The sequence below is a fragment of the Caloramator sp. mosi_1 genome (assembly GCF_028622835.1).
GTDB lineage: Bacteria > Bacillota > Clostridia > Clostridiales > Caloramatoraceae > Thermobrachium.
The window spans coordinates 2,500,532-2,615,874 of record NZ_CP117677.1; the positions used below are offsets into that span (position 1 = coordinate 2,500,532).

The 115,343-nt window shown below is 31.4% G+C and carries 125 protein-coding genes, 1 tRNA gene, 35 pseudogenes and 1 other annotated feature (2 of these 162 running past the window's edge); of the genes and pseudogenes, 46 read left to right on the top strand and 115 right to left on the bottom strand.

Annotated features, from left to right (window positions below):
* From PL321_RS17635 to rnhA, 22 genes and pseudogenes are all read right to left on the bottom strand, one after another.
* A pseudogene (locus PL321_RS17635) lies at nt 1–239 on the bottom strand (Mur ligase family protein) (its annotated part extends 354 nt beyond the left edge of the window); the annotation flags it as partial.
* 310 nt (nt 240–549) lie between these two features.
* Nucleotides 550–1,257: a PASTA domain-containing protein gene (locus PL321_RS17640; protein WP_337960876.1), complete on the bottom strand. Its 708-nt coding sequence runs from the start codon at nt 1,255–1,257 to the stop codon at nt 550–552.
* A gap of 26 nt (nt 1,258–1,283) precedes the next feature.
* Nucleotides 1,284–1,925 carry a peptidoglycan D,D-transpeptidase FtsI family protein gene (locus tag PL321_RS17645; RefSeq protein ID WP_273962823.1) on the bottom strand — a complete coding sequence of 214 codons (642 nt, stop codon included), beginning with the start codon at nt 1,923–1,925 and terminating at the stop codon, nt 1,284–1,286.
* A 59-nt stretch (nt 1,926–1,984) separates the two neighbouring features.
* Complete coding sequence (locus PL321_RS17650) at nt 1,985–2,689, bottom strand: hypothetical protein (protein ID WP_273962824.1); 705 nt, start codon at nt 2,687–2,689, stop codon at nt 1,985–1,987.
* A gap of 140 nt (nt 2,690–2,829) precedes the next feature.
* Entirely contained in the window at nt 2,830–3,012 is a 183-nt protein-coding gene (locus tag PL321_RS17655; protein WP_273962825.1) for a hypothetical protein, read from the bottom strand.
* A gap of 186 nt (nt 3,013–3,198) precedes the next feature.
* A pseudogene (gene rsmH / locus PL321_RS17660) lies at nt 3,199–4,133 on the bottom strand (16S rRNA (cytosine(1402)-N(4))-methyltransferase RsmH).
* A gap of 19 nt (nt 4,134–4,152) precedes the next feature.
* Nucleotides 4,153–4,536 carry a division/cell wall cluster transcriptional repressor MraZ gene (gene mraZ / locus PL321_RS17665; protein WP_443110674.1) on the bottom strand — a complete coding sequence of 128 codons (384 nt, stop codon included), beginning with the start codon at nt 4,534–4,536 and terminating at the stop codon, nt 4,153–4,155.
* A gap of 187 nt (nt 4,537–4,723) precedes the next feature.
* Nucleotides 4,724–4,876: an aspartyl-phosphate phosphatase Spo0E family protein gene (locus tag PL321_RS17670; RefSeq protein WP_273962826.1), complete on the bottom strand. Its 153-nt coding sequence runs from the start codon at nt 4,874–4,876 to the stop codon at nt 4,724–4,726.
* Nucleotides 4,877–5,000: 124 nt separating this feature from the next.
* Complete coding sequence (locus PL321_RS17675; RefSeq protein WP_273962827.1) at nt 5,001–5,219, bottom strand: hypothetical protein; 219 nt, start codon at nt 5,217–5,219, stop codon at nt 5,001–5,003.
* Between the two features lie 108 nt (nt 5,220–5,327).
* Nucleotides 5,328–5,492, bottom strand: coding sequence for a hypothetical protein (locus tag PL321_RS17680; protein ID WP_273962828.1), 165 nt, complete (start codon nt 5,490–5,492; stop codon nt 5,328–5,330).
* Entirely contained in the window at nt 5,461–5,775 is a 315-nt protein-coding gene (locus tag PL321_RS17685) for a hypothetical protein (protein ID WP_273962829.1), read from the bottom strand. Before PL321_RS17685 ends, PL321_RS17680 begins: the two co-directional genes overlap by 32 nt.
* A gap of 275 nt (nt 5,776–6,050) precedes the next feature.
* Nucleotides 6,051–7,116, bottom strand: a pseudogene (tnpB, locus tag PL321_RS17690) (IS200/IS605 family element RNA-guided endonuclease TnpB).
* A 368-nt stretch (nt 7,117–7,484) separates the two neighbouring features.
* A pseudogene (locus PL321_RS17695) lies at nt 7,485–8,812 on the bottom strand (aminopeptidase).
* A 156-nt stretch (nt 8,813–8,968) separates the two neighbouring features.
* A complete protein-coding gene (locus PL321_RS17700; protein ID WP_273964673.1) occupies nt 8,969–9,334 on the bottom strand; it encodes a 5-formyltetrahydrofolate cyclo-ligase in 366 nt (121 codons plus the stop codon).
* 567 nt (nt 9,335–9,901) lie between these two features.
* A complete protein-coding gene (locus PL321_RS17710; RefSeq protein ID WP_273962830.1) occupies nt 9,902–10,279 on the bottom strand; it encodes a TVP38/TMEM64 family protein in 378 nt (125 codons plus the stop codon).
* A gap of 165 nt (nt 10,280–10,444) precedes the next feature.
* Complete coding sequence (gene thpR / locus PL321_RS17715) at nt 10,445–10,888, bottom strand: RNA 2',3'-cyclic phosphodiesterase (protein WP_273964674.1); 444 nt, start codon at nt 10,886–10,888, stop codon at nt 10,445–10,447.
* A gap of 215 nt (nt 10,889–11,103) precedes the next feature.
* A pseudogene (gene glpX, locus PL321_RS17720) lies at nt 11,104–12,077 on the bottom strand (class II fructose-bisphosphatase).
* A gap of 158 nt (nt 12,078–12,235) precedes the next feature.
* The gene (locus PL321_RS17725) at nt 12,236–12,598 is read right to left on the bottom strand and encodes a phage holin family protein (protein ID WP_273962831.1); all 363 of its coding nucleotides are present in this window, start codon (nt 12,596–12,598) and stop codon (nt 12,236–12,238) included.
* 78 nt (nt 12,599–12,676) lie between these two features.
* Nucleotides 12,677–12,751, bottom strand: a tRNA-Glu gene (locus tag PL321_RS17730).
* Between the two features lie 57 nt (nt 12,752–12,808).
* A pseudogene (locus tag PL321_RS21970) lies at nt 12,809–13,233 on the bottom strand (YaaR family protein).
* Between the two features lie 233 nt (nt 13,234–13,466).
* Nucleotides 13,467–15,029 (bottom strand): annotated as a pseudogene (gene pckA, locus PL321_RS17740) (phosphoenolpyruvate carboxykinase (ATP)).
* A 160-nt stretch (nt 15,030–15,189) separates the two neighbouring features.
* A pseudogene (gene rnhA, locus PL321_RS17745) lies at nt 15,190–15,653 on the bottom strand (ribonuclease HI).
* Nucleotides 15,654–15,943: 290 nt separating this feature from the next.
* Between rnhA and PL321_RS17750 the strand changes: the two are divergent.
* The 5 genes and pseudogenes from PL321_RS17750 to PL321_RS17770 all read left to right on the top strand — a co-directional run bounded on the left by PL321_RS17750 (nt 15,944) and on the right by PL321_RS17770 (nt 17,495).
* Nucleotides 15,944–16,159: a hypothetical protein gene (locus tag PL321_RS17750; protein ID WP_273962833.1), complete on the top strand. Its 216-nt coding sequence runs from the start codon at nt 15,944–15,946 to the stop codon at nt 16,157–16,159.
* 106 nt (nt 16,160–16,265) lie between these two features.
* Nucleotides 16,266–16,540, top strand: a pseudogene (locus PL321_RS17755) (AAA family ATPase).
* Complete coding sequence (locus PL321_RS17760; protein ID WP_273962834.1) at nt 16,537–16,746, top strand: AAA family ATPase; 210 nt, start codon at nt 16,537–16,539, stop codon at nt 16,744–16,746. Before PL321_RS17755 ends, PL321_RS17760 begins: the two are co-directional and overlap by 4 nt.
* Before the next feature lie 50 nt (nt 16,747–16,796).
* Nucleotides 16,797–17,015: a hypothetical protein gene (locus PL321_RS17765; protein WP_273964675.1), complete on the top strand. Its 219-nt coding sequence runs from the start codon at nt 16,797–16,799 to the stop codon at nt 17,013–17,015.
* Between the two features lie 8 nt (nt 17,016–17,023).
* A pseudogene (locus PL321_RS17770) lies at nt 17,024–17,495 on the top strand (hypothetical protein).
* Between the two features lie 368 nt (nt 17,496–17,863).
* On the opposite strand, the gene PL321_RS17775 reads toward PL321_RS17770, so the two are convergent.
* A complete protein-coding gene (locus PL321_RS17775) occupies nt 17,864–18,433 on the bottom strand; it encodes a hypothetical protein (RefSeq protein ID WP_273962835.1) in 570 nt (189 codons plus the stop codon).
* 427 nt (nt 18,434–18,860) lie between these two features.
* Here PL321_RS17775 and PL321_RS17780 point away from each other — a divergent pair.
* From PL321_RS17780 to PL321_RS17790, 3 genes and pseudogenes are all read left to right on the top strand, one after another.
* A pseudogene (locus tag PL321_RS17780) lies at nt 18,861–20,237 on the top strand (IS1380 family transposase).
* Nucleotides 20,238–20,493: 256 nt separating this feature from the next.
* Nucleotides 20,494–21,204, top strand: coding sequence for a cache domain-containing protein (locus tag PL321_RS17785; RefSeq protein ID WP_273962836.1), 711 nt, complete (start codon nt 20,494–20,496; stop codon nt 21,202–21,204).
* Between the two features lie 118 nt (nt 21,205–21,322).
* Entirely contained in the window at nt 21,323–22,465 is a 1,143-nt protein-coding gene (locus PL321_RS17790; protein ID WP_273962837.1) for a methyl-accepting chemotaxis protein, read from the top strand.
* 27 nt (nt 22,466–22,492) lie between these two features.
* On the opposite strand, the gene PL321_RS17795 is transcribed toward PL321_RS17790, so the two are convergent.
* The 4 genes from PL321_RS17795 to PL321_RS17810 all read right to left on the bottom strand — a co-directional run bounded on the left by PL321_RS17795 (nt 22,493) and on the right by PL321_RS17810 (nt 24,426).
* Nucleotides 22,493–22,930: a tetratricopeptide repeat protein gene (locus PL321_RS17795; RefSeq protein ID WP_273962838.1), complete on the bottom strand. Its 438-nt coding sequence runs from the start codon at nt 22,928–22,930 to the stop codon at nt 22,493–22,495.
* 92 nt (nt 22,931–23,022) lie between these two features.
* Entirely contained in the window at nt 23,023–23,565 is a 543-nt protein-coding gene (locus PL321_RS17800) for a hypothetical protein (protein ID WP_273962839.1), read from the bottom strand.
* 28 nt (nt 23,566–23,593) lie between these two features.
* Nucleotides 23,594–24,262 carry a methyltransferase domain-containing protein gene (locus tag PL321_RS17805; RefSeq protein WP_273962840.1) on the bottom strand — a complete coding sequence of 223 codons (669 nt, stop codon included), beginning with the start codon at nt 24,260–24,262 and terminating at the stop codon, nt 23,594–23,596.
* Nucleotides 24,202–24,426 carry a hypothetical protein gene (locus PL321_RS17810; RefSeq protein WP_273962841.1) on the bottom strand — a complete coding sequence of 75 codons (225 nt, stop codon included), beginning with the start codon at nt 24,424–24,426 and terminating at the stop codon, nt 24,202–24,204. Before PL321_RS17810 ends, PL321_RS17805 begins: the two co-directional genes overlap by 61 nt.
* 202 nt (nt 24,427–24,628) lie before the next feature.
* Between PL321_RS17810 and PL321_RS17815 the strand changes: the two are divergent.
* Nucleotides 24,629–26,124: pseudogene (locus PL321_RS17815) on the top strand (nicotinate phosphoribosyltransferase).
* A 106-nt stretch (nt 26,125–26,230) separates the two neighbouring features.
* On the opposite strand, the gene PL321_RS17820 reads toward PL321_RS17815, so the two are convergent.
* The 6 genes and pseudogenes from PL321_RS17820 to PL321_RS17845 all read right to left on the bottom strand — a co-directional run bounded on the left by PL321_RS17820 (nt 26,231) and on the right by PL321_RS17845 (nt 29,903).
* Nucleotides 26,231–26,866 (bottom strand): DUF362 domain-containing protein, encoded by a 636-nt coding sequence (locus PL321_RS17820; RefSeq protein WP_337961224.1) that lies wholly within the window; start codon nt 26,864–26,866, stop codon nt 26,231–26,233.
* Entirely contained in the window at nt 26,815–27,060 is a 246-nt protein-coding gene (locus PL321_RS17825; RefSeq protein ID WP_273962842.1) for a hypothetical protein, read from the bottom strand. The genes PL321_RS17820 and PL321_RS17825 overlap by 52 nt, the downstream gene beginning before the upstream one ends.
* A gap of 77 nt (nt 27,061–27,137) precedes the next feature.
* Nucleotides 27,138–27,800, bottom strand: a complete 663-nt coding sequence (locus tag PL321_RS17830) for a 3-oxoacid CoA-transferase subunit B (RefSeq protein WP_273962843.1) — start codon at nt 27,798–27,800, stop codon at nt 27,138–27,140.
* Nucleotides 27,790–28,450, bottom strand: a pseudogene (gene atoD, locus PL321_RS17835) (acetate CoA-transferase subunit alpha). Before atoD ends, PL321_RS17830 begins: the two are co-directional and overlap by 11 nt.
* 228 nt (nt 28,451–28,678) lie before the next feature.
* On the bottom strand, nt 28,679–29,239 hold the full coding sequence (locus PL321_RS17840; protein ID WP_273962844.1) for a tetratricopeptide repeat protein: 561 nt from the start codon (nt 29,237–29,239) through the stop codon (nt 28,679–28,681).
* Nucleotides 29,240–29,357: 118 nt separating this feature from the next.
* On the bottom strand, nt 29,358–29,903 hold the full coding sequence (locus PL321_RS17845) for a hypothetical protein (protein ID WP_273962846.1): 546 nt from the start codon (nt 29,901–29,903) through the stop codon (nt 29,358–29,360).
* Nucleotides 29,904–30,074: 171 nt separating this feature from the next.
* Here PL321_RS17845 and PL321_RS17850 point away from each other — a divergent pair, with 171 nt between their 5' ends.
* The gene (locus PL321_RS17850; RefSeq protein ID WP_273962847.1) at nt 30,075–30,917 is read left to right on the top strand and encodes a DegV family protein; all 843 of its coding nucleotides are present in this window, start codon (nt 30,075–30,077) and stop codon (nt 30,915–30,917) included.
* Nucleotides 30,918–31,201: 284 nt separating this feature from the next.
* Here PL321_RS17850 and PL321_RS17855 read toward each other — a convergent pair whose 3' ends face one another.
* Nucleotides 31,202–31,489, bottom strand: a complete 288-nt coding sequence (locus tag PL321_RS17855) for a hypothetical protein (RefSeq protein WP_273962848.1) — start codon at nt 31,487–31,489, stop codon at nt 31,202–31,204.
* 230 nt (nt 31,490–31,719) lie between these two features.
* Between PL321_RS17855 and PL321_RS17860 the strand changes: the two genes are divergently transcribed.
* The gene (locus PL321_RS17860) at nt 31,720–32,211 is read left to right on the top strand and encodes a cytochrome b5 domain-containing protein (protein WP_273962849.1); all 492 of its coding nucleotides are present in this window, start codon (nt 31,720–31,722) and stop codon (nt 32,209–32,211) included.
* 21 nt (nt 32,212–32,232) lie between these two features.
* On the opposite strand, the gene glgP is transcribed toward PL321_RS17860, so the two are convergent.
* The 8 genes and pseudogenes from glgP to fdhF form a co-directional block, all read right to left on the bottom strand.
* Complete coding sequence (gene glgP, locus PL321_RS17865) at nt 32,233–33,585, bottom strand: alpha-glucan family phosphorylase (protein ID WP_337961225.1); 1,353 nt, start codon at nt 33,583–33,585, stop codon at nt 32,233–32,235.
* A gap of 29 nt (nt 33,586–33,614) precedes the next feature.
* Nucleotides 33,615–33,854: a hypothetical protein gene (locus PL321_RS20460; protein WP_337960877.1), complete on the bottom strand. Its 240-nt coding sequence runs from the start codon at nt 33,852–33,854 to the stop codon at nt 33,615–33,617.
* A gap of 127 nt (nt 33,855–33,981) precedes the next feature.
* Nucleotides 33,982–34,452 (bottom strand): annotated as a pseudogene (gene fdhD, locus PL321_RS17870) (formate dehydrogenase accessory sulfurtransferase FdhD); the annotation flags it as partial.
* Nucleotides 34,453–34,729: 277 nt separating this feature from the next.
* Nucleotides 34,730–35,338, bottom strand: a complete 609-nt coding sequence (locus tag PL321_RS17875) for a molybdenum cofactor guanylyltransferase (RefSeq protein ID WP_273962850.1) — start codon at nt 35,336–35,338, stop codon at nt 34,730–34,732.
* A gap of 63 nt (nt 35,339–35,401) precedes the next feature.
* Nucleotides 35,402–35,740 (bottom strand): formate/nitrite transporter family protein, encoded by a 339-nt coding sequence (locus PL321_RS17880; protein ID WP_273962852.1) that lies wholly within the window; start codon nt 35,738–35,740, stop codon nt 35,402–35,404.
* Between the two features lie 11 nt (nt 35,741–35,751).
* Nucleotides 35,752–35,883 carry a hypothetical protein gene (locus tag PL321_RS17885; protein ID WP_273962853.1) on the bottom strand — a complete coding sequence of 44 codons (132 nt, stop codon included), beginning with the start codon at nt 35,881–35,883 and terminating at the stop codon, nt 35,752–35,754.
* A 20-nt stretch (nt 35,884–35,903) separates the two neighbouring features.
* A complete protein-coding gene (locus tag PL321_RS17890) occupies nt 35,904–36,167 on the bottom strand; it encodes a formate/nitrite transporter family protein (protein ID WP_273962854.1) in 264 nt (87 codons plus the stop codon).
* Nucleotides 36,168–36,306: 139 nt separating this feature from the next.
* Nucleotides 36,307–38,973, bottom strand: coding sequence for a formate dehydrogenase subunit alpha (gene fdhF, locus PL321_RS17895; RefSeq protein ID WP_273962855.1), 2,667 nt, complete (start codon nt 38,971–38,973; stop codon nt 36,307–36,309).
* Between the two features lie 230 nt (nt 38,974–39,203).
* On the opposite strand from fdhF, the gene PL321_RS17900 reads away from it, so the two are divergent.
* From PL321_RS17900 to PL321_RS17925, 6 genes are all read left to right on the top strand, one after another.
* Entirely contained in the window at nt 39,204–39,656 is a 453-nt protein-coding gene (locus PL321_RS17900; protein ID WP_273962856.1) for a hypothetical protein, read from the top strand.
* Nucleotides 39,657–39,696: 40 nt separating this feature from the next.
* Complete coding sequence (locus PL321_RS17905; RefSeq protein ID WP_273962857.1) at nt 39,697–40,167, top strand: hypothetical protein; 471 nt, start codon at nt 39,697–39,699, stop codon at nt 40,165–40,167.
* A gap of 178 nt (nt 40,168–40,345) precedes the next feature.
* Complete coding sequence (locus PL321_RS17910; RefSeq protein ID WP_273962858.1) at nt 40,346–40,573, top strand: hypothetical protein; 228 nt, start codon at nt 40,346–40,348, stop codon at nt 40,571–40,573.
* A 251-nt stretch (nt 40,574–40,824) separates the two neighbouring features.
* Entirely contained in the window at nt 40,825–40,947 is a 123-nt protein-coding gene (locus PL321_RS17915) for a hypothetical protein (RefSeq protein WP_273962859.1), read from the top strand.
* A gap of 94 nt (nt 40,948–41,041) precedes the next feature.
* The gene (locus PL321_RS17920) at nt 41,042–41,320 is read left to right on the top strand and encodes a hypothetical protein (protein ID WP_273962860.1); all 279 of its coding nucleotides are present in this window, start codon (nt 41,042–41,044) and stop codon (nt 41,318–41,320) included.
* A 118-nt stretch (nt 41,321–41,438) separates the two neighbouring features.
* Nucleotides 41,439–41,948 (top strand): ferritin, encoded by a 510-nt coding sequence (locus tag PL321_RS17925; RefSeq protein WP_273962861.1) that lies wholly within the window; start codon nt 41,439–41,441, stop codon nt 41,946–41,948.
* 41 nt (nt 41,949–41,989) lie between these two features.
* On the opposite strand, the pseudogene PL321_RS17935 reads toward PL321_RS17925, so the two are convergent.
* Together PL321_RS17935 and PL321_RS17940 are read right to left on the bottom strand one after the other, a co-directional pair.
* Nucleotides 41,990–42,588, bottom strand: a pseudogene (locus PL321_RS17935) (gamma-glutamyl-gamma-aminobutyrate hydrolase family protein).
* Nucleotides 42,576–42,710, bottom strand: a complete 135-nt coding sequence (locus PL321_RS17940) for a hypothetical protein (protein WP_273962863.1) — start codon at nt 42,708–42,710, stop codon at nt 42,576–42,578. Before PL321_RS17940 ends, PL321_RS17935 begins: the two are co-directional and overlap by 13 nt.
* A gap of 108 nt (nt 42,711–42,818) precedes the next feature.
* Between PL321_RS17940 and PL321_RS17945 the strand changes: the two are divergent.
* A pseudogene (locus PL321_RS17945) lies at nt 42,819–43,642 on the top strand (aminotransferase class V-fold PLP-dependent enzyme).
* Between the two features lie 26 nt (nt 43,643–43,668).
* Nucleotides 43,669–43,971, top strand: a complete 303-nt coding sequence (locus PL321_RS20465) for an aminotransferase class V-fold PLP-dependent enzyme (RefSeq protein WP_337960878.1) — start codon at nt 43,669–43,671, stop codon at nt 43,969–43,971.
* A gap of 227 nt (nt 43,972–44,198) precedes the next feature.
* Here PL321_RS20465 and PL321_RS17950 read toward each other — a convergent pair whose 3' ends face one another.
* The 4 genes and pseudogenes from PL321_RS17950 to iadA all read right to left on the bottom strand — a co-directional run bounded on the left by PL321_RS17950 (nt 44,199) and on the right by iadA (nt 47,148).
* Nucleotides 44,199–44,615 carry a hypothetical protein gene (locus tag PL321_RS17950; RefSeq protein ID WP_273962864.1) on the bottom strand — a complete coding sequence of 139 codons (417 nt, stop codon included), beginning with the start codon at nt 44,613–44,615 and terminating at the stop codon, nt 44,199–44,201.
* A 54-nt stretch (nt 44,616–44,669) separates the two neighbouring features.
* Nucleotides 44,670–44,918, bottom strand: coding sequence for a hypothetical protein (locus tag PL321_RS17955; RefSeq protein WP_273962865.1), 249 nt, complete (start codon nt 44,916–44,918; stop codon nt 44,670–44,672).
* Between the two features lie 146 nt (nt 44,919–45,064).
* Nucleotides 45,065–45,358, bottom strand: coding sequence for a hypothetical protein (locus PL321_RS17960; RefSeq protein WP_273962866.1), 294 nt, complete (start codon nt 45,356–45,358; stop codon nt 45,065–45,067).
* Between the two features lie 620 nt (nt 45,359–45,978).
* Nucleotides 45,979–47,148: pseudogene (gene iadA / locus PL321_RS17965) on the bottom strand (beta-aspartyl-peptidase).
* Nucleotides 47,149–47,464: 316 nt separating this feature from the next.
* Here iadA and plsY point away from each other — a divergent pair.
* The 6 genes and pseudogenes from plsY to PL321_RS17995 all read left to right on the top strand — a co-directional run bounded on the left by plsY (nt 47,465) and on the right by PL321_RS17995 (nt 52,403).
* Nucleotides 47,465–48,052 (top strand): glycerol-3-phosphate 1-O-acyltransferase PlsY, encoded by a 588-nt coding sequence (gene plsY, locus PL321_RS17970; RefSeq protein ID WP_273962867.1) that lies wholly within the window; start codon nt 47,465–47,467, stop codon nt 48,050–48,052.
* Nucleotides 48,053–48,104: 52 nt separating this feature from the next.
* Nucleotides 48,105–48,308, top strand: a binding site (T-box leader).
* Nucleotides 48,309–48,373: 65 nt separating this feature from the next.
* Nucleotides 48,374–50,070: pseudogene (gene argS, locus PL321_RS17975) on the top strand (arginine--tRNA ligase).
* A gap of 391 nt (nt 50,071–50,461) precedes the next feature.
* Complete coding sequence (locus PL321_RS17980; protein ID WP_273962868.1) at nt 50,462–51,079, top strand: hypothetical protein; 618 nt, start codon at nt 50,462–50,464, stop codon at nt 51,077–51,079.
* Between the two features lie 426 nt (nt 51,080–51,505).
* A pseudogene (locus tag PL321_RS17985) lies at nt 51,506–51,696 on the top strand (sigma 54-interacting transcriptional regulator).
* Nucleotides 51,653–51,949 carry a sigma 54-interacting transcriptional regulator gene (locus PL321_RS17990; RefSeq protein WP_273962869.1) on the top strand — a complete coding sequence of 99 codons (297 nt, stop codon included), beginning with the start codon at nt 51,653–51,655 and terminating at the stop codon, nt 51,947–51,949. The pseudogene PL321_RS17985 and the gene PL321_RS17990 overlap by 44 nt, the downstream one beginning before the upstream one ends.
* Before the next feature lie 16 nt (nt 51,950–51,965).
* A complete protein-coding gene (locus PL321_RS17995) occupies nt 51,966–52,403 on the top strand; it encodes a hypothetical protein (protein WP_443110838.1) in 438 nt (145 codons plus the stop codon).
* Nucleotides 52,404–52,475: 72 nt separating this feature from the next.
* Here PL321_RS17995 and PL321_RS18000 read toward each other — a convergent pair.
* Both PL321_RS18000 and PL321_RS18005 read right to left on the bottom strand, forming a co-directional pair.
* A pseudogene (locus PL321_RS18000) lies at nt 52,476–53,268 on the bottom strand (GTP pyrophosphokinase).
* A gap of 140 nt (nt 53,269–53,408) precedes the next feature.
* Entirely contained in the window at nt 53,409–53,549 is a 141-nt protein-coding gene (locus PL321_RS18005; protein WP_273962872.1) for a hypothetical protein, read from the bottom strand.
* Between the two features lie 87 nt (nt 53,550–53,636).
* On the opposite strand from PL321_RS18005, the gene PL321_RS18010 reads away from it, so the two are divergent.
* The 3 genes from PL321_RS18010 to PL321_RS18020 all read left to right on the top strand — a co-directional run bounded on the left by PL321_RS18010 (nt 53,637) and on the right by PL321_RS18020 (nt 55,515).
* Nucleotides 53,637–53,987, top strand: coding sequence for a hypothetical protein (locus PL321_RS18010; RefSeq protein ID WP_273962873.1), 351 nt, complete (start codon nt 53,637–53,639; stop codon nt 53,985–53,987).
* Nucleotides 53,988–54,271: 284 nt separating this feature from the next.
* On the top strand, nt 54,272–54,721 hold the full coding sequence (locus tag PL321_RS18015) for a hypothetical protein (protein WP_273962874.1): 450 nt from the start codon (nt 54,272–54,274) through the stop codon (nt 54,719–54,721).
* A gap of 380 nt (nt 54,722–55,101) precedes the next feature.
* Nucleotides 55,102–55,515, top strand: coding sequence for a Fur family transcriptional regulator (locus PL321_RS18020; protein ID WP_273962875.1), 414 nt, complete (start codon nt 55,102–55,104; stop codon nt 55,513–55,515).
* Between the two features lie 12 nt (nt 55,516–55,527).
* Here PL321_RS18020 and PL321_RS18025 read toward each other — a convergent pair whose 3' ends face one another.
* The gene (locus PL321_RS18025) at nt 55,528–55,650 is read right to left on the bottom strand and encodes a hypothetical protein (RefSeq protein WP_273962876.1); all 123 of its coding nucleotides are present in this window, start codon (nt 55,648–55,650) and stop codon (nt 55,528–55,530) included.
* 165 nt (nt 55,651–55,815) lie between these two features.
* Nucleotides 55,816–56,643 carry an ABC transporter substrate-binding protein gene (locus PL321_RS18030; protein ID WP_337961226.1) on the bottom strand — a complete coding sequence of 276 codons (828 nt, stop codon included), beginning with the start codon at nt 56,641–56,643 and terminating at the stop codon, nt 55,816–55,818.
* Nucleotides 56,644–57,173: 530 nt separating this feature from the next.
* Between PL321_RS18030 and PL321_RS18035 the strand changes: the two genes are divergently transcribed.
* Nucleotides 57,174–57,842 carry a hypothetical protein gene (locus tag PL321_RS18035; RefSeq protein ID WP_337960879.1) on the top strand — a complete coding sequence of 223 codons (669 nt, stop codon included), beginning with the start codon at nt 57,174–57,176 and terminating at the stop codon, nt 57,840–57,842.
* A gap of 42 nt (nt 57,843–57,884) precedes the next feature.
* Nucleotides 57,885–58,529 carry a hypothetical protein gene (locus tag PL321_RS18040; protein ID WP_273962878.1) on the top strand — a complete coding sequence of 215 codons (645 nt, stop codon included), beginning with the start codon at nt 57,885–57,887 and terminating at the stop codon, nt 58,527–58,529.
* 278 nt (nt 58,530–58,807) lie between these two features.
* On the opposite strand, the gene PL321_RS18045 is transcribed toward PL321_RS18040, so the two are convergent.
* From PL321_RS18045 to PL321_RS18095, 10 genes and pseudogenes are all read right to left on the bottom strand, one after another.
* Nucleotides 58,808–59,116: an ROK family protein gene (locus tag PL321_RS18045; RefSeq protein ID WP_273962880.1), complete on the bottom strand. Its 309-nt coding sequence runs from the start codon at nt 59,114–59,116 to the stop codon at nt 58,808–58,810.
* Nucleotides 59,113–59,903 (bottom strand): annotated as a pseudogene (locus tag PL321_RS18055) (ROK family transcriptional regulator). Before PL321_RS18055 ends, PL321_RS18045 begins: the two are co-directional and overlap by 4 nt.
* A gap of 209 nt (nt 59,904–60,112) precedes the next feature.
* Nucleotides 60,113–60,733 carry a peptidoglycan-binding domain-containing protein gene (locus PL321_RS18060; protein WP_273962883.1) on the bottom strand — a complete coding sequence of 207 codons (621 nt, stop codon included), beginning with the start codon at nt 60,731–60,733 and terminating at the stop codon, nt 60,113–60,115.
* Between the two features lie 26 nt (nt 60,734–60,759).
* Nucleotides 60,760–61,392, bottom strand: coding sequence for a hypothetical protein (locus PL321_RS18065; protein ID WP_273962884.1), 633 nt, complete (start codon nt 61,390–61,392; stop codon nt 60,760–60,762).
* Nucleotides 61,365–61,978, bottom strand: a pseudogene (locus PL321_RS18070) (N-acetylmuramoyl-L-alanine amidase family protein). The gene PL321_RS18065 and the pseudogene PL321_RS18070 overlap by 28 nt, the downstream one beginning before the upstream one ends.
* The gene (locus PL321_RS18075) at nt 61,963–62,139 is read right to left on the bottom strand and encodes a hypothetical protein (RefSeq protein WP_273962885.1); all 177 of its coding nucleotides are present in this window, start codon (nt 62,137–62,139) and stop codon (nt 61,963–61,965) included. The pseudogene PL321_RS18070 and the gene PL321_RS18075 overlap by 16 nt, the downstream one beginning before the upstream one ends.
* A gap of 305 nt (nt 62,140–62,444) precedes the next feature.
* Nucleotides 62,445–62,732, bottom strand: coding sequence for a M3 family metallopeptidase (locus PL321_RS18080; protein ID WP_273962886.1), 288 nt, complete (start codon nt 62,730–62,732; stop codon nt 62,445–62,447).
* The gene (locus PL321_RS18085; RefSeq protein ID WP_337961228.1) at nt 62,686–63,372 is read right to left on the bottom strand and encodes a M3 family metallopeptidase; all 687 of its coding nucleotides are present in this window, start codon (nt 63,370–63,372) and stop codon (nt 62,686–62,688) included. Before PL321_RS18085 ends, PL321_RS18080 begins: the two co-directional genes overlap by 47 nt.
* A gap of 70 nt (nt 63,373–63,442) precedes the next feature.
* The gene (locus PL321_RS18090) at nt 63,443–64,057 is read right to left on the bottom strand and encodes a hypothetical protein (protein ID WP_273962887.1); all 615 of its coding nucleotides are present in this window, start codon (nt 64,055–64,057) and stop codon (nt 63,443–63,445) included.
* Entirely contained in the window at nt 64,054–64,236 is a 183-nt protein-coding gene (locus PL321_RS18095; protein ID WP_273962888.1) for a hypothetical protein, read from the bottom strand. Before PL321_RS18095 ends, PL321_RS18090 begins: the two co-directional genes overlap by 4 nt.
* Before the next feature lie 138 nt (nt 64,237–64,374).
* Between PL321_RS18095 and PL321_RS18100 the strand changes: the two genes are divergently transcribed.
* The 13 genes and pseudogenes from PL321_RS18100 to PL321_RS20475 all read left to right on the top strand — a co-directional run bounded on the left by PL321_RS18100 (nt 64,375) and on the right by PL321_RS20475 (nt 72,528).
* A complete protein-coding gene (locus PL321_RS18100) occupies nt 64,375–64,959 on the top strand; it encodes a hypothetical protein (protein WP_273962889.1) in 585 nt (194 codons plus the stop codon).
* Complete coding sequence (locus PL321_RS18105; RefSeq protein ID WP_273962890.1) at nt 64,896–65,300, top strand: hypothetical protein; 405 nt, start codon at nt 64,896–64,898, stop codon at nt 65,298–65,300. Before PL321_RS18100 ends, PL321_RS18105 begins: the two co-directional genes overlap by 64 nt.
* Before the next feature lie 118 nt (nt 65,301–65,418).
* The gene (locus PL321_RS18110) at nt 65,419–65,814 is read left to right on the top strand and encodes a hypothetical protein (protein ID WP_273962892.1); all 396 of its coding nucleotides are present in this window, start codon (nt 65,419–65,421) and stop codon (nt 65,812–65,814) included.
* A complete protein-coding gene (locus PL321_RS18115; protein ID WP_273962894.1) occupies nt 65,808–66,671 on the top strand; it encodes a hypothetical protein in 864 nt (287 codons plus the stop codon). The genes PL321_RS18110 and PL321_RS18115 overlap by 7 nt, the downstream gene beginning before the upstream one ends.
* 503 nt (nt 66,672–67,174) lie before the next feature.
* Entirely contained in the window at nt 67,175–67,933 is a 759-nt protein-coding gene (locus PL321_RS18120; RefSeq protein ID WP_273962895.1) for a nicotinate-nicotinamide nucleotide adenylyltransferase, read from the top strand.
* The gene (locus PL321_RS18125) at nt 67,917–69,185 is read left to right on the top strand and encodes a hypothetical protein (protein ID WP_273962896.1); all 1,269 of its coding nucleotides are present in this window, start codon (nt 67,917–67,919) and stop codon (nt 69,183–69,185) included. Before PL321_RS18120 ends, PL321_RS18125 begins: the two co-directional genes overlap by 17 nt.
* Nucleotides 69,186–69,195: 10 nt before the next feature.
* A complete protein-coding gene (locus PL321_RS18130) occupies nt 69,196–69,342 on the top strand; it encodes a hypothetical protein (protein ID WP_273962897.1) in 147 nt (48 codons plus the stop codon).
* Nucleotides 69,343–69,975: 633 nt separating this feature from the next.
* The gene (locus PL321_RS18135) at nt 69,976–70,392 is read left to right on the top strand and encodes a hypothetical protein (protein ID WP_273962898.1); all 417 of its coding nucleotides are present in this window, start codon (nt 69,976–69,978) and stop codon (nt 70,390–70,392) included.
* The gene (locus PL321_RS18140) at nt 70,382–70,918 is read left to right on the top strand and encodes a hypothetical protein (protein WP_273962899.1); all 537 of its coding nucleotides are present in this window, start codon (nt 70,382–70,384) and stop codon (nt 70,916–70,918) included. Before PL321_RS18135 ends, PL321_RS18140 begins: the two co-directional genes overlap by 11 nt.
* An 11-nt stretch (nt 70,919–70,929) precedes the next feature.
* Nucleotides 70,930–71,070, top strand: a complete 141-nt coding sequence (locus PL321_RS18145; RefSeq protein WP_273962900.1) for a hypothetical protein — start codon at nt 70,930–70,932, stop codon at nt 71,068–71,070.
* Nucleotides 71,033–71,407 carry an NAD(P)H-dependent oxidoreductase gene (locus tag PL321_RS18150; protein WP_273962901.1) on the top strand — a complete coding sequence of 125 codons (375 nt, stop codon included), beginning with the start codon at nt 71,033–71,035 and terminating at the stop codon, nt 71,405–71,407. Before PL321_RS18145 ends, PL321_RS18150 begins: the two co-directional genes overlap by 38 nt.
* A gap of 484 nt (nt 71,408–71,891) precedes the next feature.
* A pseudogene (locus PL321_RS20470) lies at nt 71,892–72,226 on the top strand (polysaccharide deacetylase family protein).
* Nucleotides 72,217–72,528 (top strand): hypothetical protein, encoded by a 312-nt coding sequence (locus tag PL321_RS20475; RefSeq protein WP_337960880.1) that lies wholly within the window; start codon nt 72,217–72,219, stop codon nt 72,526–72,528. The pseudogene PL321_RS20470 and the gene PL321_RS20475 overlap by 10 nt, the downstream one beginning before the upstream one ends.
* A 904-nt stretch (nt 72,529–73,432) precedes the next feature.
* Here PL321_RS20475 and PL321_RS21975 read toward each other — a convergent pair.
* From PL321_RS21975 to PL321_RS21985, 7 genes and pseudogenes are all read right to left on the bottom strand, one after another.
* A pseudogene (locus tag PL321_RS21975) lies at nt 73,433–74,085 on the bottom strand (cyclodeaminase/cyclohydrolase family protein).
* An 11-nt stretch (nt 74,086–74,096) separates the two neighbouring features.
* Nucleotides 74,097–74,441 carry an amidohydrolase family protein gene (locus PL321_RS20480; protein WP_337960881.1) on the bottom strand — a complete coding sequence of 115 codons (345 nt, stop codon included), beginning with the start codon at nt 74,439–74,441 and terminating at the stop codon, nt 74,097–74,099.
* 226 nt (nt 74,442–74,667) lie between these two features.
* Nucleotides 74,668–75,342 (bottom strand): amidohydrolase family protein, encoded by a 675-nt coding sequence (locus tag PL321_RS20485; RefSeq protein ID WP_337960882.1) that lies wholly within the window; start codon nt 75,340–75,342, stop codon nt 74,668–74,670.
* A 10-nt stretch (nt 75,343–75,352) separates the two neighbouring features.
* A pseudogene (gene ftcD, locus PL321_RS18175) lies at nt 75,353–76,246 on the bottom strand (glutamate formimidoyltransferase).
* An 11-nt stretch (nt 76,247–76,257) separates the two neighbouring features.
* A pseudogene (hutU, locus tag PL321_RS21980) lies at nt 76,258–77,839 on the bottom strand (urocanate hydratase); the annotation flags it as partial.
* Between the two features lie 88 nt (nt 77,840–77,927).
* A pseudogene (locus PL321_RS18185) lies at nt 77,928–79,056 on the bottom strand (HAL/PAL/TAL family ammonia-lyase).
* On the bottom strand, nt 79,046–79,354 hold the full coding sequence (locus PL321_RS21985) for an aromatic amino acid lyase (protein WP_443110675.1): 309 nt from the start codon (nt 79,352–79,354) through the stop codon (nt 79,046–79,048). The pseudogene PL321_RS18185 and the gene PL321_RS21985 overlap by 11 nt, the downstream one beginning before the upstream one ends.
* A gap of 727 nt (nt 79,355–80,081) precedes the next feature.
* Here PL321_RS21985 and PL321_RS18190 point away from each other — a divergent pair.
* Complete coding sequence (locus tag PL321_RS18190; RefSeq protein ID WP_273962903.1) at nt 80,082–80,252, top strand: hypothetical protein; 171 nt, start codon at nt 80,082–80,084, stop codon at nt 80,250–80,252.
* Between the two features lie 686 nt (nt 80,253–80,938).
* Here the strand turns inward: PL321_RS18190 and PL321_RS18195 are convergent.
* The 13 genes and pseudogenes from PL321_RS18195 to PL321_RS18265 form a co-directional block, all read right to left on the bottom strand.
* Nucleotides 80,939–81,172, bottom strand: coding sequence for a hypothetical protein (locus tag PL321_RS18195; protein ID WP_273962904.1), 234 nt, complete (start codon nt 81,170–81,172; stop codon nt 80,939–80,941).
* A gap of 2 nt (nt 81,173–81,174) precedes the next feature.
* Nucleotides 81,175–81,624, bottom strand: a complete 450-nt coding sequence (locus PL321_RS18200; protein ID WP_337961230.1) for a transposase — start codon at nt 81,622–81,624, stop codon at nt 81,175–81,177.
* Nucleotides 81,594–81,746, bottom strand: a complete 153-nt coding sequence (locus tag PL321_RS18205; protein ID WP_273962905.1) for a hypothetical protein — start codon at nt 81,744–81,746, stop codon at nt 81,594–81,596. Before PL321_RS18205 ends, PL321_RS18200 begins: the two co-directional genes overlap by 31 nt.
* A gap of 1,277 nt (nt 81,747–83,023) precedes the next feature.
* A pseudogene (gene pepV, locus PL321_RS18210) lies at nt 83,024–84,429 on the bottom strand (dipeptidase PepV).
* 87 nt (nt 84,430–84,516) lie between these two features.
* A pseudogene (murJ, locus tag PL321_RS21990) lies at nt 84,517–86,081 on the bottom strand (murein biosynthesis integral membrane protein MurJ).
* A 36-nt stretch (nt 86,082–86,117) separates the two neighbouring features.
* Nucleotides 86,118–87,677, bottom strand: a complete 1,560-nt coding sequence (locus tag PL321_RS18225; protein WP_273962908.1) for a WecB/TagA/CpsF family glycosyltransferase — start codon at nt 87,675–87,677, stop codon at nt 86,118–86,120.
* Nucleotides 87,674–87,964 carry a glycosyltransferase gene (locus tag PL321_RS18230; protein ID WP_273962909.1) on the bottom strand — a complete coding sequence of 97 codons (291 nt, stop codon included), beginning with the start codon at nt 87,962–87,964 and terminating at the stop codon, nt 87,674–87,676. Before PL321_RS18230 ends, PL321_RS18225 begins: the two co-directional genes overlap by 4 nt.
* Before the next feature lie 11 nt (nt 87,965–87,975).
* Nucleotides 87,976–88,764: a nucleotide sugar dehydrogenase gene (locus tag PL321_RS18235; RefSeq protein WP_273962910.1), complete on the bottom strand. Its 789-nt coding sequence runs from the start codon at nt 88,762–88,764 to the stop codon at nt 87,976–87,978.
* Nucleotides 88,752–89,290, bottom strand: a pseudogene (locus PL321_RS18245) (3-hydroxyacyl-CoA dehydrogenase NAD-binding domain-containing protein). The gene PL321_RS18235 and the pseudogene PL321_RS18245 overlap by 13 nt, the downstream one beginning before the upstream one ends.
* A 15-nt stretch (nt 89,291–89,305) precedes the next feature.
* Nucleotides 89,306–89,650 (bottom strand): hypothetical protein, encoded by a 345-nt coding sequence (locus PL321_RS18250; RefSeq protein WP_273962912.1) that lies wholly within the window; start codon nt 89,648–89,650, stop codon nt 89,306–89,308.
* 54 nt (nt 89,651–89,704) lie between these two features.
* A complete protein-coding gene (locus PL321_RS18255; protein WP_273962913.1) occupies nt 89,705–90,166 on the bottom strand; it encodes an MraY family glycosyltransferase in 462 nt (153 codons plus the stop codon).
* 157 nt (nt 90,167–90,323) lie between these two features.
* Nucleotides 90,324–90,737 (bottom strand): O-antigen ligase family protein, encoded by a 414-nt coding sequence (locus tag PL321_RS18260; protein ID WP_273962914.1) that lies wholly within the window; start codon nt 90,735–90,737, stop codon nt 90,324–90,326.
* Nucleotides 90,738–90,828: 91 nt separating this feature from the next.
* Entirely contained in the window at nt 90,829–91,059 is a 231-nt protein-coding gene (locus PL321_RS18265) for a hypothetical protein (RefSeq protein WP_443110676.1), read from the bottom strand.
* Nucleotides 91,060–91,930: 871 nt separating this feature from the next.
* On the opposite strand from PL321_RS18265, the gene PL321_RS21995 reads away from it, so the two are divergent.
* Together PL321_RS21995 and PL321_RS18275 are read left to right on the top strand one after the other, a co-directional pair.
* Nucleotides 91,931–92,092: a transposase family protein gene (locus PL321_RS21995; RefSeq protein WP_443110716.1), complete on the top strand. Its 162-nt coding sequence runs from the start codon at nt 91,931–91,933 to the stop codon at nt 92,090–92,092.
* Nucleotides 92,065–93,003 carry an ISL3 family transposase gene (locus PL321_RS18275; RefSeq protein WP_337961232.1) on the top strand — a complete coding sequence of 313 codons (939 nt, stop codon included), beginning with the start codon at nt 92,065–92,067 and terminating at the stop codon, nt 93,001–93,003. The genes PL321_RS21995 and PL321_RS18275 overlap by 28 nt, the downstream gene beginning before the upstream one ends.
* 211 nt (nt 93,004–93,214) lie before the next feature.
* On the opposite strand, the gene PL321_RS18280 is transcribed toward PL321_RS18275, so the two are convergent.
* The 33 genes and pseudogenes from PL321_RS18280 to PL321_RS18455 form a co-directional block, all read right to left on the bottom strand.
* Nucleotides 93,215–93,619, bottom strand: coding sequence for a cell wall-binding repeat-containing protein (locus PL321_RS18280; protein WP_273962916.1), 405 nt, complete (start codon nt 93,617–93,619; stop codon nt 93,215–93,217).
* Between the two features lie 26 nt (nt 93,620–93,645).
* Nucleotides 93,646–93,876 carry a cell wall-binding repeat-containing protein gene (locus tag PL321_RS18285; RefSeq protein ID WP_273962917.1) on the bottom strand — a complete coding sequence of 77 codons (231 nt, stop codon included), beginning with the start codon at nt 93,874–93,876 and terminating at the stop codon, nt 93,646–93,648.
* Nucleotides 93,864–94,346: a cell wall-binding repeat-containing protein gene (locus PL321_RS18290; protein ID WP_273962918.1), complete on the bottom strand. Its 483-nt coding sequence runs from the start codon at nt 94,344–94,346 to the stop codon at nt 93,864–93,866. Before PL321_RS18290 ends, PL321_RS18285 begins: the two co-directional genes overlap by 13 nt.
* Before the next feature lie 154 nt (nt 94,347–94,500).
* Nucleotides 94,501–94,656: a hypothetical protein gene (locus PL321_RS18295; protein WP_273962919.1), complete on the bottom strand. Its 156-nt coding sequence runs from the start codon at nt 94,654–94,656 to the stop codon at nt 94,501–94,503.
* Between the two features lie 11 nt (nt 94,657–94,667).
* Nucleotides 94,668–95,621, bottom strand: coding sequence for a SpoIID/LytB domain-containing protein (locus tag PL321_RS18300; RefSeq protein ID WP_273962921.1), 954 nt, complete (start codon nt 95,619–95,621; stop codon nt 94,668–94,670).
* A 13-nt stretch (nt 95,622–95,634) separates the two neighbouring features.
* Complete coding sequence (locus PL321_RS18305) at nt 95,635–96,558, bottom strand: cell wall-binding repeat-containing protein (RefSeq protein ID WP_443110840.1); 924 nt, start codon at nt 96,556–96,558, stop codon at nt 95,635–95,637.
* A 16-nt stretch (nt 96,559–96,574) separates the two neighbouring features.
* On the bottom strand, nt 96,575–97,351 hold the full coding sequence (locus PL321_RS18315) for an N-acetylmuramoyl-L-alanine amidase family protein (protein WP_273962924.1): 777 nt from the start codon (nt 97,349–97,351) through the stop codon (nt 96,575–96,577).
* A 335-nt stretch (nt 97,352–97,686) separates the two neighbouring features.
* Entirely contained in the window at nt 97,687–98,196 is a 510-nt protein-coding gene (locus PL321_RS18320) for a sigma-70 family RNA polymerase sigma factor (protein ID WP_273962926.1), read from the bottom strand.
* 466 nt (nt 98,197–98,662) lie between these two features.
* Nucleotides 98,663–99,571: a UTP--glucose-1-phosphate uridylyltransferase GalU gene (gene galU, locus PL321_RS18325; RefSeq protein ID WP_273962927.1), complete on the bottom strand. Its 909-nt coding sequence runs from the start codon at nt 99,569–99,571 to the stop codon at nt 98,663–98,665.
* 221 nt (nt 99,572–99,792) lie between these two features.
* Nucleotides 99,793–100,008 carry a transposase domain-containing protein gene (locus PL321_RS18330; RefSeq protein WP_273962928.1) on the bottom strand — a complete coding sequence of 72 codons (216 nt, stop codon included), beginning with the start codon at nt 100,006–100,008 and terminating at the stop codon, nt 99,793–99,795.
* Nucleotides 99,927–100,562, bottom strand: a complete 636-nt coding sequence (locus PL321_RS18335; RefSeq protein WP_273962929.1) for an IS66 family transposase — start codon at nt 100,560–100,562, stop codon at nt 99,927–99,929. The genes PL321_RS18330 and PL321_RS18335 overlap by 82 nt, the downstream gene beginning before the upstream one ends.
* 91 nt (nt 100,563–100,653) lie before the next feature.
* Entirely contained in the window at nt 100,654–101,073 is a 420-nt protein-coding gene (locus PL321_RS18340) for an IS66 family transposase (protein WP_273962930.1), read from the bottom strand.
* A gap of 73 nt (nt 101,074–101,146) precedes the next feature.
* Nucleotides 101,147–101,422 (bottom strand): transposase, encoded by a 276-nt coding sequence (locus tag PL321_RS18345; protein ID WP_273962931.1) that lies wholly within the window; start codon nt 101,420–101,422, stop codon nt 101,147–101,149.
* Nucleotides 101,423–101,514: 92 nt separating this feature from the next.
* A complete protein-coding gene (gene tnpB / locus PL321_RS18350; RefSeq protein ID WP_273964446.1) occupies nt 101,515–101,736 on the bottom strand; it encodes an IS66 family insertion sequence element accessory protein TnpB in 222 nt (73 codons plus the stop codon).
* A 121-nt stretch (nt 101,737–101,857) separates the two neighbouring features.
* On the bottom strand, nt 101,858–102,193 hold the full coding sequence (tnpA, locus tag PL321_RS18355) for an IS66 family insertion sequence element accessory protein TnpA (RefSeq protein WP_273962932.1): 336 nt from the start codon (nt 102,191–102,193) through the stop codon (nt 101,858–101,860).
* A gap of 507 nt (nt 102,194–102,700) precedes the next feature.
* A pseudogene (locus tag PL321_RS18360) lies at nt 102,701–104,403 on the bottom strand (phospho-sugar mutase).
* Between the two features lie 155 nt (nt 104,404–104,558).
* Complete coding sequence (locus PL321_RS22000) at nt 104,559–104,744, bottom strand: hypothetical protein (RefSeq protein WP_443110677.1); 186 nt, start codon at nt 104,742–104,744, stop codon at nt 104,559–104,561.
* Between the two features lie 62 nt (nt 104,745–104,806).
* A pseudogene (locus tag PL321_RS22005) lies at nt 104,807–105,156 on the bottom strand (lipid II flippase MurJ).
* Nucleotides 105,157–105,182: 26 nt separating this feature from the next.
* Nucleotides 105,183–105,829 (bottom strand): annotated as a pseudogene (locus tag PL321_RS22010) (lipid II flippase MurJ).
* Nucleotides 105,830–105,843: 14 nt separating this feature from the next.
* Nucleotides 105,844–106,053 carry a hypothetical protein gene (locus tag PL321_RS18390; protein WP_273962936.1) on the bottom strand — a complete coding sequence of 70 codons (210 nt, stop codon included), beginning with the start codon at nt 106,051–106,053 and terminating at the stop codon, nt 105,844–105,846.
* 1,077 nt (nt 106,054–107,130) lie between these two features.
* A complete protein-coding gene (locus PL321_RS18395) occupies nt 107,131–107,592 on the bottom strand; it encodes a hypothetical protein (protein WP_273962937.1) in 462 nt (153 codons plus the stop codon).
* Nucleotides 107,555–107,881: a glycosyltransferase family 2 protein gene (locus PL321_RS18400; RefSeq protein WP_273962938.1), complete on the bottom strand. Its 327-nt coding sequence runs from the start codon at nt 107,879–107,881 to the stop codon at nt 107,555–107,557. Before PL321_RS18400 ends, PL321_RS18395 begins: the two co-directional genes overlap by 38 nt.
* 646 nt (nt 107,882–108,527) lie before the next feature.
* Nucleotides 108,528–108,797 (bottom strand): hypothetical protein, encoded by a 270-nt coding sequence (locus tag PL321_RS18405; RefSeq protein ID WP_273962939.1) that lies wholly within the window; start codon nt 108,795–108,797, stop codon nt 108,528–108,530.
* A gap of 205 nt (nt 108,798–109,002) precedes the next feature.
* Complete coding sequence (locus tag PL321_RS22015) at nt 109,003–109,278, bottom strand: hypothetical protein (protein ID WP_443110678.1); 276 nt, start codon at nt 109,276–109,278, stop codon at nt 109,003–109,005.
* Between the two features lie 474 nt (nt 109,279–109,752).
* Nucleotides 109,753–110,234 (bottom strand): annotated as a pseudogene (locus PL321_RS18410) (glycosyltransferase).
* Between the two features lie 61 nt (nt 110,235–110,295).
* Nucleotides 110,296–110,658 (bottom strand): glycosyltransferase, encoded by a 363-nt coding sequence (locus PL321_RS18420; RefSeq protein WP_337961236.1) that lies wholly within the window; start codon nt 110,656–110,658, stop codon nt 110,296–110,298.
* Nucleotides 110,659–110,666: 8 nt separating this feature from the next.
* Nucleotides 110,667–110,861 (bottom strand): hypothetical protein, encoded by a 195-nt coding sequence (locus tag PL321_RS18425; protein ID WP_273962940.1) that lies wholly within the window; start codon nt 110,859–110,861, stop codon nt 110,667–110,669.
* 491 nt (nt 110,862–111,352) lie between these two features.
* Complete coding sequence (locus tag PL321_RS18430) at nt 111,353–111,766, bottom strand: glycosyltransferase (RefSeq protein WP_337961237.1); 414 nt, start codon at nt 111,764–111,766, stop codon at nt 111,353–111,355.
* Nucleotides 111,766–111,921: a glycosyltransferase family 2 protein gene (locus PL321_RS18435; protein WP_273962943.1), complete on the bottom strand. Its 156-nt coding sequence runs from the start codon at nt 111,919–111,921 to the stop codon at nt 111,766–111,768. Before PL321_RS18435 ends, PL321_RS18430 begins: the two co-directional genes overlap by 1 nt.
* A 410-nt stretch (nt 111,922–112,331) precedes the next feature.
* On the bottom strand, nt 112,332–113,006 hold the full coding sequence (locus tag PL321_RS18440; RefSeq protein ID WP_273962944.1) for an O-antigen ligase family protein: 675 nt from the start codon (nt 113,004–113,006) through the stop codon (nt 112,332–112,334).
* Between the two features lie 325 nt (nt 113,007–113,331).
* Nucleotides 113,332–114,340: pseudogene (galE, locus tag PL321_RS18445) on the bottom strand (UDP-glucose 4-epimerase GalE).
* A gap of 225 nt (nt 114,341–114,565) precedes the next feature.
* A complete protein-coding gene (locus PL321_RS18450; protein WP_273964695.1) occupies nt 114,566–115,171 on the bottom strand; it encodes a glycosyltransferase in 606 nt (201 codons plus the stop codon).
* A gap of 25 nt (nt 115,172–115,196) precedes the next feature.
* Nucleotides 115,197–115,343, bottom strand: the final stretch of a protein-coding gene (locus PL321_RS18455; RefSeq protein WP_273962945.1) for a glycosyltransferase. The gene runs 189 nt beyond the window's last position; the window shows 147 of its 336 coding nt (coding positions 190–336); the start codon falls outside the window, past its right edge — the gene reads right to left on this strand; the stop codon is at nt 115,197–115,199.

A 115,343-nucleotide genomic window follows, 5' to 3' on the forward strand; every position in this document is an offset into this window, starting at 1 on the left:
TTTTTCATCTCAAAAAAGCCTTTGTAAATCTAATGATTCAGGGGTGGTTCTTTTTGCTTCTTCTACTTTATCACCTATTATTTCATATATTGTACCTAAAAGGGCTGTTTTTTATTAAATTCATCTAATATTGATTTAATCATAAAGGTTGTAGTAGTTTTACCATTTGTACCTGTAACTCCAATTACCTCTATTGAATTTAAAGGAACACCATAAAACCTTGATGCAACTATTGCCATACATTCTCGAATATCCTTCACCTTTACAACCGTTATATTATCCTCTAATACAACATCCTTTGAAACTATTACAGCCAGTGCTCCCTTTTTACTGCTTCCTTTACAAATAGATGTCCATCAGTTTTAAAACCCTCAACACAGAAAAAAGACTCCCGCTAACAACATCACTGCTTGAATATGAAAGGTGTTTTATTTCTACATCTTCGCCCTGTAGTAAATCATAATCCAACCCATTTAACAAAGAAAAAGCTTCATAAATACACCCCTTAATTTTTAGCACAATATGGGTTACCATATTGTGCTAACTATATTAATCCTCTGGATGTTCGAGAAGTACATTTATAGTGGTATTCTTATCAACTTCTTGTCCAGGTAAAATATCCTGAGTTGCTCCAATACCTTCACCAGAAATATTTACTTTTATTCCTAACGTTTTTGCAAGTTCTATAATTTCCTTCCTTGTTAAATTTTTAAAATCTGGAACCACAATTTTTAAATCTTTATTTTGATCATAACCCATATATAAAGTAATCTTTGTATTTTGTTTTACTGAAACTCCAGGTTTAGGACTCATATCATATACAATATCTCCATTACCTTGCTTTTCAAAATCAATTTTATTTTGTTTTAAAATATTAATTGCTTCATTTAGTTTCAAACCTCTAATCTCAGGTAAAACCACCTCAGGTATTATTACCTCTGTGCTATCCGGTTCAATATTTAAATATTTAACAATATCTTCAATTATAATCTTTGCAAGAGGTGCAGCTGTACTTCCTGCATAATAATTTGATGGGTCTGGTTCATCTATAGATACTAAGATTGTAAACCTTGGATTATTTGCTGGAACTATTGCCCCAAAGGAGGAAATATATTTACCTGGTTCATAACCTGATTTAGAATTTTGTGCAGCCTTTTGGGCAGTACCAGTTTTACCACCAACGTGATATCCATCTAAATATGCCTTCTTTGCTCCACCCTTTGATACAACATCCTCAAGCAATTTTCTTAATTCCATAGCTGTATCCTTTGATATTACTTGCTTTACAACCTGCGGCTCATATTCTTTAACAACAGATGTATTTCCATTCTCATCAGTATATAATAACTTTTTACAAAGTGTGGTTGCATCATAACTCCATCATTTGCAATTGCAGATAAGGCAGTAATATACTGAATTCCTGTTACAGCAATACCTTGACCAAAGGCCTGATTTGCTAATGCCACAGATTCTTTATCTGACAGTTTTCTCAAAAGTCCCTTCTCTTCACTTGGGAAATCGATTCCTGTCTTTTGACCAAATCCAAATTGGACAAAGTACTTATAAAGCCTTTCAGCACCAAGTTTAAGCCCTACTTCCATAAAACCAACATTACAAGAATTTTGAAGAATTTCAGCAAAGGTTTGTGTTCCGTGTCCTGATGTCTTCCAACACCTTATTGTTCTTCCTCCAACCTTCTTGCCTCCTGTACATACATATCGACTGTTTTCGTTTACAATATTTTCTTCTAATGCAGCAGCTGCTGTAAAAACCTTTAATATAGAACCAGGTTCAAATATTTCTTGAACCATTCTATTTCGCCAGCTTAACTGTGCTTCCTCAACATTTTTTCCATTCATAGGATTATTAGGATCATAATCAGGTTTATTTGCCATTGCAAGAATTTCTCCAGTCTTAGGGTCCATAACAATTGCACTTATGCGTTTTGCCTTATATTCCTCAAGGCCTTGTTCTAATGCTCTCTCTACAAAAACTGAATAGATTGATCTATAGTTAAAACTATATCATTCCCATTTTTAGGAGCTTCATAAACTGGAGCTTCATAGGGTAATTCTCTATAGAATGCATCTGCTTGAATGATTAATCTCCCAGGTATACCCTTTAGCTCTTTGTTGTAATACATCTCAATACCCGATCTTCCATTTCCATCGGCATCCGTTGTACCTAAAACGTGTGCCAAAAAGTTACCATTAGGATAGTATCGTTTTGTATCTTCACTTATAATTACCCCTGGCAACTTTAGCTCTCTTATTTTATTTCCTACTTCCTTGTCTATCCTTCTTTTCAAACTGACTACAGCATAATTCATATTGAGCTTTTTTAAAACACTCTCTTTACTTAAACCAAGTAGAGGTGCTAATTTTTCTGCCATCTCTTCCTTTGTTATTTTGTTTTTCTCTACCGCTAAATTAACATTCTTAATAAAAACATCTACTCTTTCAACATTTCCACTTAAAGCCAAAGGATTGCCATTTCTATCTAAAATTTTTCCTCTTTTCGCCTCAATTATTACATCGTGCGTCCATTGTTCCTTTGCCATTCTTTGTAATTGGGGAGACCAAACAAGCTGAACCCAGGCATATCTTCCTACTATCACTGTTTGTACCACAATCATTAAAATATATACAAACACTATCCTTTTCTTCATTAACAGTGTTGTCTTTGACAATTACATCCCCCTTATATAATTTATAAACTAATGAATAAAGCCAACAAACTTTTGAAACATCTTATAGGCTGTTACCTTTTTTTCTTCAGATGAAGATAGCATCTTAACATCAACAAACTTTACTTCTTCTGCCTTAGGATTTACCATATGATATTTATTGACAGCATCATCTTCAATCTTTTTATATTGTTTTTAACCGCCAATGATACCTGAAGGTTTTCATTTTCCTTTTGCATTTGCACAACCTGGTGCTTTAAATCCCTAAGTTCAGCATTCATCTGATATATAAGTACAAACCTTGATAAAGTATATAGCGTTGCCACAAACATTAATACTATAAAACGCAACACCTTAAGCTTAGTCTTTATGTTTTTGTTAGTATTTTTTTAGGTTTTTCAACTTTTTAACCCTTTTTTCTCTTCTACTTGAACCTGATAGGCAACATTACCTGAGGTTGCATATCTATTCTTTTACTTGCCATTACCATAATTATTCACCCCCACACACCTTTAGAACCTATATTTTTGAGCTATTCTAAGTTTTGCACTTCTTGATCTTGGATTGTATTCTATTTCATCATCTGATGGTACTATTGGCTTTTTGTAATAATTTCAACATCTCCCTTCTTACCACAGACACAAACTGGGAAGCTTGGAGGACAAGTACAAGGATTTTGTCTATTTTTGAAAACATTTTTAACGATTCTATCCTCTAACGAATGAAAAGTTATTATACAAAGCCTACCTTTGCTATTTAAAACATCCAGGCAGTCGTTAATTGCCTTCTCTAAAATTTCTATCTCCTTATTAACTTCTATTCTAATTGCTTGAAATGTCCTTTTTGCTGGGTGTGGACCTTCTCTTCTTGCAGATGCTGGTATAGCAGCCTTTATAACATCAACAAGTTCATAGGTTGTTTCAATTGGTTTTACTTGTCTTTGTTTTACAATAAATTCTGCAATTCTTGAAGCCCATTTTTCTTCTCCATATTCCTTAAGTATATACACTAATTGTTCCTTAGTATATCCATTAACAACATCATAGGCTGTTATATCAACATCTCTATTCATTCTCATATCAAGCTTGGCATTATGCATATAACTAAACCCTCTCTCTGGGGTATCAAGTTGATATGAAGAAACTCCTAAATCCAAAAGAATACCATCAACGCCATCTATATTCAATTCCTTTAAAACTTCTTTAATATTTGAGAAATTACTATGTACAAACTTAACATTATTATAATTCTTAAGTCTCTCCATTGATGCCTTTAATGCATCCTTATCTTGATCTATTCCAATAAGCAATCCTTTATCAAGCCTTTTTACTATTTCACTTGAATGTCCAGCACCACCTAAAGTACCATCAACATACACACCATCAGGTTTAATATTTAAACCTTCAATACATTCCTCAAGCATAATTGATATATGTTTAAATTCCATATCTGTTACCACCTCATTACTATATTCCAAGCTGTGACATCTTTTCTGCTATTTCATCGTAATCTATATTTTGTTCATTATATTCAATCCACTTTTCTTTACTCCAAATTTCAATTCTATTTGAAACCCCTATACTTACTATTTCCTTTTCTATATTTGCATATTCGATAAGATTTTGGGGAATTAACGCTCTACCCTGCTTATCAATTTCAACCTCTGATGCTCCAGAAAAGAAAAATCTAACAAAGGCACGGGCGTCCTTATTTGTTAAAGGAAGTTCCTTTAACTTATCCTCAAGTTTTTTCCACTCATCTATTGGATAAACATATAGACAGCCATCGAGCCCCTTTGTAATTATAAACTTACCACCTAAACCCTCTCTAAACTTTGCTGGAACAATCATTCTATTTTTGGCATCAAGTGCGTGATTATACTCCCTATAAACATCTTATCCTCCACTTTTATACCACTTTGCTCCACTTTCCACCACTACAAATATAATTCTATAACAAAAATTAAAATCCTGCTATAGAATTTTGATTTTTTCAAAAAATTTTTAGCCAAGGACAATTCCTTGGCTAAAAGGGTGTTTAAGATGGAAGATAAGCATTATTAGTTTTCATATAATACTCAACTATAAGCTTATCTAATTCTTGGCTCAAATATAATATTTTATCTAATTTATTAGTTGAAATCGCATTATACAACTCAATTCTTAAGTTTTCGATTTTTTCCTTAAGCATTTTTAACCCCTCCCCTTTTATTGTGGTGAAAAGTGGAGGTTCGCTTATATTTTACATCTTTTTCGAATATTTTGTCAATGTATAACTTTTTTATTCGAAAAAATTAATTCACTGTAATAAAATTCTACAATCTCTTTAAAATGTGTTCACTTTCGACTCTTTTCCCTAAACCATTAAGTGCAATGCCTATAGCACCTAAACTTGCAAACCTATCTAATTCATTTGGAAGCCTTTGTAGAGGAAGCTCATCATAATTATAGTTAATAAATTCCTCCTCCTCTAAAATTGAAATAGGCTGTGCAAAGTCTGGATTGTTGAAATTAAAAATATCCTTGTGCTGCACAATATCACCCCTTTAAATTATTGTTCTGCACAAGGACTTATATTATTCTATTTATTTTTTAATGTTTTTATAATTTTTGCTGCATCCTCCTTTGTCCAATCCTTTGATTTATCCTTTCCAGTTAGTTTTTGTAAAATCTGCAAACTGTGTCTCTGTCAGTCCCTTATCCTTTGCAAGTTTTGCTATAAAGGCCTTCTGGCTTGCTGTTGCTAAATTCAACTTAATGTTTGTATTTATAGGTTCATCCATCTCCTCTATATCCTGAGTAAACATACCAGATGTCCTGGTTGCTGTTAATATAGCATCCACAAGTGCTCTTTTTTGAAAGCTTTAACACAGTATTAGCTACTGCAAAGGGGTTTTGGTTTGAAAATTTACTTTCTTTGCTGTTGCAAGAACCTAATCCCTCAGAAACTACATTGCCAAAGCTATTTTTAAGGGTACACTTACAAACATAGTGAAATATTCCTTCTTTAAAATCCTCTACCTTATCTAAAATGTCAATTTGTACAGATAAATTAAGCAGTGAACAGAGTTTTTCTGCACCAGACTTCAATAAGCTTGGTTTTGGATATTCTGCAATCTTACCGTAATCTTCTCCATCTTTAAAATTTTCCTTTATGTAGTTTACTATTAATTGATAGGAGTTTATTTCCTTTTTATATCCTCTTCTGTTATAAAATTTAAAATCTCCTTTTCCATAAAATCACCTCATTCACTTGTGAACTACCCCCACCTATAGAGGATAGAGGTGGTGGCTTCGTGGTCAATACTCCTATCAGAGCAAGTTTACCCACGCTCAAAGGGCTGTTCCATCCCCAGTTTTACCATTTATATGGCTAATTTTAGTAGGTTCTTTGCTGCATTTACATCTCTATCGTGTTTAGCACCACAATTAGGACACTCCCACTCCCTTAATGCTAAATTCTTTACTTCTATGTTTTTATATCCACATTCACTACATATTTGACTTGATGCATAGTTTTGAGTTGCTATTATTATTTCTCTACCATACCATTTAGCCTTATATTCTAATATTCTTCTAAATTCTGCCCAACTTGCTTCACTTATTGATTTTGATAAACATCTATTTTGTTGCATATTCTTTACCTTTAAGTCCTCTAAAACTATAACTTGGTTTTCGTTTATAATTTTAGAGGATAATTTTTGAAGAAAATCTCTTCTTTGATTAGTTATTTTTTCGTGTAATTTAGCAAGTTTTTGCCTGTTTTTCTCATAATTTTTACTACCCTTTTGTTTCCTTGATAAATCTCTTTGTAGTTTCTTTATTCTTTTTCGGTTCTTCTTAGCCATTTGGGATTTTCTATTTTTGTTCCATCTGATAATATTGCAAATTCCTTTAACCCTAAATCTATTCCAATTTTTTATCTACTTTTGGTAACTCCTTTATCTCTGTTTCTACTAATATCGAAGCATAATACTTTTCTGTTGGTGTTTTAGATATTGTTACTGATTTAATAATTCCTTCAAATTGCCTATGCTGTTTTATTTTTATCTTTGTTTTTAGTTTTGGTATTTTTAAGTAACTATCTATAATATCAACTGTACCATTTTGATTATTTGTTGTATAGGATTGATATCCTTTTTCTTCTTGAATTTAGGAAAGCCTATGCTATTATCTCTAAAAAGCTCTTGTATGCCTTCTCTAAATTAAGCTGTGCATTAGCAAGAGCAAGGCTATCTACTTCTTTTAGAAAAGGATATTCTTTTTATATTGTGCAGGCGTTGTTTTTAGCATTTTTCCTGTTCTTTTATAATACTCTATCTTATCATTAAGCATTTTGTTGTATATGAACCTTACACAACCAAATACTTTTGATAAATATTCCTTTTGTTCTTTTGTTGGGTATATTCTATATTTATAGGCTTTTAGCAAAGTCACACCTCCTTCCCTTGCGTTTTTATATATTTTTTATTACTTCATTAGTTATCTACTATATTATCATCAATAACTTTTTTATATCTCATTACTAAAAAAAGATGATAATATAGCAATAACACTGAATGATCTTATTTTCTAAATCTATGTATTTATATAACCTCATTTTTTCTAATGCTTATTTTGTATCTGAACGATGAATTTGTCAACTGACATTCATCACCCACTTATAGAAGTGGGCGACTTCTGTCTCTGATTAGGTTAAAATTCATCTCATTTAATTAATGATATGAAAAATAATGTCAATATTTACTACTAAATTATATAAAAATAAAAATTAAGGGTGGTATAAAACCCCCTTCAGATTACGCATTTAATAAGAATGCCTTATATGCTCTGTATGTTTCAAATATATCAGCCTTACTTGCTATTTCCCAAGGCGCATGCATACTAAGTAGTGCAACACCGCAGTCAACAACTTCCATTCCGTACTCTGCTAAAATGTAAGCTATTGTTCCTCCACCACCTTGGTCAACCTTTCCTAACTCTGCTGTTTGCCATACTATACCATTATCATTAAATATATCTCTAACTTTACCCATAAATTCAGCATTAGCATCATTGCAGGAATATTTTCCTCTTGATCCTGTATATTTTGTTAAAACAATACCTTTTCCTAAATACGCTGCATTCTTCTTTTCAACAACGCCAGGATAATTTGGATCAACACCACAAGTTACATCTGATGATAACATAGAAGAATTAGCAAGAGCCCTTCTTAGTTTTAGCTCTGAATATTCTCCCTTAAGTTCCATTACCTCTGCTACTACATTTTCAAAGAATCTTGAATGCATTCCTGTCGCACCGTTGCTTCCTATTTCTTCCTTGTCAACAAATAATGCACATACAGTTTTTGTGGATTTTCAATTTCAAGCATAGCTGCAAGAGAAGTATATGCACAAATTCTATCATCGTGTCCGTAGGCCATAACCATACTTCTATCAAGACCTACATCCCTTGATTTACCTGCTGGAACTATTTCAAGTTCTTGCTGTAACAAAATCGTCCTCAGTCATTCCATATTTTTCATTTAATAATCTTAATATGTTTAGTTTTACTCTATCCTTTGCTTCCTTATCTTGTATTGGCATACTTCCTATAAGTACATTTAGATCTTCGCCTTCAATTCCATTTGCAAGCTTCTTTTCCATTTGATTTGCTGATAGGTGTATTAAAAGGTCACTTATGTACACAACAGGATCATTTTCATCTTCACCGATTACAACATTTACAACTTCTCCACCCTTTTAACTACAACACCGTGTATTGCAAGTGGGATTGTTACCCATTGATATTTCTTTATACCACCATAGTAGTGTGTTTCAAGCATCGCAAAGGCTTCATCTTCGTATAGTGCATTTGGTTTAAGATCTATTCTTGGTGAATCAATATGAGAACCTACTATATTTAATCCATTTTCAATTGGTTCATTTCCAACTATAAATAAAGCAACTGCCTTGTCTTTATTTACAGCATATACCTTATCACCAGCATTTAATTTCTTTCCCTGTGAAATTAATTCATTAATATCTACAAACCCTTTTTCCTTTGCTCTTCTAACAATCTCATTGCAAGCCTCACGTTCAGTCTTAGAAGCATCCATAAACTTCTTGTAGTCTTCACTAAAATCCATTACTTGTTTTAATTCTGCTTCTGTTAGCTTATCCCAAACGTATTCGTATTTTTTGTTAAGTTTTGTAGTTCCTTTGTATCCATTTTATGTACCCCTTTTGGTAAACATTCCAATATTATTCTATATTATTCTTAAAATTTTTTCAAATTTTTTTACTTATAATTTTAATATTCCCTCTTCACAAATTAAATAATCCATTTTTACATCGTGTTCATTTTTATATACGCTATCAACTAATTGAAAGTCGTAGCAAAGTCCAACCTTTACACCCTTAAAATCCGCTAAAAACCTATCATAATAACCAGCACCATAGCCTAATCTATATCCATTTTTATCAAAGGCTACACCTGGAACAAAAATCAAATCAATATCATTCTTATCTATTTTGTTAAAATCCTTTGGTTCTAAAATACCATATTCACCTACACATAATTCATCTGTTTTATACACAATGCAGGGTATCAGTTTAAGTTCACTTTTTATGGTCTTAGGATAAACTAATCTTTTACCCTGCATAAGAATGTTTTCTGCTAAAAAGAAGTATCTACTTCATTTCTAAAGGAAGAATATATCATTATTGTTTTTGAAGACAAAAAATATTCCAATGTATAATATGGTTTGTGATAATAATGCTTCTTCTATTAACTTCATCTTTAGATAGCTCATTTCTAATATCTGTATATTTTTTCCTTATTACACCCTTCATCTAATCACAACCTAATTAGTGCTTATGGCCACAGCCACAACTTCCGTGATCGTGTCCACAGGAGCATCCCTTATTCTTCATTATCGCATCATATTCATCCTTATCCACCACTTTTATGTTTTCAAGTTGTGCTCTTAAGCTTTCTTTAACAGAATCTATATAGAGTCTTCTTAAATATGCCTGTTCCTTCTTTTCCTCTTCTGTTAAACCTTCCTGTTGTGATTTTTGTAAAGTTCATTTATTCTTTGTATTTGCTCCTTTGTTATCATATAATCATCCTTTCTTTAAAACATATTTATATAACAGTGGTATTATAGACGATATTATAACAAGAAACAATGCTAATTTAAACTTTGGAGATCTAATATCCATAATAGAATTACCTAAAAGGTATATATAAAGGCCCCTGGAAGACTACCTAAAAAGGTACCTACAACAAAATCCTTAAAATTAACATCCATAAGGCCTGAAGCATAGCTTACTGCATCAAAGGGAAATATTGGAATTAACCTTAATGAAACTATGTAAAACAACCCTTCCCTTTTAATCAAACTATCAATCTCTATTTTCCTATTTTTAAATATGCTCTCTACAAAATCTCTACCAAAATATTTAGCGATTAAATATGCCAATATACCACTTAAAGTCACACCAACACACGTAAGTAGTGTGCCAATTAAATTACCAAATGTCAAGCCCGAAATTACTGCAAAAGTCCCCGCTGGAAGTAGAAAAACAGACCTTATCGTTGATAATAACAAAAAATTACAACTGAATATCCCTTGTAGGATAACAAAAATTTTTTAATGTCCTCTGGATTTTTATCATATGCAAAAGCTCTTTTCTATATAGTAAAATCAAAATTGCTATTGCAAAAATTGAAATAAAAGAAAAGACCCTTTTAAACCTCATACATTTCATCTCCATTACTCTAAATGGATTTCATACAAAGGAGTATAAATTCTCTTTCCATTGCTTTGTTCACTTTTCATTATAGTAACTCTATCAAATACAATATTGTCTATTATATAGTCCTCAAACTTTTGCTGTAAATAATCAAAATTATTTTTAAGTACAACCTCCTGTGCAATTGTAACGTGAGGAGTAAATCTATTGTCCATCTTAAATCCATAGCTTGAGGTTACTTTATCCACTTCACTGAAGATTTCCTTAATCTTATCTAAATCACCACAGCATTTTAAATATATTGTCTTTATAACATCTCCTTTTCCAAAGCAACCTAAGCCCTTTAAATATATATTTATTTTTTCTTTTCCCCTTATTTTTCTTAAAAGATCCTGATAAATAAAACCAATCTTATTTTCATCAACCTCACCTAAAAACTTTATTGTTAAATGAAAATTATCTATGTATTTAAATCTCCCTTAACACTTTCATTTCGTATTATATTTTGTAATTCTGCTATCTTTTCCTTAGTTTCTCTGTTAAATTCAAAGGTTATAAAAGTACGCATTTTACGCCCCTCCTCTAATATTATACTATTTAGTATAATACATATTCCAAAAATAGTTAAGTACATTAAAAAGTGTTGTAGTAGTTATTTTACAACTACTACAACACTTTCTTAATCTTGAACCTTTATAAGACTTGTATCAAGCTTATGAATTGCATCCACAAACCTTAAAACTCCATTTGAAGACCTCATAACTACAGAATGAGTTGTTGCATAATTTTCTTTATAAATAATTCCCTTTAATAAATCTGAATCAGTAATTGCTGTTGCTGCAAAATATACATCATCTGAAGTAATTAAATCATCCTGTGACATAATTTTTTCTACATCAACAAGTCCTGCTCTTTTACACATTTCAACTTGTCTTTCATTTTCAGGTAAAAGCTTTACTAATATTTCTCCACCTAAACATTTTAATGCAGCTGCAGCTAATACTCCCTCAGGTGCACCACCTATACCAACAAGCATATCAACACCTGTTTCTTCAAAGGCTGTAGCAAGTGCCGCTGCAATATCTCCCTCTCCAAATATTTTAACTCTTGCACCTATACTTCTTGCCTCATCAATCAAATCCTTGTGTCTTGGTCTATCCTGTATCATAACAGTTACTTCCTCAACATCCTTATTTAAAGCTTCTGCAACACATTTTATGTTATCTATTAAACCTTTGTTTAAATCAATACATCCCTTTGCTTTAGGTCCAACAGCAATCTTTTTCATATATATTTGAGGAGCTCTAAAAATCTTACCCTTTTCACTAACAGCCACCGCTGATATAGCATTAGGTCTTCCCTTTGCAACAAGTACAGAACCATCTAAAGGATCTATTGCAACATCATATTCCTTAAGCCCATCCTCCCAAGTTCCAACCTTTTCTCCTATGTACATTATTGGTTTTTATTCAAGTCGCATTCTCCTATTACAACTCTTCCCTTTATAGGCAACAGATCAAAGGCGTGTCTTACACCATCTACTGCCGCCTTCTCTATCAAATCAACATCCCCTCTACCTAAAAGGTTTGAACAGGCAAGTGCTGCTGCCTCAGTAACTCTAACAATACCCATCGCAATATCGTGATTTACCATAGCGTTACCTCCATATATAAAGTTCATCATTATTATACCATTAATATAGTATATTTTCTATATAGTATAACTTATTTTTATAATTTAATTAATATTGTATGCACATATAGTATTATATGCATACAAATAAAAAACGTTTAGGGAAAACCCTAAACGTTTTAAAATACATCTGTTGGTATCAAGGCATCAAATATACCTATCACAAGTGCACCAATTAACGCACCAGCTATACTTACATATACACCTGCCACAAAGAATTGTGTAAGGTATATGATTACTGCTGCAATTATAAAACCACTCAATCCCCTACCAAAGGGCGACGCATCAATTTTAAATACTGTACCTGCTAAATAATCAAGCAATGTAATTACAATTGATGCCAAAAATGCAGTCCAAAAACCTACTACAACAAATCCAGGTACAAGAAAACTAACCGCCAGCAGTACTACTGCATTTACAACAAATTTTAATAATGTACTTAAAATTCCAGCATTCTCATCTCGTCTAATTTCTCTTGCCATATTTAAACCTCCCTTCAAGAGTATTTTTTCACAAAAAGGGAGTTTTATGCACAAAAAGAACCCAAAAATGGGTTCATCTGGTGACCCTATGGGGATTTGAACCCCAGCTACCGCCGTGAGAGGGCGGCGTCCTAACCACTAGACCATAGGGCCATCTTCTTTACAATTTATATTTTAACATATTTTTGTAATTTGTCAATATATTCAATTTTATTTATAAACATCCACTAAAAGCCCCTTAATTTCCTCTATTTTGTCTGCAAGTTCAATAGTCTCCCTCTGTTGTTCTATAAGCTCTTTAGTTATTGCATCAATCTTTTCATTTATTATTTCAATTTTAATATGAAGCCCATAGCTGTAGGGACCAACTTCTCGTTTTAATATATAGGCATTTTTTACAACATAATTTAAATACTCCTGAACTTTTTTCTATATTCTCTTACATCCTCTACACTTCGTGTTGCTATAAGTCTTTTACCTAACCTATCTATTTCATTTAACATATTTTGAAGGTTTTTCTCTGTTTGTTCTTTGTTTGCCAAATCCAATGCTGATGAAAAGCTTGATGAAACAGTTGTTTTAGATACTTGTTTAGTTTCTCCAGAATTTGTTTTGTTTATACGATTAACTCTCATATTATCACCCCAAATAATGTTTCTACAACATTATACACCAAAGGGCTTAATAATTGAAGATATCAAAGGAAATAAGGCCTTTTTTACTTAAAATATATAAAAAGCAAATAGATATATTAAAACCACAAAAACCCCTTGAAAGAATTTAAAAGGAATTCCTAAAAATCCTTCAAGGGGCTAATCTTATCTTGACTTTTCCAAAAGCCTCTAAGACTTATTGTAAACCATTTCACTTATGCCCAAAGTTCCTTCTCTATTATTTCTTCTTCATTTTTGAATCTTTTAAAGTTATCTCTAAATCTTTCTTCTAATTCCTTGGCATATTTAAAGTATTCTTCTTTATCCCTCCAAGTATTTATAGGATTTAAAATTTCTTCAGGTATACCATCTATATAAGTTGGCATATTAAGTTTAAATATTGGATGAGTAACATACTCTATATTATCAAGCTCTCCATTTATAGCTGCCTCAACCATCCTTCTTGTATATTTTAAATTGATTCTATTACCCACTCCATAGGGGCCGCCAATCCATCCAGTATTCACTAAAAATACCCTAACATCATACTTTTCAATTTTTTCTCCCAACATCTTTGCATATTTTAATGGAGATAGTGGCATAAAAGGCTCTCCAAAACACGCCGAGAAGGTAGCCTTAGGTTCTTTTATGCCTCTTTCTGTTCCTGCTAACTTGCTTGTATATCCTGACATAAAGTGGTACATTGCCTGCTCCTTTGTAAGTTTAGAAATCGGAGGAAGAACACCAAAGGCATCGGCTGTTAAAAATACTATTGTCCTTGGATGTCCACCCTTACCTATCTTTAACGCATTATCTATGTATTCTATTGGATAACCTGCTCTTGTGTTTTCTGTTAAGGTTGAATCATTGTAATCTGGAATTCTATTATCCTTTAAAACAACATTCTCAAGTACAGTTCCAAACCTTATTGCATTATAAATTTGTGGTTCCTTCTCTTTGTCAAGTCCTATACATTTTGCATAGCAGCCACCCTCAAAATTAAATACACCCTCTGTAGACCAACCGTGTTCATCGTCACCGATTAAAAACCTATTTCCATCTGCAGATAGTGTTGTTTTACCTGTACCGGAAAGTCCAAAAATAGTGCAACATCTCCGTCCTTACCAACATTCGCAGAACAATGCATAGGTAAAACATCCCTTAAAGGTAAAAGATAGTTCATAACAGAAAAGACTGACTTTTTAATCTCCCCACAATACATTGTCCCACCAATAATTACAACCTTTTTTCAAAGTTTATAATAACAAAAGCTTCAGAATTAGTTCCATCCACTTCAGGTATTGCTTTAAAGTAAGGAGCTGCAATTACAGTAAAATCTGGTTGGAAATTCTTTAAATCATCCCTTCTAATAAATAGCTGGTGAACAAACAGATTTTGAACAGCCATTTCATTAATAAACCTGACCCTTATTCCAAATCTTTCATCAGCCCCTGCATAACCATCAAAAACATATATATCTCTATTTTCTAAGTACGCCATTAATCTTCCATATATTCTGTTAAATACATCAACTGAAATAGGTTTATTAACATTGCCCCAATAAATTAAATCGTGAACATCTTCTGTATTAACGATAAAACGGTCTTCAGGAGACCTTCCTGTGTATACTCCTGTAGTTATCGCTATTGCTCCTGTATCAGAAAGAACTCCTTCATTTTTGATACAGAATGTTCAACCAAGTCACTAACTGAAAGATTGTAATAAACATTTTTAGGATTAATAATACCTATTTTCTTTAAATAACTTTGTAACTCCATATTCCTGCCCCTAAAAAATTATTCATTTTTATTGTACGCCTTTGCAGTAAAAATTGCAATATGGAGTTTGTAAATATTTTTTCTTTCAATATATAACATATTAGCCATTTATAATATATCACATTTCTATTATTTTCGACATTTTGCATATCATTTATAGTTATTTATTTAACATATTTCTTTCAACTTCATCCATTGCTAAGTTTGCAAGTTCATCACACCTGTTATTATAAAAATCATCACTATGTCCCTTAACCTTAATAAATTCCACTTGATGAATCTTAGTAAGTTCAATAAGCTTCTCCCACAATTCTCTATTTTTAACAGGCTCCTTATTGCTGTTTTTCCAACCATTCTTTTGCCATTTTTCTATCCATCCTTGATTGAAGGCGTTTACAACATATGCAGAATCACTATGAAGTTTAACCCTACAGGGCTCCTTTAACATACTTAGTGCATCTATAACAGCTGTAAGCTCCATAATATTATTTGTTGTACTTTCAAATCCCTTTTTACTTCCTTTATCTTATCTTTATATATCAAAACACATCCATAACCGCCAACAGCCTGTTCATTTCCATTTCCTCTGCATCCACCATCTGTATATATTGTTACTTCCTTCATTTTAAAACCTCCATTCCTCAAATTAACAAGGTAATTCTCTACCATTTTATTTTACAAGATTAAAAATTGTGTGTATATTTATGTTATGTAAACTTATTTGAGAGGGGGATATAATGAATAAGCTCAAAAAAAGAATATCATAATTCCTATAATTTTAGTATTGTTTTTAATAATAATAGCTTTTTATCATCTAAAAATACCAAGCCACAAACACAAATGATGTATAAGGACTTTATAAAAGAAGTACAAAGGGAAATGTTGCTGAAGTTTATATTACAAACAAAGAAACTATGCAATTTAAATTAAAGGATGGTACAGTTTTAACAACTGAAAACCCAAGAACATTGACTTTAAAAGAAAATTTATTAATAAACGGAGTTAAGGTTTATGAAAAAAGCATAAACTCAAGCTTAGAAACAATAATACTTGCAACAATTGTAGTCTCTTTAATTTCTGCTTTTCTTTATTTAACAACAAAAATTCAAAAAGTAAAGGGGAGCCTTTAGGCTATCCAAAATTGAAACAGAAGCTGTAACCGACACAGGAATTACCTTTGATAATATTGCAGGTAATGAAGAAGCAAAGGAAAGTATAAAAGAATTAGTTGATTTTATTAAAACTCCAGAAAAATATGCAAAGTTTAATGCAAGAATGCCTCGCGGTGTTATATTATATGGCCCTCCTGGAACAGGTAAAACTTTAATTGCTAAAGCCCTTGCCCAAGAAGCAAATGTTCCCTTCTTTGCTGTAAACGGTTCAGACTTTGTTCAGATATATGTAGGTGTTGGAGCAGGTAGAATAAGAGACCTTTTCAAAAAGCAAAGGAAAAGGGCAAGGCAGTAATCTTTATAGATGAAATTGATGCAATAGGTAAAAACGTTCAATGAGGGCAGATAGCGGTTCCGACGAAAGGGATCAAACATTAAATGCACTGCTTTCTGAAATGTCTGGTTTTAACAGCAGTGATGGTATTGTTGTTATTGCTGCAACAAATAGGCTTGATACATTAGACGAAGCTCTTTTAAGGCCTGGAAGATTTGATAGACATATTGAAATAAACCTTCCAGATGTAAAAGATAGAGAAAAATATTAAGCCTTTATCTTAAGGACAAGCCGCTTGCTGAAGACGTAGACATCAGTAAAATTGCAAAGACTACAGTTTATTTTTCAGGTGCAAAGCTTGAAAATTTAGTTAATGAGGCAGCCATAATTGCAGCAAAGGAAAACTCACCAAATATAACTATGGAACACCTTGACAGAGCATTATCTATTGTAATCGCTGGTGCTGAAAAGAAAAACAAAGATGCTATTCCAGAAATTGATAAAAAATTACAGCGTACCACGAAGCTGGACACGCTCTAATTTCAAAGATTACAGGAAATTCAAGTGTAAGAAAAATAACCATCATTCCAAGCACAAAGGGTGCAGGTGGCTATACACTAACTGTACCAAAGGATACAAACTATCAAACTAAAAAATGCTCCTTGACACTGTAAAAATATATCTTGCTGGAAGAGCTGCAGAGGAAATAATTTTTGGTAAAGATAATATTACAACAGGTGCATCAAACGACATAAAAAGGTTACAGAAATTATAATCAGTATGATTAAAGACTTTGGAATGTTTGAAACATCAGGCCTTTTAAGCTACTCTGTAATTCAAGAAAATTCATATATTGATATGAAACAAATAGTAGATACAGCAAATGATATTGTTAAAAAGCTATACAATGAAGTTTTAGATATGATAAACGAAAATATAGAAAAACTTCATAGATTGGCAGCAGAATTATTAGAAAAAGAAACTATTTATGAAGAAGAGATTGATTCTATATTACAATAAACTTCTTGATAATTGTTATAAATATGCCTCTTAAAAGCTTTTTTAAGAGGCATCAGATTATTGACAAACATAAGAAATGCTCTGTTTATTAAACTGCCCCTTGAAAGGAGTTCAAATTGGCATATTTCATAAGCTTTAACAAGTGTTGCTTTTCGATTTTGAAAAAGTCCGTAATTCGGCACACGATGTGCCGAGCTGAGCGGCCCTCAAGGACGAGGGCATCGCGAGGGTAGGACTTTTCAAACAAAGAAAAGCTTACACTTGGTTATCGAAATGAAGGAATGCCAAAGAAATCCTTCAAGGGGCCAGCATATTATAACTTATTCAACTATCTGCCCTTAAAAACTTTTTAATAGTCATTCTTCTAATCAAATATAGAAATAAATCATACCTCTATCATATTTTAAAAACCCTTTTCCATCTGAAATAGAATTAGATTCAACAAGTCTATATTTTTTATTTAGTTCAGCCTTTATATAGTTTTTATTTAAAAGCTGCCCAATAAAATAGATTTTAAAATTATCATCCCTTTTGACAGCTATAGAAAATACATCTTTACTATTCCACTTTCTTAATTGATCAACTATATGTATTAAATCATCTAAAACTTCAAAACCTGCATCTAATTCAAACAAAACAGATTCTTTATTAGTTATATCCTCCTCTATTTTAGGATATGAATATTCATCTAAACACTTTAAAACATACTCAATTCTTTCAATTACCTTTTGGTCAATAGGCATAGCCGAAGAATAAAATTTTTGTAAAGTTCCAGCCAATTCTACAACAAAATGAACATTTACAATTTTATTAGTAAATAAATATTTTAGAGCAAGTACGTTCATTGCATCATTTAAACTAAAATTAAATTCAAAACTATCTAATCCATCTACTATAAGTTCAATTACTGGGCCTTCTAAATCTAATTTTACATCCAATGACTTTTTATAATAAAGTATTTCCTTTATATCAACTATTTTATTAAGCTTTATTATAAAATTAACATCATTGTTTTCATCAACGTATATAGTACTTCTCTTGTTTTTAACAGCTTATATATTAATTCATAGTTTCTAAAGCTAAGCTGCTGCATATACCCTTTTTATCTATAGGTTTATTGTTTGCTGTGTATTGTACTCTATTTATTCTTTGAAGTATATCCATCTAATTCCCTCCCAATTATTTGCTATTTATATTTTACTAAATTCTACACAATTTTTCACCAAAAATAATTTAATCTTGTATTCGGCAAGTAATGCCGAAAGACATTGGAATTAAAGGATTTTTGTTCAAAAATTAAAAGAAATCATCCCTTTTAAGTGTTAAAATATAATTGCAAAACTAAAACACAAAAGGGTGATTTCTATGGATAGTTTACAACAAAATCAAAAAAATTTAAAGAAGAAAATTAGATTTTTGAACATGAAAGCAAAATTTAATGATACCAAAGTTACTTCTGTAGCAACTTTTTCTTATGTGGAATCCTTTAAACAAATAATAGGATTACCAACTATTTTAGAAAAAGGCGTAACCTATAAGAAGGCCGCTAATTCTACTTTTAATACTGCAGAAATTATAGAATACATGATTGATGCAAATATTCTTGGTTTCTCAAGATTTATGCACATTGAAACATTAAGAAATGATGAAGGATATAAAAAGTTTAAAGGTGTAGATAAATTACCCAGTGAAAAAGTATGTAGAGATCTCTTAAAAGCTTTACCAACAGAAACTTTAGAAGAATTAAGAACTATAAATAAAAAATACTTGACTTAAAGTCTTCAACTGAAGATGTACGCGAGGTTTGTATTAATATTGATGATACTGTTATAACTATCTTTGGTAATCAAGAAAAATCAGGAATAGGATATAATCCAAGGTACAATGGAAGACCATCATTTAAAGAAAAAGTTGGGTTTATTTCAGGAACTGATGAATTACTTAACATTACTCTTGAAAATGGTAGACACCATAGTAATTATAAATTTTTAGATTTCTTTAAGAGTTGTGTAAACCAGCTTCCTTCAAGATATATTCTTAAAAGAGTTAGACTTGATAGAGGTTTTTTGATGAAGAAAACTTTTTATATTTTGAAGATAATGGAATAGAATATGTTGTTAAATGTAAAATGTATTCTACTGTTAAAATGATAATAGATTTTATAAATAATAATCCAAAGGATTATATATGGCACGATATAAGTTCTACTTTATCTGTTACAGAAATTACAGTTCCATTGCCTAAATGGCAAAGAGCAAGAAGATTTGTGATTATAAGAGAAAAAATTATTCCAAAAATATGAATCAGTTAATGTTCGAAGAATGTAAATATAAATATCAAGCAATAGTAACAAATATAAATTATTTAACACCTGAAGAAATATTTCAAGATTATAATCAACGATGTGATGTTGAAAATAATATAGATGAAATAAAAGAAGGCTATGCCTTTAGCGAAAATAGTTTAGTAAATCATAAATGCAATGAATTGTACCTTTTAATAAAAATGATAGCATATAACATTCATAACTGGTTTAAACAAGCAATCATGCCTAAGGAAGTACAACATCATGAAATTAGTACATTAAGAAGAATATTTTATAGAGTTTGTGGTAATGTTTGCGGCAGCAAATATTATAGATATTTAAGTTTTTCAAATAATTGCTTATTAGAAAAAATCATTACTCATATTCAAAAACAAATACATATTTTTAGTAGAAAAATGATAACAGTTTATACTTAATAGTAAAATAAAAACAATAAATTCCCTTAAAAATCCAAATGTTATTTGGGTTTATTAAGTATACTCAAAAAAGACCTAACGGTATAAAATATCATAATAAATGTAAATTTATTCATAAAGAAAACAAAAATGGCAAGTAGAAACTTTTTTAAAATTTACTTGCCGAATTCAAGTTAATTATTAAATTTTCGTATTATTACTAAAGTTTATGCCTTTGCTGTCGAAATATTAAAAAATGAGTCGAGAGGTGTATGATATGAAAAAAGCTAAAAAACTAAGTTTCAAACTTATCCCTATCATTTTACTTATGGCTATACTGCCAATAATAATAACCTCCTCCTTTACAATATTAAAGTTTGGTAATGTAATTGAAGGAAAAGTAAATGAATTAACTGCACAAATTGCAAATGAAAAGGCCGCCTATGTTGACCAGTTTATTGAAAAATACGAAAAACAAATAGAAACTATAATTAAAAATCCAGCTACTTTAAATCTAAATACTGAAAGCTTAAATGCTGTACTACAATCACTACAACAATCAGACACAACAGTTCTCTATTCCTATATGGGAACAGAGGACAAACAAATGTTTATCTACCCAAAGGTAGAATTCCCAGCAGGGTACGACCCAACTACAAGACCTTGGTACAAAGAGGCTGAAGCAAATTTTGGAAAAATAATAATTACAGAACCCTACAAAGATGCAGCCAGTGGACAGCTTGTTGTTACTGTCGCAAAGGCAATTAAACTAAACAACGGAAAAACAGCAGTAGTTGCAGAGGATATTAATATGACATCCCTTGCAGAGGTTGTGTCAAAAACAAAGGTTGGAGAAAAGGGATATGCAGCAATTATTCTTCAAAATGGTTCAGTATTAGTTCACCCAGACAGTTCCCTTATTGGATTAAACCTTGCTGAAAAATACGATTGGGGTAAAAGGTTAATTGAACAAAAAAGGGAAATATAAAGTATAATTTTAATGGACTTGATAAAATAATGGGTATTGCAAACTCACAAAAACTGGATGGATTCTTGTTGCAACTCTATCACAGGATGAATATGAAAAGGCCTACAAAAGCACATTAATGACAACAATAATTCTAATAGCATTAATTATTGTAGCAGCAACAGTTATAGGTGTACTAATTGTAAAATATATTACAAATCCAATAAACAGTCTGGTACAAAATATAAAATCAATATCTGATGGCAACTTAACTATTGATATTAAAAAAGATAGAGACGATGAAATAGGAATTATTCAAGATAGTCTTATACAGCTTGTAAAAAATCAAAGACAAATAGTTTCTGAAATAACGGCAACAAGTTCACAGCTTCTTGGTGCTTCAAAGGATATTAATGTTTCTACAGATAGCAGTGTGAAGGCAATTAATGCCATAACTAAATCTATGGAGAACATAGCTTCAACAACTCAAACAAACGCTGCAAGCATTGAAGAGGCAAATGCAGGCATAGAAGAGATAGCATCAAATGCACAGCTTGTTGCAGAATCAGTATCAAAGGTTAAAGACAATAGTGAAGAGGCAGTTTCTGCTACAAACAACAGCTATCAAACAGTAGAAAATACAGCTTATGCAATGGAAAAAATAAAGCATTCAGCAACTGAAGTTATGGATGTTGTAACAGAGCTTTACGAAGCATCTAAACAAATAGATATAATAGTAAAAACAATAACAGATATAGCATCTCAGACAAACCTTCTTGCACTTAATGCTGCAATAGAAGCTGCTCGTGCAGGTGAAGCTGGACGCGGCTTTGCTGTTGTTGCTGATGAAGTTAGAAAGCTTGCAGAAGGAAGTAGTAATGCAGCTAAAAATATTGGTAAACTGATAGAAAATATACAGATTAAGGTTGAAGCTGCTGTTTCAACAACAAAAACTGAAATAGAACTTGTTGAAGAGGGAAGCAAAGCTGCAGAGGAGCTTAAGACTGCACTATCTATTATACAAAAACAAATAAATACTCTAAACAACCACATAGAAGAAGTTGCAGCAGCTGCTGAAGAACAATCTGCATCCGCACAGCAAATGTCGGCAGTTATAAATACAATAAGCCAATCTATAGAAGAAACAGTAAAGACAACAGATGATGTTGCTGCAACATCACTATCACAATCCGAAGCTATTAATATTGTACACGGATATGCACAAGAGTTAGAAAAAATAGCAAATAAACTCAAGGAACAGGTAAATATATTTAGAATATAATATAAAGGCCAATAAACTAAAGATTCTTTAGTTTATTGGCCTAACTACTGTCATAAGTTTTATTCCCTCAATTAGTTCATCTAAATTATCTATTTCTAAGGGAATAGTCTTTTTTAAACTTTTAAAAATACTAAGTGCTCTAAAATACTCATTCATATAGTAGTAAGAGAGACCTAAATTATAGTATAGTGATATATAGGAATCTACTTCAAAATCCCCCAAGGACGTCTTTTCATAAACATCTATTGCAAAATTTAGCATATCACGTGCCTTTTCAATATCTCCCATTTTGATATATACACACCCTAAAACATTATAGGCCTCAGGTACAAAGGATAAAACTCGAATTATACTCTTTGCAATATCAAAGGCCTGTTCAAAGTTTCCCTTATCGTAGTAATCCCAGCACTCATCTAAGAGCTTTTCATACTGTTCAAGTAAGTCCCTTGATAGATATTTAAACATTTTTCTTCCAAAATCATTTGGTATAAAGAAGTCCTTTTCATAGCTACCTAAATTTAAAGCTTCAAATATCTCCTCAGCTACCCTTTTGAAGGCTAAACTTGAATTAAGTTTAGATATAGAACCAAAAAGGAAATCCTATAAATACCACTATCCCTTAAAATAAAGGTTTCATCTATTAGTCTTTTTGAAGTTTGTGATAGTAGTGCAAATACAAACATTCTTGAATCTAAAGATAAATATATGTCCCTTGATTTTAAATATATATTCCAGTCAGCATTTATAAGTAGAAATCTTATTATTTCTGCAGATAAATAATACCTATCTATATGTCTTATAAGCAATTCCCTTGAAGTTAAATTAAAATCTTCAAAACCACTGAATATACCCTCAGCCTTTAAAAAATCAATCAAAAGTCTTATATACGCAGAACTTCTTTTAAAATGTTTTGCAATTAAGTCTATAATTAACTTTTCATTATTTATTATATTTTTATTTTTAGATATCTCATCCAAAACATCTAAGAGTAAAATCAAATCATCTATTACTTTATTTGCAATATAATTATTGCTCTTTAAAAAATTGTATAAATCATCCCTCTTAGCTGCTACATCTATTACCTGTACTTTATTTAACATTTATCTCCTCCATCTATTTCTTTTTAATTTACAAACAAAAATCCCTCAAGTTCTTTAGAAGGCAACACCCTGATTGCCTTTTTATACTTTTATCATACATATCAGTAAATGCCTCTACAACACCATTTATATTAAGATCAATATCAAGGATTTCAATATCAAGATTATTTAATGCCCACTCTAATACTTCTTCATTCTCTTTTCTGTTTAACGTACAGGTTGAATATACCATTATTCCGCCTTTTTTTAATGCTTTGTAAGCACTAAGCATAAGTTTCTTTTGAAGATTTGATAGCCTGTTTACCTCCTTTGGAGACCAAAACCTATATGTCTTTACATCCTTTATGTTAAATCTTCCTTCACCGCTGCAGGGTGAATCTAAAAGAACCTTATCAAACTCCTCAGGATACTTATCTCCAAGCTGTTCTCCTCTCCCATTAACAACCTCAACTATACTTGCACCTTGAAGCTCTACATTATATTTTAACCTTTCACATCTAATCTTATCAAGTTCATTTGCTAAAATATATCCTTCATTATTCATCATAGCAGCCATCTGTGTCGTTTTACTTCCTGGTGCTGCAGTCATATCTAATACCTTCTCACCATTTTTAGGATCTAATACAAGCGGCGGTATCATACTTGGAAGGCTCTGAATGTAAATATACCCTTCTTTATATATATCAAGCTTTTCCAAGTCCTTCTCATCTGCATTTTTATTATTAGTGCATCCTTATACCACTGAACTCTGTCAAATTTTATATTTATCCTTTTAAAATATTCCATTAAACTATTTATATCATACTTAAGTGTATTTACTCTAAGGGTTGTATATCTATCCCCCATAAAGGAATAAAGCATTTTATCTGCTGTCCCTACTGAAAATTCTTCATATATATAATTTATAAATTCCTCTGGAAGCCTTCTTTTACATCTGAAATAGAAGCCAATAAAATCACCATCCTAAATATTAAATTTATTATACTTGTACTAATCTACTTAAAGTAATAAAATTATATTAGCGTAAAGATTTTACTACATTTTGTTGAAAGGAGCAAGGTAAATGTCCTTAACATTTGATTGGAAAGAAGATAGAAACCTATCTTTATTAGTTGATTTTTATGAGTTAACAATGGCAAACGGATATTTCAAAAATGGTGTTGGTGAAAAAATAGCCTATTTTGATATGTATTTTAGAAGAGTTCCAGATAATGGAGGATACTGTATTGTAGCAGGTTTACAACAACTTATAGAATATCTTAAAAATCTAAAGTTCAGTGAAGACGATATTGAGTATTTAAAGAGTAAAAATATATTCAACGATGATTTTATAAACTATCTTAAAAACTTTAAATTTAGCTGCGATGTATATGCTATAAAAGAAGGTACACCTGTTTTCCCAAATGAACCTTTACTTGTAGTAAGAGGGCCTATTATTCAGGCACAATTTATTGAAACAATGGTTCTTTTAACTATAAACCATCAAACCCTTATTGCTACAAAGGCAAATAGAATTGTTAGAGCTGCAGAAGGAAAAACAGTTTTAGAATTTGGTTCAAGAAGAGCCCAAGGATACGATGGTGCTATATTTGGTGCCAGAGCTGCCTATATTGGGGGATGTAATGCCACCGCCTGCACAATAGCAGAAAAACAATTTGGTATACCTGCAGTTGGAACAATGGCCCATAGCTGGGTTCAACTTTTTGATTCGGAGCTTGAAGCCTTTAGAGCCTGGGCAAGAACATATCCTGAAAACTGTCTATTATTAGTTGACACCTACAACGTATTAAAATCTGGGGTACCAAATGCAATAAAGGTATTTAATGAAGAATTGCTTCCTCGTGGTATAAGACCAAAGGGAATAAGAATAGACAGCGGTGATATAAAATATCTAACTGAGAAGGCAAGAAAAATGCTTGATGAGGCAGGCTATCCAGATTGTCAAATTATTGTTTCAAATTCACTTGATGAATACATTATAAGGGATGTTCTAAGACAGGGAGCAAAAATAGATGGATTTGGAGTTGGTGAAAGACTAATAACTGCAAAATCCGAACCAGTATTTGGTGGAGTCTATAAACTTGTTGCAGTAGAGGATAATGGAAAAATTATTCCTAAAATTAAGATAAGTGAAAACGAAGAAAAAATAACAAACCCTGGCTTTAAGCAAATTTATAGACTGTTTGATAAAGAAACAAATAAAGCAATAGCAGACCTAATAACCTTCCAGGATGAAATAATAGACCAAAATAAACCACTTGAAATATTTGATCCTATTTTTACTTGGAAGCGTAAAACAGTAACCAATTTTTACGCAAGACCCCTTCTTGAAAAGATTTTCGACAAGGGGAGCTTGTATATAATTCACCTACAGTAAAAGAAATAAGAAGCTATGCCCAAAGCGAACTAAATACACTTTGGGATGAAGTGTTAAGATTTGAAAATCCTCATAGATATTACGTAGACCTTTCAACTAAGGTATGGGGATTAAAGCAAAGACTTCTAAATGAGTATACAAAAATTATAAGTAATTTTGTAAAGCCCCAAGATGGATTTTAAATAACTCCACCTTAGGGCTTTTAATATTAAATATTTTTTTATTCATCTATAGAAAATTCGCTTCCATAGGCTATTTTAGAAAAGGCCTTTTCTGCATCAATAAGCTTTACCCCTTAACGTCTATATTATCTAAATTGCCCTGTCCTACTCCGTCCTTAATCAGTCTAAAAAGATAGTTAACAGCCTGAGGTCTAAATCCAAGAAGCCTTGCACAAATTGTATCTACTGCTACAGCATCTAAGCCTGCAATAAGCATATCTGTATGTACTGCAACACCCTTTGACGGTCCTGTTCCAATCATAGCAGGGCTTAAACTTACAATTGCCAAGTCAATAGGTATCGCCTTTGCCATAGCATAAATAAAACCGTGCAAATCTTCGTGAATACCAAGTGATTTTTTAGGATACCCGTGTATCTCTGCAGGCGGCAGTGACAGTGCCATATTTTTTATAGATGCCGACATAGTTGCCTCTTCGTGAATCTTAAGCTGTGTAAAGGAAATAATAACATCCGATTCCTTTATTATTTTATTTATCTTTGTGCTCTTTACAATATTGTGCTCAAGCTCTAAATCAAAGTATTCTCCAAAATTAAGGTCAATAAACTCTACCTGTTCTTGATTTATTATAGAATCATATCCATTAGACTTTAAAACATCAAGGGTGTTTGCTCCACCTGCCCCTCCAGCAACTACAAGTCGTTTTGGATTTTTGATTTTAGATATCTTATAAGCTCTCTCAATGTTTCTCCTCCAACAACTACACCTTTATTAGGAGGATTGATATTTACAAGATTAGCAATAATTGTTACAGTAGTCGTATTATCGACTAAGCTCTGTATAGGAAGATACCCAAGTGCCTGCGTCAATGCTGCCTTTTCATCTGGATTCTTGCCAATCCCAATTATATTGCTCTCCAATCTCTTTTTCCTAATCATTTATATCACCCCTTTTATTTTTACCAAATACAGTAATTTTATTATAAAAATTAAAAAGGCAGTAATATTACTGCCCTTTACACATCCATCACCTTTAATTCTGGTGAAATTATCAAATTTGCCTCGGTTGCTGCAATAACCTCTTCAACTGTTGTATCAGGTGCGATTTCCTTCAAAACAAGTCCCTGCTCTGTAACCTCAATTACACCCATCTCTGTAACTATAAGATTAACTTCTTTTGCTGCTGTTAAAGGTAGTGTACACTTCTTTAAAATCTTTGGTGCACCCTTTGCAGTATGTTCCATTGCTATTATAACCCTTTTAGCTCCAACTACTAAATCCATAGCTCCACCCATTCCTGGCACCATCTTACCTGGAATCATCCAATTTGCAAGATTTCCCTCTTCATCAACCTGAAGTGCTCCAAGAACAGTTGCATCTACGTGTCCACCTCTAATTATTGCAAAGGACATAGCACTATCAAAGCAGGCACCGCCTTTCTTTATAGTTACAAACTTTCCGCCAGCATTTACTAAGTCCTTATCCTCTTTACCCTCCTCTGGTGCAGGGCCAAGCCCTATAAACCCATTTTCAGACTGCAAAATAACCTCTACATCCTTATCTATGTAATTTGCAACCTCTGTAGGAAGCCCAATGCCTAAATTAACTACATCTCCATCCTTAAATTCCTTAGCAATCCTCTTTGCTATAATCTCTCTAACTTTATCCTTATCTATCATTTTTCTCCCCCTTAACGATATAATCAACTAATATATGGGGAGTTGCTACATTTTCAGGTTCTATTTCCCCAACTTCAACAAGTTCCTCGGCCTCAACTATTACAATATCCGCTGCCATTGCCATTATAGGATTGAAATTTCTTGTTGTTTTTGAGTACCATATATTCCCTTTTTATCAACCTTACTTCCCTTTAATACAGCTATATCTGCCTTTAGTGGTTTTTCTAATATATACTTTTTACCATCAATTTCAAGTATTGTCTTACCATTTTCAACAATTGTACCAATTCCAGTTGGAGTTAATACGCCTCCAAGACCTGCACCGTAGGCCCTAATTCGCTCTGCCAAAGTACCCTGTGGTACAAGCTCTACCTCCAACTCTCCAGCATTCATTTGTCTTCCTGTTTCTGGATTTGTTCCTATGTGGGATACTATTGCCCTTTTAACCTGTTTATTTGCAACAAGCTTACCAACTCCCTTATCTACAAAGGCGGTATCGTTGCAAATAATGGTTAAATCTCTAACTCCCTTTTGACTATTGCATCTACTATACTCTCTGCTGTTCCGACTCCTAAAAATCCACCAAACATAATAGTTTGGCCATCGTTAATAAACTCCATTATCTCTTCAATACTTTTTATCTTGTTCATAATCCACCTCCATAACCCCCATTCTAATTATATAATATAAAAAATAGCAGCATTAACAATTTATATTATTTTTAAATTTTCATAATATTTTGTTATTTCTCGATTTTGCTTATCTATTCTCCCATTATTTAACTCTGTTTAAGTTGCTAAGTCTATCTTCATATATTTCTACTTCTTCCTTAAGCTTTAGCTTTCTTGCCACCAATACCAAGTGATAAAGTATGGTTTTTACTGCACCACCTCTTTTAGATGAAGTTTCATAGGCATTTTTAAGACAATATAAGCCTCTTCATATCTTTTATTGAATATAAGTAGCTGTGCTAAATAATCCCAAACAATATTGTTTCCTCCATAAATCATCAAAAACTCTAATATCTTCTTTTCTGCTCTATCATAATTTTTATCCCTTATCGAAATGTTTATGTTTTCTATCCTACTCTTCATCTGATAAACCATATCCTTATACAAATAATTTAGCACCTTTTTACCAAGCTCTGTAGCATTGTACATAAGGCATCCATTATATGCTTTTATTTCAATAAGCCCCATATTAACAAAGGATAAATCTAATACACACCCACCCTTTGTCATAGCTTCAATGCTGGCAAGCCTAAATCTTTCGCTGGCAATTTCTATTAAACTATTTTTCTCATCTATTCTAATCATTTCATTTACATTTATTTTAACCTGATCATTTTTATTAAAGATACTAATCAATATGTCTCTAATTTTTATGATGTCAAAGTTTAAATTGTCTACGATATTTGCCCAGTTTGTCCTAAATAGCATTAAATACAAAATTCCAGCATATCTTTCATCTATATCTAATCTTGATAATGCTCTACCCTTTTTGTAACTTCAATAACATTTTTATCATAAATGATTAAGTTGTTTTGAATTAAAAACTTTATGAAGACCTCTGTCTCTTCATTTTTTCATAACTCTCAAGTGGAATATCGTTTAATATCTTCTCTAACAAAATCATTGTTTTAAAATCATAGTTGTTTACATATTCGCAATTATTTATTACAAACTTACTAAAATTGTTTGTTGTAATTTCCTTTATAAAGTCCTTTGTATCATCCCTTTTACCCATCAATCTGTCATATTTTTCTAAATAGTATTCAGTATTATTAAACATTCTTTTATAGTGAGCTATCTTTCCACCCTTTATAAACTTATTAATCTTTAAAAATTCAGTAAGCTCCAGCATTGCATTAAGCATTTTGGGTATGCCGTCTCTTCCTCCAAGTTCACTATTGATTACACTTATCATATCTGTAAATTCTTCAAAGGTAAAAGAATCAATGGTTTCTAAAGTTTCATTGAAATAAACTAAAACTCTGTTTATTAAAAGCTTTACAACAAGTAGATTAAAGTTAATGGTTTCTTCATCTAAATTTTTTTCTCTCATATATTTTTCAAAGGCAATGAGCTTTTCCTTGTCGGTCACTTTTTTCACCACCCTAAACATTTTTATTTACATTATTTCCAAAATAATTGTAAATAATACTATAAAAGCAGATATTTAGGCTTGATTTATAACAAAAATTAACTAAAATTAATTGTTAAATGTTTAAAAACGTTATATAATAAATTCATAAACCAAATTCGGAGGTATGTTATGGAAAAGATAGCTCTAATCACTGACAGCTCTTGCGATTTACCTAAAGAAATAATAATAAAAAATAACATTGAGGTTATTCCTCTTAATGTTATATATTCAAACCGCGAGTATAAGGACGGGGTTGATATTACACCTGAAGAAGTTGCTAAAAATCTTGAAGTTGAGATTCCAAAGACATCTATGCCATCACCAAGTGATGTTTTAAATAAAATAGAATACCTAAAAAGTGAAGGCTATACTCATTGTATTATTATCACATTATCATCTGGGCTTAGCGGAACCTACAATATGATTAAGATGATCACAAGTGAAATTAGCGATATGGTAATTGAAGTTTTCGACTCAAAGATACTTTCCTTAGGACTTGGATTTGTTGTTCTACAAACTGCAAAGATGATACAGCAAAAATTATCCTTCAATGAGATTACAAATAAATTAAGCTCAATCAGAGAACAGGTTAAGGGATTTTTTATAGTAGATACCTTAGAATACCTTAAAAAAGGTGGAAGAATAGGTCGTGTCACCGCTGCACTTGGAAGCCTTTTAAGTATAAAACCTATTATATCTGTTGATGAAAATGGTAAATACTTTACCTTCAATAAAGCTCGAGGTAAAAATCAAGCCCTTGATAGAATGCTTGATGAACTTAAAGCTGTTATAAATAATGGAAAGTATTTGGTAGGAATTCCCCACGGATGCGTTAAGGAAGAAGCCCTAAAATATGCAGAAAAGATAAAAGCCCTTGGAAATATAGAGGATATTATAATAGGTCAAATAAGCCCTGCACTTTTAGTGCATTCAGGCCCTGGACTTATTGGACTTGTGTTTATGCCAGTTTAAAAAGGCAGGCAAATGGTATATTCGTGATATGTATCAGGATGTTTACAAACATAAAAAATGCTATACTATGATATTGCCCCTTGAAAGGATTTCGATTGGCCCCTTGAAGGAATGCCAAAGAAATCCTTCAAGGAGCCAATCATATTACAACTTTTTCAACAACCATTTAAATAAAAGCTTTATTCATTATGTACCCTTCAAAATACTCTATTGCACCCTCTATGTTTGAAACCCCATAATTATTCAAAAAAGCTCAATCTTTATTTTATCCACACCTCTTATATCTATTTTTTAACCACAATATTTCCATAATCACTGCTTAAATCTTCATATCCACCGTCATAGTCCATAATTACGTTTATTACACCATAAATACAATCCTTTGGATTTTCAAATATGTCAACATTTACAAAATCCAACGCATTCTTTGGACTCGAATAAAAATATTTAAAGGCTACATTATCCTCAAGACCATCCCTTCTTCCATCATAAAACATAAGATTTTTCCTTCCCTTTAAAACCATATCTATTCTATTTACTAAATCTAAACTATTAACTGCCGCTTTTATCAACTGTCACACCTCCAATACGCACAAATTTAATAATATCACAATATATTAATAGTTTTCAACTAAAAAGAATATTACTATTCTATTTTAAAAACTTTTTTCATATTTTAATATGATAGAAGTTTTATTGAGGTGTAGTATGGATATACAAAAATTATCCTTGCTAATTAATATAATAAACAGAGAAAAAATACTTCAAATATCCTTTTACAATGAATAAAAGAGGTTTAGAAATGAAAAATTTATCAATTGAACACACTTATACTCTGCTAAACCTTGCAAAACTGCTCTCTCAATATGATATAAACATAGAAATAGATGAACCACATTTTGATAGAAGCAACAAAGAAGAAACTGTCATTGCTTTGATTGACGATATTTCAAATTATGCTGAACTTTTAAGAAAAGAAGATGAAACTACAAAGGAATTAATATCTAAACTTATAGACATAAAATGTAACTTGATTAAGGAACTTGTAAAGGATAAAAGAGGTGAATTAGTTTTAACAAAGGAAGAACTATTAAAATTTGATGGTTCTAATGGAAACCCTGCCTATGTTGCAATAGATGGAATTATTTACGACGTAACAAATAACAGAACGTGGCTTGATGGCGTTCATTTTGGTCTTGTAGCAGGGCGTGATTTAACAGAGGAAATGAACAGCTGTCACGAAAACAAAGAAACTCTGCTTTTAAAGCTAACACCTGTAGGAAAGCTTAAATAAAAAGAAATAAGGCTAAACGCCTTATTTCTTTATATACATTAAATCATAGTATTCCTTAACCATTCTTGCAGCTGAGAACTTTTCTTGAGTTGACTTAATGCTTTCTCTCATCATTTCTGCCCACTTAGCCTTGTTTTCATAGTAAGTTGGAACAACTTCCTTTAGAAGTACATCGTATAGGCACTTTGCATCGTGTGCATCTAATTCTTCAAGTGTTTCAAAGTCGTCAACTCCCTTGCCATCTCCAAACTGCCATCCGTTTACACCGTGGTTACAAGCTTCTGGCCACCATCCATCAAGGATACTGCAGTTTAGAACACCATTCATAGTTGCCTTCATTCCTGAAGTACCTGAAGCTTCTTGTGGTCTTCTTGGGTTATTTAGCCATATGTCGCATCCTCTTGTTAGCATTGCACCTATTTCCATATCATAGTTTTCTAAGAATACAACGCTATTTGGATACTTCTTAGCATAAGAAACTATATCTGCTATTATACCCTTTCCTGTATAGTCATTTGGATGTGCCTTACCTGCAAATATTATTTGTATTTTTCCGCTTTCTAAATATGGAGCAATTAGCTTTTCATCTGTAAATATTAGGTTACTTCTCTTATATGGAGCGGCTCTTCTTGAAAAACCAATTAATAGCTTATCTGCATCAAGCTTAACTCCTGTTCTCTTTTCAACAAAAGCTATAAGTTCCTTCTTTATTTCTTGATGAACCTTAAGTAGATCTTCACCTTCTTCATATGCTTTTCTTATTCTTGCATCTTGCCAAGTTCCATTGTGAACACCATTTGTAATACCAAGTATTTCTGGTCTTCCTTCAACAAATGACCACATTTCATTTGCTGTTTCCTTGTGAAGTTGAGCAACACCATTTGCTATTCTTGCCATTCTAAGTGCTGCAACTGTCATATTGAATGGGTCTCCACCAAGCTTCTTCATTTGCCAGTAATCTAAGTGTAGATAAGCTCCCATATACTCAAGTAGTCTGTGTGGATGAACTTCATTACCTGCTGGAACAGGAGTATGAGTTGTAAATACTATCTCTTCTCTTGTCTTTTCTAATGCTTCATTGAAGCTCATTCCTTCTTCCATCTTTTCTCTTATTAGTTCAAGTCCAGCAAATACTGGGTGGTTGTCATTAAAGTGATATACATCAACATCAATTCCAAGTTCTCTAAGTGCTCTAACTCCACCAACACCAAGAATTATTTCTTGAGCAACTCTTTCCTCTGCAAACCATCCATAAAGTTGTGCAGTAAGTAATCTATCTGAGTTTTCATCTAAATCTGCATCAAGCAGGTATAGTGGAATGTTTCCAAACTTTTCACACTTCCAAACCTTTAACCATACCTTTCTATCTCTTATTTCAACTGGAACCTTAACGCCTGTATCTTCTAAAAGTCATATTCATAAACGCGATAAGTGTCAACAGTCTTTCCATCTTCACCTATGTATTGATCAACATAACCTTGTTTCCACTTAATACCAATAGCCACCATAGGAACTTCTAAGTCCTTTGCTGCCTTTATTATATCGCCTGCTAAGATTCCAAGTCCTCCAGAGTAGATTTTAAAATTTGTATCAAGACCGTATTCCATACAGAAATATGCTGCAGTTGGTAACTTCTTGCTCATTTCATATCCTCCTTAAACGTTTAATTAATCTTACAAGGGTATTATACAACATAGTTTTAAAAATGCAATCGATTGCATACAAAAAATTTAAAAATATAATAAATTTATACAACCTACATAAAATTAATTAAACAATCCTTTCAAATCCAGTATAGACATTCAATCTATTTCCTCTTGCAAAGCCTACAAGTGTTATATTGCACATCTTAGCCAAATCAACGGCTAAAGATGTTGGAGCAGAATGTGAAACAATCAATGGTAGATTTATCCTTGAAGCCTTTATTAACATATCCGATGATATTCTACCAGATGTAATAATATATTTATCATCAAACCCTATTTTAGTAATCAATCCATAGCCAATAACCTTATCTACTGCATTATGCCTTCCTATATCATCCATTCTAACTAATATATCCTTATCGCATAGGCAGGCACTATGTACTCCACCTGTTTCTATAAACAAACTACTCTCTTTGTTAAATCTATTAACATTTTTAAGTATGTCCTGTGCAGAAAATTTAATTTTACTTTTTACTCTTAAAAGATTTTCGCTTGTCATTAGGCTAATATGTATACTGCCCTTTCCGCATCCAGACGTTAATGCACCCTCTCTTTTTTATCTCTCTGTTTTTATCCTTCAACATTATATATACGTTTTGTTCAAGTACACTAATACCATCTACTTCACTATAATCTTCTATAACACCATCAGTTTTTAAAAACCGATGCAGAGTTCCTTTAAATTTTGAGGTAGACACATCAAGGTTGTATAATAATAGTTATTTATATATATATTTACTGGAATCTCAGCAACTACAATATCATCCTTTTCTATTTTTTCTCCATCCTTAAATACATATATTTTTTAGTGCTTACAACATCCATTTAAAATATTCCCCGTATTTTAATTTTTCTAAATCCTCTTTGTAGTTTAAATTAGCAAACATATCAACTTCTGATATAAATTTTTCTACTTCTTCATCGGATGTATATATTGCTTGACATTTCATAATAGTATCCATTATTTTAAACCTTCCTTTATCTATTGACTCCTTCAATTTATCCTTTATATCTATGGAATAGAAAGAGCATAAGGGCTCAAAATACCCTCCCTTTTTCGTTATTAGACATTCTGCTTCTTTTGTGTCTAAAATTTCCTTCATATACCTAATGTAATCTAAATTTATAAAGGGCATATCGCAGCCAACAACAAATACAAATTGTGAGTTCGAATTTAAAAGTGCTGTATAGATAGCTCCAATTGGGCCGCAATCCTTTATAACGTCCTCAATAACTCTAAATCCTGTGTTAAATTTATTTTTGTCATTAGTAATAAAAACAATATCATCAAATACCCTATTTAGTTTTTCGGCAATATGTTCAATTAATAATTTGTCATTAAACACCAATTTACTTTTATCAAAACCCATTCTTGAACTTTTCCCACCGCATAGTATTGCTGCTGTTGAAAACTTTTTCAAAGAATCACCCCTTAACCAAAGTGCCATGAAAACAGCACAAATTGCTTTTCATGGCACTTAAAATTACATTTTTACAGTATTATTTGCACTAACTTTAGCAGGTATTCTCTTGAAAGCTAAATAATACATACAACCTATAAACAGAGCACCACCAACTATATTTCCTAATGTTGATGGAATTAAATTATGAATCATTGAACCTATTGATATGTGTGATAGTTTTTCTTCTGTAAAATGTCCTATTTCAGCATATACTGGATTTGTCTTAGCCAATATACCTATTGAAAAATAATACATATTTGCCACGCAGTGCTCATATCCTGCCACAACAAAGGCCATAATAGGGAACCATACAGCAAATATCTTATGTATTACGTCCTTTGCACCATAAGACATCCACACCGCTATGCAAACTAAAATATTACAAAGTATACCACTTGTAAAGGCCTTATAAAAGGTAAGCTTCCCTTATAGGCTGCAACCTTTAATGCATATGCACCAAGTTTTCCACCATTTACATCAAGACCACCCGATGCAAAAATCAAATACGCTATAAGTATTGAACCTAAAAGATTTGCAAAATATACAAAAACCAGTTTTTAAACATCTTTTTAAGCTCTACTTTTCCATCAATTACTCCAACTAAAATCATTGTATTACTTGTAAAAAGTTCTCCTCCACCAAGAAGTATCATCATAAGACCTACTGGGAAAACTGCACCCGCCATAAACTTTGCTACACCAAAGTTTTCAATAGAATGGCTGGCAACTGCAGCAGAATAACCGCCAAGTGCAATAAACGCACCACCAATAATTCCTAAAATAATCATCTGTAACGCTTGAAGTTTTGATTTTTTACGCCAGCAGCAATTGTTTCATCAACAATTTCATTTGGTATTAACATTCTTTTCTCCATACAGCATCTCCTTTCAATTGATAAAATTATAACAAGGGAGAGAACCTCCCTTATTATAACCTATTTATTCTTACAGTGCAAACCTTTAATTCAGGTTCCTTTGTAACTTCATCTAATGCTGTATTTGTTAAAGTATTTGTTTCTTTAAAATGGAATGGCATAAACACTACATCCTCATCTATTTTTTCAGTAACCTTAGCTCTAACCTTTACACTTCCTCTTCTTGATATTACTTCAACCGCATCTCCATCGCTTATACCCAATTTTGAAGCATTCATTGGGTTTATTTCAACAAAAGGTTCCCCTACTATATTCATAAGTCCTTCATTTTTTCCCGTCATAGTCATAGTATGATAATGATAAAGAACTCTTCCTGTTGTCAATATTAAAGGATATTCATCATCTGGGAGCTCTGCTGCCTCTTTATAGTGGGATGGTTTAAATAATCCCTTACCCCTTGCAAATTTATCTCTATGAAGTATAGGTGTTCCATTGTGATTTTTATCTAAAACCGGCCATTGCAAGCCCTTTTCTTCTATTCTTTCATAATCTATACCACTATATTGTGGAGTAAGTGTTGCAATCTCCTTCATCACATCTTCAGATGTATTTAAATTGCAATCATAACCAAATCTTATCATTAACTCTTTAATAATTCTCCAATCCTCTTTAGCTTCTCCTACACTTTTAATTGCCCTTCTAACTCTTTGCACTCTTCTTTCTGAATTAGTGAAGGTTCCTTCCTTTTCTGCAAAGCTTGCAGCAGGTAAAACAACATCAGCAAGCTTTGCTGTATCTGTTAGGAAAATATCCTGTACAACAAGGAAATCTAATGATTTTAAGGCCTCTTCTACGTGCTTTATGTCTGGGTCTGAAACCATTGGGTTTTCTCCCATAATATATAAGGCTTTAACTTTTCCATCCTGTGTTGCCTTAAATACTTCAGGTACAGTTAATCCTACTTTATCAGAAAGTTTAACTCCCCACGCCTTTTCAAACTTTTCTACGTTTTCCTTTATATATACCTTTTGATAGCCTGGGAATACATCAGGAAGACATCCCATATCACAGGCACCCTGAACATTGTTTTGTCCACGTAGTGGATTAACCCCACATCCTTCTTTTCCTATCTTTCCGCAAAGCATTGCAAGGTTTGCTACAGAATAAACGTGTTCTACTCCTGATGAATGTTGAGTTATTCCCATTGAATATACTATGCTTGATTTTTCACTCTTTGCATAGAGCCTTGCTGCCTCTCTTATAAGTTCTGCCTTAACTTTTGTTATTGCCTCTGCCTTTTCTGGAGTATATTCCTTTACTACCTCCACAAGTTCATCATAGTTTTCACATCTTTCTTCAATAAATTTCCTATCCTGAAGTCCCTCTTCAATAATAACATTCATCATAGCATTAAGCAGTGCAACGTTAGTTCCTGGTTTTAGCTGCATAAATACATCTGCACCCTTTGTAAGTTCAATTTCTCTTGGGTCTGCAACTATTATCCTTGCACCCTTTAATTTTGCCCTTTTAATATAAGTTGCAGTAACTGGATGTGTTTCGGTTGTATTTGATCCAATTATAAAAATGCAGTCTGCCTTTTCAAGCTCTCCTATACTGTTTGTCATAGCACCACTTCCAAAGGTTGTTGCAAGTCCTGAAACGGTTGTTGCGTGGCACAGTCTTGCACAGTGGTCTATATTATTTGTTCCAATAACTGCCCTCATAAACTTTTGGAACATATAGTTATCTTCATTTGTACATCTTGCAGAGGCAAAACCTGCGATGCTGTCTGAACCATACTTCTCCTTTATTTCCTTAAATCTTTTTGATATATAGTCTAATGCTTCATCCCATTCAGCCTCAACAAATTCACCATTTTTCTTAATAAGGGGTTTCTTTAGCCTATCTTTATGATTTATGAAATTATAAGCAAACCTTCCCTTAACACACATAAGCCCTTTATTAGGCTCTGTAAAACAAGGCTCTACTCCAACAACCTTGTCATCCTTAACAAGTAGATACATTTGACATCCAACTCCACAATAGGAGCAGGTTGTTCTAATCTTCTTAACCTCCCAGGCTCTATACTTGTCCTTCTTTTTAACAGTTAGAGCACCAACTGGACAAGCTGCAACGCAGTTACCGCAAGATACACAATCTGACTCATAGAGCCTTCTATCAAAGGGAACAGCAATATGAGTATAAAAACCACGTTTTGCAAAACCTATTGCACCTGTACATTGTAATTCATTACATACCCTTACACACTTTCCACAAAGAATACATTTGTTTTGGTCACAAATATAAAACTCATTGCTGTCATCAATTTCATATTGTATTTTTTCTCCACCATACTTGTCCCCTTTAATATCATACCTATAACAGTAATCTTGAAGTTTACAATCTCCAGCCTTTTCACAGGTTAAACAGTCTAAAGGATGGTTTGATATGAGAAGTTCTAATACTGTTTTTCTTGCTTCTATAACGCTCTTTGATTCAGTATGAACAACCATTCCCTCCTGAACTGGAGTTGTACAAGATGCTAAAAGACTTCTTGCACCCTCAACCTCAACAACACACAATCTACAGGCACCGTGTGGTTTTAATCTTTCATCGTGGCACAATGTAGGTATATCTTTACCTAACAACCTTGCAGCTTCGAGTATAGTCGTTCCTTCTTCAACAGAAATTTTAATTCCATCAATAGTCAGGTTAATCATATAATCCCCCTATTACTTGTTAAATAGTTAACATACCATATTTATTTTAACATTATTTTTTAATTTTCTCAATACTTTGAATAAATATAATATTTATTAAATATTTTTATTAATTTATTCAGAATAACTATTTATTTTTCAATAATGAAAATTATGACATTATTGTTATTCCTTTTTTATAAAAAAATATAAAATAGTAAAAGACACTATAATTTGAAGGGAGAATTAATATGCTTTATTCATATCTAAATTGCTTTAGACAAATAGTAGTAAACGGAATAAAGGAAAATAAAATCAGAGTAAACAAGAACACAAGAATAAAAGTATTTCAAAGTGATAAAAGCAACGAAATACAAAGTGTTAACCTTTGTGGAGACAGTTTATGCATAAACCTTAGGAAAAATATTGATATTATGCAGGAATGCTTTGTTTTAATAGAAGGACATCTTCTTAAGGTAAACTACTCTCCTTTATTCAAAACTGATGAATTTGATAATCTTTTTGCCTATGATGGGCCATTAGGATATATATATCATAAAGAGTACACTGAATTTTACGTTTGGTCACCAGTTGCAACTAAGATTAACCTTCTATTATTTAAAAATTTTGATACATCTATACAAGAGGAGCCTGAGGTTTTTGAAATGCAAAGGTTAGATAAGGGGTTTTCTATGCAAAAATAGAGGGTGACTTAGATGGTCTTTTTATAACTACGAAGCCCACGTGTATGGAAGAAAAAATATTGTAGTTGACCCCTATGCCTATGCTGTGGGAGTGAATGGACTTCGTGGGGCAATAGTTGACTTACAGTCTACAAATCCTTTGGGTTTTGAGATGGATAGATATGTAAAGTTAAATTCAAATGTTGATGCTGTAATTTATGAAGTAAGTATTAGGGATTTTACAATTGACTCTACAAGCAACGTAAATCTTAATGGTAAATTTTTAGGTCTTACTGAAGAAAACACAAGTTATGAGGGGGTTGAAACTGCCCTTTCCCACATAAAAGATTTTGGAATAACCCACCTACAAATAATGCCTATGTATGATTTTAGCTATAAAAGTGTGGACGAAAAGTATCCTTTAGATAAATACAATTGGGGATATGACCCTCAAAACTACAACTGTCCAGAGGGTTCCTACTCTATTAATCCCTTTTCTCCTAAAAGTAGAATTACAGAACTTAAAAACTAATACAAAAGCTTCACAGCTTAGGTATTGGAATTAATATGGACGTAGTTTACAACCATATGTATGAGGCTCAAAATACACATTTCGAAGGATTAGTACCTGGCTATTACTTTAGAAAAATCTTGATGGAAGCTTTATAAACGGAAGTGGATGCGGAAATGACACTGCATCTGAAAACTATATGATGAGGAGATTTATAGTTGATTCTGTTAAGTATTGGACTAAAGAATACCACATAGATGGATATAGATTTGATTTGATGGGGCTTCACGATGTAGAAACAATGAATAAAGTTAAGGATGAAGTATTAAAAATAAACCCCTTTGCAATGATATATGGGGAAGGCTGGAACATACCAACAGGTATTGAAGAAGAAAGAAAAGCAATTCAAAAAACTCCAGCAAACTAATTGGAATAGGATTTTTCAATGATACAATAAGAAATACTGTTCGTGGTAGTGTATTTGAATATAAGGAAAAGGGGTTTGTTAGCGGTGCTTTAAATCTTGAGGATACTATAAAGGAATGTATAAAGGGACTTCCCAATCTTTATGTATCACCTTGCCAAAATATAAACTACATTTCCTGCCACGACAACCACACTCTTTGGGATAAGCTTAATATATCAAATGCAAAGGATAGCTTTGAAGATTTAAAAAGTATGCACAAGTTAGCCTACGGTATTGTTTTAACATCACAGGGTGTGCCCTTTATTCACTCAGGCGATGAATTTTTGAGAACAAAAAAGGTGTTGAAAATAGCTACAATTCAAAGGATGAAATAAACAAAGTAGATTGGAGCCTTAAGGTTAAAAATAAAGATGTTTATATCTACCTAAAGGAACTTATAAATTTTAGAAAAAACATCCTGCCTTTAGAATGAAAGATAGAGAACTTATACAAAAACATATAGAATTTATAAATTCTCCAAAGGGCACAGTTGCCTTTTTAATAAAAAACAATGCAAATTTTGATTGTTTTAAAGATATAATTGTTATATATAATGCAAATAATACTAAAGTAGCGTTAAATCTACCTGAAGGTAAATGGTATCTATATGTTGATAAAAACAATGTATACCAAGTTCCAAAGGCAAACTATGAATCATCAATGGAGGTTGAACCAATTTCTCTAACTATATTATCAAATACAATCTAATTAGTGTTTAATAAATTACATAAATATTACCAACATTATATTTAAATACTATACATTTTAGATAATAAATGTTAATATATAATTATTATCATATAACATTTTTTAAAGGAGGGTACATATGGTATCACAAAGATTATTTGATAAACTAAATGACCAAATGAACTTTGAATTCTATTCATCACATATTTATCTTGCAATGTCAGCATATTTTGAATCAATTGATTTACCAGGATTTGCAAACTTCTTTAGAGTTCAGGCAGAAGAAGAAAAATTCCACGCTATGAAGTTTTACACTTACATAAATGAAATGGAAGGAAGAATTACCTTTAAAGGAATTCCAGATGTAGAAAATGAGTACAGCTCTGCCCTTGACGCCCTAAAGGCAGCCCTTGAACACGAAAAGAAGGTAACAAAAAGAATATATGAACTTATGGATATTGCACTTGAGGAGAGAGAACACGCAACTATGAGCCTTTTAAAGTGGTTTATAGATGAACAGGTTGAAGAGGAGGCTACTGTTAATTCCCTTATTAAGAAGCTTGAAAGAATAGGAAACGATGTAAGTGCCCTTTATACTTTAGATGAACAGCTATCAACAAGAGTCTTTACTCCTCCAACTAATGCTTAATTATAATCCCCTTCTAAATTACAATTTAGAAGGGGATTACTTTATTTACATTGCTTTATAAAATACTCAAATAACCTTATCATAACTGGATGCTTTTTAGCCATAAGTTCTGGATGCCATTGAACTGCCATAATAGGCTTACTTTCGTGTTCTATAGCCTCAATTACTCCATCTGATGAATAAGCAGAAACTTTAAAGTTCTTTGGTACAATTTTAGCTGCTTGATGGTGAAAACTATTAACTAATATCCTGTCATTATCAAAAACCTCATAAAGCTTTGTATCCTTTTTATTTCAACATAATGACCTATGTCGTGTATTCCTGCCCTCTGAAAGTGGTTTATATAGGTTCCCTCAACATCACTGATGTCTTGATAAAGCTTTCCACCAAAGGCAACTGTTATTATCTGTTGTCCTCTGCTTATTCCAAGTATAGGCATATCCTTCTCTATTGCTGCCTTAACTATAAAAAGTTCACATAGATCCCTTGGAGTATATGTAAATCCAACGTGAAGTGAAGGTTCTTCTCCATAATATATTGGATTTACATCGGAACCTCCAGATAATATGATACCATCTAAAGTATCCATTATCTTTAATAAGTCCTCTTCACTATTAATAATTGGAATTAAAACAGGCACTCCCCCGCCTCCATTACAACATCAACAAAATCCTTTGCGACATAATTTCTCTCTTGACCTAAAGACAAATCCTTATCTGATATCATATAATCACAGGTTATACCAATTAACGGCTTACTCATTTTATCTACCCCCTTTTATTTTTATTTTATAACATTATATAAAAATTTACAAATTAATATTAATAATGTGTTAAAATATAATTGTAATTTACCTAAAGGAGTGATACTGTGGAAAGAATTTATTTAGACAATGCTGCAACCACATTCCCAAAACCAAAATGCGTTTCACAGGCAGTATGTGATTTTATTGAAAATATAGGAAGCAATGTTGGACGTGGAAGCTACCAAAACTCCTACTCTGCTGCTCAAGTTGTATATGAAACAAGGGAGCTTCTGTGCGAACTATTTAACTTTGACAATCCTCTTTCAACAATCTTTACAATGAATATAACCCAAAGCATAAATATGATACTAAAGGGATTTTTAAAACCTGGCGATCACGTTCTTGTATCCTCAATGGAACACAATGCCGTAATGAGACCATTAAATAGCCTAAAAAAATGGGTATTGAATATACCAAAATACCCTGTGATATATATGGACAAATAGATTATGAGTGTGTAGAAAATTTAATCAAGCCGAATACAAAGCTTGCAGTTATATCCCACGCCTCAAATGTATGTGGTACTATGCAGGATATTGAAAGGCTGGGCTCTATTTTTAAAAAACATAATGTATATTTTGTTTTAGACAGTGCACAAACAGCTGGAGTTTTTGATATAGATTTTAAAAAGTCTAATCTAAGTGCACTATGTTTTACAGGTCACAAAGGTCTTCTTGGGCCTCAAGGAATAGGTGGTTTTATATTAACTACCGATTTTGCATCAAAAATAAAACCATTAATAGAAGGAGGAACTGGAAGTCTATCAGAATCAGAGGAACAACCAGAATATCTTCCCGATAAATTTGAAGCAGGAACCCTTTGTCTTCCTGCAATATATGGGCTTAATGCATCTTTAAAATACATAAAAAAGAAACATCAAGGGCAATAAGAGAAAAGGAACTTTATTTAACTAAAATGTTTATAGATGGAATAAAAAATATAGATGGAATTAGACTTATAGGATATGAAGGTATAAAAAACAGAGCTGCCGTTGTTTCCTTATCCTTCGAAGATATAGATAACTCTGAAGTTGCCTTTTTACTTGATAGAGAATACGGAATAATGACAAGGGTTGGCCTACACTGTGCACCCTCTGCCCATAAAACTCTACAAACCTTTCCAAAGGGAACAGTGAGGTTCAGCTTCGGGCATATGAATACAGAAAAAGAAATTAAATATACCCTTGAATCAATACAAAAGATTCTAAAATCAATATAATTTACATAGTTTGTTCAAAACCCCATAGTGATTTACTTATTAATTACTATGGGGTTAAATACTTTTATTCAATATTATCTTTTAATAAAGATCCAAATTTTTAAATAAATATCCTAAGTACAACCCTACACCTAAACATATCATTGCTGAAAAAAACACTATATATGTAATTATCATATGTTCTGACTGATTTGTTATATTTATTAAAAAAGGAGAAAAGAAAAAAACTAATAAAGAAAATATAAAAAGATTTTAAACATCCTTTTAATAGAATTTGCAATATCTGAAAATCCCTGATCCTTTGCTATTGTAGATATTCCCTCACATAAAACATATAAAACATATAAAAATAAGACCGATTCTAAAGAAGTTAAAAATTCTAACAACAATCTTAAATCCTGTAATTCAACAAGTCTATATAAATAATTTTTTTCAAGAATATCTGTAATACCTAACACAATTAAAATTACGGTTGGTATCTTAGCTTTATTAAAAAATTCTTTTTGCTGCGATAATTTTATTAATGCATAAAAAACATATATATATCCAATAAAATTTGGAAGTACATTTAAAAAATAAATATTTATATTTAAAAATATGTAAATCATACCCCAAAATAAATATCTATAAACTCCTTTATTCATATCACCTGTCTTCCTCCATACTCTCATATTTCAATATATTAAAAATATCCCTACTTAAAAATTGATTAGAAACCATAAAACAGTTTTTGTCTTTTTACCTTCAAATGTTTCATACTCTATATCTATATAAAATCTATAAACATTATATTTCATTCTTTTATCTTGAGTAAAATTAAATTCAGCCTCTAATTCTACTTCTTCATCCTTTTCAACAATTTCCGATAACAATAAATCATTTTCATTAACTAATTTATTATTAACTTTTAAATTTAATAAACCTTTATCTATAAATTTATAGCTCATTCCTATTAATTTTACATTTTCCCTTGCAGAAAATATCGCTAATGTTTTGCCATCTGAAGAACTACTTATACTCTTAAAATGTAAACTATCACAATTTAAATTATCCTCATTACTATCATTGAATAAATAAATCCTTCCTATATCTATTAATTTTTCTCTCCATTTCTATACTCAACTTCAATCTTTGTAATAACGGTATTTTTAATCTGTTCAATAACGTCGCTTGTATCACCTTGACATAAATTTATTTCTATACTTTTTAGTTTATAATTACCTGATTCAATAACAATATTTTCATTCAAAATAACAGGCTTATATTTTATCTCTGGAAAATATATACATAGAATATTATCCTGGTTATTTGCTTTATCTATGTAATAAAGGTTAATTGTACTTGTTCCCTCTTTAACTTCATAGTAATGCTTTAAAAATAATGGCACATTAGATTGATGTACTCTTAAATATAAAACGTTTCCTATCCAGATAACAATCCATAAAAAAGTCCAATTATAACATAGTTTCTTTTTATACTCATATTACACCCCTAACATTTATATCATAATTATACTATTTTTAAGGTTGAAATACAACTAATTAAAATATTGCTATTAATTTCCATAAAAGCAAAAACCAAACTTTTAAATTATATAGAAAATTAAAAGTGGAGGCTGTTGAAAAAGCTATAATATGTTTAGCCCCTTGAAGGATTTCCTTGGCATTCCTTCATTTCGCTAATCAAGTGTAAGCTTTTCTTTGTTTGAAAAGTCCTACCCTCGCGATGCCCTCATCCTTGAGGGCCGCTCGGCTCGGCACATCGTGTGCCGAATTACGGACTCTTTCAAAGTCGAAAAGCAACACTTGCTAAAGCTTATGAAATATGCCATTTTGAAATCCTTTCAAGGGGCAGTTTCATAATCAGAGCATCTTTTATGTTTGTCAACAATCTGAAGTGGTTTAGTTATAAATTTTCATTACCTATCGTATCTATATTAAAAAACCATAAAGGGTTTAAACTAAATAATTTTTTAAACCCTTTATGGGTATATCTCTAATTATAATTCTACTCAAAGGTTCCTTTAAATAAAATATTTTTATCTTCCATCATTACTTTACCCTTTGCAATTACTGTTTCTATTTCTAAGGTAGTTTTGTTTACCAAAACCATATCTGCATCCATATTAATATCTATCTTTCCTTTATTTTTAAGCTTTAAAATCTTTGCTGGATTTTGGGTTATGCACTTTAGAGCCTTATCTATTGGAACATTATCTTCTATTATTGCGTCCCTAACCTCCTTATACAGTGAAGTAACCCTGCCTATACCTAATTTAATAAACTCTCCCTTATCGTTAAACTGCGGCAAACTTCCCTGCCCATCAGAAGTTAATGTTAAATTATCTTCACTAACCCCCTCCTCTAAGCATATCCTTATTGCTCTACTTGCTTTAACTTCACCCTCTTGCCAAAATACAGGATCTGAACTTGTAGTAAAATCAATAAATCCACCCTCTTTGCATATTCTATTCCCTCTTTAAAGAGCTTTGGATTTCTATTTATATGTGTTGGCCAAAATTGAGTTATTGGAATTTCCGTAGTCTCTACTATTTCCAACAAATAATTGAGCATCCTATCTCCATCGCCTAAATGAATATTAAGCACTCCAGCCTTTTTGATAAAATACCTCCAACCCTTGCATCTGCTGTAAGCCTTTTAATTCTTCTATATTCGGCTGTGAAGACCTGTGGTCAGATAGTGCAATCTCTCCCACTCCAATAACCTTATCTATTATCATAATATCCTTCATAATACTTCCTGTCAACGTTGCTATCGGTACCCTGTAGGAACCTGTATATATAAATGTACTTACACCCTCCTCTTCAAGTCCCTTTGCCTTTGCATAGAGGTTTTCCATACTTCTTGTGACTCCATCTGTACCAAGGCATCCTACTACTGTTGTAATTCCTCCTTTAATAATGTCAGATAACACTATCTCAGGAGTTCTTGTTGCAAATCCTCCCTCTCCTCCGCCACCTGTTATGTGAACGTGTCCATCTATAAATCCAGGAAAGGCATAATACTTTGAGCCGTCAATCACTCTTACATTAAGTGGCAAATTTATATCAATTGTGTCATCTCCAATATAAGCAATTTTATCATTTAATATTAATATACATTTTTTCCCTATGTATTCTGGAGAATATACCTCTATATTCTTTATAAAAACAACCATCTAAATCACTCCCTCTATCTCATTTTATAAAACAATTAATTATCAATCTTTGCAGTTTACACTAAATTATGCAAACTCTATGCCAATTCAGCTTACCCTTTCTAAATTATATAAATTAAATTTAATAAAATCCTTCAAAGAGCTAATCATAGCATAGCTTTTTCAACATCCTCTAATATATATTTTACTTTTATTTATTTTGGGTTAATTTTTAAATTATTTTTTCTCCAATAACAACCATAAAAACATCCTTGTCATACCCATTAAATATAATATAAAATATATATATCATAAATTAAAACATATGGAGGTAAAAATGAAGAACTTACTATTTTTTATTACAGCCTACCTCTGTGGCTCTTTCCCAACAGGAGTAGTCATTGGAAAAACCTTTTATAATATTGATATAAGAGAACACGGTTCTAAGAATATGGGTGGAACAAACGCTGGAAGAGTTCTTGGTAAAAAGGCAGGGTTTGTAGTTTCCTTCATAGACGTAATAAAGGTATTCCTACCTGTACTTATTGCAAAGCATTATCTATCTATGGAATCTGCTGCCTTTGTTGGAATATGTGCTTTACTTGGACACTGCTACCCTATATTTGCAAACTTCAAAGGTGGTAAAGGTGTTTCCTCCTTTTTTGGAATTATATTTGCACTTGATTTTCTACTTGGTGTTCTTCTTTTAGTTATTTGGAAAATATTAAAGCACGCAACAAACTATGTATCAGTTGCATCAATGCTCTCCTGTTTTACTATTACACTTGTTTTCTTCTATAAATATAAAAATATTAAACTACTCTTTGTTCTTTTATTACTGTCACTCTTTATTGTATATCTACATAGAAGCAACATAAAGAGACTTATAAATGGAAACGAAAACAAAGTAAATCCTAACAGATAAACCTTGAATTATTCTAATTAATATTTTATAATATAACTTAAAATTCAATATTTAAAAGTCAATGAAAAGGAGGAGTACCTAAAGACATCTGTCTTAGCGAGTAGAGGACGGTGGAAGCTCTACACAGACCTTTTGGGAAAAGAGCCTTGGAGACTCTACCAGAAAGCATCTGCAAGTACGGTAAGACCCATAGGGGTTATCTAAATAAGTGGGCTTTTAGCCAATTAGAGTGGTACCGCGGACAACCGCCTCTATTTTAGAGGTGGTTTTTTTATTTGCATTTTAAAAACAAAACTATTTACATATATCGGAGGTGTAGATATGAACTATAAATTAACTATTGCAGAAAAAATTGCAAAGGCTACAGAACTTAATGTCGATGATGTTCAAAAACTAATTGAAATTCCACCAAAGCCTGAAATGGGAGATTTTGCATTTCCTTGTTTCCAGCTGGCAAAGGTATTTAGAAAGGCACCAAATATAATTGCTCAGGAGCTATCTGAAAAAATAGATAAAGAAGGATTAGAAAAGGTTGAAACAGTTGGCGGATACCTAAACTTCTTTGTAGATAAGGCTTCCTTCTCAAAGGGTGTTATCGAAAAAGTATTAACAGAAAAGGAATCTTACGGACATTCTTCAATAGGTGAAGGTAAAACTGTTACAATAGACTTTTCATCTCCAAACATTGCAAAGCCCTTCCACGTTGGACATCTATGTTCAACAGCAATAGGTAATTCACTGTACAAAATACTATCTTCTCAAGGATATAATTGTGTAGGTATAAATCATCTTGGAGACTGGGGAACACAATTTGGAAAGCTTATAGCTGCCTATGAACGCTGGGTTGATGAAGAGGCACTTGAAAAGGAACCAATAAAAGAACTTTTAAGAATATACGTAAAATTCCACGATGAAGCAGAAAAGGATCCATCCCTTGAGGATATAGCAAGACAACACTTTAAAAATCTTGAAGATGGATGTGAAAAGGAAGTTAAGTTATGGCAGAAAATAAAAGATGTTAGCCTTATGGAATTTAACAGAATATACGATATGCTCAATATAAAATTTGATTCCTATGCTGGTGAAAGCTTCTACAACGATAAGATGGATGCAGTTGTTGAAGAATTAAAAGAAAAGAACCTACTTGTTGAAAGCAAAGGTGCACAGGTTGTAAATCTTGATGAATACAATATGCCTCCTTGTATTATATTAAAGGCAGATGGTGCTTCAATTTATGCAACACGTGACCTTGCTGCAGCTATCTATAGAAAGAAAACCTACGACTTCTATAAAAATATATATGTAGTTGGAATGGACCAATCTCTACACTTCAAACAAGTATTTACAACTTTAAAGCTTATGGGATATGACTGGGCAGACAACTGTGTTCACGTAGGATTTGGACTTGTTAAATTTGCTGATAAAAAGCTTTCAACAAGAAAGGGAGATGTTATATTCCTTGAGGACCTTCTCAATGAAGGTATTGCACGTGCAAAACAGGCTATCGAAGAAAAGAACCCTTCACTTGAAAACAAAGACGAAGTTGCAAAAAGGTTGGTCTTGGTGCAGTAATATTCACGTATCTAAAGAATAACAGAGAAAGAGAAATAATATTCAACTTTGATGATATACTAAGCTTTGATGGGGAAACAGGACCATATGTTCAATATTCCTATGCAAGAGCAAAGAGCATACTTCGCCGTGCAGACGAAGAAAAGTTTAATACAACTGCTGATTTTACAAAGCTTACTTCTCAAGAGGAGTTTGAACTTGTTAAACTTCTTGCTTCCTTCAACGAAGCTATTCTACTTGCAATAGAAAAATATGAACCTTCTATAGTTACAAGATATATAATCGATGTTGCAAAGGCCTTCAACAAATTCTACAATCTTTGTCCAATACTATCCTGTGAAGATGAAGGTCTAAAGGCTGCAAGACTAAAATTAGTAGAAGCCTCAACCTATGTTATTAAAAACGGACTTGCACTACTTGGTATAGATGTAGTTGAAAAGATGTAATTCAGTAAATTTTAACCCTCTATAAATTCAAAAGAAGCTTTAAACTAATAGCAACATTCATCACCTACTTCTATAAGTTGGTGATGAATGTTGCTTGATAAACAAAATAATTACCGAAAACCAAGGTAAAGTTAGCCATTTAAATGGTAAAACTGGGGATGGAACAGCCCTTTGAGCGTGGGTAATCTGGTAGCAGAAGCTATCTTAACCACGAAGCCCACACCTTTATAGGTGAGGTAGTTCACCTAATATTATGCAAAATATTAAATCTATGTTACAAAACAACCTATTTTATATAAAAATTGTAATATATGTTTTGGCTTTTTATTGTCAGCTTTTATTTGATATTTCCATATCAATAAATCTTGTAATTTATTTTCGGGGGTGGGTTATGAATAAGCTTGTTATATTCTCTGGAACATCATCAACTAAAAAGGAAATTGTAGAGCAAATTAAAAATCTTTTGGGGGATAGTCTTGAAATCTCAGCCTATGCAACAGATGATGATGTACTTCACCCAATCTCTAATTCACTTGTACTTGTAACCTCCCACCTAATACTTGACTGCGTTAAACCATTGATTAAAGAAAACTGCAAAACAATCATAGCAAGAAGAACTTTAAACCTATCAAATCTTGATAAAATACTCTATATAAATCCAAACGAAAACGTCCTTTTGGTAAATGATACCTACGAAACTGCTCTTGAATCAATTGAACTATTAAAGAATTTTGGTTTTGATTTTATAAACTACACTCCCTACTATCCAACTTCAGATATAGATACATCTAAATTTAAATATGCAATAACACCTGGAGAACCACATCTTGTACCGCATAACATCAAAAATATCATCAACATAGGGCCAAGAATAATAGATATTACAACAATTGTAGAAATACTATCTATTCTTTCAATGCTAAATCAAAAATCCCATAATATTTCAGCACGATATATAAATAAAATAATCTCCCTAAACCGAGAACTTTATACAAAAATAAAAACATAAAGGAATTAAATGAACTTCTAACTCGTTTAATAAACCACATTGATGATGCTATAATATGCTTTGATAGTAATTTTGATGTAAAGTTTATAAACAATTCAGCAAAAAATTGATGCATACTGAAGATTATGAAGAAAATTTAGATAAAATAAAATCCTTTTATTTTATCAAAACTTAAAGGAGTCTCTACTCTACTTTAATGGATGTGAATACATAGCAATAAAGGAATTAAGCTTTGAACCTGAACTTAGTATTTGCATCTTAAAAATGCAAGAGAAAGGATTAATATTGAAAACAAGCTAAGAAGAGAGATAAAAATAGAGGCTATATTGCAAAATACTCCTTTGAGAATATAATATACAAAAGCCCTGTTATGAAGGAACTAATAAACATAAGTAAAAACTATCAAAAAGTGACTTTAGTATTCTAATAACTGGTGAAAGCGGTACAGGTAAGGAACTGTTTGCAAGCTCTATACACAACTACTCTAAACGCAAAAACGCACCTTTTTAGCAATAAACTTTGCATCACTTCCGGAAGAAATAATAGAAAGTGAACTATTTGGATATGAAGAGGGTGCCTTTACTGGAGCAAAAGGGTGGAAAAACAGGTTTATTTGAAATAGCAAATGGTGGAACTATATTTTTAGATGAAATAGGAGATATAACTCCCAAAATACAGCTAAGACTATTAAGGGTACTGCAGGAAAAGGAGATTTTAAAGGTTGGAGGAAGTATGCCAATCCCAATTGACGTTAGAATTGTTGCTGCAACAAATAAAGACCTTTTTCCCTTGTTAAAGAGGGAAAGTTTAGAGAGGACCTTTACTACAGGCTTAAAAGCTTTATATAAAGCTTCCTCCTTTAAGGGATAGAAGGGATGATATACTCATTTTATTTAACTATTTTTTAGATAAAAAGTCAGAGTTTCCACTTGAAGTGTCAAAGGAGGTAAAGGATATTCTTCTTTCCTACAATTGGCCTGGTAATGTTCGTGAGCTTGAAAATACTGTAGAATACATACTTGCTATAATAGAAGAGGATATAATAAAGCCCCATCATCTTCCTGAGGACTTAACATCCATAAGAAAACCCTGCAGTCTTGATGAAACTGAAATATTTATACTAAAAACCATAAAAGAATTTAATATAGATAGAAAAATAATTGGGAGAAAAACTTTATCAGAGCTCTCCTTTAAATGTGGTTTAAACCTTTCAGAACAGCAGATAAGAAGTAAGCTAAACCTTCTACAACAAAATGGATATATAGAAATAAGCAGAGGAAAGGTTGGAATTAAGCTAACTTCAAAGGCAAATTCAATAATATAAAGGGTACCTGAATAAATGCAGTAAACATTTATTCAGGTACCCTTTACCTTTATTCCTCTATTTGAAATTGTTCTAATCTGTATTGCTGTACCTTCTTTTAAGTTCATCAAGAAGGTTTTTAAATTCAATTATATCCCCCGACTCAAGCAGCCTATTAAATCTATCTTGGTAATCTGTAGACTCTGAAATTTTACCAAGTGAATATAGTGTAATTATGTTATCAAGTATATCTGATATGATACTTGATTTTTCCTCGAACATCTTTTGGGCCTCAATTATTTCTTCCTTTATTTCAGACATCTCTTCGTCTAAAAGAAAGGCAAGTTCTGCTGCTCTTTTTAACCTATCCTTTATTTCTGCTGGGATACTTTGCTTATACTTATAGTTTAATGAATGTTCTACTGTAGCCCAAAAGTTCATTGCAAGAGTTCTTATTTGTATTTCTGCAAGTATTTCAACTTCCCCATCTGCCGTTTGTACTGGATACTTTATTATTATATGGTAACTTCTGTATCCGCTTTCCTTTTTATTCTTTACGTAATCCTTTTCATATACAATCTTTAAGTCTTTACCATCCCTCTGTCTAATTAACTGAACCACTCTATATATATCCTCAACAAATTGGCACATTATTCTTATACCAGCTATATCCTCCATTTCCTCTGCTATCTTATTTAGAGGGATGTCAAGCTTTTGCCTTCTCAAGTATGCTGGATATCTCCTTTACTCTCCCTGTAACAAATTCTATTGGAGAATATTCCTTTTTGCTTCTGTATTGCTTTCTCATACTTTTAAATTTTATCTTTAGCTCCTCAACTGCCTGCTCGTAGGGAATCAAAAATTCTTTCCAGTCATTCACAAGCATTATCCCCACGCTCCTTTCCATAATAATTTTATCAAAAACTCAACATTTTTCAAATATATTTTTATTACATTATTTGTCTCCATTGTTATTTTAATGACAAAATAATACCGCCTGTTAGGCGGTCAGTATTTTAACTTATTTCATAAATTATCCTGTATATTTTCTTTATCTATTCTTAATACTGAAGAATAGTTTGACTTTAGTAGTGAATTTAATATAAAATGACAACATATAAGTATATTAAAACCCATTAAAATAAAAGTAAAAAAATAAATAAACATAAATATCACCACTTTCTATATCTTAATTTAATTGTATCACATTTTCATAACATTTTCAATTTTCAAAATTATCAAGGAGGTCTTTTTATGGACGATCTTAGGGGTAAAAGGGTATACTTTTTGCTTATTACATTATTAGTAGTAATTATACTTCTATCAAACCTCGGCCAAAATTTTAAAACCGACGGTTTTTCAACATCCTTCTCTCTATCAAATTACAATGCATTATACAGCAGATATAATAACTCTAAAAATTACGAAGAATATATTAAGACTTCCTCTGCATATATAGAGAAATTTTTAAAATCCAACGGTTTAAAACCTGTTGAAAATTCATATATACACAACTACAACACTCTAATGCCTAACAAAAATATGCATCCTCCCTTGAGGTTATATCAAAGTATGGTAAGGTTGTTAAAAAATTTGAATATGTAACAGATTACTTTGAAGATTATAGAGGTGCAATTTCAGAAGGAATATATAGGGATGTAGCTCAAATAATAGAGACAGAAGATTTAAGTAATGTAAAATATAAGTCATCAATTGCCTTAACCGATATTTATAACGATAAAAACCTGTATGAAATACTAAATATAGATATAAAACTTAAAAAGATAGGCGTCTCAGCAGTAATAAGCCCAATTCAAGAGAGCGACCTAATATCTCCATCTAATATATATAATGGCACTTACTTTAATTACAACAATGGCTTGACTAAATTGCTTGTTTCACAAAGCGTTTACGATGAATTAAAATATTTAACCAGCAAAGGATATGAGATTAAAATTAAATCAGGTGCCGAAATTAAAGAAACAACTCTACAAAATGTTTACGGAATAATAGAAGGTAAAAATAAACTATATAAACCTATAATTTTTGCAGTTTTCTTTGATGATGAATATAAAATAGACAATAATATAAATAATAAAGAAGTAAACAATTTAATTTCTTCTGGCATAATGCTTGAAGCAGTGCGTGCAATTCAATATCAAAAGCTAATTAAGCCTGACAGAACAATTATTTTCGCCTTTTTATCAGGATATCACCAAAACAAAATAGGTTTAAATATGCTGCAGGACTATTTTGAAGAATACGATTTGGTCTTGCTCGAAAACATAGGAAATTCACTAAACTCAGTCATAAACTATTCAAAAATCAAAGAGATTTGACCTCAACATCCGAATACTATCTCAAAAAATCAAATAAATATTTTATCAAAAATATTGACTTAAGTTCTCTAAACAAATACACTAATATTACGACTATTTCACATCAAAGTAACATTAATACACAATTTGTAACAAAGTGGGGAAAATTCCTATTAGATTTAATAGGAAACACCTGCTATAATTTAGATTTCTTAACAGGCAGCTTCTATAAACTAAGGCTTTTTAAAAACTTAATACGTGAGTATTCGGCAATTATTTCATTAATTACATTAATACTACTGATTTACACAATATTTAAACGACAAAAACCTTTGACGTAAAATAGTTTTAGATGTAAACTATTTATAGATAATATTTTTCTACAAAGAAGGATGGTGAAAATGGATAATTTAGCAACTTTATTTAAAGAAAAAAACTTAAAACTTACACCACAAAGATATGCTATATACAAGTTCCTTAAGTCAACTAAATCGCACCCTTCAGCAGAAATGATATATGAAGCATTAAGACCAGATTTCCCTACAATGAGCCTTGCTACAGTCTACAAGACAGTAAAAACTTTAATTGAACTTGGATTAGTTCAGGAGTTAAATGTAGGAGAAGATAACTTTAGATTTGACGCAAATGTAGCAAACCATCCCCACATTGTATGTACAAAATGTGGTAGGGTTGACGATATAGAGGATGCTGTATTTGAACATTTAAATAGCGAAGTTGAAAACTACACAAACTACAAAGTAAATACACATAAACTTTACTTCTATGGAATTTGTCCAAAATGTCAAGGGAGCTAAATTAATAGCTCCCTATTGTTGATACACAAGCTTTAATACCTTTTCCCAAGCCTCATTGTATTTTACTCTTCCCTCAAGCATATCATATAAAACCTTAGATAAAACATCTAACATATTATTTGGTATATTATCCATAAATACTACACTATTTTTATCCGTAGCATTAAGATGGTTTAATATCTTATCCTGAAACTCATTGTCGTTGCTATTTGCACTTTTAATGGTGATATATAGTTTGCCTCAACAAACTTCTTTTGTGCCTCCTCTGAAAGTAAAAACTCGATAAATGCCTGTGCCTCCTTAGCATTTTTGCTTTTGAGGAACTGCTATAGTTTGACCTCCTGCTCCTGCAAACATTGAAATAGGCTCATCAATAAACTTAACAGGCTCTGTAAAAACAGAATAATTAAAATTTGATGGTTTTATTTCGTCTATAAGTTTTGTTGCCCAAGCACCTGCTGGAAGAATTGCTACCTTCCCTTTTATGAAATCGTCAACACTCTTTCTATAATTTATATCTATGCTTCCCTTTGATAGAGCGCTAGTATTTAATTTTTGAAATATCTCAAAGGATTGATCTATTCCCTTTAATGTAAGATATCCATTTTTGTCTGAGTTGTATTTTGATGTAGCTTCTATAGAACCTGTAGTTTGAGCATTAATCTGGCTAAATAAAATAGCAAGTGTCCAATTATCAAGTGCACCAACCTCCATTGGTGTTACGCCTCTTGCCTTTAACTTTTTACATATATCTAAAAGTTCATTTAATGTAGTAGGTTCCTTTAAACTGTACTTTTTGAAGGTATCAACATTATAGAAAAACTCTATAGTAAGAGGCATATCATTAAATCCGTATATTTTATCATTATAGAGCCCATATCCTATGGATACTTCATAAACCTTTTTGTCTAATTCTTTTTCAATAAAAAACTGTGTTAAATCTGTAAGCATTCCTGCCTTTGCAAAATCAATAATCTGTTGCCTTTTTAGTCCTATTAAATCTACTTCACCCTTTGATATATCATTTTTTATTTTGGTTTCATCTCCATAGTCTGTTATAAGTTCTATTTTTACTTTATCATTTTGCTTTTCATACTCCTCTATTATCTTTTTATAAACTTCTATTATTTTTCCTCACTCTTTGCACCGTAAAATGTTGCAAACTTTACAGTTGTTTTTTCTTCCTTTTTTCTTTACCCATAAGACCACAACTTGATGTTGTAAAAAGCATTAAAAATCCTAAAATAAAAGAAATAAATTTCTTCATCCTTTCGCCTCCTATTAATATATGTTTAAACTTGAGTCAGCACAATATAGATTATACATCTATTTGTATTAGATTTCCACAATAACAAAATTATTATTATTAGTATTTTACCACAAATATTTTTTAATATTACAACATATATATTAGTGGGAGGTGATTATATGAAATTAAGAATCTACGTAATAAAAGAAAACATTTAATTTGGGCGGCAATTATACTGGCTGTAATTATCATAGCAGCAATTATAATTGCATCAAGAAGTACAAATGAAACTATTAATAACATAGGTTCACAATATACAATTAAAGATGATATAAATAACGACGGAAAAATAGACAGCATAATAATAAATGTTGACAAAAAGACAAATGAATACAACTTAAGCGTAGCTATGAGCGATGGAAAGGGTTATGTTATTGAGGCAGATAAAACTATAAAAACACTTGGATACTATTCTGAAGAATGGCCAATGCACGTAACTGTAGACGACATTGATAATGATAAAATTAAAGAGATAGTAATTCAATCAAAGGATAAAACAGGCTCAATATTAGGAATATATAAATTTAACAATGAAAAGTTTGAAAAAATGGCTTCAGGAAGATATCAAATATACGGACTAATTAAACACCCTGCTTCATCCAACAACTTTGTACTTTTAGGTTCAAGAAATAATAGTGGTATAAATTATAATTTATTTATAGCAAAGGAAGGAAAGCTAACTCCTGTACTTAGTACATTAAACAATCTAACACTTGGAAAAGACACTATCGCATCCTTTATAGAATATGTAGAAAAGAAGGAGGTTGAAGCCTTTAATCAAATAATCGACAATAAATTAACTTCAACAATTCAAAGTGGAAACTTCGAAGATGCAAAACTATCAGAGGTTAAATACAACAAAGACGGTATGCCAACAGAAATAACTTATTTAGTAAGAACAAGTGTACAATCCAAGGCTGGTAATGAGGCTCTTGTTTATAAAGTTAGACTAAGCTTGTCTAAGGTTGAAGAAAAACTACCAAAGTATACTATTACAGATTTAAATATAGTTAAATAATATTTGTAAAGACTGCAAATACTATCTGTGGAGGTAAGATATATGAAAAGAGTATTTGCAGTCCTTTTAATTTCTTTTCTGTTTTATTCCTGCTCAATACCTGTATTTAAGAAAAATAACTTATATTCCGACAACATTATGTATTCCTGCATTGGAGATTTTGACGGCGACTCAAGAGTTGACAGTATTTATCTTATAAAAGAAGATGATACAGTAAAAATAGTGTATAAAAGCAAACGAACAACAAAGACTCAAGAGATAAAAATCAATACAAACAATTTTTATTGCAACGTTGAGGATATAAACGACGACAGATGTGACGATTTTATTATCAATTCAATTGAAAACAACGTTGAAAACATATATATTTTTACCTTTAAGGATGCCATAAAGGAAATTTTATCACCAAGCATAATACACAAACAAATAAACTTTATAAAAACAGGCAGTATTTATACAGTATCCTGTGGAGAATATGAAAAACAAGTTAAATCCAGTGAAGATTTAACACTAAAACTAATCTATTCCGCAACTGAATACACCGAATATGGAAAAGCAATTATAACTGAAGGCGTTCTTGTAAATAAAAACAACCAACCGCAATACACAATTTCAATCATATACAAAATCAACAGCCTTGGAAAACTAAACTTTATCGATATAAAGTGCCACCCAGGTGAAATGTGAAATGCCATTTAATTCCATATAGTTTCTAATACCAATAAAACAAGTCACCTATTTTTTAACCTAATCAGCGACAGAAGTCGCCTACTTCTATAAGTGGGTGATGAATGTTGCTAAAAAGTAGTGAAAACCAAACTACTAAAATTAGCCATATGAATGGTAAAACTGGGGATGGAACAGCCCTTTGAGCGTGGGTAAACTTGCTCCGATAGGAGTATTGACCACGAAACCAACACCTCTATAGGTGGGGGTAGTTCAATAAGTGACTTGTTTTATTAAAATCATATATTATCAAATAAATTATCAAGAACTAATACGGTAGCACCCTTTATAATTGCATCTCCTTTTGTATCAGCTCTTTTTATTGTACAGCTTTCATATAAATCTGGTAATGCATATTTCTTTGCATTTTCAATTGTACCATTTAAATAATAGTCATTTACATCAATCAAATCTCCACCTAATACAATAAGTTGTGGATTAAATGTATTGATTAAATTTGCAACTGCAAGTCCTAAATATTCTGCCGCTCTATTTATTGCACATATTGCTCTTTCATCCCCCATTAAAGACAATTCGTGGATTGTCATACAATCTTTTTTAGTCCTTGTTCTTCTGCATATCTTTCAACAGCCTTCTCTGAACTAAAAGTTTCTATACATCCTCTATTTCCACAGCTACATAAGGGACCATCAAAGGCAACCTTTGTATGACCAAATTCTCCAAAACCATCAGTATATCCCCTTATCTGCTGCTTATTATTTATTAATGCCACACCTACACCATAACCAACTTTTACACTTATAAATTGGTCTACATATTTACCAGCACCATACCAACTTTCACTAAGTGCCATAGCTCTAACATCTCTATCCAAAAAGCAGGAATATCAAATATCTTTTCTAAATCCGTTCTTATATTTTTATTTTTCCATCCGTAATTTGGTGAATAAATAATTTTACCCTTCTCTGCATCTACTATGCCGTGTGCCGCAATACCAATTCCAAGTAGCTTATCTTTAATAATACCATTATCGTTAATTAATCTTTCTATCCCCTCTTTAATTATATTTATTGCTTCCTCATAGGTTGTATTTTGAGTTGTTTTAACAGATATCTTATCGATTATTTTTGATTCCATATTTAAAACTGCGGTCCTAATTCGCGTAGAACCTATATGTACAGATAATATATAATATGAATCAGCATTTATTTTAAGAAGTATAGGTTTTCTTCCACCTGTAGACTGTCCAAGGTCACTTTCTATAATTATATTTTTATTTATAAGTTCTGCTGTGATATTTGTAACTGTTGCCGGAGTTAAATTTAAAATCTTTGCTATCTCCGCCCTTGAAATCGGTCCCTTTAGCCTTATCACATCTATAATAAGGCCTGTATTTATTTTTTCATAAGCTGGAAGCTTCCTGGCACAATATTATCCATAAATACACCCCCTTTTACCATTATAGAAAGAATTTTAACAATTTTCAATGTTAATTTATTTAATAAACCATAACAAAATGCACAAAACCCAGGCGAAATGTGTTCCCATATATTGGTTCTATTCACATTCTCACCTGGGTGGCACTATTTTAGCCTCTCATTTATCTTTTTAATAGTCTGTTGACCAACCATTCCGTCAACCGTTAACTTATTTGCCTTTTGAAATGCTTTTACTGCCGCTTGTGTATTAGTTCCAAAGTATGTCGTTGTTGTTGCTATATTTAGATATCCTAATTTCTTTAATGCCTCCTGCAGTTTCTTTACATCTTCCCCTCTTACTCCTATTTTCAACGGTCTTGTATATATTAACTGCATTACATTATTAGTCGTATTATTTACTTTGCTTTGTGTAGTTGTATTTGTTCCACTTGAACTATTTGTTCCTCCTGTTGTGTTTGTTTGTGTACTTGCCCCACTTGATGTATTTTGTTCTCCCTGCTTTTTTAACAGCTCATTTATCTTATTTATCGTCTGTTGACCTGCCATCCCATCAACCGTTAACTTATTTGCCTTTTGAAATGCCACTACTGCATCATAGGTTGCATTATCAAATACTAAAGAAGTTGCATTAGACTTATAATATCCTAATTTTTTTAAAGCTAATTGTAGAGCAGTGACATCTGTTCCTTGAACACCCTTCTTTAATACTCTGTTATACACAAGACTATTTATATTATCTTCTGAAGCTGTGCCTCCTCTTGACATTTCCTGCTGTCTTTCTGCAACAAATTTTATTTCTTTTTATCATCAAACTGGCTGTCACTTAATTTATCTTTTATATAACAAATAACTCTATATTCTCCTTCACTTTTTGGTGTATATTGAAGTACGCCTTCATTATTAGAAACCGATGCAATTAAATTTTGTTCCGAATAAATCTCAAACGTATAATCCATTAATTCATAACTACCATTTTCCTTATCCGCCTTTATTATAATAGGTTTATCAACATAAACCTTTTGTGTATCAATTGTTAAATTTTTAATTTCAGGCAATTTAAAGGCTATAAAATTACCACTTATTTTATCATCATATTCATTTTCAGAGTCCTTTTGTTTTATATAATATGTTACATCATATATTCCATCTTCGTTTACACTATAATTATTTTTAAATTCATTTACATACTCAGTTGAATAAACTGTTTTATTATCCTTTTTTACTTCTAATTTATATAAATAATTATCATAATTTTCTATTCCATCTAATTTCAACTCAACTGCTTGTCCAACAAAAGCATATCTATTAGTCATTTTAAGTTCAAGATTATTAATTAAGCCAAACGCTTTTCTTTTATTCCCTTCATATGCTTCATAATATTTATATACAGCATCCGCTATTTTAAAAGATATTTTATCTTGCATTTCAGGATTTGTGACTTTTTGAGATCCTCAGGATTTGTCATAAATCCTGTCTCTATTAAAATTGAGGGCATAATTGTATTTCTTGTTACATAAAAATTTGAATTTTTACTCCTTTATCTACAAAACCTACCGATGTAATCCCACTTAAAACCATTTTTGCTAAATCAATACTTTCAGGCACCTGATAAGGAATATTATCTACTATTCTAACTTTATTCTTTTCAACTCTAAATTCATTATTATCAACTCTAATTAAAACATAATCAATTCCATCAATATTTTCTTCACTTATATATTCATATCTATTTCCTTCATATTCTACATACTTTAAATTTATAATATTGGGTCTACTTGAACTATAATAAATTTCTGTCCCCTTTACATTTGGATTAATTATAGTTTTTCCATTTTGTTGTGAAGCAGAAACATTGTTGTGTACACTTATAAATAGGTCTACTTTATTGTTATTAGCCATATTTACTCTATCCTGAAGACTTACATAATCATCATTAACCCTTGTTAATATAATTTCAGCTCCAAAATTCTTTAATATGTTTGATACTCTTTCTATTATTGCAATATTAATATCCTTCTCTTTATAACCACCATAAACGGCACCTGGATCTTTTCCCCGTGGCCAGCATCTAAAACAATTCTTCTACCATCAAGCATACCTGCAAAAACTATGTTTGACGACATCAACATAGTTATAAGCAGACATGTAATCTTTTTATAAAATTTCAACATGTCCACCCCCAAAACAAATTTAATTTAATTAAATTATACATTAAACTGCTACTATCTTCAATAATTTAACAATATTTTTATCTCTTATTACATTTATTTTGACAAAAGAATAAATAATTTTTATGAAAATGAGCAAAAAGTGGGCCGCTTCTCGGCCCTAAGGGGATGGGGGTTCTGTTTATGGAAACTACTGTTTCCATCTCAAGGTGGTTTCCTTGAGCTTTCATTATTAATTTTAACCATCCTTCATTTTTTTATACATATTAACAAAAAATTTTTATAAAAAGTGTCCTACACTTGAAATATCACTTTTCAACTGACTGATACTCTTTAATAAGATACCTCAACACTTCTGCTGTGTCACTTATTGGTTTACCAGAAAGCATATCCACCCCTGCTTCCTTTAATAGATCTAAAGAGTACTTGCTTCCACCTGATTTTAAGAAGTTTAGGTATCTCTCTACATTTTTCTTATCCTCTAAAATAGATTTTGCAATGCTAATTCCAGCACTTAATCCTGTTGCATACTTATATACATAGTATCCATCATAGAAATGAGGTATTCTTGCCCATTCTATGCTTATTTCTATCATCTATTACGCACTCTCTTCCATAGTACTTGTTGTATAGGTTTCTCCATATCTCTGAAAGTCTTTCGCCATTTAGCGGCTCTCCCTTTTCTGCCATTGTATGGGTTATTAGCTCAAACTCAGCAAACAAAACTTGTCTAAAGTAGGTTGTTCTAATTAATTCCATAAACTCACTTATTATATACCTTTTTGCCTCTCCCTTTAGTTTATCCATAAGGTAGAAATACATAAGCACTTCATTTGTAGTTGAGGCAACCTCTGCACAGAAAATAGTGTAGTTTGAATATACATAGGGTTGAGTTTTTCTTGAAAAATATGAATGTATTGAATGTCCAAGCTCGTGGGATAAGGTTAAAACATCGTCTAATCTTTCATTGTAATTAAGTAGGATATAGGGCTTTGTATCAAAGGCTCCCCAGGAATACGCCCCAGAATATTTACCCTTATTGCTGTAGACATCAATCCATTTGTTACTGAAGGCCTCATCAAGAATCTTTAAATATTCATCTCCAAGAACCTCAAGGCCTTCCTTTACCATTTTCTTTCCTTCATCATACTTAACTTCCATATCTACGCTCTCTACAATAGGTACATAAAGGTCGTAAAGGTGAAGCTCATCAACCTTAAGCTCCCTCTTTTTAATTTCATAAGCTCATCAAGGGATGGAATATTGTCTGATACTATATCAATCAATCTGTTATATAAACCAACATCTATGTTGTCTGAAAATAATGCCCCTCAAGTGCAGACTTAAACCCTCTAACTGTTGCATAGAAAACATCCGACTTAATCTTTGAAGAGAGCATCGCCCCATATGTATTTTTATACTTCATAAAGCCGTTGTGTAGGCTCTTAAAGGCATTTTTTCTAAGTTCTCTATCCTTAGATACTATAAACTGTGAAAAATTATTTATGGTTAGCTCATATTCTTTACCCTTTGAATCCTTAATTGTTTCAAATTTTAAATCCGCAAAGCTGAGCATCTTAAATATGTTTTCAAATCCCTGCGACATCTCTGCTGTCTTTGATAAAAGCTCTTCTTCTTTATCTGACAAAACGTGCTTCTTTTGCCTTATCAAATCCTCAAGTTCGTGTTTATATAACTTAAGCTCCGCTACTTCATCAAAATATCTATCTATAGTTCCATCCTCAAGCTCTAATATTTCAGGATAAATAAAGGCAGTTGCACTGTTGTATTCAACAGATACCCTCTCTCCTAAATCCGCAAGCTCCTGTCCCTTTGTATTGTTGTTGTCCTCATCCCTCTTCATAAAACAGTAAACCGTTATCTTATCACAAAGTCTTCCTGCCTCATCCCTTAAATTCAAACACTCGTATAAAAACTTTGCACCTTTTTTAAAGCTTCCCTAAACTTTTTAATCTCCTCAATCATTCCTCTTAAAACTTCTACATCCTTTAAAAGACTCTCTTCGCTGCTATAGATTGTATCTATATCCCATTTATATTCACTTGGGATATCCTTTCTTTCAATTAAACTATAATCCATAATAACACCTCCTTAGCTTAATTATTACACATTTTATAAATTATTTCCATATAAAATTCATATTGGAAAGATTAATTTGACTATACAACCTTATTTTTGTAATATTAAAATATATAATCTAAACTTTAGGAGGAAGTTATGTTTGGAGAACTTATAGACCTAATACTCAAATCAAAGATAATAACATCATCAAATATATACAAAAGGCTTATTGATATGTTAAATACGCAGGACTTTAAAAATAGCCTAAACGAAGCCTCTGTAAACAAAGACTACAGCTGCATAAGATGCTATAAATGCCTTGAAGAAATTATAAAAACCTTCTACAAAAAGGACGACGACTTTCTATTTGCAGTCTATCAATACGCCCTTTCAAAATCCTTCAGCGAAGCTGTTACACTTGAGCTTGATGAAGAGGATTTTGCGATATTTGAAACCTACCTTTTATTACTTAAAGTTTTTTCAAAATTCCAAAAACTATCAAACGACGGAAGCTTCCAAAGCAGATATCCTCTATTTTTCCTTGGTCTTGATGAGGAAAGAAATCTTGAAGACCCCAGCGAATATAAAAAATTTGTTGAGGCCTTTGAAGGGGATTATGTTTATGAAATGATGAAGCTAAACCAGGAGGTAATAGGATACAACACCCTCGACCACGTTTGTGGAGTACACTATCTGTCCCTTTACATTGCAAGACAGGCAAAAACAAAAACCTACCTATAGACCTTGGGAGAATATCTGGAGCTGCTGCAGGCCACGACATAGGAAAATTTGGATGCAAGGGAGTTGAACTCAAAAGGGTTCCCTATCTTCACTACTACTATACAGATGTTTGGTTTAAAAAGCACAATATAAACTACATAAGAAACATAGCTATAAACCATTCTACTTGGGATTTAGAGCTTGAAAACCTATCAATAGAATCACTGATACTAATCTACAGTGACTTTAGAGTAAAAAATAAAAGGATAGACAACAAAGAACAGATGTACATTTACAGCCTTGATGAATCCTTTGATGTTATACTAAATAAGCTTGACAATGTTGATGAAAAAAGATTCTAAGGTATAAAAGGTATATTCAAAGCTTAAGGACTTTGAAAACTATCTTTTAGATTTAGGCATAAATACCTCCTTAGAGGACATCAAAATCACTGCAAATAAAGATAAATGCTATTCACTTATGTTTGGCAATGATGTGGTTGAAAACATAAAATATCAAGCAATAAACCACAATATCAGGCTTATGCATAAATTAAGAAGCGAATTTTCATTAAATGAAATATTAGAAAACGCACGAAACGTACAGGACTCTCAGGCCCTTCGTGCATACCTTGATATAATTGAAGAATACTCAACCTATCTTACCCAAAAGCAAAAGATAATTACACTTGGCTTTTTATATGAACAGCTAATGCACAATGAAGAAGATATAAGAAGGCAGGCGGCTGAACTTCTTGGATTTCTTATTGCCTCCTTTGATGAAGAATACAGAAAAGAACTTCCAGAAAACGCAAAGAAAGACAGAGAAGATGTAAATTCAATCTACCTTTTAAAAGGTATGTTTCCCTTATGCTAACACCTGACCACAAGATCATAGATACCTATAAGGAATGGATAGGATACAGTCTTTCTGTTTTTATTAAATCTATATTTAATAAGATTTCTGAAAATCAGAAGTTAGAATACAAATTTGCACTGCAGGAGTTTTACAATAAAGATAATCTTTCAAAGGAAATGGAGCTATACCTATTAGATGCTGCAAAATATATTCCACTTAAAGAAGAAGACAACCTGTTCTATGAATTTATAACTAAAAGACTACTATCCGAGAGGCACCACATTAGAATTATGGCCCTTGATACCCTACTTGTTCAGCTTAAAAAACAAACTCCCTCAGCAAATATATTAGATAATATAAAACAGATTTTTATTAAAGAAGTAAAATACAGTGCAACGGCTCCTGAAAACTATTTAAAGCTAAACATTGCTGAAAAATTAGATATTGACAGTATTATTGTAAATGAATATCTTTCCTACTACATTAAAAACCTTGATAATATAACAGATATATTCTTAAGCAACCTAAAAACTGCAACCAGTTGGATAACAAAGAAAATACAAATAGATATACTCTTAGATTATGCCCTTAAAAACCCTAAGGAAAGGGGACTTCAAACTGCCCTTCACTTCTGCAACCTTCTTAAGGTTAGTGCCGTTGAGGCTGTAAGAAACAAAGCTGGAGAGTCTATTTTAAATATAATAAAGTTTTTACCAATGGACCAAAGAAATGAAATTGCCGTAGAACTTGTTCGTGCTCTTGAAATGGAGGGCTACAGATTTACAAAATACATACCAAACTATCTTGGTAAAATAATACTCTATCTACCTGTAGTCGAGCTCAACGAATTTTTAGATGACTCCTATGAAAAATAAAAACATCAAACACAAGGGTTTCATCACTTATATTAAAGACCTCCTCTGTTGCACTTTCAAACATTAATATATATAAATCTCAAGTTAAGAATGAGGAGGACTACAAAAAATCCTAAACAAGCTAATTTCAATAATATTAAGTGGGCTAATAAACTACAACAACCCTATAAAACAATTTGCACTTAATTGTATTGGAGGGCAAGTTTTCGGTTCAAAGACGCTTTCCTTAGAGGACAAGAAGGAGATATTTAAAATAATTGCTAAAAAGTTTTTATCTATAGTTGGACAGTTTGAGGAGGATGAACTTTTATTCTTAGTAAATTCAGCTACATTAAACCACATTTACAGGTTTATTTCTGAACAGAATATAGTATCTAAAATAGAGCTAAATATACCAAAGAGAGTTGCCTTTATGCCTGGAACCTTTGACCCATTTTCCCTAAGCCATAAGGAGATTGCAAAGGCAATAAGGGATTTAGGATTTGAGGTATATATTGCAATAGATGAGTTCTCTTGGTCCAAAAACACTTCCAAACCTTATAAGAAGGACCATAGCTTCTCTATCTATTGCAGATGAAAACAATATATTTCTATTTCCTGAAACACAGCCTATAAACATATCTAATCCTAAGGATATAAAAAAATTAAAGGAGATTTTTAAAGACTACGAGGTTTATATTGTTGTTGGAAGCGATGTGGTTATAAATGCCTCTGCCTATAAAAAGCCAAAAGAACAGGACTCTATACACACTCTAAATCATCTGATATTTGAAAGAAGAAGCCTAAATGAATACAGTCAAGAGATGTTTGAAGAGGCAGTTAAAAATATAGAGGGAGATGTTATAAAATTAAATCTACCGCCCCAATACGAAGACATAAGCTCTACTCAAATAAGAAACAGCATAGATGAAAATAGAGATATCTCAAATTTAGTAGACCCTCTTGTGCAAAAGTATATATATGAGAATGGATTTTACAGAAGAGAGCCCCAGTATAAATCCCTTCTTACAGATTGGCCCTTTGAGTTTGAAATAGTAGAGGAATATAAGGAGGCTGTTGTTGAAAAGCTGTCTAAACTTTTAAGATTAAATTTCTATGTAGTAAAGGAAAAGATGATGAAGTTCTTTTCAAAGCCGTCGGCAAGACTTCTTATTGCTATTGATAAAGAAAATGACAGCATAGCTGGTTTTTCTGCCTTCCACTGGCTGCGTTCAAACTCCTTTTATATAGAACTAAACGATACAGTTGTTTCTAACTTTTAAGGGAAATGCTGTAGGAAGAATAATCTGCATAGACGGAATGTATATAGATAAAAACTCAAGCATAAAGGAACTGCCGCAGCTTATACTGACAGAAACGCTCTCCTTTTGCATAAAGAAGGACTACGACTATGCAATATATAAAAACCTACTGGACATCAAAGAAAACTTTGAAACCCACAACCTGCTTTTATCAAACGGTTTTATTGAAGTTAAAACAGAGGACATATTCAATAAATGCTATGCTGTAAATATGAACTATCCTATATCACTGCTTCTTGACATTGAAACAATTATAAAGGAACCCTATAGAAATACCGAAAGAGTAAAAAATGCTATAATTAAAACAAGGGAAAATCTAAAGAAGGCTCTAACAAGGCTCTACGAAGGACATCTTGTTTTAATATTTGAAAGGGATGTTATATACAAGAGGCTTGTACAAAAGATTTGCAGGGAAAACGGTGTTCCACCATATCAGATGGTGCCCCGAACACTTGGGCCTTTAATGTGCGTCCCCTATGGGAACATATTAAGAAGAAATGTTGTACCAAACACAGTAACAAAGGCACTCCATACTGAAAAACTATTTAATCCAAACCTAAAGACCTTCAAAATAGGCCCATACCCAAATTATCTTAGCCTTGAACTTCAAATTAAGACAATAGCAAGCTTTGACAGACCTATTATACTTGTTGATGATATACTCCATAAGGGCTATAGAATAAAGGCACTTGACCCAATTTTAAAATCTGAAAAGGTTGATGTTCATAAGATTATTGTTGGAATACTGTCAGGTCAAGGTAAGGAGATTATGGATATACAAAACAGAGAGGTTGACTGTGCATACTTTATACCAAAGCTTAGAGCTTGGTTCTATGAAGATGCCCTCTACCCCTTCATAGGTGGAGATAGTTTGTTTAGAGGTAGCTATCCTCAAAGGAACCTCATACCTTCTGTAAACCTTATACTACCCTATGCTGTCCCAACCTTCTTAAAGGGGGCTTCAACAAAGGATATATTTAACCTTTCAAAGGTATGCATAGAAAATTCAAAAATGCTTCTTGAGGCTATAGAGGAGGAATATGAAGCAATAAACGAAAGAAGCTTAACCCTACAAAACATAGGTGATGCACTTGTATACCCAAGATACCCAGAACACGGAAAATTTATGTACTACGACCTGACCCTATCTCCTTCAGTTTATCTTAAAAATGACCTTGAGCAGCTTGAAAAACTTGAGCCAATTTTGACTTAGGAGGAATAAAATGAATATATATAGAAAAAATAACGACCTTTTTATTTCAAACCACAGCTTTGAACTAAACAAAATATCTGAGGAGGATTTAAAAACTTCTGAGCATATATTTTTATTAAAAAATCAGGAACAAACAATAAGTTTAGGCAGGTTGTAACTTCTGCTACTCAAATAGAAGATTGTGAGGGCCTTGATTATATAATAAAAAGAGGGGCAAAGGGTTTTTAGATGATTTAATAGATAAGAACAGGCTATCCTTCATTAATACATCCTTTGAAGGATGGGAGGAGCTTTATAAGACTAACCCTTTAAAGGAAAAATACAAGGTAACAGTTGCAGGGCTTGGAGACGTTGGGGGAACACTATCAATTGGTCTTAGACTTTTAGGTCAAGACATAATATCTGAGATTGGTATTTTTGACCTTGACGAAAACAAAGTAAAACGATGGGAGTATGAACTAAACCAGATAAACTACTCAAACAATATAGCTCTACCTAAGGTTAAACCTGTAGGATTTGATGAGGTCTTTGACTGCGACGTATTTATATTCTGCATAACAAGACAGGTTCCTGATGTGTCGGTACAGGATGTAGATGTTAGAATTGTACAGTATAAGAGCAATGCAGAAATAATTTCATTGTATGCAGAGGCTGCAAAAAGGCAAACTATAAAGGGTATTTCTTTGTAGTCTCTGACCCTGTTGACCATCTTTGCAAAAAGGCCTATGCAGAACTTAATAAAGATTATACCTTCCCGTCAGATAATGTTAAGGGATTTGGGCTTGGAGTTATGTATGCAAGGGCACTTTATTATGCTCAAAAGATGAATTTAGACTATTTTAAGGATAAGGGAAGGGCCTTCGGTCCTCACGGCAAGGACCTTGTGGTTGCAGATAATATAGAAAATTACAATCATCAGATTTCTCTTAAACTAACAGAGCTTACAACCAATGCAAACATAGAGGTAAGAAAAACTGGTTTTAAGCCCTACATTGCCCCAGCCCTGTCATCTGGTGCCCTCTCTATTTTAGCTTGTCTTAAGGGAGAATGGCACTTTAGTACGGTTGCAATAGGAAATGCCTTTTTAGGCATAAAAAACAGACTTACAAAGTACGGTGTTGAAATAGAAACCTACGAAAATATGGATAACAGGCTATTAGAAAGAATAAAAAGGAGCTATGAAAGGCTGGTAGAATTTGATGTGTGATACTTTACTTATTGCATCTCCTAATAGGTCTTCTATTCTAAACAATATGATTAGGGCTTTTATGAAGGATAATGCCTTTGAGGAATACAACCCTCAAAGGCATAAAAGTATTCAAAATAAAAAAATTGTATTTGCGGTTGAACTAAACAGTATTGGTATATGCCCCTATATACTTGATGTTTTAAATAATTTGTCCTTAAAGGGTAAAGATTCCCTTTTAGGTTCAACTGCCTGTATATTAATAAAGAGCCCTAATTTAAACTATACAAAGAGCTTTTCACAGCAGATTATATTTATAAGCAACAGTTTAGGATGCCTCTTTATAGGACACCCAGTTGTTGAAGTTGTAGAAGGTTTTATAAACTTTAAAACGTGGCAGAAAACGCTTAATATGTCCCTTGAGGAAATCTGTTATCATCTATGCGAAGGGCTATCTAATAGATTTTTTAATTTTAAAATAATCAAAAACAAAACCCTAAGCTATCTGTACTGCACGCAAGCTATAGAGATACATCTAACACTCTAACCCTTTGGTATATGATAAAAAATTATATAGAAGGAATAAATATATTTGAACACCACGTTGAAAACGGAACTATACAGGACTGCATAGGATGTCCCTTTAAAACCTGCCTCTACTTTGCAAAGCAAAAAGCTGCTTTTATGGTGGTTCTATAGTAAAGGAAATCTTCCTGCAATAGAAGAGGCTGATGCTGTTGTTTTTATATGTCCTAACTACAATGATGCAGTATCCGCCAACTTAAGTGCAGTTATTAATAGAATTACCGCCCTATATAGAAGAAATCCCTTCTATGATAAGATGCTCTTTTCTGTAATTGTATCAGGAAACTCTGGAGGGGATTCAGTTGCAAAGCAGTTAATAGGTGCACTAAACATAAATAAAGGTTTTATTCTTCCACCCTACTTTGCTATAATGGAGATAGCAAATGATATGGGAGAAATAAAAAAGTTGAAGGAATCCAAAATAAAGCACAGGAATTTGCACAAAATATAACTAAGAATTTAATTTAAAGATAGTATAAAAGCCTTCTGCTGTTTATTTTAAATTGCAGTATTCAACTAAAATAAACTTTGTGGCTTAACTCAATTATCTACGGACTAAGTATCTATTTTCTAAATTGGATTGGTTTTTTCACTGTTTTTTAAGGAGGGTTTAAGATGAAAAAAATAATCCCCTTTTTACTGATAATATTATTAATTTTCTCATCCTGCGGAAAAAGCAAACTAACAATAATGACACTATAAACACAAAACCTACTACAAATGAAACTCAAAATAACGAACAAAAGCCAAAAGAGGATAAGACTACAGATAAGGAAGATGAAAATAAGGAAAAACAAGAAGACAAAGAAACATCCTCTAATGAAGAAAACTTAAATAATGAAGACGTATTAATAATAGACGCTGACGTATCATCATTAAGCAATAAAGAGATAGACTTTGGTCCGCCTCCTATTAAAAATAATGAATCGCAATATATGCCAAAGCAAACTGTAGAGCTTTTTAAAAAGTACGACGCCTACTATTTGGGTGATAAAACAAAAAAGGAGATATATCTAACCTTTGATGAAGGATATGAAAATGGATATACTGCAAAAATACTGGATGTTTTAAAGGAAAAGAACGTAAAGGCTGCGTTTTTGTGACAAGGCCATATATAAATCAAAATAAAGAACTAATAAAAAGGATGGTTGAGGAAGGTCATATTGTTGCAAACCATAGTTCAACGCATCCGTCAATGCCGCAGAAGGCAACAGATTTTAATAAATTTAAAAGGAATTTGAGGATACAGAGACTGCCTTTATGGAAGTAACAGGACAGGATATGCCGAAATTTTTTAGACCTCCAATGGGAAAATATAGTGAACTTTCTCTATACTATACCCAAAAGCTTGGATACAAAACAATCTTTTGGAGTTTTGCCCATAAAGATTGGCTTGTAGACGACCAACCACCTGTTGAAACAACTATACAAAGGGTATTAGACAGGTGCCATAATGGTGAAATAATGCTTCTACACGCAGTATCAAAGAGCAATACAGAGGCACTTCCCACAATAATAGATAAGCTTCGTGAAATGGGATACGAATTTAAACCTCTTACAGAACTTAAGTAAAAAGGGTGCTTGTGCACCCTTTCATAATATCTTTTTAGCTCTCTATAGCTGTATTCCTTAATAAACCTATTATTCGAATCATCCCTTATAAGCAACCTAACTCTATCCTCTGAAATCTTTAATACTCTACCCTTTAGCTTTGTACCAAGCACATTAACAGGTGTATCAAGCTTAAGTTCCCTTAAATCTTGATTAGAACAAAACTCACAAACTCCTCCATCCTTAACTATTCTTTTGCAGCTTGTACAATAAAACATCATAATCCCCCAAAACCAATTTTATTTCTTTTGAACTACAGTACAGTATATTTCCTCTTTCTCAAAAATATTCCATCAAAATTTTAACTAAAGTCCAAAAATACAGTACAACTATATCAACCTCTTGAAAACATAAAGAAGGTAAGGACTATAAAAAATAGCCTATAAAAAGCCTCTACATTAAAAGACATTTATACTTTTTTGTAGAGAATCTCCCCAATAAATATACTATTCTAAAATCCTTACAAATAAGAAGGGACAGGCATTATAATCTAATGCCCGCCCCAACAATTGACAAAGAGCCCATAAAAGATGCTCTGATTATGAAACTGCCCCTTGAAGGGATTTCAAATTGGCATATTTCATAAGCTTTACCAAGTCCATCTTTAGACTTTGAAAAAGTCCTAAATTCGGCACACGATGTACCGAGCCGAGCAGCCCTCAAGAGCAAGGGTATCGCAAGGTAGGACTTTTTCAAACAAAGAAAAGCTTAGATTTTCTTAGCGAAATGAAGGAATGCCAAGGAAATCCTTCAAGGGGCTTATCTTAACTTTTTCAACAGCCTTGTAGAAATAAAAATACACATCCCAACTTTTAACAAAGTACCTACTTTCAAAGGATATACGCTATAGAACACGTTTTCCATATTATGGATGAAGTAACATTTCACCTGGGTGGCACTTTAATAAAATCTCTTCTTTTCTATGTGCTGCTTCAATTAAAAATCTCTTACAGTGCATATCAACATCGCTTACTAAATCAATATCCTTAATTCCCTCTAAATTTATTCTTACATTTAATACCGCCGCCTCAATTGCTGCATACAATTGTATAGCCGCAACTCCAGCGTCTGTTATAGCATTCTTGTTGCCGAATTCTGCAACAAAATCCACAATATCAAACATTGAAAAAGCTGTATCTGCAACAGCATAGGGTACAGAATAGGCCTCTAATAATGCCCTCTGTATAGCCCTCTCTCTTTCCGCCTTTTGCTCCTCTGTATCCTTTGGCATTTTATATGCCTGCATAACCAAATTAAATGCCTCAACATCCTGCTCAATATACTCCATAAACTTTTTCTTAGCTCTTCACATTTTACTAAATACTCATTAAACCTATTTTTTACATCATCACTATATTCCATATATTTTTTCTTGTTTACTGTTAAATTCATCACCATAGATGATAAACTTGCAGCAAGTGCACCTGACAGTGCAGCAACTGCACCACCACCTGGGGCTGGAGAGCTTGAAGCAAGGTCCTCTAAAAATTTTTCTATTGTATTTTCATATATCTTCATCCTAATCCTCCTCAATACATTATTCTTCCATCCTTAACTACTATTTTACCATTTTTTATTACCATATCAATATGGTTTATTCCAAAATGGTAAATAATGTAGTTTTCGTTTGGTGCCTTCATAACAATTAAATCCGCCTTTTTGCCCTTTTCTATACTTCCAACCTCACTCCCACGCCCTATTGCATAAGCTGCATTTATTGTTACTGCTGATATAACCTCATGTGGTGTCATCCCCATACCAAGCGAAGCAAAAATCATTATGCTCTGCAGCGACTCTGTTGGACAAGTACCTGGATTGTAATCTGAGGCCACTGCAACAGCAAGCCCCTTTTTATCATTTCCTTGCAGGTGCATACCTCTTTAGCCTTAGATAAAAGGAAGTGCCAGGAAGCAGAATTGGTATTACTCCTGCCTCCTTCATAGCATCTATTCCCTCATCCGATACAGCCACTAAATGTTCTGCCGATACAGCCCCAACTTCTGCTGCAAGCTGTGCCCCCCATAGGCTCTATTTCATCGGCGTGCAGCTTAACTTGGAATCCCAACTCCTTTGCCGCCTTTAAAACCCTTCTTGTTTGGTCTATATTGAAAAATCCCTCTTCACAAAAGGCATCCACATATTCTGCAAGTCCCTCTTTTTTATATAGGGCATAACCTTATTAATCATAAGCTCTATATAACTTTCCACATTTCCCTTATACTCCTCAGGTATTGCGTGTGCCCCAAGATAAGTGCTTACAATGTCAATTGGATGCTCTATTTCCTTTGCAACTTTTAGACACTTTATTTCATCTTCAAAATTCAATCCGTATCCTGACTTGGTCTCTACGGTTGTTGTACCCCATAGGAGCATCAAATCAAGACTCTTCAATGCCTTTTTATAGAGCTCATCATAACTTGCCGACCTTGTAGCCCTAACCGTACTTAAAATTCCCCCACCTTGTTTTAATATATCTAAATAGCTTGCCCCCTCAAGCTTTAATTTTAGCTCATTCTCCCTTGAGCCATAGTGTACAAGATGCGTATGGCTGTCAACAAATCCAGGAAGAACAAGCCTTCCCTCTAAATCAATAACCTCCGTTCCATCCTCCAAAAATTCTAATCCATCCCCGCTTCCAACATCTAAAATAATACCATTCTCTACCACCACATAACCTCTCTCAATAACCCCAAGGTCCGCCATTTCCTCCCCAAACTTTGGACCCTTAGATTTTACAGTTACGATCCTCCCATTTTTTAATAATATTCTATCCAAAGTACCACCCCTATTCAGCTATTCTATGCTCAAGAACCTGCTCGATGCTAAAGTTTTCAAGCTGTAGGTAGTACTCTAAAGAATCTACAAGTGCCTTCATTGGAACAAGTCCAACTATCTCACTTCCAACAACCTCAACTCCAAAACGTTTTGCCTCCATCTTAACCATTTCAAAGGCTCTATAGATTGCTGTCTTTTCATAGTTTACAAGATTCATAGATACTTGAGTTATATTTCTGTCCTCAAGCTTTACCCCCATAGCCTTTACAAACCTTAATCCTCCGCCAATAAATCTAACAGTCTTTGCTATTTTGTCTGCAATCTCAATATTTGGTGTATTTAAATTAACATTAAAGGCAACTAACGGTACTCTGGCACCAACTGCTGTGCAACCACTTTTTCATTCATTTCACTTGGCCCAAAATCTGGCTTCCATTCTGGATTTTTAATCTTTTCAAAAATCCCTCATACTGTCCCTTTCTTACATCTGCTAAATTTTTTCTCTCTTGTCTTGTTGCTGCTTCTTCATACAGATAAACAGGCACCTTTAATTCTTCCCCTATTCTTTTTCCTACAGCCTTTGCTATCTCAATGCATTCCTCCATAGTAACCTCTCTAACTGGTATAAAGGGTATAACATCCATTGCCCCCATTCTTGGATGTCCACCTGTATGGGTTCTCATATCAATCAGTTCACAGGCCCTATTTGTCATATTAAAGGCTGCCTCTATAACTCCCTCAACGTCCCCAACAAAGGTTACAACAGTTCTGTTGTGGTCTATATCAGAAGAATAATCAAGAAGCTTTACTCCCTTTACCTTCCTAACTTCATCTACTATTTTTCAATCTTTTCTTTATCTCTTCCCTCTGAAAAATTAGGAACACACTCAACTATTTTAGCCATCCTACTACCTCCTATTTAAGCATTGGTATCTTTACGCCCTTGTCCTTTGCAAATTCAATTGCTTCATCATATCCTGCATCAGCGTGTCTTAAAATTCCCATACCTGGGTCACTGGTTAGAACCCTTTTAAGTCTTACATCCATTTCCTCACTTCCATCAGCACATACAACCATTCCTGCGTGGATAGAATAGCCAATTCCAACTCCTCCGCCGTGATGAACAGATACCCAAGTTGCACCATTTATCGCATTAATTAGAGCGTTCAATATTGGCCAATCAGCAATAGCATCAGAACCATCCTTCATAGATTCTGTTTCACGTCTTGGAGACGCAACTGAACCGCAATCTAAATGGTCGCGTCCTATTACAATTGGTGCCTTAAGTTCTCCCTTCCTTACAAGCTCATTTAAAGCAAGTCCAAACTTGGCTCTTTCTCCATATCCTAACCAACAAATTCTTGAAGGTAGTCCTTGGAACTTAACCCTTTCTCTTGCCATCTTAATCCATCTTGCAAGGTGTTTGTTTTCTGGGAACAGCTCAAGTACAAGTTCATCAGTTCTGTAGATATCCTCTGGATCCCCAGATAGTGCTGCCCATCTGAAGGGTCCTTTTCCTTCACAAAATAGAGGTCTTATATATGCAGGAACAAATCCTGGGAAGTTAAAGGCATCCTTTACACCTTCATCATATGCCATTTGTCTAATATTGTTACCATAGTCAAAGGTTACTGCACCACGTTTTTGCATCTCAAGCATTGCCTCAACGTGACGTGCCATACTCTTTTAGCAAGTCTTATATACTCCTTTGGATTATTTTTTCTAAGCTCAAGGGCCTCTTCATACATCATACCACCTGGAACATATCCATTCAGTGGGTCGTGGGCTGATGTTTGGTCTGTTAATACATCTGGAACAAATCCCTTTTAACAAGCTCTGGAAGTATGTCTGAAGCATTACCTAATACACCAATTGAAATAGCTTCTCCCTTTTCCTTTGCTTCAATTGCCCTGTTTAAGGCTTCATTTAAATCCTCATAATATACATCAAGATATTTTGTGTTTATTCTCTTTTCTATTCTCTCCCTATCAACCTCTATACAAAGTGCAACACCCTCATTCATAGTAACTGCAAGAGGTTGAGCTCCACCCATTCCTCCAAGCCCTGCAGTTAATGTTATAGTTCCCTTTAGGCTTCCTCCAAAGTGCTTTTCTGCAACTGCCGCTAAGGTTTCATAGGTTCCCTGTAATATACCCTGCGTTCCAATATATATCCAAGAACCTGCCGTCATCTGACCATACATTGTAAGTCCCTTTTGTTCAAGCTCCCAGAAATATTCCCAATTTGCCCAGTGTGGGACAAGCATTGAGTTAGAGATTAAAACCCTTGGTGCCCACTTGTGGCTTTTAAAAATTCCAACAGGTTTTCCAGATTGGACAAGAAGTGTTTCATCATCTTCAAGATTCTTCAGCGAATTTACAATAGCATCAAAACATTCCCAGTTTCTTGCCGCCTTTCCTCTACCACCGTAAACTATTAAATCCTCTGGCTTTTCAGCAACCTCTGGGTCAAGGTTGTTCATAAGCATTCTCAATACTGCCTCCTGCTGCCAACCTTTGCAGTTTAGTTGATTACCTCTTGGTGCCCTAATCTCTCTCATAAATTAACCCCTTACATAAGTTCTCCTATTTTTCTTCTACCTTTATAACAAGCTCCTCTAATAGAGCTGTTGCCCTGTTTATGTCCCTATACATAATTCTATCTTCATCTAAAACTGATATATTATGCCTTAAAAGCTCATATCCTGCTAAAGTTCCCTTTGCAAGCCCCTTCATACCCCTTAAATCAATTGCCTGGCAGGCTGCAAGATACTCTATTCCTAATACCCTCATTGCATTGTATATTATACTTCTTGCCTTCCTTGCTGCTATTGTACCCATACTGACGTGGTCCTCTTGATTTGCAGATGATGGTATTGAGTCAACTGATGCTGGATGTGATAATACCTTGTTTTCTGAAACCAGTGAAGCTGCTGTGTACTGTGCTATCATAAAACCTGAATTTAATCCACCCTTTCTTGTTAAAAAGGCTGGAAGGTCATTTAACTGATAATTCACAAGCCTCTCTATTCTTCTTTCTGATATATTGGCCAGTTCTGATACCGCAATACCTAAAAAGTCCATAGCAAGTGCCATTGGTTGTCCGTGAAAGTTACCCCTGATATAACCCTATTCTCATCCGAGAATATTAATGGATTATCTGTTGCTGAATTAATCTCAATTTCAACAACCTTTTTACATAATCTATAGCATCTTTACTTGCACCGTGTACCTGTGGAATACATCTTAATGTATAGGCATCCTGTACTCTAAGTTCTCCCTGTTTTGTTGTGAGCATACTTCCCTCAAGAAGCCTTGTTAAGTTCTGTGCACACTTTTGTTGTCCAATCTGTGGACGAACGTTATGTACCTTATAATAATATGCATCTGTAATTCCCCTTAATGCCTCAACCGTTAAAGATGCAACAATATCTGCTGCCTTTGAAAGAAGGGCTGCATCGTATAATGCAAGGGTTCCTATTGCTGTCATAACTTGAGTTCCATTAATAAGAGCAAGTCCTTCCTTTTCTACAAGTTCTATTTCCTTTATTCCAGCTCTTTTAAGTGCCTCTTTGCCCGATAATCTTTCACCGTTATAATAGGCCTCACCTTCACCTATCATAACAAGAACCATATGTGAAAGCGGTGCTAAATCTCCACTTGCACCTAAGGAACCCTTTTCATATATAACTGGATGCACACCTTTATTTAACATTTCTACAAGAGTTCTCAAGTGTTTCAAGCCTTATACCAGAATAGCCCTTAGATAGTGCATTTGCACGAAGAAGCATTATTGCCCTTACAACCTCCTCAGAAAGCTCCTCTCCTACTCCACAGGCGTGGGAAACAATTAGGTTTCTTTGAAGCTTTTTGGCCTCCTCCTTTGAAATTACAACATCAGAAAATTTACCAAATCCAGTTGTAATTCCATATACAACCTTTCCTTCATCAACAAACCTATCTACAACCTCTCGTGCAGCCTTTACCCTCTTTTGGCATCCTCTGCAATACAAACCCTATACCCATATCTTGCAACCTTAACTACATCATCAATAGTCAAATTTTCACCATCAATAATAACTTTATGCAAACCCACCACCACCTTAAATATTCGAAATATTCTAATAACATTATAACACTAAATTCTTCTTGAAATTTTCTGAATATTTTTAACACATTAAAGTGCCACCCAGGTGAAATGTGAATTGAACCATATTATGGAAATGAATATTCGAAAGGTTCTATTACTATTTCAATCAAATAATAGTAACTTTAACTTCACATTAAAGTACCACCAAATTGAAATGCGACATTTTCTATTTTTGTTTATTTGTCACTTTAAAATTCATTTTTCAAATATCTTCATAATATAAATTTAACCAAACAAATATGCATAGTTTAAAAATATTTTATATTTTTTTAAAAGAATAAGTTATTTTTATTTTAATATGTAGTAGAAAATTAATTTTTTTGAGAATGAAATGAAAAACAAAAAAATTTAACTCGATAACTAGCAAAGTAAGAAAAAACACAAAAGAATATATAACATATTAAAAGATAATCGAAAAATCTATACTAGTATGTACAAAATCGCTAAAGAAGAAAACGTTAATTTAAAGGATGTATATTCTGATAAAAAGCTTCAAGAAATTTATTTACGTAAGATCTTAATACAAGAATACAAAAAGAAATAAGAAAATTAAATAAAGAAATCATATCAATAAGGAGGAATAAAAAGGTATGAATACAAATATCATAATGGAAAACAAATTATCTTTATTAAAAGTATCAGAGATATTATCAAAACAACTAAAAATAGACGAAAATAAAATATATAGAGCCTTATTATATTTAGCACATACAAAAGCATTCGATTTTGAAACCAAAAATAAAAGATTTTACGAAATATAGAGCAACTTGACAGTTTAAAACAAAAATAAACGAAATATTTTCTGATGAAAACAAAGAAAAAAAGAACACTCATATAAACAAAATAATAATGAATATGATAAATCTTATATTGAATTAATTCTATTACTAAATAAAAAGGCTTAAGTTCAAAAGATATTAATGAAATTATAAAAGAAATTAACAAAATCTATTCTATTAAAAAATAATTGTAGAAAAATACATTAAAAGAGCACAAGTGCCTAAAACAGGGGGCTTGTGCTCTTTTTTGTAAAAACCTCTGAAGTTTTATTAGATATTTGCTTAAAAGAAATAGATGACAATTTTATTATAATATTTGCAACATTTTAACCAATAGTTGTAATTTACTATAACCGCAACCAATATAATTCCTATTTTATTTAAAATTAATACTTTTATTTTACATATTTAATTTGTATTATAAAAAATATTTTTATTTATTTTTTAATATCTCACTATAAAAATGTAAATTTCAACTGGGTAAAACTTTTCTTTATTATACTCTTTGAAAAAAAAACTGTAGTTGTTATTGTTAATGGAAAATATTTGATGTATTCACCTTTCACCTGGGTGGCACTTTTGAGAACTTGCTATTTTGGTTATACTTGATCTACTTACGTTTAAAAAGTCTGCTATTTCAATGTGAGAATATTTTTCCTTTAATGCTCTCATAACAAATATATTTTTATCTGTGTCAATTCCTTAGTTTTACATCCTCCTCTTATATTTTCAACTACCCAGTTAGGTATATTTAATTCTTCCAATATTTCTTCTAATGACTTTTGAACTGGTTTGGTAAATTCATTCTTTAAATCATCTTCATATAAATCTTTTTCTTTACGTCCTATATATCTTAATAATGTTTCCGATTCCTTTAAGAATAACTTATCGTCTCCATCCATTTCTAATAAATTACGATATATTTCAATTGATTTTTTCTGTCTTCACTTAACATATCCAAAATAAAATCAACATTTATAAAGGAATTGATTCCTCTTTTATAAAACCAATGACTACTCCATAAATACTCATCAATACTATCGCATATATGTGCTCTAATAGGATTTCTATGTATATATCTTAAAGTTGCATATAGCTGACTTTCAGAATCTATCAAGTTACAGTGATACCTTTTTTCTAATGCGTGACCAGTTCTATCTAATGCTGTATTTAGAAATTTTGCAACTACATTATTTAGATTGAACATAATTGTACTTATAGTATCTTTATGTGTTCTCATTAAAAGATGATAATGATTATCCATTATAACATATCCTAACAATTCGTAATCAAATTTTTTATTATATTCCTTGAGCTGTTTAATTATAAATCTTTTAAAATCATCTTTTTTAATATGTGTTCTTTATTGTTGCATCTAGTTGTTATATGATAAATAGCCCCATCAAAGCAATACCTTTGTGGCCTCATAAAAACACCTCCAAAATAATTATTACCATTTTTGGATGTGTTATTCATTTAAGTGCCACCCAGGTGAAAGGTGACTTGAACCATATTTTGGAATAAATTTAACAATATTTATTGCATATATTACGACTTTAAATTCAATAAAACACATATCAAAATAATCTATTTTTTAACGTGGAAATTTTATTAATATTAAAAAACACAGATTGTTGACAAATATAAAAGTTTCTCTAAATATGAAATAGCACCTTGTAAGGATTTACATTGCCTTTTCAAGCACTTTAGATAATCATATCTTTAGACTTTAAAAAGTACATAATTCGGCATACGATGTGCAAGCCGTGCGACCCTCAAGGACGAGGTATCACAAGGATAACACCTTTTAAAAAAAGAAAAGCTTAGACTTAATTAGGCCATAGAAGATATGACAAGAAATCCTTCAAAGGACTAATATTATCTATACTTCTTCAATAGTCTGAAAAAATATACGTTTTTACTTATTTTGTGGTAATAACTGGTTCTATTCACTTTTCACCTGGGTGGCACTTAGGTGAAAGTAAAAATCCTCCACAAATATTGTAGAGGATTTTTACAAAATTTTAACTTCTGAAGTTGGTTTTGGTGTTTGTTATGAATTTAGGGGTTTGGTTTTAAGCTAGATATACCTATTGAGGTGTTGACATTTTATTTTTACACAGCCTCCTATCTAGCTGAACAATGATGTTTACATTTTTAATTATTGACCTAATAATTTTACTTTATACATAACACATTTATTTTTTATATAAAATTTTCTACACAATTGGTACACTCACATCTTACCTAAATTTACAAATAAAACTAAACTAATAAACACCTAAACTTCAACCACCTACAAAGGTGGATGACTTCCTGCTTCCACGACTTCTTAACCTCAGTCTCAACAGGCGTAACTTTGTGGAGTTCCTATCCTAGATGCAAATAGTATCTGTTGCCTTTAATTTCTGAATATTTTACTCTAGAAGGCAAAAACTAATCGTTTGGTTTTAGCATTTAGAACTTTTCAATTTCTCCCTGAGCCTTTTATTTCCATTTGTCAAAGAAATTTCATACTTATAGTATAGAACAAAACCAAAACCTTGTCAGTTCATCTTACCACTTATAGAAGTAGGTGACTTCTATCGCTGATTAGTTAAAATTAACTAACAAATTTTTAGTTAATCCACCCTATAATTAAAAGCTTCAAAGTTCTTATTATAAAATTTTATTTGCTTAAAATAATTAATATTCAATTATTACTCATAAAACATAATATACATTTTTCACTTATTCTATGGTAATAATTGGTTCTATTCACCTTTCACCTGGGTGGCACTTAGGTGGTAGATTGCATTCGCATAAATCTTTGTACAAGCAATTAAATCATCAATTAAAATGTATTCATTCGCCTGATGTACCACATCTTCTCTACCTGGGAATAGTGGGCCAAAGGCTACTATATTAGGCATCTCCTTTGCGTAGGTTCCCCACCTATTGCAATCGGTTCACATCTTTCTCCTACATAATCCTCATATACCTTCATAAGCTTCTTTATAAGCTCGTGTTCCTTTGAAAAATATAAAGGTGCCTGATGTTCAAAGTTTTCTACTCTAATTCCGTATTCCTTTATTCTTTCATTAAATGGATTCATCATATCCTCAAGACTGTATGTAACAGGATATCTTAAATTTAGTCCAACCCTTACTCCCTTTTCATTTAAATCTATAGTTCCAAGGTTAAAGGAAAGCTTGCCTGATGGCTCATCCTCTAAGTAAACTCCAAAACTTCTTCCATCTGTTTCAAATCCTACGTATTTATTTAAAAAGTCAATAAAATTCTTAACGTCACTTTCATCAAAATTCATCTTTCCTAATAAATTCATCATCTTCATTACGGCATTTTCACCAAGCTCTGGTGTGCTTCCGTGAGCAGACACTCCATACACTTTAATAACTATCTCATTTCCCGTTACTTCAAACTCAACTTTATCCCCTGTCTCTTCCAAATGTTTAAATATAACAGACTGTATATACTCAATATCCCCTTCAAGCTTTGCCTCACAATAGTCTGGTACCATATTTACCCTCTGTCCGCCTTTTACATACTCTATCTTTATATTTTCAGGTCTTCTACTAAAATCCTTTACAATATCAAATACCGTAAGTCCCTTCTCAGCAAAAATCAAAGGAAACTCAGCATCTGGTGTAAATCCTAAAACTGGAGGCTTCTCAAACCTATTGTAGTACTCAATATCCTTTGAGCCTGTCTCTTCATTTGTTCCAAATATAATCCTAACCCTTCTATCAAGCTTAATTCCTAACTCCTTAATAGCATAAAGCCCGTAAAGTGCCGCTATGATTGGCCCCTTATCATCCATTGTCCCTCTTGCATAAATCTTTCCATCGTGTATCTGTGCTCCATAGGGTGGATACATCCATCCATCTCCCTCTGGAACTACATCAAGATGTCCTAAAACTGCAACATAATCCTCTCCATCACCATATTCTGCATATCCCACATATCCGTCAAGATTTACTGTCTTAAATCCTAATCTTTCAGATAGCTTCAAGGCATAATCTAAAGCTTCAGCCACACCTTCACCAAAGGGCTTACCTTCCTTTGCTTCCCCCTCAACACTTTTAATTCTGCAAATCTCCTGTGTACTTTTAACAATCTCATCCTTCAGCTCATCAATTTTTTTAAACAGCCTCTCCATAAAAACACCTCCTATATAAGTGCCACCCAGGTGAAATGTTACTTTACCCATTTATTTCCATATCTTCACCCAGGTGGCTAATATCCCTTATTTACGTCTCTTTCTAATCATTTTAATTGCATCCTGTAGTTCTTCCATCTTTAATAAGTATGCACAAACAACATAAACAATTACACCTATTCCAATAGATACACCTACATTTATTAGCTGTGCAAGCTTTGAGACATTACCTAAAACTCTTTCAATCCCTAAACTTGTAAGGTATACAGCTATACCCATTGCAATTGAAGATAAAATTGACTTCGACAAAGACATCAAAACTTCCTTTGTTCTAAGTCCATTTATCTTCTTTCCAAGTATTCTATATAAAACTATCATTTGAAGTACTGCCGCAAGTGAGTTAGAAAGTGCAATTCCACCTATTGCTAAACTACTAAATTTTACAAACAATAGATTTAAAGTAATATTAAATAAAACTATACCAGCACCAATCTTAACTGGAGTCTTTGTATCCTGCATAGAATAAAAGGATCTAATCAATACAGGAACTGCACATTGACCTAAAATACCTATTGCATAAAAAATAAGTGCAAAGGCTGTAACAAGTACATCCTGTTCTGTAAACTTACCTGTCTTGAAAAGAAGCCTTACTATTGGTTTGTTTAGCACCATAAGTCCAACAGACGCAGGTACTGTAATAAATATAAGAGTTCTTAATCCTTGTGATATAACCGCCTTATATTCATCAAACTCTTTTCTTGCGATATGAGCATTTAATATAGGAAATACCGCGGTTGATACACTTGCACCAAATATACCAACAGGAAGCATCATTATTCTTTGTGCATAACGTAAACCAGTTATGCTACCTTGATCTAATATAGATGCTATATTTTGATTTACTACAAGATTAATTCTAAGTATTGCAAGCCCTAATATTGCAGGCCCCATTAGTCTAATCATTCTCTTATAGCCTTCATTTTTGTATTTAGCTCTAACCTAAACCTCTTTCCTACCTTAACAAAATTAGGTATCTGAATACCAAAATTTAAAAACGCACCAAATATAACTCCAGCCGCAAGGCCAAATATTCCAAACTTGCCACCAAGAACTATTGCACCTAAGATTATACCAACATTATACATAACTGGTCCAAGTGCAGGTGCCGTAAATATCTTATATGAATTTAAAACCCCCATTGAAAGACCAGCACAAACAGCAAAGCTAACTGAAACCGTCATAAAACGAGTAAGTTTTACCGTTAATGTATATGTTGCAGGATCCTTAGCATTTCCTATTGCAACAAGTGGAATTAAGTACTTTGCGAAGGCATAATATAAAATATTAAATATAACGATAAAAATCAATGCTACTGTAATAAAAGTATTTGCAGCCTTCCAAGCTCCCTCTTCATCATCCTTTGCAAGGTGTTCATTAAAAACAGGCATAAAGCCAGAACTTAAGGCTCCAACTACTAAAAGGTCGTACATTACATCAGGTATCGTAAAGGCCGCAAAGAAAGCATCCGTTACAGAGTTTCTCCCAAATACCTTTGCAATAATCATTTCCCTAATAAATCCTAAAAATCTTGATAATAAATTTATTATCATTAAAATAAAGGTAGTCTTTTTTATATTACTCTGCCTTGACATCGTCTTCTCCTTTCCGTTTAATTTAAATTATTATTCTTATTTACTTCTACTAAAGAGAACTTCAAACAAAAACTTAGGAAGAACCATCATTCTCTTATATCTCCAAGGCTCTTTAATAAGCCTATACATCCATTCAAGCCCAATCTTTTGCATCCACTCAGGTGCCCTCTTTATATTACCACAAATAACATCATAACTTCCACCTACACCCATTAAAAGTGGAACACCTAATCTTTCCATATTTCGCTTTATAAACAACTCCTGTTTTGGACTTCCCATAGCTACAAATAATACATCAGGAGACTTTGATTTTATATAGTCAATTACTTCATCTTCACTTTCAAAGTATCCATCTCTAACCCCAGCAATATTAAGCCCCTTATACCTTTCCTTTAGTATCTCAGCAGCCTTTTCAGCAACACCAGGTTTTGCACCAAGTAAAAACACTCTATATCCCTTTTCAGCTGATCGTTTACAAATATTGTTCATTAAATCAATTCCAGTTACTCTTTTTCTTATTCTTCCACCCTTAAGTCTTGATGCAATAAGTACTCCAACTCCATCTGGAATTTTAAGCCTTGCACTATTAAGAAGTGCTTTTAAACCTTCATCCTCTTTTGCCTTCATTATCTTTTCTGGATTTATTGCTACCACAAAGCTTGGCTCTCTTTCTTCAATTATTCTATCAACCTCTTCAAGTGCCTCCTGCATATCAATTGCACAAACCTCTACTCCAAAGTATTTTTCTATATGCATACTATTTGTCTCCTTTTCTATAGCTTTAGTTATTTTTTCATATGCATCTAAATATAAATTTGCCATATTTTCGATTGAATAATTACGTGAAGCATCTTCATAAAGTTTTTCACCTAATGTTATTGCTGTGTTTTTATTTTCAATTAAATATTTTATATTTTTATATAAATTTATTACATCTCCTGCTTCAAATAAGAGACCATTTTGACCATCTACAACTATTCTAGAAACCCCACCTACATTCGATGCAACAACCGTCTTTTTATATTTTGCAGCTTCTAAAACAACAAGCGGAAAGCTCTCTGAATAGGATGTAAGTAAAGTAAAATCTGAAATAGCTACAAACTCATCTGGTTTTGTAAATCCAGTAAATAATACATTGTTATTTAAACCTAATTCATTAACCTTACTTTTAATGTCATTCATTATTGGGCCGTCTCCAACAAGTATAAAAAGAGGATTATATCCATCATCTACTATTTTTTTCGCTGCATCTAATAAAATACTATGTCCCTTTATTGGATGCATTCTTGCTGTCATTGTTATATAAGCATCATATCCATTTATTTCATATTTATTTAAAATACTATTTTTGTCTACATTGATTACATCATTAAAATCTATACCATTATAAACTACATTTATTTTTTCTTCATTAAACCCTCTATTAATAAGCATATCTTTAAAACTATTTGAAACTGCAATATATCCATCAAAATTCTTTAAAACACTTCTATTTATATTGCTGTAAATTAAAGTTTTATATTTGTTTCCCTTATAATCACTCATATAATCACTATGTATAGTGGTAAAATAAACCGCTCTATACTTATTCTTCAAAAACTTGCGACAAAATTTGCCCTTCCACCGTGACAGTTTATAATATCTATTTTTTTATCTTCACATAATCTCTTAATTTTTTCAACTATTGTTAAATCAAACCTCTTATTTTGTTTTATTAAAACTACATCAAGATTTAATGCCTTTGCTTCCTTGTATAGGTCTCCCTCAATAAAACAAACAATTGTATTATTTATACCTCTCCTTTTAAACTCTAAGGAAAGGGTCAAAAGATGTACTTTTGACCCTCCTCTTTCTCCGCCACTTATAATATGAAGTACGTTCATAGTAACCTCCATCATATCTTCATAAGCTTAATACCGTATTGATTTAGCTTCTCCTCTTTTCCATCGAATAGGTTTCTTGTATCTAATATAACTGTTCCTCTATTTATAACCTCAAAATACTTTTCATCAAAATTATCATAATCTGACTGTTTTGCAAGAACCATAATTGCATCCTTATCCTTTAGGGCATCTACTATATTGCCTACCTTAAAATCATATTCAGTTGGTACAGCACTGTCATAGGCTGAAACTAAAGCTCCTCTTCTTTCAAGTATCTTTATAATCTCAATTGGAGGGCTTATTCTATCATCGTTTGAATAATCCTTCATTGCAATACCTAATATTCCAACCTTTGCACCCTCTAATGTTTTTCCTTCCTTTAAAAGCATTGTCTCTAACATATTAACCATTATATTAGGAAGATTGCTATTTTTCATTCTTGCCAATTTTAATAAATCTAAATCAACATTAAGCTCTCTTGCCTTTGGTTCTAAGTAATGGTAAGCATTTGGTATGCAGTATCCACCAACTCCAGGTCCTGGTGTTAAAAGGTTTACTCTCTTATGTGTATTTGCTACCTTTATAACTTCATAAATATCTATTCCAAGTGCCTCTGTAAATCTTGCAAACTCCTGAACCATTGCTATATTTACATCTCTTTGTACATTTTCAAATACCTTTGAAGTTTCAACTATCTTCATATCGCTTGCAACAATAACATCAGTTTTACATACAACCTCTAAAAGTTCCTTTGCCCTCTTTGCACTTTCTTCATTTATTCCCGCAACTATTGTTGGCATATAGGCAAATTCATAAAAGCCTTTCCTTCTGCAATTCTTTCTGATGAATAAGCAAGATAAAAATCAACTCCTGCCTTCATTCCTGATTCTTTTTCAAGAATAGGCAATATTTTTTCCTCTGTAGTTCCAGGAATTACTGTACTTCTTATAACTACAAGATCTCCTCTTTTAAATTTCTACCAATTACACTAACACAACCTAATAAATCACTTAAATCGTGCTCACCATTTCTTATTGGTATACCTACAGTTACAACTATATTATTGCAATTTTTAAGTGCTTCCTCCATATTAGTTGTTGCCCTATATCTTCCTGCCTCAAGCTGTTCCTTTAATATTTCTCTTATTCCCTTACCTTCAAATTCCTCAGTGTGATGTGTTATACCATTGTTTATATCCTTTACAAGTGGTTCTACAACATCTACACCATAAACATTACATCCACGCATTGCAAAGCTTAATGCAAGTGGAAGACCAACAAAACCTTGTCCAAAAACTGCGACATTCTTAAATAGCTCATTGTTCATTTTAATCACCTTTCCTTATTTATAAAATTTTCTATAAATCAATAGTAAAGCAAATAATAAGCAAAATATAGCAATTACTACACTACTTAACAATAATTGTGCCACAATTGATATTATACCAAGAACAATTGAAAAAGCATACATAATTAGTACAGTTTGTTTATGTGAATATCCCTTATCCAAAAGTCTGTGATGGAGGTGACCTCTGTCTGCCTCCATAATTGGCTTACCATTCAATTTTCTTCTAACTATTGATGATAAAGTATCATATATTGGCACTCCAAAGGCTAATATAGGAACAAAAATTGAAAATGCTGTATAATACTTAATTGCTGATAATATTGATATACTAGCAAGCATAAATCCTATAAATTGAGAACCTGTATCACCTAAAAAATCTTTGCTGGATTGAAGTTATAATACAAAACCCAATGAAGAACCAGCTAAAGTAATAGTCATAATAGCTGACATATATCTCTTTGTAATCAATGATATAATAAATAAAGTAATAGATGCAATTATTCCTGTACCACAAGCTAATCCATCAAGACCATCAATTAAATTCATAGCATTTGTTATGCCAACTACCCAAAGTACCGTTAATATAATTCCAAAATAACCTATATTAAAATACCTATCGTGTCCAATAAATGGTAAAGAAATTGTCTTAATGTTGATATCATAAAGCAACAATATGCAGGCAGCAGATATTTGAACTAAAAGCTTAGTAAGTGGTTTTAATGGTTTTATATCATCAATTATACCCATAATAACTATAAAGGTTGCACCCAATAAAAGTCCTAACATTTTAACATCCATTTTTAAAGTAAAAATAGAAACTATTAAGCAAGAAATATATATTGCTAGTCCTCCCATCCTTGGAATAGGACTTTTATGAACTCTTCTATTATCCTTTGGAATATCTATTGCTCCTAATTTATTTGCTAGCTTTATAACATATGGAGTAAATAAAAACTAATAATACAGGATAAAATAAAAACAACAAAATAGCCCATATTTTCACCTCAATTTATTATTTTTTAGCATACAACATAGTTGATAGGGCTAAAATTAAAAACGAATAAGTACCTGAAGATACACTAAAAAGTACGTGTCCAGCTAAAAATGAAGAACCAAATCCTAAAAATAAAGCTGTAAATAATGAAAGGTACAAAATATCTTTTCTGATTTCTGAAATTTTATATAAAAACATAAATCCATACTTAAATATATAAAATGTCATAATTATAAATCCTACTACACCATAATACAACCAAATTTCAATAAAATCCATTTCTACTGTTTGTTCCTGTGTTCCTCTACCAATTCCAAAAGCCTTTCTAAAAATATTTGAATTTTTATAATCATCATAAGCCCATTTAAATTTAATATTTCTTGAACTTAAAACATATGTAGTTGAATCATATTTTGTTTTTTCTAAGTTCATCTGTTGTCTTTGAATACTATTACTAATAATATCTATTCCTTTAGTAACCTGGGATACATAAGAAAATGCAAAAACGATATATATGAAACTATTAAAAATATACAATATTTTTTAGCATAAGTTTATTTTTATTTAATAAAATAAATAATAGGTAAACTATAAAAGTTAAAAAAACAGCTAAAAATGCTACTCTTGTACCAACAGTTATAAGTCCAAGCATAATTGTTATATTATAAAATACAACCCATTTTATATTTAATTCTTTGCATTTAAAATATAAATACACACTTATCGGATATATTACTGCTAAAATAGCAGCCAAATCATTGCCTGCAAAAATAGACCTTTACTTGATAAACCGTGAGAATACGTTTTATAATCGGTTCCAGTTAAAAATGAAATTATAATAACAAGTGAATAGATAACACCTGAAATTGTTAAGTAATAAAATAGCTTTTCTAAAAACTATTATCTTGCTTATTTAATATTTCATAACCTATAAACAATATTAAAATATTATATAAAAATTTAATAAAATATTGAACCTCAAGAAATATTTTGTAATTAACACCACTAAAGATTTGGGTAATATTAGTTAATATAAACGTAATTGCTAATAAAATTAAATATTTTATCTTTATATTATTTTTCCAAACATAATAAAGCATATATAATAAAATAAAATTCTAACTATAATTCCTGGTGTAAATTTGGAATCTAATTGAAAAACATTAAGATATAGCCCAGTTAATAAATCCAATATAGGATTCAAGAGTAATAAGTACAAAATCAGGTGAAATTCATTATCTTTCTCTAACATTTAACATCCCTCCAATTGGTCAAAATCAGTCTCAAATATTATAACATATTAAGAAAAAAAGTTAATAAACTAAACCTCTATATTTTAAAATAAAATATTAATTTTGATAATAAAAAGCCTCCATATATTAAAAATAGGTTCTATAATAAATGTTGGGGCGTAGACCCAGCATATTTTTTACAAAAAATATGTGCACCTGATTAGACACCTGGTAAAATTAAAATAACCAAACAAAAACCTTACCTGAAAGGAGGCATCCATCAAGTGCACACTAATAATTCTATCAAAAATTTATTAGGTTTTAAAGATGTTATTATAAAAAGATTATTCATAATGACACGTACATTGAGATATACTTAGAAACTAAGAAAAAATTTGTACTTGCCCTAATTGTAATTCCAAAGTTACAAGAGTTCACGATTATAGAATTCAGCGTATTAAAGACATACCCTTATTCTTTAAACATACTTTTATCATTCTTAAAAAACGTAGATATCGTTGTAATGCCTGCGGCAAAAATTTTATGAACATATAGAATTTTTACCTCGTTATCATAGAATAACTAATAGATTAGCTATGTTTGTAATTAATGAATTATCTAATGAATATAGTATGACATCAGTTGCTAGAAAAACTAATCTATCTATCGATACTATAAAACGTATTTTTGATAATGTATCTTACTCTTCTCCTACTAATTTACCTAAAATAATATCTATAGATGAATTTAAAGGTAACTCTGGTGGTTCTAAATATCATTGTGCAATAGTCGATCCTGTTAATCATAAAATACTAGACATTATTAAAGATAGAAAAGAGCATATTCTTATAGATTATTTTAGAAAAATTAAAAATCGCGATAGCGTTACACACTTTATTTGTGATATGTGGCAACCCTATATTGATTTAGCTAAAACTTATTTCAAAAATGCTGTAATTGTTATAGATAAATTTCACTATATTAGACAAGTCATATGGGCAGTAGAAGCGGTAAGAAAACGTATCCAAAGAGAACTATCAATTAAATTAAGAAAATACTTTAAAAGAAGTAAAAAGCTTATTTTAAAAAGATATGGCTTACTTGATACAGATTCAAAGTTAGCTTTACAAGTTATGTTTTCTTATAATAGTGAATTAGCAATTGCCCACACTTTAAAGGAAAAGTTATTGAGTATTATTGATGCTTCACCTTCTTCTAACGAAGCTCGTGTCCTCTTAAAAGATTGGATTAAACTTGCACAAAATAGTGGTATCAATGAATTGAAAAGATGTGCAAATACCTATATCAGATATTTTAATGAGATTTGTAATTCTTTTGATATTCCTTATACAAATGCTTGTATAGAAGGATTTAATAATAAAATCAAAGTTATTAAAAGAATAGCCTTCGGCTATAGAAATTTTGATAGATTCAGGAATAGAATTCTTCATTGTTGTAATAAATAATCTGTTAAATATTGTATTTTAGGAAATCCAACTATCGTTGGTCTTTTTGTCGTGCAATTTTTTAAGGGTAAACTCCCCTCATCCTATCTATCTTGCTAAAATCATTATCAAATAAGAAAGGACAGGCATTCTAATCTAATGCCCGCCCCAACTATTGACAAAGAGCCTAAAAATAATGGAGGCATCCAAATTAATAAAACATTATTTTAAATCAATTCACATAATTAAACATTTGGGTTAAATTTTCTAATTTAACAACATCATTACCACCTAAAACAAACTTAACTGTATAATTTGTATATTTACTATTTAAATAAACTCTAATCTCTTCTCTCTCTTTATTTGATGCTAAAATAATCATACTGCTATTTCTTGCCGCAAGGGCTGAACCTGCAAGTGCATCTGGAAAATTTAAACCCGTTGCAATGTATACCCTATTATGGGAAATTATATCATTAAACCTCTTTGCTATTTCTATATTAGTTAAATACCTATCGTCTCCACTTACCCTATCTATTTTATCTTCAAAGCCTGCAAGTACACTTGAAGGTACTGCCTTATCTCCCCCAATAACATAAACCTTATCTGGGTTTATCTCCTCTAAATATTGAAGCACCTTATCGTGCTGTCTATTCTTAGGAGTTAATATAATTGGTGCCCCTTAATTGCCGCAACTGAAGATACTGATAGTGCATCTGGATAATTTAATCCCGTTGCTACAAAAACCTCCTTTGTCGTTCCAAGTTTTTGTGCAATTTTCACTGCAGTTTCGTATCTATCTTCTCCACCTATTCTCTCTACATTTATATTAAGGGACCTTATTTTATTTTCAACCTCTTTTGAAACTGCCCCTTCACTTCCTATAATAAACACATTTTTACTCCAAGCCTTAGAAGTTCAATTTCTACCTCTTCATTTAAGCGGTCTTTATAAGTTAATAAAATTGGTGCATCATACTTTTTAGCAAGTGGTCCTGCTGATAGTGCATCTGGGAAATCATCTGCCCTTGCAACTACTGCATATTCTGCTTCGTCCCATCCTGTTTGGCTTACAGCAACAGCCGTTTTTATTCTATCTGTTCCATAAACTCTAAAGGTATTTACTGCAACTTGTTCTCCACCTCTTGAAACCTGTGGAAGTGCAGCCTTAAAGCCAATCTCTTTTACATCGCCGTAGCTTTTTGCACTAATTGGCTTTGCTGAAACTCTTACTACATAATCACCTGCATTAGTTGGTTTATAGGTAAACTGTTTTTCTACCTTCTCATCCTCAACATATATAACCTTTCCATCCTTTAAAACCTCATACTTAAACACTGCACCATCTTCTGCTGTCACATCCACTCTTATACTATCATTTACAAGTACAACAGGCCTTGATACAGAAAGTCTATTAATATATGAAGTTAATGAAAAATTGTAGTTCCTGGATAATAAAAGTTAAGTATTTCTATATGATTTTGACCAGCTCTTGCTCTATATTCTGCACCCCACTGACTCATTCCAATACCGTGACCATATCCTTTACCTGAAAAACATAGGTATTTTCTTCTTCCTTAAACTCAACTGTATACATATTGCTAGGAAGAGATAATGCCACTCTTAAAGCCTCTTTTCTCAAATCAATATTCTCTTCCATTCCTTCTGCATTCACACATACTGCCTTTATATTTGAAATTCTTCCACTTTCATAATATTCAATGTTGTCAAGATCAAATCTAATAAATGTTGATGTACTTGGTATTCTGTTTGCTTTTTTAACAGTTCGTTTATTTTTTCAACTGTAAAACTCCTAACTCCACCTGGCCAATTTGTCACACTATATTCATCTAGTCTACTAATAAAATATGGAAAGCTCTGAAGCCAAACATTTTCACAAGCTTCTGTATATCCCCCATTACTGGAGTGAAAATAAGCAGGTATTATATACTCCATATTTTTACTTACATCATTATATATCAAAACCTGACCTTTTGTTTCCTCTACAGCTTGTATACACTTTTTAAAGGAAGCATTATACCCCCTATACACCTGATTTGTTGTAGAATCTACTAAATCATATTCACTTCCCTGTTTAGCATTTATACGATAATATAACCCATAGCTTCTTGATGCTATAGCTTGTGCCTTTAGTGCCTCTATTTGAAAGTTCTCACTCATTTCATAGGGAATTACGCCTAAAACATATCTTTCTATATCTAACACATTTATAGTTGATATCTTACCATCTTTAAGTTTAAATATGAATTTACCAAAATAATTTCTTCTAATTATATTCCCATTACTGTCCTTTACTGGATTTAAATTTTCATCAAGTAATGTAATGGTAAGTAAATTTTCCTGATTCTGCGGCTCTAATGTTATAACATCTATTAATTCGCCATTTATGTCTATTTTACCTGCAGCTGACTTTAAAATAAATTCATTGTTTTCTACCGCTTGTCCATTTAATAAATAGAAACCATTTAATTTAACAGAAACATTTTCCCTCATCATACTAGACAGTAAAACTCTAATATCCTGATAATAAGCAGACCTATCCACCGCAGCAAATACACCATTTAACATAGACATAACCAAAATAATTATTAAAGCTAAAGAAACTATACGCTTTTTCATTTGTCAATCCCCCTTATTTAAAAATTTTTAAAGCTAAATCCTTTGACAGCACCTTTTCACCACCAACTACAATAATTTCTCTTATACTATTCACAAAACCTTTGATTACTTCATTGGTCTTTGCAGCATTTCCTGTTAAAATAATTGGACTATTATATTTAACACTTAATGCAGTACTTGAAAGTGCATCTGGATAATTTTCACCTGTTGAAACATATACCCTTGAAAAATCAAATAACTCTTCAAAATACTTTATTACCTTACAATTCGTTTCGTATCTGTCAAATCCATAGATACGAACATAATTCCCAAACTTATTTGCTACATTATCTGAGATAACTGTATTCCCGCCAATTACATAAACCTTTTCAATTCCAATGGATTTTACATATTCAAGTGCATCAATATATCTATTATTATCAACATATATTATTGGTATCTCCTTTATAGCAGCAACAGTTGAAACTGAAAGTGCATCTGCAAATCCTTTTCCTGTTACCAAAAATACCTCCTTTGGTTCATCAAAATATTTTGCAATTTGGATAGAGGTTTTATATCTATCTTTGCCTTCTATTCTTACAACGTCAATATTTCTTGATTTGATTGCGTCCTCGATCTCCTTTGATATAACTACTTGTCCACCTATAATATATACCCTTTTTGCATTTAGTGAATTTAATATATCAAATACATCCTCCTCAAGAACTTTACCTCTTGTTAATAATATGGGTGCATCAAGTTTTTTCGATAGTGCAGCTGATGTTAAAGCATCTGCATAATTTTCACCATAGGCTAAGATTACATTCTCTGAGCTATACCATCCATCCTTTATTATTGCTCTATTTGTTTTGTATCTATCTTCACCCGAAATTCTTTTAGAAATATCAATATTAGGGTTTATAAAAAACTTTTGTTGTTTTGATACACCAAATAATATTCTTTTACTGCATCTGCTATTTTTGTGCTACACTTAATTGGAAACCTTCATCTACCAATTTAGATAGTTCTTCAGGATTTGACATAAATCCAACTTCCACTAGAATTGAAGGCATTGTTGTATATCTTGTTACAACAAGGGATGAATCCTTTGCACCTCTATTCCTTAAACCAAGACTTGCAATATTGGAAACAACCATTTGAGCCAATCTTTGACTTTCTAAAACCTGCCAAATATTTGAAGTTGAACTTGGTTTTATAACCTTAACTTTAGATTTTTCTATTTTCATCTCTTTACCTTCAACCATAACGTGAACAAAAGGAATACCATCATCTACACTTTCTTTTATATATTCATATCGTGCGCCATTAAACTCGACATAGCTTGTTATTTTATTATTTACTCTATTTGATGAATAAAAAACCTCTGTACCATTTGCCGCTTCATTTAGAGCCGAATTGTGATGAATGCTTATAAATAGTTGCGCTCCACTACTATTTGCAATTTCTGGTCTTTTATATAGGTTTAAACCAGTATCTTCATAGGGATTACGTGTAAACAGTACCTCTGCTCCATAAGAACTTAAAATTGATGCCAGCTTTTGTGTAATAGAATTATTTAAACTCTTTTCCTCATATGATACACCCTGTATTTTTGCTTTTGCTCCAGGATCATCGCCTCCGTGACCCGAATCCAATATCACTTTTAGACCATTTAAGTTTTGGGCAAAAGCTACGTTTGTTGTGACTAAAATAACTGCGAATGTTTTGATTAATAGCTGCTTCAAATTCATTTTTGCCCTCCTTAAATCCTACAAAATCCACATCCTTGTAAAAGATAAAAATTAAGGGAATATAAATTATTGTGCAGAAAAAGTAATCTATAATTTTTGATAAAATGGTAAAATAGGAAAGGAACATCCCTCTGAAGTGGGTATCTAGTTAAAAATACAAACTAAGACTCCTATATAGTACATATACCTCTAAAAACATTCTACAATAAAAAGCACATAATTCAACAAAACTAGACGTATTTATATAAATGCATCCAAATACTACAACGCATTACTATTTATATTTAACTATTCTTAACCTCATTCTTATTAATAAATAATACTAAATTCCTAAATTACTCTTGATTTTGCATATTATCCTTTAGTCTCTTAAGTGCCCTCTCCTTTAGTCTAACAACTGAATTATAGTGGCACCTTTTATCCTTTGCAATCTCCACCATACTCTTACCATTAAAATAATACTCCTCTATTATCTCCCTCTGCTTTTTATTTAAACACTCTAATGCTCTATATAACTTCTTTATATCCTCATCCTTCACATACTCCTCCTCAAGACAGGTATCATCAGGTATTAAATCGTATAGGCTTCCTCCATCCTCAAGCTCCTCATCTAAACTTATGTTTTCCCTTATCTTCTTAGAAAAGGCCTTTACAGAATATATAACCGCACACTTAATATAGGCATTAAAGTCCCCCTTTTTCTCATCGTATCCCTTTAAAACTTTAATAATTGCTAAAACTGCCTCCTGGTATGCATCTTCAAAATAATTTTTATCGTGTACATACATCTTTATAGCCCTTTTAATAAGCGGCTCATATCTTTTAACTACCATATACTCATCCATATTTACCCCTCCAAAATTATTTCCGGCCGGTTGAGTATATGGTATGATACACCGCACTTTCTTTCCAAAGCGTAAAAGATAAAACCAAAATTATTACGCAAAAATAAGCGTAATAACTGCAAACAATGCATCATTACACCCATTCTTTGAACTATTAACCCTTTACACCAGATAATCTGCTATCTGTAAACAAAGTAATACACACTTAGTCTAACCAATTCCCGCGAAAAAATGATGTTTAAATATTACATCTCAATATATAGTACATTTTAGATCTGTCGAAGCACTAAAAACACTACATTTTCAAACTGCTTTCGACCTTTTCGAAGGTTTCTCATCCTGAAAACAACAAGAAAATCCCACACACCAAGTGCCACCCTGGTGCAACACGCTTAAGTGCCACCCTGGTGCAAATGTGAAAAGTCGCTAGACTTTTCACATTTCACTTGGGTGGCACTCTTATTCCTTATTTACACTCCCCATCTACCGCAACCTCAAAATTTTTCTCATAGGTACTTACAACATCCTTTAAATATCTATAAAACGCATCCTTCAAATCATCCCTCTTTAGGGCATACTCTACTGTTGCCTGAAGGAAACCAAGCTTATCCCCAACGTCATATCTTCTTCCTTTAAAGTTATATGCATACATAGCCTCTCTATTTAAAAGCTCCTTAAGGGCATCTGTTAGTTGAATCTCTCCTCCCTTACCTGGGCGAGTATGCTCAAGTATCTCAAATATCTGTGGAGTTATTATATATCTTCCAAGAATTGCAACATTGCTTGGTGCCTTCTCTATACTTGGCTTTTCAACAAGGTCCTTAACCTTATACACACCATCTTCTATGTGCATTCCCTTAACAATACCGTACTTATTTACATCCGTCATAGGTACCTGCTGAACCCCTAAAACAGTTGTCTTATACTCATTATACACATCAATTAACTGCTTTAGGCAAGGAACCTCCGCATCAACCACATCATCTCCAAGCATTACTGCAAAGGGTTCATTTCCAACAAAGGTTTTTGCACAAAGTATTGCGTGTCCAAGTCCCTTTGGTTCCTTTTGTCTTACATAGTGTATTTGAACCATATTTGATATATCCTGAACTATCTTTAAAAGGTCGTCCTTTTTCTTTTCCTTAAGTTCAAGCTCAAGTTCAACAGACTTGTCAAAGTGATCCTCTATAGCCCTTTTATTTCTTCCTGTTATTATAAGTATCTCTTCAATTCCAGCCTCAACGGCCTCCTCTATTATGTACTGAATAGTTGGCTTATCAACTATTGGAAGCATCTCCTTTGGCTGTGCCTTAGTTGCTGGTAAAAATCTTGTTCCAAGCCCTGCGGCTGGAATGATCGCCTTTCTTACTTTCATAAAAATACCCCTACACTATCCTTTGTAACTTTAAAACGACTTAATAAATACACCATCCTAATTTAAAAATTACAATAGTAATAATATTTTAACATAATTTTAAGAAATTATAAAGCACCCCAATTAGAATTTTCGTAAGCGTCAAAATTTTAGCACCTACAACTTTTATAAAAAGACATTAAAATATCCTAGTAAGGCAAATAAGCTTTACTAGGATTAATTTATTTCTTATCTTTAATTTTCATATCTTCAGGTATTTTATGAGACCAAGGCATAAGATTACCTAAGCTATCGCTATCTTGCATATCTATTTTTGATAGGTTATCAAACAAATAGACTAAATACTTTTCTACAACTATATTGTTAGCCTTGGCAGTTTCAATAATACTATATATAATAGCACTAGATGTTGCACCTTTTGATGTATTTGCAAACAAAAGTTTTTTCTACCTATCACAAAAGGTTTGATAGCTCTTTCTGCTGCATTATTATCAATTTCTAAAGAACCATCAAGCAATACATTCTTTAGTCCAGGTAAATGTTTTTTAGCGTAGTCTAGTGCTTTGCCTAATGGACTTCTTGGAATAGCATTAGGTATTTCTCTTTCAACATAATCTATAAATTCATCTAATAGCGGAGCTAATTTTTCAGCTCGTATTTTATATCTAATTTCATAATAGTTTTCATCACTTGAATAAGATTCTCGTAATTCTTTTTCAAGTTTATAAATTTGCTCACAAAAATTAAACCCTATTATAGCTCTAGAGTCCTTTAGGGCTTCCTCATCCATGTTTTCAATTATATTATAAAAGTGTCTTCTTATATGAGCTAAGCAGTACACTCTTGTAGCATTTGAAACAGAGTTATAGCCACTATAACCATCTGTTTGAAGATACCCACTAAAATCTCCTAAGAAATTTTTAGGGCAAGAGCTTGAACAGGTATTTTGATAATCATACAAAATTACAGGCTTTGAATTAGTATTACTCATATATAACCACATATATTTTTAGATTTAGACTCTGTACCATTATCATTAATTACAGTTAGAGTAGTTTCATCTGCATGAATATAATTTCTACTTAACAATTCTTTTTCATGTGGTTATATATTGGTTCTAGAGCTTTGGCTGCCGCCATAGTCCAGTTTGATAGAGTTTGCCTTGAAAGTGTGGCTCCCATCATATCAAAATATGTTTCCTGCCTGTAAAGTGGTATAGCATGTTGATATTTTAAAGTAAGAGTATGTGCAACCAATTCATGTGAAGCCATGCTGTTGTAAAAAATAGTCTTTGGAGCTTCCGTTGAAATTATATTACTTTCGCCTGTTTCTTTTTCACAAGCTTTACAAGCGTAGCTGTATATAATATGTTCTTCAACTATAAGTTTAGCTGGAACATACTTTATAATTTCCTTTCTAGATTTAACACCAATTTCAACAAGATCTTCACCACATTCTTTGCATTTAAGGTCTTCGCCTTCTAATTTATGTTCAATAACCACTCTTTCTAAATTTGCAAGATTATCTTTTTACCTGTACTGTTATTTCTCTTAGCTCTTCTATATGTAATTTCTTCTAAAGTAGGTTCTTCTGCTTTTGAATCACTATGTTTTTCAGCCTCGTTAAAAGAGATAGTTGGTTAGCATCTACTTGTTCACTAGATGTTCCAAATATCTTTTTATTCTTATTTGATATAATAGACTTTAAAAATTCTATTTCATTTTTAAGATTTTTTATTTCTTCATCTTTTTGACTTAATTCCTTTGATTTCGCATTGATTTCTTCTTCCATCTTTTCTATTAATGCTTTTGTAGTATCATCTATTTCATTAGTTAAAATTTCGTGATTCATCGTAAAGTACCTCTTTAGAATTTATTTTACAAATTAATTATATCATAAAAGTCCTTGAAAATAAAGGTTTCTCAAGGACTTTTTATGTTCTATTAAAAATAATTACTTGGTTTTATAGGTTTAAATTTAGATACTGTTCTTACTTCGTAACCTTTTAAAAGCCAACGTAATTCTTCTATATTAACTTTTAATGCTTCTTGTGGATTTGATGGCCATTTAAAGCGATTAGCTTCTAAACGATAATAATATAACCAAAAACCTTCGTCAAAATGCAGAATCTTTAATTTATCCATTTGTCTGTTACAAAAACAAATAAGGCTTTTTCAAATGGGTCTAGCTTCAATTGACTTTGGACTATCATTACTAGACCATCTATACTTTTTCTTAAATCCGTAAAGCCGCAGGCAAGATAAACTGTTTGTACTTTTTCTATATTTAGCATGATATAGATAATTCCTTTATTATTTTAGATATTAGATTGACTTCATCAGAAGGAATGATTACAGTTACATTACCTACGGTAATTTTTACTTCTTTTGATAATTTAGCAGTTTCTTTTTGCTCATCTTGTATAGCTAATGGAATAGCGTGAAATACAATGTCTTTTCTATTATTTGATTCTTCCTTTTGCAATCTTTTTCTATGGTAATAGAATTGTGTTTTACAAATGTCATTTTCTATACAAAAATCCTTTACTGTTATTGAACCATTATATGATTCAAATTTCTTTATATATTCTTCCCATTTAGCATGACTCATTCTTTTACCCATAAATTACCTCCCATTAATAATATTTGCTTTTATTCTATCAATGGGAGGATGAGATATCTAGGTACTTAATTTTTGACGCTTACGAATTTTCAAAAATATCTACTTCCTCAACATCCCCTAATACAAATGTAAAAAATCGCATACACGCTCAACTGCCACTCTGACGTAATCATAAAAAATCAAATATTATCTAATTCCACTCTGGTATAAATAAGAAAACTCACCCACACGCCAAGCACCACCCTTGCGTAAATACAAAAACTCACATACTCACCAAATGCACCCCTGGTCTAAATATGAAAGGTTACTCTCACACCAATTACCACCCTGGTGTAACTCTGAAAAGTCGCACACACGCTAAGTGCCACCCTGGTGCAAATGTGAAAAGTCGTCAGACTTTTAACATTTCACTTGGGTGGCACTCATATTCTTTCACTTGGGTGATACTATCATTCCTTGGGTAGCACTCTATAAGTGGCACTAATTCAGGCTAACACTCCTACTTACCTACTCCGCCAATTTCAAAATCTCTTCTTTAAACCTCTTTATATTCTCCTCTGCCCTATCTAAAGTTTCTCCCTTTGTCATAAAGTAGAACTTTATCTTTGGCTCTGTACCAGAAGGTCTTGCCGTAATCACACTTCCATCCTCAAGCACAAGCTGAATAACATTTGACTTTGGAAGATCAATCACACCCTCTTCTCCATTTACAACATTCTTCGTTCTACTCATCTTATAATCCTTAACAAGCTCAACCCTTAAACCTGCAACTTCCTTTGGAGGGTTGCTTCTTAAATCCTCCATTATCTTTTAATCTTTTCACTACCCTCTATTCCCTTTAGAGTGATTGAAACTAAATCCTCTTTATAGAAGCCGTACTTTCTATATAGCTCCATTAATCCCTCATATAGGCTCATTCCTCTTTCCTTGTAGTATGCTACCATCTCTACAATTAGCATTGAAGCTATAACAGCATCCTTATCCCTTACAAACGTTCCAGCAAGATATCCATAGCTCTCCTCAAAACCTAACACAAAGCTCTTATCTTTATTTATTTCAAATTCCTTTATCTTCTCTCCTATATACTTAAATCCTGTTAAAACATCTAATATCTCAACACCATAGTCTTTGCATATTGCCTTTGCAAACTCTGTTGTAACTATTGTCTTTATAACCACAGGATTTTTAGGCATTGTGTTTGTTACCTTTAAGTTCTCAAGCATATAGTATGTAAGTAGTGCACCTGTTTGGTTTCCCGTTAAAACTACATAGTTTCCTTCTGAATTTTTAACAACAACACCAACTCTATCACAATCTGGGTCTGTTCCTATTATTACATCGGCATCTATTTCACGAGCCATCTCCATTGCCCTTGTAAATACCTCTGACTCCTCTGGATTTGGATATTTTACTGTTGAAAAGGCTGGATCTGGATTTTCTTGTTCCTTTACTACATATACATTCTTGTATCCAAGCTCCTTTAGTACTCTTCTTACTGGCTTATTTCCTGTACCGTGAAGTGGAGTGTATATAACCTTAACATTGTCCTTCATCTTTTCTACAATCTCTTTATTTACAGTCAATCCCTTTACAAGCTCAACATATGTATCTTCTACTTCCTTTGGCATAAAGTTAAATAGGCCCATCTCCACCGCCTTATCATAGTCCATTGTCTTTATTTCACTGTAGTCAAGTGAAGTAATCTCCTTTAATATACCCTCTGCAAGCTCCTCTGTAACCTGACCTCCATCTGACCAATACACCTTATATCCATTATACTCCTTTGGATTGTGGCTTGCAGTTATAACTATACCTGCAGTTGCCTTCATATGTCTTACTGCATAGGATAGCATTGGAGTTGGCTTTAACTCATCATATACATAGGTCTTTATTCCACTTGCATTTAAAACAAGTGCCGCCTCCTTAGCAAAAACATCACTATACTTTCTTGAATCATACGCTATTGCAACTGATGGGTTTTCTATCTTTTGCTTTAATATGAAGTTTGCAAGGCCTTGTGTTGCCTTTCTTACTGTATATACATTCATTCTGTTTGTTCCTGCACCTATTACTCCTCTAAGTCCCCCTGTACCAAACTCAAGCTCCTTATAGAACCTTTCCATTATCTCCTTTTCATCAAGCCCCTCAAGTTCCTTCTTTGTCTCTTCATCAAACTCAAGCCATCTTTTATACATATCCATATATTCCATAAAAACTGCCTCCGTTTCTTAGAAATATTTTAAAAAATACTCTTTAATAAATTATCACTTTTTAGAAGAATTTTCAATATGAATAGGAAAATTTGTATAATGTGTATGAAAAAGTTTTAAAAAAGTCCAGTGAAATCACTGGACTTAATTATAGTTTATGCTGCTTTCTTTATAAATTTCTGTTTTAACTTAAATATAGTTACATCAACTTCTTTAATCTTCATAAAAGGAATAATAGCAAAATACACTACTCCTCCAACCATTATCGCAATAATCAATGCCAAGTTCTTTGATAAACTACTTAATAGAATATTATAACTTAACTTTGCAACTAAACCCATAACAATAGATGCAGCTGTAATCTTGATAAAAGATATAACTATTTCCTTAAGTCCAAAACTACCTATCTTTTTCTTAATGATAAAAACAATAAGCCTGTACAGATAATGGTTGAAATACTTGTAGCAAGTGCAAGACCTGCTATTCCCATAAACTTAGAAAGAATTATATTTAAAATAATGTTCATTATTAATGATATTACTGCATTATAGTTGGAGTTTTAGTATCCTTCATAGAATAAAAGGCTTTAGATAATACATCTATTAATCCATATCCAATCATACCTATAGAATAGTAAAACAATGCACTTGAAGTTATCTTAACTGCCCTTTCATCAAAGGCTCCTCTACCAAATAACATTTCAACAACTTGAGTTGAAAAAATCATAGCACCTACTGTTGCAGGAATTACCAAAAGGTTTATTGATGATATAGATTCAATTAAAGATTTTTTAGCCCTTCATAGTTTAACTCAGCCGCCATTTTTGAGAGGGTTGGATATAGTACTGTACTAATTGAGGTAACAAATATTCCAAATATAAACAATTGTAACTTATTTGCAAAATTAAGTGCTGATATACCTCCCTCTGCAACCTTAGATGCTATTGTTCTATCAACCAAGCCATTTAATTGATTAACAGAGACACCTAATATTGCTGGAAGTGCAATTTTAAATAAATTAACAGTATATTTATCTTTTACATTAAAAACAACAGAAAACCTATACCTTTTTTATATGCGAAAGGTAACACAAATACTAATTGTGATGCAAAAGCTACAATACTTCCAATGGCTAAATAAATATAATTTGTCCTTGAAGCTATAAACATTGAAACAATTATAATTATGTTCATTGGAAATCCAATTAATGCTGGTATAATAAAATTATTTTTTATTTGCAAATATGCTGTAAAAATATAGATCAAACCTGAAAAATAAATTCCTATAATACTTATTCTAGTAAATTTAACTGCTATTTTTAAAGTTTCACCTGTAAAACCTATTGCAAATAGCTTAACTATTTGTGTTGCAAAAATTAACGTAATTAAAATTATAAGCGTACTAAATACTATAAATATACTAATCAAATTATTTGTAAATTCTATGGCACTTTGCTCATTTTTTTAACTTTTATTTCATTAAATATCGGAATAAATCCTGTTCCAAGAGCTACACCCAAAAATGCAAATATTACTGATGGTATTGTTAAAGATATTAAATATGCGTCTGTTATATTATTTGCACCGTAAAAATATGATAATGTTACTTCTCTTGCAAAACCTAATATTTTAGATAATACTGTTATTATCATGATGATTAGTACTTTTTTTCATTCTTTCACCTCATTAATACCTCGAAAATATCTCCTTTGTATAAATCTTATCCTTTACATACTCTAACTCTTCAGATATTCTATTTGTTACTACAACATCTAATATCTCTTTAAATTTATTAAAATCTTTTATTACTGTTTAATTAAATAACTTGCCCTCTTTAAATACAGGTTCATAAACAACAACCTCTTTATCTTTTGCCTTTTTGTATACATTTATAGTTACAAGCATAATACCTTAAACCTGAAAAGGTAATTTATTTATATTGCAACCATATTTATATGGAAAATTTTATGAAATAAAATAAAACGGCTTTGATTTTGACTCCATGTCCAGTCATAACAAGATCATTAATTCAAACTATCTTCAAATATCTATGCTTGACCTTAATCTTTTTAATTATTTAAGACAACTTATACTTCCTTAAAAAGTGCTAAGTTTCGAATAGACGTAATAACAATTAAACCAATTAAAATATCATCAAAAATAATTCGACGTAATCGCTAAATAATATTTAAGTTTTGTAATTGCAAGTCAAATAAAAATTATTTTTATGTGACTATGGCAAATATACATAAATTAGAGTAAAATTTATTTGTTTACTTTTTGTTTTTTTACATATTCAAATTAGAACAATTTTATGATATAGGTGAAGTATTCCACTTTATATGTTATTTATTTTTTATTCTTTTTATTAACTTCAATAAATATTATGCTAAATTTATTTATTGTTATTTTAAAATATTTTTTATTCAGTAAATACTTCAAACTCAATATTTTTTAATTAAATTTCTAATTTTATACTTAAAATTTACTAATATAAAATATAAGGTAGGTGAAATTAAAAAAAATTAATTAATTTAGGACGTTCACTGAACTTTCTCCTACATTTTTTCTAATAGAAATCATTTGTTTATTTAATCCTGGATAATTATATTCAATTTCATTAAGTAATCGATATACATTTAATTTAGTACTATTTGCTAAACAAGATTGTAAATTGTTTATATAATTTTCTATAATAACATCATACATTAAATAATTTAAAACTTCTTTTAAATCAACTTTTGAAACATTATTAATGTAATTGTAAGTTCTTTTAATGCATTTATTACATCAAATTTTCTTATATTATAACTATTAGTTATTGATGTTTTCCTTTGTACATAAAAAGATAATACTTTATTTATAAAAACTATATTATTTGAATTTACAACTGCCTTTAAAATAAATTCTTGATCTTCACCATTTATACAGTCTATTGTATATAGTAGATTATGATACAATAAAAATTCTCTCTTATAAACAGCACTACCTGTCCATATCCACATATTTTTATGGATAATAATATTTTCTAAAACCTCCTTATTTGTCATTTTGCAAGGCACTGGTTTATAAATATCTGAATAATTGCGAATATTTTTACCATTTACATCAACAATATCAAATTCCCAACATATTATGTCACTATCATATTGCTCAATAGCGATAGTAATATCTTCTACAAACGTTCTCACTCACATAATCATCAGCATCTAAAAATAAAACATAATCTCCTTTAGCTTCTAATAAACCAGTATTTCTAGCAGCACTAACACCTTTATTTTCTTGAATAATAACTTTATAATTTACACACTGAGAATTTACTAATATTTTATTTGCAACTTTAGCTGTTTCGTCAGAAGAACCATCATCTACAACTATTATTTCAACATTTGATAAATCTTGCGTTAATAATGAATTTAATGAAGTGTGTATATAATGTTGTGCATTATAAGCTGGTATTACAATACTTAATTTCATCATATCACCCTTATTCTAATAAATTTTTTATTTACTTTTTTACTTGAGCAAATTTAATATTCTTAAGCATTGAAAATACTTAGTTTATATTAAAACAAAAATGAAAATCACAACAATTACTATGCAATTAGTAAAAATATCTTCTATGTCTGAAGTAGAAGAAAAATTTTAACGTCTTGTTCTAAAAGCAAAAATTTAGATATCATTGATAAAATAATTATAAAGGATTAATTGCAGATACAATAGCTATAAATAAATTAAATATATTATTCACAAGTTCTTAGTGGTAATAGCATATAATATTTACCATAAAATCATAAAAATTTTTGTGGCTTATAAAGTAGATTAAAAATACATATTAAAATTAAATTTTATTTAAATTTTAATAAATAAACATTATATTATGTGAATAAGTTATAAAGATTTATAATTGTGCAATTTACTCACATATCATCTTTAATAAACCTATTTTTTATAAATAATATATTCTAATAACATAAATATTAAATAACCCCATACTGATGCTCTAACAGAAGTATTAAAATAATCTCTTATTCACCACAATAAAGTAACAAAAGGCATAACATAATATACAATTCTTATATAGCAATTGTAATTTATATTTTCTAATAAATTGTAACTTATCAAATTAATAAATATTCCTATAAAAATTGCTGGTATAATAGAAAAAACCAAAATTATAATAAATCTCCCCTATATATGAACCACCTATATAGGGAACATTTAACATTTTACCATATGTAGACGTATATAAAATATTATCTAATATTCCTCCTATATTTGGGAATATTAACAATAAACTTTTAATATAAGTCATTCCTTTAGCATACTTTAATTCATTGCCCATTTTTTCCATTGTAATTTGAACTGTATGTATTGTTCCACTAATTTCTTCCAATATGTGTGATATTGTATTTGATTTATAATTATTGATTATTGCATTTATAATAAATTCAATGTTATAACCATTTAATTCCCTTATTTCTCTAATAGTAGCTAAAATAGTTATTACAATATATAAAAATAAAAATGATGAAATAAATTTTTAAACCTAATTTTTTCTATAAATTGATAATAAATAAATATTTAAAAAATAATAGAAATTAAATATTTACCTCTTCCTCCAAAAACATCATTATAAAGTTATATAACAAAAATAAAATTAATATGATTTTAGATTTCTTTTTATCTGATTTATTACCAATGATTAATAACGCTACTGAGACTATATAAAAATCTGATAATGTAACTAAAATTCCATTAGTAGTTACTTGACTATCCAGTAGTCCCCAATAGCCACTTTGTAATGATAATTTCAAAGTGATTGAATCAATATATAATTTCAATGGAAAAAATAATATCAAAGAAACATATCCCATTTTTCTGCATACTTTCTATTGATTTGTTGATACAATAATATTATTTTTCTTAGAATGCTTTTTTCTTATAAAAACTTGTGTTATAAAAATACCAAAAGTAACAAATGATATAATTAACAATGAAAATAACAAACTTGATTCGTTGTATGCATTAAAAATAATTGTTCATACTTAAATTCATAAGATTACATAAAGCCATATAAAATAACTTGTCCAAAATAAAATATATATGAGAATAAAATAAATAAAAATGATAAACTTAAAAAGGTATTCTAAACAGTTTAAAAAACAAAATTAAACACAGTAAATGAACAATAACTAGTAATGCTACTTTAGAAATCCAAAGATTAAAATCTCCATATTTATTAATAATATTATTAAAATTAGTTATAATAAAACAACTAAAATTAAATAAACTAAAACTAAAATTAATTCTTTATATTTAATCTTCATTGTATAATCTCTCCAATTCCTCTATACATTTTTTATATCATAGCCCATTTCTTGTAATTTCTTGTGATTGTTTTTCCTATCATATATCATATTTTTAATTATTTTGTCAATCCATTCAAACTCATTATTAATTGAAATGGATATTACATCATCTGTAATACACACTTCTTTACTTATATTATCTGAAACAATAGCTTTTAATCCAACCGCTTGAGATTCAATTAAAGTAACAGGGATACCTTCATAAAAAGATGGTAATAATAAAATATCACTCATTTGCATTAATTCACTAATATCACTTCTCATTCCAGTTAGAACTACATCATTTTCTAAACCTAATTCATTAATTAATTTCTCTATTTCCTTTCTTTTTCTCCGTCTCCAACTAAAAATAACTTAACATTAGTTACTTTATCTTTTAAAATTTTAAATATTTTTAAGGTATATTGATGATTTTTTACCCAAGCAAATCTACCAATTTGTATAATAACATAATCATTCAAAACATTATATTTTTTCTCATTTTTTCTCTTACCAACATATTGAATTTAAATTTTTCTAAGTCTACACCATTTTTAAAAACAAATCCTTTTTGTCAAATATCTTCTTACCATATAAATAGTATCCTGCCTTTTTACCACACGCTATATAAGCTGTCGAATATTTTATAATCAAATATCTCATTATCTTTTCATAAAAATAATAAATTATACTTTCTTTCCTATCACTATCTTTAATTCCATTATTAGTACTATGAGAATGTGATATTCGATTTTTTATTCCAGCAATTTTTGCAATTAAAACAACTAAACCGCTATTAAGCAATGTATGTGAATGCACTACATTATAATTTGAATTTTTAAATATTTTGTATAAGTTTAAACAAAATTTTACATATGATTTATTTGGATTATCTATTCTTATTATATTGGCACCTAACTTTTTAGCCTCTTCTTCATAGCTTTTTCTGTATAGTTATCAAAAACTAAAAAATCTATTGAAAATTTATCTTTATCTATATATCTAAGAATATTCATCGCTACATTTTCCGCACCGCCAATTCTAAGAGATCCTACTACTTGTAAAACCTTTTTTTCTTCATTAAATTTAAATACCCTCCTTAATATCAATAATTATAGTCAATACTTAATCTTATTTATTTCTAATTTATCCACTTAAGCATTATTTATCAAATTCAATTATAATTATTTTCGTTTTTTTATCTTAAATATTATATAATTTATAATATATATTAAGGTAATATTTTTCGTACATAAAATAAATTTTAGTAACCTATATGTTCTATCTTCGATATTATATGAATTAATATTAACAAATTCTTTTTCTAGAATATTTTTTATATATAACTTTTTTTCTTTTAATGTAAAAGGACATTTGCTTAAAAACAAATCCATAAAACAAGAATATATATTCTTGATTCTTATTTGTTGAGCTGCACTAAGAATTTTGTTACTGTTTCCGTTTTTCTTAATTAAATCAAAAAGATTATCATTTACAGCCATTAGCATCTCGTATTTATAACGGTTATATCTTTTAGTTAGAGAGTCTACATCTCTAATCATATAATGATATAAACACTTTTCCGATATATATAAAGATGTTATTTTAAAAAAATTTCATAATTAAACAATGCATCTTCACCTATGCTTATAGATTCATTAAAACTTATATTATTTTGTTTAATAATACTTGCTTTATATATTTTATTCCATGGTGAATTGATTATTTCTTGTTTAATTAAATTCGGTAATATTTGTTTTATTTGTTCTTTATCATTAAAAGATTGTTTTTTAAATTTACTTACTGTAGTTTTCTTAAAAATAGTATTTTCAATATAAACTCCAAACAATATCACATCATAATTATTATTTGCTTGTATTTTCATCAAATTACTAATTGTATCTTTTTCTATCCAATCATCACTATCTACAAACATAATAAAATCACCAGTGCTTAATTCAAGTCCTTTATTTCTTGCAGAAGAAACTCCACCATTTTCTTTATTAATAACTATTACTCTCGAATCTTTTTTGAATAGGCTTCACAAATCTCTCCTGAACTATCCACAGAACCATCATTTACTAAAATTATTTCTAAATTTTTGTATGATTGATTTATAATACTATCGATACATTTTGATAGATATCGTTCTACATTATAAACAGGCACAATAATACTTACTTTTTATTGTCCATATTAAACTCCCTCTTCTAATAATATTTTAAATATGTGTTATTTAATTTAATATATTTTATAAAACTTCCCTCATTTAAATTTTATATACTACTCCTAAAAACTGTACCACAAATAAATTACTCTTTTACTTACATAACTAATGCTGAATTTTTATTTGTCAACGAACAAAAATATAAACTACCTAATATTAACCAGAACAATCGTGCATTGTTCAGCGAAATCGAAATTGAACCTAATAAAAAATTATAATAATTACTTTTAAAGTCCATATTTTTTCTTTTGTTTGATATTTTTTTATTATTAGATAAAATAAATAAACAAAAAACATAAAGTAAAAATTGTTCCCCATTCTACCATTAGTTGTAAATAGGTATTATGAGCTATTACCCTATCTCCAAAAACAAATCTGCAAAATCTGAATAAATACCGATTCCTATACCTAATAATGGAGACATTTTTATAATATTTAATGCATTTCTAAAAGCTACATCTCTTCCAGATCCGCCACCAGTTAAAGCAGTATTAAAATTATTAAATAGTACATATACTCTTTCATAAACAGGGATCTTATCTAGAATAAATAAATTTATTATATTTATAATATCTGGAAATAAATAAATCACAATAAAAAATATCAAAATCAAACTAAAATTAATAATCAACTTTTTAACATTTTTTAGATATTTAATTACAAATTCAACTTGAAAATATATTAGTAGTGCGATAAATCCCGTTTTAGAACCAGACATTAAAATCGAAATTATTAAAATTATTACTGCAACATTTTTATGAAATTTTTTTATTTTAAAAATATAAGAATTAAATATAGAAATTGCGATTATTTGAAGTATAGAAAAATAATTTGGGTCATTCATGAAACCTCTTAATCGTGAATTACCAAAATAAATATAACTTCTAACTAAAGAAATATTCCCAAAAATTATTGATATAATTGCTATAAATAATGATGCAATTGCAAACCATTTTAATAATAATTGGATTAAATTTGTTTTATTAAGATTAAAGCCTAATATAAAATATAAAAAAGTTACTAACAATTTAATGAAACCTATTATTATACCTTTATGAGGTGAAGTAAAACCAAAAATAATGGAATATAAATGCTAGCAGTCATTATTGTACTGATTGATAACATAATAAAAAGATTAGTGGAATTGATGGAATCAATAACCTTTTTGTGTAAATTAAATACACTAATGTTATTACAAAAATAAATCCGATAAAGAAAAGTTGATTCCATTAATTACCTTTGATTGATTTAAAAATATTCCTGTTAAAATTACCATTAAAAATATAAATGTAGATATAGGCTTATTTTTTTAATAGTATCCACTCAATCATCCTCCAACTTACAAAGATTATTTAATACCCATTCGGATTCTTACTTTGCCATCTCCAGGCATCACGGCACATATCCTCTAAATTCTTCTCTGCTCTCCAGCCAAGTTCCTTATTTGCCTTTGTTGGGTCAGCAAAACACTTTGCCACATCTCCTGGTCTTCTTTCTACTATCCTATATGGTACCCTTTGACCTGTAACCTTCTCAAAGGTGTGGACTAAATCTAAAACGCTGTATCCTTTTCCTGTCCCTAAGTTGTATACCTCAATTCCTTTTATGTTCATTACTTTATCTAAAGCCTTCACATGACCCTTTGCCAAGTCAACTACATGAATATAATCTCTAACCCCTGTGCCATCGTGGGTGTCATAATCATTACCAAATACTCTAAGCTCTTTTAGTTTTCCTACTGCAACCTGAGTAATATATGGCATTAAGTTATTTGGTATACCATTTGGATCTTCTCCAATAAGACCACTCTCATATTGCTCCTATTGGGTTAAAATATCTTAAAAGAACAATACTCCAGTCATTATCTGAATTATATAAATCCCTTAGCATTTCTTCTATAAATAACTTAGTTCTTCCATATGGATTTGTCGCACTCAGTGGGAAATCCTCAGTTATCGGAACTTTGTTTACATTTCCATAAACAGTAGCTGAAGAACTAAATATCAATCTTTTTACTCCAAACTTTTTCATTACCTCACACAAAACAATTGTTCCTGTTATATTATTGTGATAATACTTAAGAGGTACCTCAACAGATTCTCCAACAGCCTTAAGTCCTGCAAAATGTATTACTGCATCTATTTTGTTCTCTTTAAAAATAGTTTCTAATTTATCTTTTTCTAATAAATTAATTTTATAAAATTTCAACTTCTTACCTGTTATCTTTTCAACTCTTCTTAAAGCTTCTTCTTTACTATTTGAAAGGTCATCAACAACAACCATATCATATCCTAAATTTAATAGTTCTACACAGGTATGGCTTCCTATATATCCTGCGCCACCTGTTACTAAGATTTTCATTCTTATCACATCCTGTTAAGTTTTATGTTTAATTTAGCAATATCATTTATTTTATCATAGTCTAATAATAAACTTTAAAATTTCATATAAAATTTATTGAACTTACAATATTTAACATTTGTAATAAAGTTTAAATAATAAAAACTAATTTTAAAGTTAAGTATATAAAACACTTTAAAAGTTCTTCTATTTCTTTTTCACTTATTGCTATATTCTTTTTTATGATTAGATACTGTTTTTTATACAATTTAAATATACCCTCTCCATCTCGTCCATTACTTTTTCAAGTGAATATTGTTTTATTATATCTAAACTTTTTTCACCAAATTTCATTCTTAAACATTCTGATTCATATAATTCTTCAATGCAACTTGCAAATTTTTTTATGTCATCTAAGCTAACAACATAGCCATTCTCATCATTTTTAACCAAATCTCTGTTTCCTCTACAATCCGTCACTACAAGTGGTAAACCTGTTGCCATCGCTTCCATAACGTTAACTGGTAAACCTTCTTGTCTTGATGCAGAAACTGCTATGTCTGATAAAGCCATCAACTGTGGGACATCTTTTCTATAACCCATAAACATTATATATTTATCTAATTTTAAATTTTGAACTAAATTTTCATATTTTTCTTTTAACGGGCCTATACCAACTAACAAAAGTTTTATATTTGGTATTTTATCTTTTAACTGATAGATAACATCTATTAATAAATCTTGATGTTTTCTATAACTCATTTCAGCAACATAAATCAGTACAAAATCATCATCCTTAAAACCATATTGACTTCTTAATACTTTTTTCTTTCTTTTGTTTGTTGAGTAAATTTATTTAAATCAATCCCTACTCCATTTACCTTGTAAATTTTTTTGCTTTAAACCCTTTTGTTATTGCACAATTATAGTCTTCATCATTAATTGTAATTAAACTATCCGTATATTTTGAAAGCCACTTTTCTATTGGGTAATATATTAACCAATTTTTTAATGGTGCTCCTTT

Coding starts and splice junctions, on each gene's coding strand:
- PL321_RS17640 (WP_337960876.1), bottom strand. CDS start 1,257: ATGGAATTAAGAAAATTGCTTGAGGATGTTGTATCAAAGGGTGGAGCA.
- PL321_RS17645 (WP_273962823.1), bottom strand. CDS start 1,925: ATGGACCCTAAGACTGGAGAAATTCTTGCAATGGCAAATAAACCTGAT.
- mraZ (WP_443110674.1), bottom strand. CDS start 4,536: ATGATTGTTCCAGCAAAGTTTAGAGAGGGTTTAGGTGGTAAGTTTATA.
- PL321_RS17670 (WP_273962826.1), bottom strand. CDS start 4,876: ATGCTTAAGGAAAAAATCGAAAACTTAAGAATTGAGTTGTATAATGCG.
- PL321_RS17680 (WP_273962828.1), bottom strand. CDS start 5,492: ATGTTTACTCAGGATATAGAGGAGATGGATGAACCTATAAATACAAAC.
- PL321_RS17725 (WP_273962831.1), bottom strand. CDS start 12,598: ATGGCAAGAGAAATTAGACGAGATGAGAATGCTGGAATTTTAAGTACA.
- PL321_RS17750 (WP_273962833.1), top strand. CDS start 15,944: ATGCAATTTAAATTAAAGGATGGTACAGTTTTAACAACTGAAAACCCA.
- PL321_RS17760 (WP_273962834.1), top strand. CDS start 16,537: ATGAGGGCAGATAGCGGTTCCGACGAAAGGGATCAAACATTAAATGCA.
- PL321_RS17785 (WP_273962836.1), top strand. CDS start 20,494: ATGAAAAAAGCTAAAAAACTAAGTTTCAAACTTATCCCTATCATTTTA.
- PL321_RS17790 (WP_273962837.1), top strand. CDS start 21,323: ATGACAACAATAATTCTAATAGCATTAATTATTGTAGCAGCAACAGTT.
- PL321_RS17795 (WP_273962838.1), bottom strand. CDS start 22,930: ATGTTTAAATATCTATCAAGGGACTTACTTGAACAGTATGAAAAGCTC.
- PL321_RS17800 (WP_273962839.1), bottom strand. CDS start 23,565: ATGTTAAATAAAGTACAGGTAATAGATGTAGCAGCTAAGAGGGATGAT.
- PL321_RS17810 (WP_273962841.1), bottom strand. CDS start 24,426: ATGCTTTATTCCTTTATGGGGGATAGATATACAACCCTTAGAGTAAAT.
- PL321_RS17825 (WP_273962842.1), bottom strand. CDS start 27,060: ATGATTAGGAAAAAGAGATTGGAGAGCAATATAATTGGGATTGGCAAG.
- PL321_RS17830 (WP_273962843.1), bottom strand. CDS start 27,800: ATGATAGATAAGGATAAAGTTAGAGAGATTATAGCAAAGAGGATTGCT.
- PL321_RS17840 (WP_273962844.1), bottom strand. CDS start 29,239: ATGCTATTTAGGACAAACTGGGCAAATATCGTAGACAATTTAAACTTT.
- PL321_RS17850 (WP_273962847.1), top strand. CDS start 30,075: ATGGAAAAGATAGCTCTAATCACTGACAGCTCTTGCGATTTACCTAAA.
- PL321_RS17860 (WP_273962849.1), top strand. CDS start 31,720: ATGAAAAATTTATCAATTGAACACACTTATACTCTGCTAAACCTTGCA.
- PL321_RS20460 (WP_337960877.1), bottom strand. CDS start 33,854: ATGAGCAAGAAGTTACCAACTGCAGCATATTTCTGTATGGAATACGGT.
- PL321_RS17890 (WP_273962854.1), bottom strand. CDS start 36,167: ATGATTATTTTAGGAATTATTGGTGGTGCGTTTATTGCACTTGGCGGT.
- fdhF (WP_273962855.1), bottom strand. CDS start 38,973: ATGATTAACCTGACTATTGATGGAATTAAAATTTCTGTTGAAGAAGGA.
- PL321_RS17900 (WP_273962856.1), top strand. CDS start 39,204: ATGCTTTATTCATATCTAAATTGCTTTAGACAAATAGTAGTAAACGGA.
- PL321_RS17910 (WP_273962858.1), top strand. CDS start 40,346: ATGATGAGGAGATTTATAGTTGATTCTGTTAAGTATTGGACTAAAGAA.
- PL321_RS17915 (WP_273962859.1), top strand. CDS start 40,825: ATGCACAAGTTAGCCTACGGTATTGTTTTAACATCACAGGGTGTGCCC.
- PL321_RS17920 (WP_273962860.1), top strand. CDS start 41,042: ATGAAAGATAGAGAACTTATACAAAAACATATAGAATTTATAAATTCT.
- PL321_RS17925 (WP_273962861.1), top strand. CDS start 41,439: ATGGTATCACAAAGATTATTTGATAAACTAAATGACCAAATGAACTTT.
- PL321_RS17940 (WP_273962863.1), bottom strand. CDS start 42,710: ATGAGTAAGCCGTTAATTGGTATAACCTGTGATTATATGATATCAGAT.
- PL321_RS20465 (WP_337960878.1), top strand. CDS start 43,669: ATGTTTATAGATGGAATAAAAAATATAGATGGAATTAGACTTATAGGA.
- PL321_RS17950 (WP_273962864.1), bottom strand. CDS start 44,615: ATGAATAAAGGAGTTTATAGATATTTATTTTGGGGTATGATTTACATA.
- PL321_RS17955 (WP_273962865.1), bottom strand. CDS start 44,918: ATGAGCTATAAATTTATAGATAAAGGTTTATTAAATTTAAAAGTTAAT.
- plsY (WP_273962867.1), top strand. CDS start 47,465: ATGAAGAACTTACTATTTTTTATTACAGCCTACCTCTGTGGCTCTTTC.
- PL321_RS17980 (WP_273962868.1), top strand. CDS start 50,462: ATGAATAAGCTTGTTATATTCTCTGGAACATCATCAACTAAAAAGGAA.
- PL321_RS18005 (WP_273962872.1), bottom strand. CDS start 53,549: ATGTTTATTTATTTTTTTACTTTTATTTTAATGGGTTTTAATATACTT.
- PL321_RS18010 (WP_273962873.1), top strand. CDS start 53,637: ATGGACGATCTTAGGGGTAAAAGGGTATACTTTTTGCTTATTACATTA.
- PL321_RS18020 (WP_273962875.1), top strand. CDS start 55,102: ATGGATAATTTAGCAACTTTATTTAAAGAAAAAAACTTAAAACTTACA.
- PL321_RS18025 (WP_273962876.1), bottom strand. CDS start 55,650: ATGGATAATATACCAAATAATATGTTAGATGTTTTATCTAAGGTTTTA.
- PL321_RS18035 (WP_337960879.1), top strand. CDS start 57,174: ATGAGCGATGGAAAGGGTTATGTTATTGAGGCAGATAAAACTATAAAA.
- PL321_RS18040 (WP_273962878.1), top strand. CDS start 57,885: ATGAAAAGAGTATTTGCAGTCCTTTTAATTTCTTTTCTGTTTTATTCC.
- PL321_RS18045 (WP_273962880.1), bottom strand. CDS start 59,116: ATGACAATCCACGAATTGTCTTTAATGGGGGATGAAAGAGCAATATGT.
- PL321_RS18060 (WP_273962883.1), bottom strand. CDS start 60,733: ATGTCAAGAGGAGGCACAGCTTCAGAAGATAATATAAATAGTCTTGTG.
- PL321_RS18065 (WP_273962884.1), bottom strand. CDS start 61,392: ATGCAAGATAAAATATCTTTTAAAATAGCGGATGCTGTATATAAATAT.
- PL321_RS18075 (WP_273962885.1), bottom strand. CDS start 62,139: ATGTTGAAATTTTATAAAAAGATTACATGTCTGCTTATAACTATGTTG.
- PL321_RS18080 (WP_273962886.1), bottom strand. CDS start 62,732: ATGATAGAAATAAGCATAGAATGGGCAAGAATACCTCATTTCTATGAT.
- PL321_RS18095 (WP_273962888.1), bottom strand. CDS start 64,236: ATGGATTATAGTTTAATTGAAAGAAAGGATATCCCAAGTGAATATAAA.
- PL321_RS18100 (WP_273962889.1), top strand. CDS start 64,375: ATGTTTGGAGAACTTATAGACCTAATACTCAAATCAAAGATAATAACA.
- PL321_RS18110 (WP_273962892.1), top strand. CDS start 65,419: ATGTTTGGCAATGATGTGGTTGAAAACATAAAATATCAAGCAATAAAC.
- PL321_RS18115 (WP_273962894.1), top strand. CDS start 65,808: ATGCTAACACCTGACCACAAGATCATAGATACCTATAAGGAATGGATA.
- PL321_RS18120 (WP_273962895.1), top strand. CDS start 67,175: ATGAGTTCTCTTGGTCCAAAAACACTTCCAAACCTTATAAGAAGGACC.
- PL321_RS18130 (WP_273962897.1), top strand. CDS start 69,196: ATGAATATATATAGAAAAAATAACGACCTTTTTATTTCAAACCACAGC.
- PL321_RS18135 (WP_273962898.1), top strand. CDS start 69,976: ATGTATGCAAGGGCACTTTATTATGCTCAAAAGATGAATTTAGACTAT.
- PL321_RS18145 (WP_273962900.1), top strand. CDS start 70,930: ATGATAAAAAATTATATAGAAGGAATAAATATATTTGAACACCACGTT.
- PL321_RS20475 (WP_337960880.1), top strand. CDS start 72,217: ATGGAAGTAACAGGACAGGATATGCCGAAATTTTTTAGACCTCCAATG.
- PL321_RS20480 (WP_337960881.1), bottom strand. CDS start 74,441: ATGCACCTGCAAGGAAATGATAAAAAGGGGCTTGCTGTTGCAGTGGCC.
- PL321_RS18190 (WP_273962903.1), top strand. CDS start 80,082: ATGAATACAAATATCATAATGGAAAACAAATTATCTTTATTAAAAGTA.
- PL321_RS18195 (WP_273962904.1), bottom strand. CDS start 81,172: ATGGATGGAGACGATAAGTTATTCTTAAAGGAATCGGAAACATTATTA.
- PL321_RS18205 (WP_273962905.1), bottom strand. CDS start 81,746: ATGAATAACACATCCAAAAATGGTAATAATTATTTTGGAGGTGTTTTT.
- PL321_RS18230 (WP_273962909.1), bottom strand. CDS start 87,964: ATGAACGTACTTCATATTATAAGTGGCGGAGAAAGAGGAGGGTCAAAA.
- PL321_RS18235 (WP_273962910.1), bottom strand. CDS start 88,764: ATGCCAACAATAGTTGCGGGAATAAATGAAGAAAGTGCAAAGAGGGCA.
- PL321_RS18250 (WP_273962912.1), bottom strand. CDS start 89,650: ATGCTTGCTAGTATATCAATATTATCAGCAATTAAGTATTATACAGCA.
- PL321_RS18255 (WP_273962913.1), bottom strand. CDS start 90,166: ATGGGAGGACTAGCAATATATATTTCTTGCTTAATAGTTTCTATTTTT.
- PL321_RS18260 (WP_273962914.1), bottom strand. CDS start 90,737: ATGAACTTAGAAAAAACAAAATATGATTCAACTACATATGTTTTAAGT.
- PL321_RS18300 (WP_273962921.1), bottom strand. CDS start 95,621: ATGAAAAAGCGTATAGTTTCTTTAGCTTTAATAATTATTTTGGTTATG.
- PL321_RS18315 (WP_273962924.1), bottom strand. CDS start 97,351: ATGAATTTGAAGCAGCTATTAATCAAAACATTCGCAGTTATTTTAGTC.
- PL321_RS18320 (WP_273962926.1), bottom strand. CDS start 98,196: ATGGATGAGTATATGGTAGTTAAAAGATATGAGCCGCTTATTAAAAGG.
- galU (WP_273962927.1), bottom strand. CDS start 99,571: ATGAAAGTAAGAAAGGCGATCATTCCAGCCGCAGGGCTTGGAACAAGA.
- PL321_RS18335 (WP_273962929.1), bottom strand. CDS start 100,562: ATGAGTAATACTAATTCAAAGCCTGTAATTTTGTATGATTATCAAAAT.
- PL321_RS18345 (WP_273962931.1), bottom strand. CDS start 101,422: ATGAATCACGAAATTTTAACTAATGAAATAGATGATACTACAAAAGCA.
- tnpA (WP_273962932.1), bottom strand. CDS start 102,193: ATGGGTAAAAGAATGAGTCATGCTAAATGGGAAGAATATATAAAGAAA.
- PL321_RS22000 (WP_443110677.1), bottom strand. CDS start 104,744: ATGGGTTTAGTTGCAAAGTTAAGTTATAATATTCTATTAAGTAGTTTA.
- PL321_RS18390 (WP_273962936.1), bottom strand. CDS start 106,053: ATGATAATAACAGTATTATCTAAAATATTAGGTTTTGCAAGAGAAGTA.
- PL321_RS18400 (WP_273962938.1), bottom strand. CDS start 107,881: ATGATGAAATTAAGTATTGTAATACCAGCTTATAATGCACAACATTAT.
- PL321_RS22015 (WP_443110678.1), bottom strand. CDS start 109,278: ATGGGATATGTTTCTTTGATATTATTTTTTCCATTGAAATTATATATT.